We start from the raw sequence: 112,986 nt of genomic DNA, 5'->3' as shown, positions 1-112,986 counted from the left end.
TCTATCTACAGTTACATTTGTATCATTAGCTCCTTGAACTGCTAATTCTCTCATTCTTTGAAGTATTGAATGAGTTTCATTTAAAGCTCCTTCAGCTGTTTGGATTAATGATATAGAATCTTGAGAGTTTCTTCCAGCTTGATCTAAACCTCTGATTTGTCCTCTCATTTTTTCTGATATTGCAAGTCCTGCAGCATCATCACCAGCTCTGTTTATTCTTAAACCTGAGCTTAATTTTTCCATTGACTTACCAGCTGTTGTTGTGTTTCCTGTCATGTTTCTGTGTGCATTTAATGCATTCATATTGTGATTAATTATCATAATAAATTCCTCCTTGATTTTTAAATTGACATCCTTGTCATAATGTTATTAACATTATAAAAACATCTTTCTTTATTCAAATTTACTCCTTTTTAATGCTTTGAATGAATAAATTTAAATACTTGCTTATCTTAATAATTGAAGAACTCCTTGTGGTTGTTGATTAGCTTGTGCAAGCATTGCTTGTGCAGCTTGTTGTAATATATTATTCTTTGAGAATGTCATCATTTCTTTAGCCATATCAACATCTCTTACTCTGCTTTCAGCTGCTGTTAAGTTTTCTGATGCAGTTCCTAAATTATTAATTGTATGTTCTAATCTGTTTTGTAATGCTCCAAGCTTTGATCTTTCTGTTGATACTGTTTCTATTGCCTTATTTATATTAGAAATAGATGTATTTGCAACAGTAGTATTAGTTACAGCAATATTAGCACCACTTACAGATAAATTTGTAGCTGACATACCATTGATTGATAAACTTATAGTTTGTCCTTTATTAGCTCCAACTTGGAATTGCTTTCCTGTAAACTTACCATCTAATAGCTTTTGCTCATTGAATTCTGTTTGACTTGATATTCTTGTTATTTCTGAACTTAATTGATCCATTTCTGCCTTTATAGCTGTNTCCTATATTATATAATAACTTAGATTTTAAGTTTTCTAATTCTTCATTCATAATTATCCCCCGTAAAATTTAGTACTATCTGTTAAGTTATATTAAGATTGTCTTCTCTCCTATAGGAAACCATTAAGTTTTGCTATAACCAGTTATTACCACAAGAAGATTAGAAAACAATAAACAAAACCGATATTAGTTCTTTTATTATTACTTTAATAAAATACATAAGTTTATTTTCTACAATTATATTTATCAAAAATCCTAATATAAGCATTATTCATTAATATTAGCGTTGCTAAAAATATAAAATCCCCAGAATTTGAATATTCGTAATATAAATTTAACAATTTCATAGACTTACTATATTGGTTTCTATTTACCAAAGAATACACATAAGTTTCTATAAGACCTTCTACATAATTACTATTTTTATTGACAGTTAAATCAATAGCCGTTTTTAAACTATTAGTAGCTTCTTGATAATTATTTTTCATATAATAGCTTTTACCAAGTACATAATATAAATAAGGCTCCTTAAATTCCAATTTAAGTTCTTTTAGTAATAATTTAATATTTTGAAATTATATTTTTTAATAGATTTCAATCACTTAGCTATGTTACTTTCCTCATTTTTGAATGTAATAAAAACTGAAATCATTTCAATTACTTCTTCCCTAACGTTTAACTGTAGATTAATATTAGTCTTTAATAAACTATATTAATATATTCTTCATAAAAAATAATATCTTCATCCCTATCTAGTATCTTATTGTATTCATTGATATTCTTTTTAGCTTCCTCTAATTTATTTTCCATTAATAAATTTAAAATAATATTTTTAAATTCTTTCTTACATTGATCCATTTCATTATTAATAAAGGAATTCTCAATAAATAAATTACTTAATAGTTTAATAATATCTTTAAATTGTGGCTCAATAATCAAAGCATTTTTAAGTAAATCAATAGAATATTTAACATCAGTATTTTTGTAACTGAATGCCTCATAAATATAAAGACAAAATCTTTCTCTATCTGCTAATAAATACATATTTTCTGCTAAAAGCACTTCATCTTTATAAATTGACGTTATATATTTTATATTCAACAAAATATATTTAATAATTAATTGTATATTTACATCTGTTTTATTAGCCAGTAAAAATTCATATAAATAATTACTAAAAAATTTTATTTGTGATAAATCTCCATTTTTAATCTTATCATCCATTGCTGCAATAAAATTATTATTATCTATAGACTTGTCACTAATTAAATATTGCACAAATTTAGAACTATTTTTAAAACTTATTTTTTTCAAAAAAGCACTTATATCAATATTATTATTTATACAAATTTCTATTATCCTTGAATAAAAACTTTCATTATTATTCAAATCATATAATGTTAAAAAGTTATTAATTAATTCATTTTGTTTATCTATATCTTTTTCAATTAATATTTTATTATAATCACCATAAATATCACTAATTTTTGATAATCCATATCTAATGTTTTTATTTAAATCTATATACTTATTTTCTATTATTTCTGAAATCATTTGTCTATTGTTAAAATCTAGTTTTTTATAAAGTTCTAGAATATCTTCTTCCTTCAAATATCCTATTATTGCATTAATACATACTCTTTTATCCCCAATATTTTCAAGTTTATCTATTTCTAATAAAGCTTTATTATATTCCTTTTCATTCAAATAGCAAGATATTAAATTTATCCTAGCTGTATTTTGAAATCCATTTTCTATATTATAACAACTTATAGATAAATCCTGTGAAATCTCTAATTTATCAAACCTACTTAACAAATCAAAATATTTTTCAAAATCCATAATAGCTTCTTTATAACTAAATAACATAAAATTATTTATTCCTCTTAAATAATATAAATCTAAATAATCATTTCTAATAGTTATACCCTCTGTACATATTTGCCTTGAAACTTCAAATTTTCTAACTATATTCGCACATCTTGCAAAGGCTGCATATAGATAACTATTTTTATATTTTTCATTATTTGACTTTCTACTTAATATATCATAAGCCTTTTTAAAAATATTATAGGCCTTTTCAGATTCATTATGCATATCATAGCTTACTCCTAATTGAAAAATATAATATATATTTTCGGGATCACTTTTCAATTCTTTTTCTAATATACTCTTTGTTCGTATAAATTTTTTTTCCATAAGTTCCTTATCTTTAACATTATATCCATAATGATTTATATATAAATTAATTTTATGTATTGGATTTTTATAAATTGGTTGATTATGTACAGAACCTAAGTATTTAAACTCCCCATCATTTTTAAAAAATCTAGGTGATGGAGTCATAGCTACAGTACTTTCATCATTTAAATCATTATAATTTCTTATGTTACAAATTAATGTATTATTTTTATTAATATTTTTATCTAAAAGATATTTTTTTAGTTTATCTTCTTCTAAAACTTCTTCATCTGCATCTAAAATAAATATCCATTCTCCTGTGGCATAACTGATAGTTATATTTCTCATTTCTGAGAAGTTATTATTCCACTTATGAAAATAAACTTTATCTGTATACTCCTTAGCTATACTTACTGTATTATCACTAGAACCCGTATCTACAATTATTAGTTCTGCAATACTGTTACATAGATTTTTAACACTCTCACAACATCTTCTTATATTTTTTTCTTCGTCTTTAACCATCATGCATATACTTAATTTTTTTTTCATATATATTAACTCCTTAAATTCTATTTAAATCCACAAAACTAATCTTTATTTTATTTATCGTATATTAATTAAAAATCTTTATATAAAACAAGAGAGTATAATAATCAAATTATTATACTCTCTTAACTAAAGTTTTAACTTTGCTCTTTACTTATCTTAATAATTGAAGAACTCCTTGTGGTTGTTGATTAGCTTGTGCAAGCATTGCTTGTGCAGCTTGTTGTAATATGTTATTCTTTGAGAATGTCATCATTTCTTTAGCCATATCAACATCTCTTACTCTGCTTTCAGCTGCTGTTAAGTTTTCTGATGCAGTTCCTAAATTATTAATTGTATGTTCTAATCTGTTTTGTAATGCTCCAAGCTTTGATCTTTCTGTTGATACTGTTTCTATTGCCTTATTTATATTAGAAATAGATGTATTTGCAACAGTAGTATTAGTTACAGCAATATTAGCACCACTTACAGATAAATTTGTAGCTGACATACCATTGATTGATAAACTTATAGTTTGTCCTTTATTAGCTCCAACTTGGAATTGCTTTCCTGTAAACTTACCATCTAATAGCTTTTGCTCATTGAATTCTGTTTGACTTGATATTCTTGTTATTTCTGAACTTAATTGATCCATTTCTGCCTTTATAGCTGTTCTATCTACAGTTACATTTGTATCATTAGCTCCTTGAACTGCTAATTCTCTCATTCTTTGAAGTATTGAATGAGTTTCATTTAAAGCTCCTTCAGCTGTTTGGATTAATGATATAGAATCTTGAGAGTTTCTTGATGCTTGGTCTAAACCTCTAATTTGTCCTCTCATTTTTTCTGATATTGCAAGTCCTGCAGCATCATCACCAGCTCTGTTTATTCTTAAACCTGAGCTTAATTTTTCCATTGATTTTCCAGCTGTTGCTGTATTTCCTGTCATGTTTCTGTGTGCATTTAACGCATTCATATTGTGATTAATTATCATTTTATAATTCCTCCTTGATTTTCAAATTGACATCCTTGTCATTTTTATATTAGAACTCCTACCATTTGGGTGGAGAAATTCTCTATATAGAGCTTTAAGTTGCTTAAGCTTATATTATATATATCGTATTATTTTACTTAACTTTATAGTTTTTATAATTTTTTTAAATTTTTATATTAATAAAACTATTTATTTTTCTATTCTTTTCGTAAGCATTATTAGCATTTTTTATTTTATGAAGTTTTTTTATTTCTTCTTTTACTTTTATTTGTTCTTCTTTTATAGAAACTTTTAATTTCTTATCAAGTTCTAATAATCCTTTTGATATATATATTTTCTTTATTTCTTCAAGGTTTTTATTTTTATCTTTAAATAATTCATTAATTATTTTTTCTCGTTTATCCATAAGGTTATTTAAATCTTTACCATCATTATTTATATTTTGTATTATATATTCTGTTATTTTTTTATATTCTTGTAATATATTTTCTACCATAATTTTAACTTAACCCTAACTGCTGCATTAAATAACTTTGTTGAGAATTATATTTATTCATCATAGTCTCTAAAGTAGAATACTTTGAATATAAAGCTTGCTCTCTTCTAGCAAAATCTATTTCCATATCTGACATCTTTTTTTCATATTCTTGAATAGATTTTGTTAATGTATTATTATAGGCTGTGACAGTCCCTTCATATCCAACTTTTTTCAAAAAATTAGATGTTGAAGTCATAGTTTCATTATATAAAACATCTTTTAATCTTTGAATTATTCCTGTTTTAGAGTACTTTTGAGAATCTGAAAGATTTCCATCATTAGGTTTTGATTTAATAAATAAATTCATTACTTCCTCTGAGTTTTCTTCTAGAGCCTTTGTTAATTCATTTTCATCTATAGTAAAGGTACCATTTTTTGTTCCTTGATAATCTGCAACAGGTTTTATACCTATTTTTTCTAAATTTAATCCCGAGCCATCAACTAATGTTCTCATAGAATTTTTTAAGCTATTTGTTATTCTAGTTAAATCAGTATCTCTACTAAGCTGACCTTTTTCTACTTTTTCATTCCAAAGCTTAACTTCTTCTTCAGACATTTCTTTCTTTTGGTCTGCCGTTAAGGGATTGAAATTTCTATTTCTTTTTTCTGTAGTTAATTTATTTAATTTTTCTATTAATGTATTATAATCATTAAAAAATTTAACTAATTTATCTTTAATTTCAGTAACATCTTGTTTACCATTTATACTAATAGTTTCACTAGTAGGTATGTCACCATTAAATTTAAAGGTTACTCCATCCAAAGTTACTGTATTAGAGTTTCCAGTATGATTATAAACCCCTTTTTTATCATCTTTTATTATAAAATTTGCATCTTCTCCACCAGTTGAAATTTTAACATCATCTGATACCATACTTACATCTACATTATAATTTGAACCTGCTATATTAGAAGTTAAAATTAAATTATCTCCACTTAAAGTTGCAGTAATATTTATATTTTGTTCCTTTAATACTTTATTTACATATTCATTTTCTTTCCCAGGAGTTGCCTTAGACAAGTCTATAACATTTCCATTAACTGATATTCTAAGAGTGCCATCATTCTTTAATTTATTTAAATCTATTGTATTAATTGTAGAAGTTGCATCTATTCCTATTTTAAATATTACGTTTTTATCACTAACGCTATCTTTAGCATTTATTGAAATCTTAGGGTCTTGAACATTCTTTCCTAAAACTGTACTTTTAAATTCAATATTACCATTAGTATCAATGGCTGCTGAAAAATTATATTTTTTCAATTCATCATTTAAAATATTTTGTAATTTTTCATTGTCTATAGCTGAACCATCATCATTTTTTATAGAATCCCAAGTTATATTAATTAATTTATCTTCATTTCCTACTTTCAGCTTAATTTCATTGGTAGATGATGAACCTACCTTAAAGTCACTTACTTTAAATCCAGTTACAGTTGCCGCTGTTGCATTTTCTCCCTGTACTGAATTATTTTTTATAAATTCACTACCTCCAAGTGTAAATACACTATTACTACCTAAAACCTTAGATTCAAATATAAAACCACTAGCATTAGCACTTCCATTTCCAGCAAAATCAGTATATCTAACTGAGACATTTATTCCAGCCTTAGTTAACTCCTTATTTAAAAAGTCAGCCTTTTCTTTATTTGATAAACTTTCATCTATTACAAATTCTTTACCATTTACTATTACTTTGCTTTCTGTAACTTTTCCATCTTTATCTGTAGTTTTAGCATCAAATTTATCTAAGGTTATACTAGCAGCTTTAGCACTAGTTCCCGTAATAGTATAATTTCCCACCTTAGCATCACTATTACCCTTAACAGATACTAAGTTTTCATTAGATGATGTAAAGTTTGTTGTTACCCAATTTTTAGTTAAAAGTAAACTATTACTGTTTGTTATATCAAAATACTTATTATAGAACTCTCTAGAATCCTTTATTACTTCTCTATAAAGCTTTTGTTTAATTTCAAGTATTTCCTTTTCTTGACCTTTTTTATCTATTTTTATTCTATATGGCTTCATTGAATTTTTCACTATTTCATCCATATCTAGACCTGTTGCTAAACCCGTAATTCTCATTTAAACACCACCTTTTAATAATTAATAATGTAGTTTATCTAGATTTTTTAGATATTTCGTATGCTTCGTGCCATGTATTTCTTACATCTTCAATAACTGGCATAAGCTCATCCATCATATTTATATCTTTCTTTAAGTTTATTTCAAAAAGTCTAGTTTTTATAAAATCATAGACTCTATACATTTGTTTTGCCCATTCTCCTGCATTTTGATCTAAACTTACCATTAATTCAGTAAAAATATCTTGAACCTTAACTAAATTTTCATGGCTTTTCTTTATATCTTTTTCTGCCAAAGCTTCTCTTGCAATCTTTGAAAATCTTACTGCACCATCTACTAGCATTAGTAACAACTGTTCCTTTGATGCATAATTTACACTATTATTTTTATATACATTGAAAGCATTATTGCCGTACATTTATTATTTCCTCCTACTTTTTAACATCTAAAAAGGTACCATAACCTAATGTCTTTAAATCTTCTTCTTTTTCTCCATTTAGGCTTATAGTTTGGCTTTCTATCTTTGTAGCATTGACAGTAATTTTACCTTCATCTCTTTTTTTAGCTTCTTCTTTTACATATTCATTGAAGAACTTCTTTTTTTGCTTTTCACTATCCTTATTAATAATTATGTCGCTTTTCCTATGAACCTTACCATCTTTAGTTTTTTCATGTAATTTTCTTCTTATATCAGTATCAATTTTATTTAGCAAGAAATTCATAGTAACTCCCCCTATTAAGCTTTTTTATCAATAGCAATTCCTACAAGTTCGCATATCTTAGCTATTAAATCTAAAATTTTCTTTGGTGGACACTCCATAATTACTTCTTTAGTATCTTGATCTATAATCTTTATCATTATATCACCAAGCTCTTTATGGACAGAATACTCTGCATAGGTATTTTCATCTTTTAAAAATTTATTTAGCTTATCTACTGCCTTTGCTATATCTTCTTCTCTATAGCCCTTATCCTTAGCACTTACAGCTTCAATAACATCCTTGTTAGCTGAAACTTGCTTATTCTCTATTAATGCTGATGTACTTAGGTTAGCTTGTCCTCCTTGACTTGTAACCTTAAAATCCATTTAAAACACCCCCATTCTATAATTCATAATTAAAAATTGATAATGGATAATTATTGTTGAAATTCAACTAGTTGAATTTCTTACTTATCAATTTCTAAAATTCCAACTAGATTGGAATTTATCCTCAATTCTTAATTATTCATTCTTCATTTTTAATTTTTGTAGTAGTTCTATGTTTATATTCATCGCTTCTTTATTTTCATTTTGTACTTCTTCAAAAAGCTCTTTTCTTAATATAGTCATTTCTTTAGGTGCTTTTATTGCTAGCTTCACACTACCATCTTCTATTTTAGAAACTGAAATTTCTATATTATCACCTATTAAAATAGACTCTCCTTTTTTTCTTGTTATAACTAACAAAGTTACACCCCTCTTTACAATTATTATTAATTAAAAACTTTAGTTTTTATTTTGTATTCTTCTTTATCTAGTATATATTGTTCCCCTTTTTTATCATTTATATTTATTACTAGAGGTGCTTTTAGGTTCGCTGTTATATTTTCTACCTTTTCACTTAAGGTCACTAAAGAATATAAAACTACATCATCTTCTTTTTGTATATTTAAATTTTTTATTATTTCTTCGCTTAATTTTATTTCGTAGCTATCTTTTATTATAAAGGGAGAAATTATTACAAATCCTATATCCTTATCTTCTATAGATTGAAGGATATTAAAGGGACTGCCTTCTCCAACTGCTTTTATTACATATTTTTTTAAAGTATCAAAACCTGGTAATCCCTTTTCAAATTTTATTACTTCATCTTCTTCATATTGTATTTTTCCATGTATTGGTGATATCACTTCCATATTAACCTTCTCCTATCTTAGATAATCTAATAGCGATGGCTGAATAATTTTAGCACTTACTTGAAGTGATGCTAAATACACACTTTGAGCTACTGTTGCTTCTATATTTTTTTCTGCAAAATCTATATCTTCAGTTTGGGATAAAATATCTTTTAAGTTAAAGTTTTGCTCATCGTTTTGACCTGCAGCTGCTTCCATTCTATTTTGCTTTGACCCAACTTCTGCTCTTATTTTTAGTAAATTTGAAATAGCTTCATCCATATCCTTTAGATTTTCATTAGTTACCTTATTACTTGCATTTGTATCTTCTGATGCTACATTGTCTACAATATCCTTTAATAAATTCATTACATTTGAATTTACTCCATTTTTATCTTTAAATAAAAGCACATCTGTTGCAGATACACTATACTCCATAGTAACTCCTTGAGATACTTCTACACTAAGTTTCTTTCCTATCATATTAATTTGATTTTGAACATTTTCATCTAAATTATCTAAACTCAAAGTTTCACCTTCGTTACCACTTAAATGAATAAAGTTGTTTCCACTCTCTAAATCCTTAGTACTACCTACTGGTTTTGAGCTTCCCTTAGTCCCACCAAATATATACTTACCATCAAAGCTAGTATTTAATATTTGTGTTATTTCATTTACTTTTTCATTCATTTCATCTCTTATAGCTTTTTTTTCGTCACTACCATAAGCTGCATTTCCAGCTGAAACCATAAGTTCTCTAAATCTTTGAAAACTATTTCCTAATTGTTCTAAGGCTGTATCTGTTGTGTCTAACCAATTTGTAGTATCGTTTATATTTTCATTATATTGGGTGTTAGCTCCTATATCGCTATTTAATTGCATGCTTCTTGCAGCTTTAAACGGATTATCTGAAGGTCTTCTTATTTCCTTACCAGATGTAAGCTGGTCATTTATTTTTTTCATATAGCTTTGATTTCTTCCTAAATCTCTTAGAAAGCTTTTACTCATCATTTGGTTTGTAATTCTCATTTATCTTCCCTCCCTATCTCTTTAATCCATTAATTACAACTTCTAAAAGTTCATCTACAGTTGAAATAATTTTTGCATTTGCATTATAAGCATGTTGAAATTGAACTAAATTAGCCATTTCTTCATCTAATGAAACCCCTGAAACCGAGGCCCTACTTTCTTCTATGCTATATAATAAATCTTCTTGATTAGTTACCATTCTTTGAGCTTCTTGAGCTTGTACGCCTAATCTATCTATAGTATCTTTAAAGTATGAATCCATCTTCATTCCTGATGTACTATTTTCAATTTTTAATCCATTGTTTGAAAGTGAATTACCACCTTTATATTTATCAAACATATCTTTTCTAGAATGTACTGACTCATTTATATCTTGAATTCTTATTAAAGAATCTCTAAGCTGTGCAATAGATAAAGCTCTTGATCCATCACTATCTCCATCTAAATTATTTTCATGAGTATAAGCAAATAAATCGTCATGAGTCTTTGTCTTAATCTTCATTACATCTTCAAGTATTTCCTTGTTTATAGAAATATTTTTAGCTGTAATTTCTTCTTCTCCCTTTAAGGCCTCATCTAAGTTACTTAATAATCCATTACTTCTATATTTAGCTACATCCTTATTTACAAAGAATGGTAGATAATCCTTATCTGCTCCACCTGAATTATTTAATGGATCTTCTATTCCACTATGAATAGCATTTACTGAAAATGCTAATGCTTTTGCTAATTTATTAAGCTGATTCATATAATCTTCAATATCTTTTTGAACAGAAACTAATCCACTTACACTTCCTGTTTCAGGCTTAAATACCATAAGCTCAGAGTAAGTTATTACATCTCCATCCTTGATTGGATATCCGTCACCCCTAGCTGCTTGACCATTCTTATCAGCCCAAATTATTCTATTATCTTTTATTTCCTTTGCTTGCTCTTTTGTTATTCCTGAAATCTTAAAGGTTTGCTTATTAGACTCACTATCCATATTTCCATTCTTATAATATGTTACTATATAAGTCTTTCCAGAAAAGTCGCTTTCATCCAATTGTACATCTGTAACATAAGAAAACCTAGAAACATCCCCATTAGGGCTAGAATTTACTAATAAAGATGCCTTCATAGCTCCAGTATCTGTAGGTCTTAAATCTATTCCATTGAACTCTCTTTTGTCTACTTGAATTCCAAATTTATAACTTAGTTCATCAAGCAATAAATCTCTTTTATCCATTAAGTCATTTGGTGTATTTCCTGAAACTGTAACACTAATTATTTCTTGATTAACTCTATCTAATTGCTCAAGCATACTATTAACTTCAGTAACTGTACTCTTAAGCATATCTTGTGCATTTGTTTGTAAGCTTTCTAATTTCGCATAAGTAGCATTTAAAGCATCTGCTAATGCTGCTGATTGTTGTGCTACAACAGTTCTAGCATTTGAACTATTAGGTTGCTTAGAAAGTTCTTGAAAAGAATCGAAGAATTTACCCATTAATGTTGATAAGCCTGTGTCAGATGGTTCGTTAAATACACTTTCAACTTCATATAGGTAATTATTTCTCATATCATATTTACCTAAAACTGCATTTTCTCCTCTAATTTGAAAATCTAAAAAACTATCTCTAACTCTTTCAATTGCTTGTATTTGTGCTCCAGTTCCTAATTGTCCAGCTTGCATTGCTGAATTCATAGCAGTTCCACCAAAAGGTCTGCTGGTCTCTATTTTAGCTCTTTGCCTTGAATATCCTACTGTATTTGAATTTGCTATATTATGAGAAGTTACATCAATACTTTTTTGTTGAACATTCATTCCTCTTTTTGCTATATTAAATGTTGAAAATAATCCTGACATATATTAACCTCCATTATCTTCTTATGTTTCCATAAGAATTATAAGTCGTAGCATCTTTCTTAGGATTAATTATATTTAAAAGTTTATTAGTAAAGCTTAATTGTTGCTTTATTAATAATTCATTTGTATCCTTTTGAAGCACCATTTCATTTAATAATTTTTGTATGTTTCTATAGGAAATATCTAAACTCTCATCTTTAGTATTTTCTACATACTCCTTAATAGATGCGTTACCTAAAAACCTTCTTCTTTCAACTTCTGCTTCTGCAACTTCCTTATTTTTTAATTTTATTTCTTCTACAACTGCTTCCATACCAAATATATCTTTACTTAAAATAAGCTTATATTGTTTATCTAACAAAGCCAAAAGTTCCCTTAATTTTTCTTCTTCAAAAGAAAGAATATCCTTTAAACTGTTTTTCATACTATTCTTTACCACTCATAGCATCTAGCATTCCTTTTGCTATAAGCCTTGCATCATAGGAATATGTTCCATTTGCAATTTCATTTTTAACTTCCATAACTCTCTTTTTATTATCATAATTATTATCAATAGAATAATCCTTTAATGCTTTAGATGCTTCAGAAATTTCTATTCTATCGTAAGTTTTTTCTTTTTCAACTTTATTTACTTTATTAGAAGAAATTTTATTATAATAGTTAATTCCGCTTGTATAATTAATTCCTTTTATATTCATAACGCCCTCCATCAATATCTTATATATTTACTTATCGTTGTTTTTACCTAAAAGTTTAGGTATTAAATAAAAAAAGTGTGATATGTAAGTTCAATTATTACGTTACTTTTCCCAAGTCAACATCAACTTACATATCACCACTTTAATCCTAAAATAATGAAATATATTTTATTTTAATGATTTAATTCTTTCAGCGCCGCTAACAATACTTGTAATTCTTACACCAAAATTTTCATCCACAACAACAACTTCTCCAAAAGCTATTTTCTTACCATTTACTAAAACCTCTACTGGCTCTTCTGCTAATTTTTCTAACTCTATTAAAGAACCAGTGCTTAAGTTTAATATATCCTTTATGCTTTTTTTAGTTCTTCCTAGAACTACAGATATATCTAGTGGAACATCAAGTATTAAATCTATATTCCTATGAGATTCAGAAACTGCACCTTGGGATAATGGCTCAAAACTTGCTCCATGAACTTCAATAGGCTTTTCCTTTATTTTTTCTTCAACTTTTTCATTGTATGTTGATGTTAATGCAGCTTCATCATATTCAACTCTATTAACCTCAGAATGAATTTCATTTTTATATGTAGTGGAAGGCTTTTCTACACTTATAGATGAGACTGTAGATTCTTCCACAGCTGACTCTTCTCCCATCATTATAGAAACTATTTTTTTTGCTGTATCTATAGGTAGAATTTGCATCATGTTAGATTGAAGTAATCCTTCTATAGTTAAATCAAAGCATACTTCTACTATAGGTTCCTCTTCTGGGATGTTTTCAGTTATAGTTTGATCCATATCTCTCCATATTTTTGAATTAGGAGGAGATATGTTTACTTCTCTAGCAAACATTGTGGCCATGGAAGTTGCTGCTGAACCTATCATTTGATTCATAGCTTCCTGAACAGCACTAACTTCTATCTCTGATAGTTCAGAAGTAGAAACTTGTCCATCTCCCCCCATCATAAGATTAGCTATCACTGCAGCATCCTTAGTTTGCATAATCAAAATATTTCTTCCTGTAATTCCTGAAACATATTTAACATCTAAAATTATATTAGGATATTTAAAACCTTCTTTTATTTCTTTTAATGTAGTTACCTTAACCTTTGGTGTGGTTATATTTACTTGTTTATTTATAAGTTGATAAAGAGCCGTTGAAGCGGATCCCATTGAAATATTACCTATTTCCCCTAGTAAATCTTTTTCAATATCTGAAATTACTTCTGGTGCACTCTCTTCTTCAGTCCCCTTTAATAACGAATCTATTTCCTCTTGAGATAAAAAACCATTACTCATTCTCAATCACATCCTTATCTAAAATATCTAAAAGTTCAACTCCCATATTCTTACCTATAATTCCTGGTTTAGCTATAAAGCACTCCTCATCTTCTACAAATACTTTTACTGGATCACTGCATTGAGAATTTAAAATCAAAACATCTCCCTTAACTAGCTTTAAAAAATCATCTATAGTTATTTCTGTTTTACCTAACTCTACATGCATATTAACTTCTACAGGCTCTATTCCCTTTTTAAGCTTTTCCCTTACTTCTTCTTCTAATTCATCTTCATCGCTCTTAAACCAATATTGAACTACAAGCTTATCTAAAACTTTTTCAATACTTAAATAAGGAATACATAAGTTCATATATGTTGTACTTTTACCTAATTCTACTAAAAAGCTAAGCAAAGCTACTGGCTCATTTGGTGCTAGAGTTTGATTAGCTGTAGGGTTAGTTTCAAGAATCTCAAACTCAGGTTTTACATCTAAAATCCCATCCCATGCCAATACCATGGATTTTATCATTTCTGATGTTATATTAGCTAGAATATTTTTTTCTATTTCAGAAAATTCCTTAGCATTATCATTCTTTTCTCCTGTACCACCTAAAAGTATATCTAGTATTTGAAATGAAAATTGAGGATTCATTTCTAGCAATATATTACCTTGAAGAGGTGGCATTCTAAATATTGTTAAGATGGTTGGATTTGGAATTGAGTGAACAAATTCTTCATATGTAATTTGTTCAACACTTTGAATTTCTATTTTTACATGTCTCCTAAGTTGACCTGAAAGATAATTACTAACTATCCTTGCAAAGGAGTCATGAACCATTTCTAAAGTTCTTATATGATCTTTTGAAAACTTTTGAGGGCTTCTAAAATCATACTTTTTAATTTTATGTTTTTCCTCTTTTTCTTTTAGCTGTTCTGGCTCAACATCTCCTGTAGATAAGGCAGAAAGAAGAGCATCTATTTCACTTTGACTTAAAACCTCTGCCATTTCTATACCTCATTTCTATTGATTTATTAGTCTTTCTATATCTATTACAGTTAGTAATCTGCCTTCTAAATCAATTATTCCTTTTATATAAGCCTCAGTATTATGAGTTTCTAACTTTTGAAGCTTTTGCTCCTCTATTTCTAGAACCTCTTCAACTTCATCTACAGTTATTCCTAGCTCCTCATCGTCAACCTTTAAGATAATAATATTATTTTGTTCTTTATTTGATTCAATATTAAGCAATAAGTTTACATCTACTAATGATTTTATACTTCCTCTTAAATTAATTAAGCCTTTTATATAATTAGGAGCTTTAGGTACTTTAGTTATAGCCATCATATCATTAATACTTAATATTTTATCTGTCTCAACTGCAAAATGCTCTTCCCCTAATTTAAATATTACAAATTGCATCTAACATGCCTCCTATTATAATTTAGCCAACTACCTTTCTTATCGCTTCCAGAACTCTGTCAGCTTGGAATGGCTTTACGATAAAATCCTTTGCTCCTGATTTAATTGCATCCATAACCATAGATTGTTGTCCCATTGCAGAACACATTATTATTTTCGCAGATGGATCAAATACTTTAATTTCCTTAACTGCTTCTATTCCATCCATATCTGGCATAGTTATATCCATAGTTACAACATCTGGTCTTTCTTTTTTATATAAGTTTACTGCCTCTATTCCGTTACTAGCTTCACCTACAACTTCAAATCCATTCTTTTGTAATATATCCTTTATCATCATTCTCATAAAAGCTGCATCATCAACTATTAAAACTTTTGTCATTTTAAACCCTCCAAACTATTTTATTCCTAGTGATTCTAATATTTTTTCTAATGATCCGGGAGCCGGAACAAAATAAAGATGTCCTTCAGTATTATTTTCTTCTTCTCCCATAAAAAGTGTTTCTATATCTAATACATAATCTTGATATTGACCTGTTTCCATAAAGGTAGAAACAAGAATTGCACTAATCATATCATTTACTACTGCTGGTACAGAGGCTGTTGCCTTTAATCCTGTAAAATCTGCTATAGCATTCATAAATGATGATGATATTATATTTCCAATTTCTCCTATAACTGAAATACCCATTTCTGTTAGTTTATCTTCTTTTGTCAAAGTCATTTTAGAAATTATATTTAAGGCTACTGTTGAATCAAAGACATATAGAATACTACCTTCAATATCATCTAAAACCTTAACTAGAACTGCAACTACTTCATTTTCCTTATAGCTATTAAATAACTCATCAAAAGCTATTAAGTTCATATTAGGTACCGACATATCTATTTTAGTTCCAAGAAGCACAGACAATGAAGTTGCTGCATTACCTGCTCCTATATTAGAAACTTCCCTTAAAGCATCTAATTGAAATGAGGTTAAATTTTTGTATTCCATAAAAATCCTCCTTTCTAAATCAATGCTGCCACATCAAGAATTAAAGTTACTAGTCCATTTCCTAAGATTGTAGCTCCTATATATTCCTTTAAGGATTTTAAAGTCTTGCCTAAAGGTTTTATTACTATTTCTTGTTGTCCGAATAATGAATCTACAAGTAAACCTACAGTCTTTTCCCCTACCTTAACTATAATAATAAACTTCTTCTTGCTTTCCTTATTTTCTATTCCTAATCTCTCATTAAGTCTAATTAAAGGAATTACATTTCCTCTATAAATTATAACTTCCTCACCATTGGTCTTCTTAACATTTTCCTCTTTATAATCTATTACTCTATCTATAAATCCTAAAGAAATAGCTAAGGTTTCATCTCCAACCTTTACTAGTAAAGCTTGAATTATTTGAAGTGTTAATGGTAATTTAATAATAAAAGTAGAGCCTTTTCCTTCTTCACTAATTACATCAACGCTTCCACCTAGTGATGAGATTTTTGTTTTAACTACATCCATCCCAACTCCTCTTCCTGAAATGTCTGTAACTACTGTATTAGTACTAAATCCTTGAGCAAATATAAGATTTCTTATATCATTATCACTTAGTCCTTCTGTGCTTATTCCTATCTTCTCTGCCTTATTTTTTACCTTTTGAAGATTTATTCCAGCTCCATCATCACTAACCTTAATTAAAGCTTTTGTTCCTTCTTGATATGCCACAAGTTTAATTGTACCAACAGGATCTTTTCCTTTTGCTATTCTTTCTTCTTTACTTTCAATTCCATGATCCGCTGCATTTCTTAAAAGATGTATTAAAGGTTCTCCAATTTCATCTATAACGGTTCTATCTAATTCTGTTTCCGAACCTTCTATTACAAAATTTATTTCCTTTTTAAGCTCTACAGATAAGTCTCTTATCATCCTAGGGAATCTATTAAATACCACTTCTAATGGTAACATTCTTATTTTCATAACTAGATCTTGAAGATCTGATGTAGTTCTTTCAACTTGTTCTAAGGTTTCTATTAATTCTTGAGACTTATCATCAATTACTATTTGTTCTAATCTAGTTCTATAAATTACCAATTCAGAAACCATATTCATAAGCTTATCTATTCTCTGTAAATCTACTCTTACAGATTGATGAGCTCTTTTATTATTAACGCTTGTCTCTTTTTTCTTATCTTGAGATATTATTTCTTTAGAGTTTAATTGTTCATTTTCAATTATATTTTTTTCTTCTAAATCAATATCTTTTATAGAATCACTTTCATAATTATCATTTAATATTACATAAGATGTTTTTACATCCTTTACCTCTGATATATTAGAAACTAAAGTTTTAATTTCTTCCTTAGTTTTTTTCGTTACTACAACAAAGAATAACTCTGTATCGAATTGTTCATTCTCAATATCCTCTGTTGCTGGAAAAGATTTTATAATTTCTCCTTGTGCTTCTAGCTCCTGAACTATTAAGAATGCTCTAGCTGATTTTAATAACGTGTCTTCTCTTAAAGATATTTGAATGTTTACTCCATTATATCCATTGTTTTTTGCTTGCTTTACTACTGAAATATCATATTCATTTAAATTAATAATTAAATCCTCTTGCTCTAAATAAGATACTTCATTTAAATCTTCATTTTCACTAATTTCAGATTCTTCAATTTGCGCTGCTCTCTCTAGGGCTTTTATTACACTACTAATTTCAATTTCTTCTTCATTACCATCTTCCACATTACTAACCATCTTTTCTAGTGTGTCTAAGCAATCAAACAACACAGTAACTACATCCCTAGTTACCTTAAGCTTGCCTTCTCTAAACTCAGACAAGATATCTTCCATTTTATGTGTTAATTCAGCGATGTTATTAAACCCCATAGTAGCAGCCATTCCTTTGATAGTATGTGCCACTCTAAATATTTGATTCAACTTATCTATATTGTTAGGCTCCTGTTCTAAATCTAATAATGCTTCATTTAATGTTTGTAAATTATCCATTGATTCTTCTAAGAACATCCCCATATATTGAGATACATCCATCTTATTCACCCCTTTATACTCTCTTATAAATAAAAGTAGAAACTTTTTCTAGATTAAATTCTTTATAATTGTAAATACTTTCTGTTGCACCTACAAATAACAATCCACCTTTTTTTAATGAGTTGGAAAAATTTTTAAATATTTCTTTTTTCACTTCATTTTTAAAATAAATAATTACATTTCTACACACTATTAAATCAAATCCATTTTCATACGAATCTAATATTAAATCATGTTTTTTAAAAGTTACCATTGATTTTATTTTATTATCTATTAAAAACCTATCATTTACCTTAGTAAAATATTTGCTTTGAAAAAATCCACTTACATTTTTCATTTCTATTGGTAAGTATTCTCCTTTTTCAGCTCTCTTAAGTATATTACTATCAATATCTGTTGCTAAAATATTTGCCCTTATACCAGGTGCAATTTCTCTTATTAGCATAGCTATACTGTAAGGTTCGCATCCAATAGAGCATGCTGCACTCCAAATTTTTAAATTTAAATTACTTTTACTGTAATCCTTTAATACACCTTGAAGTTCGAAAAACAATTCTGGATTTCTAAAAAATTCTGTAACATTTATAGTAATAAAATCTAAAAATTTTTCTCTTTGTTCTTTGTCAACACTAAGTACTTTTTTATACTCTTCTAAGGAAGTTATTCCTGTTCTTGACATTAAGCTTCCTATTCTTCTATTTAATTGTTCTGGCTTATATGCATTTAAATTAATATTAAACTGCTTATAAACCCAATTATGAAATTCTGTAAAGTCCATAGCTCCTCCCTAATTCACCTTAACCAAAGTTTTTATTTTGGATGCTATATCCTTTAAAGGAAGTACATAATCTACACAACCAGTTTCATATGCACTTTTGGGCATTCCATAAATAACTGAAGTTTTTTCATCTTGAGAAATAGTTGTTCCATTATTCATTTTTACTACAACCGTTCCTTCTGCTCCATCTTTGCCCATACCTGTAAGTATCACAGATAGAACTCTACCACCGTAAATAGATGAAGCTGATATAAATAATTTATCTACAGCTGGTCTTACCCCCCAAATTGGATCTTCTTTATTTAATGCTATAATTCCTGAGCCTCTAACTACCATATGATATCCACCTGGTGCTATATATATCTTATTCTTTTCTATCTTTATTCCATCCTTAGCTTCTAAAACTTCTAGCTCACATTTTTTATTTAATCTCTCAGCAAAAGTTTTAGTAAATCCACTTGGCATATGTTGCACTATTAAGACTGCTACATTTAAATCTTTAGTGATTTCAGTAATTATCTTCTCTATAGCATTTGGGCCACCAGTTGATGCTCCTATTAATATAATGTCTTTATTATTTATTACTGCATTATTTGCCAATAATGTAACACCCCCTATAGTCTTTTAAGACTACTTCCGATACTTCTAATTATTACTGATCCATCCTCACTTTCAAAAATCATAGTTCTTCCCTTATTACCACCAGTGTCTTCACCTATTATAGGAATAGATAATTTATTAATAGCCTCAATAACTGCTGCACTATTTCTTTTTCCAACATCACTAATTATTTTCTTATCTGGAAAATTAAACATAGATGCACCACCAGCTATTTTAGCAGTCATATTTTCTTTTCTACACCCATAGGATATCATCTTTTTCACTAAATTCTCTACACCTAAATCTGCGTATTTAAAAGGATTTACTATATTTTTAAATTGTTTACTATCAGGTAGCATAATATGTACTAATCCTGCTATTTTCTTTTCCTTATCATATAAAGCTATTCCAACGCAGGATCCTAAACCCATTGTAATTAATTTATCCGGGGATGATACTATAGCGCTATCTGCTATTCCAACTCTAACCTCTTTTTTGTCATCCAATATTTTCACCCCTGAAAAATAATCTCTTCTTCCTCTACTGTCAACACCTTTTCTAAGTCAAGCATAATTATAATGTTATCTTTTTTCTTTATTAAACCCTTAATATACTTTTGTGATATTAATGTTGAAAGACTACTTGGATTTTTTATTTCTTCATCTAAAATACTAAGTACTTCGCTAACGCTATCTACCAATATTCCAAACTTTCCATTTTCTCTTCTTACAACAATAATTTTTTTATCTAAGCTATCCTCTTTTTTTAGTTTAAACTTATCTACAAGATTTAAAATAGGTAAAACACTATTTTCATAGTTTATTACACCATCTAAAAAACTTGGAGAATCAGGAAGAGCAGTTGGCTCTTCATAACCTAAAATCCTTTCAACATCCATAATATCAGTTGCATAGAATTCATTTCTAAGCTTAAAAACTAATATTTTTATCTCTTTCATTTCTCATATCCTCCTATAGAAGTAGTTTATCTACTGCTAAACTACCATCTTTGTCTATATATACATGTATGTTTTTTGAAGGCTTGTCCAAAATATATTTTTTATTTCCTATAATAAAAGTAGTATTGTGATAAGCTAAATCAATATAAATCTCACCTCTTTTATCTACTTCTAAATTCGTGAATACTCCAGACTCACTTCCAACTATAGAAGCTTTTATCATTTCACCAGCTTTTAAATGTCCACCTCTACATATTACTTTATCTGTAGTAAAAATTATACTTTTAGTGGAATTCAATTCACTTGTAAATAATCCTTTTCCACAAATATTTATATTTCCAACTACATCAATCTTTGATTCTTGAGCATATTCTATATTTAAGTTAGCCTCTATAATAGCATCTTTTTCTAATTCAGAAAGTTCATTATCAATTTTATATATAATTTCTTCTATTTCGCTTATATCTTTTATACTGCTTGGTCCAGCACCTATAAGCTTTGTTTTTACCAATTTTAACACTTCCGAATTATTGCATCCATCTTTAGCAGTACATGCTATGACCTTAATTAAAATTTTAGATAAATTTCTAAACTTTGTCTCTATCAATGACTTAATAATAAATCCTACTACTATATTCTTATCTATTAAATTATTTTCATTTAGGTAGTTTATATTTACAAATAATGAATATAAGTCTTCTCTTAGTGATTTTAGTATATTAATCCTTTCAGATTTAATTAAATTTGTACCTCCAATTTTAATATTAGAGTTTACTATATTTCCTATAATATCACTAGAATTTTTAGCTTCTATATCAGCGCTAAATACCCCTCCTCTAATTACAAGACTTCCACCTGAAACTACCCTCATACCTTCTGTAACCTTACCGTTTATTTCTACATTAGCTGGAAATTTAATATTACCTGTAGTAATAGTCACATCTTTATTTAATATGTATATAGGCTCAACCCAAACTGTATTATTTTTAAAATTTGGTTTTCCGTCTATAGTTGAAGTTATAATATTATCTTTAAGCTTAGCACCATTACTTGCATTAAAGTTACTCTTTTTCTTTTGCTTTCCTGGTATTATTTGAGAGAAAATATTTATACCATTAACTCCATTTTCTCCTTTTATAATTTCGGCTAATACTTCATTAGCTTTAACACTAGTTATACTATTAAAATTTCTATAATCAATTTTTTCATCATCTTCAAAATTAATTGCCCTTTTATTAGTATTAAAAAATATTTTTATACTATCTTCTATAGGTGGTTTAGGTGGCATACCCTTAGCAAATAATAAATTCTTGATTTCTCTACTACTACTAGCTTTTAATATAGCATCCTCTATTATTCCATAAGTTATTTTTGCTTTATTGAACTCTTGTTCTAATTCATTTTTGCTAATAATGGGAGGATATTTACCTTCCTCCTCAACTACCTCTAATGTTAAACTTATACTTTTTGATGAATCCATTAAAGAATAAATTATTTCTTTTTCATAGGTTATTGAAATATATCCTTCTGTTTTTTCCTTATTCCAACTAATATCTATGTTTCTTTTAGCCGGTACTTTAAATTCTATAAACTCTATAGCATCCTCTTTTTTTACTTTAATAGGTCTATTTATAATTTCTCCATTTACTAATAAGTTTCCTTTTCCAGGTGGTGTAATAATAGGATATTCACCATTTCCTATAGGATTCTTTACTATTATTTTTTTGTCTCTCACACAAATGCTTCCATCTTGACCCATGTCTTTTTCAATATCTTGCATTTCCTATTGTTTCCTCTCCTTATACCCAATATAATAATACCATAATTTAGTTTGATTTTAAATATTATTCAAATTATAATAAAAAATAGTTTTATTTCTTAAATCTTTCAACATATAATTCTATTTCTTTATTAAATTCCCTAATTAATTTTTGCATTAAATTATTTTCTACATTAAATTTCATATCATCTACTAAGGATATTGGAAGTATTTTAGGTGATGTTCCTGATATAAACATAGCATCAAAATCCTTTATATCCTTAAAACTGATATTTTTTTCTTCAAATTTTATCCCAATATTTTTAGCTAAAGCTATAATTCTTCCTCTTGTAACCCCTGGCAAAACCGCTTCTAATGGTGAAGTATATAACGTATCTTCTTTAATCATAAATATGTTAGATTTGCTTCCCTCTGTTATGTACCCTTTATTGTTTACAAGTATAGCTTCAAAAGCACTAGCCTTATTAATCTCTGTTGTTACCTTTTCTCTAAAACTACTGTCTACAACCTTAGCATTAGGATTAGTTCTTTCTCCATGATAAAGAATAGTTTTTATTCCTTTTTTATATAGCTCTTCATTTGGATAACTATGCTTTATACTAAAGACCTTCATAGTATCTGTCTTTATATCAAAAGTAAGTTTTATATTTCCAAAATCAACATTATTAGCCTCAATTAAGCTTGTTAAATATTCTCTTACTTTATCATACTTATAAGAAAAAGGTTTTTCCATTAATCTAAAAGAGGTTTCTAGTCTTTTAAGATGATCTTCATAAAATAAAGGAACTTTATTTATAACTCTTATTACCTCGTATATTATTCTACCCTTCTCCTTTGAATCCATTGTATAGTTGCTTATTTTTTCTAAGTGCCCATCTTCTAAATAATAATTTAAAATTGCCTCCATATATTTGCCTCCTTACTACTTCCATTTTAATATTTGAAAATTGCTTTTCTTTCTATAATTAATTAAATAAGCATTGCCAACTAAATCTAAAAGAGGTTTATCAGATAATGAATCTGAAAACATATAAGAGTTTTTATAATCAACTTCTATGTTTTTCTTTTGTAAAACTTCTTTTAATCTTTTTACCTTTTCTTCCCCTTTACAATTTGATCCATCCATTTTTCTTACAAATTTTTTATCTTCAATAAAAAATCTAGTTCCTATAATCATATCAACTTCTTCTATAGCATAAAACTCATTTAAGTAAAATTCTGGTGATGCTGAAATCAAATATATTTTATAGCCTTGTCCCTTTAATTTCTTCATCATATTTATTGCATCCTTATATAATATTTTCTCCAAAACATCTTTATAGAAGTCTTTAACTAATATAGATAAATCCTTCTCATCTATTTTATCTATAAACTTAAGAAAGGATTCCTTAACTCTTTTCTCATCATATACCCCAAGTTTATACATAGCCCCACTAAATAAAGCCCTTGGTAAAAATCTAATATTTTTAACATCCTTTACGATTACATATTTATATAATTGCATCAATGTTTCTTTTTTAGTTATAGTATAGTCTACATCAAATATCGCTAATTTATCCATGTATTTTTCCTCCTAAGTGTTCCACAATTAATTATATACTAAAATTTGTTATTTATAAATAAGAAAGTATTAAAGAAAAACAAAGTTCACCTGTGTAACTTTTCTTAATCTTTGGCTTTATCCCAAATCATAGTAAAATTACATAGGTGAACTTTAATCTTATTAATAACATTAAACAAATATTATTTTTTTATTTTAATTTTCTTAAATAGTTTTCTATTCTATTTAATCCTTCTTCAATTACATTAATAGAAGTTGCATAAGATAATCTTATATATTCATCTAAACCAAAAGCTATACCAGGAATTACTGCAACATTTTCTTCCTCTAATATACTCTTTGAAAAATCTAAAGATGATTTAATTATATTTCCATTTATATTTTTTCCATAGAACCCTTCTATGCAAACCATAATATAAAATGCTCCACTTGGTCTTATATAAGAAATTCCTTCTATGTTATTTAGCCTATCTATCATGTAATTTCTTCTTTTCTCAAACTCTTGAATCATTATTTTTATACTTTCTTGAGTCCCTGTTAAAGCCTCAACAGCAGCATATTGAGAAATAGAATTTATATTTGATGTTACATGACTTTGAATACTACTCATTAATTTTGACATTTCTTCACTACAAGCTGAATAACCTATTCTCCATCCAGTCATAGCATAGGATTTAGATAAACCATTAATTACTATAGTTCTTTTATAAGCATCTTCTGATAATGATGCAATACTTATATGTTTATTTCCATCATATATTAATTTTTCATAAATTTCATCGGAAACAATAATTAAATCGTATTTCTTAGCAAACTCTGCTATTTCCCTTAACTCTTCTTTTGTATAAATACTGCCAGTTGGATTATTAGGACTATTTAGTAATATAGCTTTAGTTTTCTTTGTAACTACTTTTTCTAAATCTTTTATTGTGTACTTATAGTCATTTTCCTTTAATGTATTAACGAATATTGGTACACCATCTGATAACTTGACTAATTCAGGATAGCTTACCCAATAAGGAACTGGAATTATAACTTCATCCCCCTTATTTAATATAGCTAAAAAAGCATTTGCCAAACTTTGCTTTGCCCCTGTAGAAACAACTATTTGATTAGGCTTATACAATAATCCATTATCCACTTTAAATTTTTCACAAATTGCATTTCTTAAATCCAAAATTCCACTAGTAGCTGTATATTTAGTCTTTCCTTCTTCCATTGCTCTTATGGCAGCTTTAATAATATTTTCAGGAGTATTAAAATCTGGTTCTCCTGCTCCAAAGCTTACTACATCTATACCAGCCTCTTTTAATTCCTTAGCTTTTGCTGTAATTTCTAATGTTAATGATGGATTAATTTGTTTTGCCTTATTCGATAAATCCATTGTCATACCCCACCTATCTCCTTGAATTAATTAATTTATTTAATAAATCTTCATTTATACCATAACTACCTATATTATTTTCTTTATAGCCTGCTTTCCCATGGAAGTCACTTCCACCAGTTATTAACAACTTATGTTTTTTTGATAAGTTATAAAAACCATTAGTTTGATTTCTTGAATGGCTAGGATGGTATACTTCTACTCCCTTTAATCCATAAAATTTTAAATTTTTAATTATATTTTCTACTTCTAAAGCTTTATAAATTTGTCCAGGATGAGCAAGGACTGAAATACCACCACAATTGTTAATGATCTGTATAGCATCTTTATAGCTCAATTTATAACCTTTAACATATGCCGGTTTTCCTTTAACCAAATAATTTATAAAAGCAGTTTTATAATTGTCAAAGTATCCTTTTCTAACCATTGCATTAGCTACATGACTTCTTCCCACTGTTGAATTCAAATCAACTTCTAAATCTTCTAAGGTTAAATTAATATTATGCTTTTTTAAATTAAATAGTATTTCTTCTATTCTTTCTATTCTAGCTTTATTTAATCTATCTACAATACTTATTAATTCATTATTTTTTATATCAATAAAGTAGCCTAGAATATGAAGTTCAAAATCTTCATATTCAGTGCTTAATTCTATACCAGATATAACATTTATATCATTATATTCCTTTTCAGCAATATATTGAGATGCAATTGAATCATGATCAGTTATAGATATACTCTTTACTCCTAAATCTATAGCGTTTTTAATAATTTCTTCTGGTGTCATACTGCCATCCGAATAATTAGAATGAATGTGTAAATCTGCATAATTCATTTTAACACCTTATTTCCTAAGTTTATATATAAGAATATATCATTATTAATATAAAAAAACAATAAAAAAGAGATAAACATTATATTCCTTACTCCGTCGCATCCGCTCCAAGTCGACGCCATACATTGTTTATCTCTTTGCAAACTGAAGGAAGGAAATTATAAAAACTCTCCCCCTTACACTACAAATTTTAATACTCTTATAAATTTGTCCGCATATTTGACTTTATTATAATTTCCTAAGTAATAAAAAAAGACACTTGCGTGTCTTTCTTATGTTTTATTCTGCTAAATCTTCACTATAGAATTTTGATACTCTATCAAATTCATCTTCTTCTGGAATAATTAATTCTCCATCTTCTAATGATCTAAATAAATAAACAGAATCTTCATTAGGATCTTGAGCTAAAATATATTCATTATCTTCAAATTCAAATGCATCTATTATAGGGCAAGATATTACATTTCCATTATCATCTTCTAAATCTACAACAAAGTGTTCGTGGTGGTCTTCTCCACATCCACATTCATGATCATGCTCATGACCATGATCATGTCCACATCCACATGTATTTTCTTCTTCGTGACATCCACATTTCTTTTCATTATCCATTTTAATAATCCTCCTTTAATGAGACTAATATTCTATTTAATTCTACCCTTAATTTATAAAAATTAAAAGTAAAAGATTTAATTTTCTTTTATTATTTTCTAAAAAATAAAAAATAAGGAGCTAAAATAGCCCCTTATTTATAAAAACTATTGTTGTTCAGCTAATCTCTTGTAGTTTGCTAATCTTTCCATAGCATCTTTTTCTGTCTTTTCAAATAAAGCTTCTGCTTGTTCTGGGAATGCTTTTGCAAGTGAAGCATATCTTACTTCTCCCATTAAGAACTCTCTGAAGCTTGCTTTTGGTTCCTTAGAATCTAATGAGAATGGATTCTTAGTTCCAATTAATGTTGGGTTATATCTATATAATCCCCAATATCCGCATTCAACAGCCTTCTTAGCTTCCTCTTGGCTATTAGCCATACCACTCTTAATACCGTGGCTGATACATGGTGCATAAGCTATTATTAATGATGGTCCATTATAAGCTTCTGCTTCAGCTATAGCTTTAAGAGTTTGGTTCTTATCAGCTCCCATTGAAATTTGTGCTACATAAACATATCCATATGTCATAGCCATCATTCCAAGGTCTTTTTTCTTAATCTTCTTACCTGATGCAGCAAACTTAGCTATTGCAGCAGTTGGAGTTGATTTAGATGATTGACCACCTGTATTTGAGTAAATTTCAGTATCAAATACAAGAACATTTACGTCTTCTCCTGAAGCTAGAACGTGATCTAATCCACCGTATCCGATGTCATATGCCCATCCGTCTCCTCCGAATATCCATTGAGATCTCTTAATTAAGAATTCTTTATCTTTTAAGATTTCTCTTGCATAATCAGCATCAACATTTTCTAATGTAGCTATAACTCTATTAGCTCTATCTCTAGTTCCTTCTCCACTGTTCATGTTGTCTAACCAGTCTTGAAGTACTGCTTTAACTTCTTCTGAAGCTTCTACTTCTAAAGCCTTTTGCATGTTATCAGCTATTCTTTCTCTTATAGCCTTAACTCCTAAGAACATACCTAATCCAAATTCAGCATTATCTTCAAATAATGAGTTTGCCCAAGCTGGACCATGTCCTTCATTATTAACTGTATATGGAGTTGCAGGTACTGAACCTCCCCAGATTGATGAACATCCAGTAGCGTTAGCTATCATCATTCTGTCTCCGAATAATTGAGTTACAAGTTTAGCATATGGAGTTTCACCACAACCTGCACAAGCTCCTGAGAACTCAAATAATGGTTGTTCAAATTGGCTACCCTTAACAGTGTTTTTGTTCATAGGATTCTTCTTAGGCTTAACTTCTTTAACTGCATAATCCCAAGCTTCAATTTGTTCTTCTTGAGTTGCAAGAGGTTTCATTATTAATGCCTTACCTGGTGCTGGACATACTTGAGCACAGTTTCCACAACCTGTACAGTCTAATGGAGTAACTCCAATAGTGTAGAATGTTGGTTCTTCTGTCTTTAATGCCTTTGCAGGTACAATCTTCATTGTTTCTGGTGCATTTGTCTTCTCATCTTCATTTAATAAGAATGGTCTTATTACAGCATGTGGACAAACATAAGCACATTGGTTACATTGAATACACTTATCTTGTTGCCATTCTGGAACATTGATAGCTATACCTCTCTTTTCATAAGCAGCAGTACCTGCCATAAATGTACCATCTTCCATTCCATCAAATGCTGAAACTGGAAGGTCAAATCCCTTTTGAGCATTAATTGGTTCAACTATATTCTTGATGAATGCTGGAATATCATTTCTTTCTTCCTTAACTTCATCCTTAGCATCTTTCCAATCAGCTGGCACTTCAATTCTAGCTATTGATTCAACACCCTTGTCTATAGCAGCAAAGTTCATATTAACAACTTTTTCACCTTTTTTACCATAAGATGTTACAACAGCGTCTTTTAAGTACTTAACAGCATCTTCAACTGGAATAATGTTAGCAATCTTAAAGAATGCAGCTTGCATTATCATGTTGATTCTTCCGCCAAGGCCAATTTCTTGAGCTATCTTAACAGCATTTAATGTGTAGAATTCAATGTTATTTTCTGCAATATATCTCTTCATTGCAGCTGGTAATTTTTCATTAACTTCTTCTGGAGTCCAGATTGTATTTAATAAGAACTTACCATTATTCTTTAATCCTTCTAATACATCATATTTATATACATAAGCTTGGTTGTGACAAGCAACAAAGTCTGCTTTGTGTACTAAGTATGGTGACTTAATTGGTTTCTTACCAAATCTTAAGTGAGATACTGTTATACCACCTGACTTCTTAGAGTCATATGAGAAGTATCCTTGAGCATACATATCAGTATGGTCTCCAATGATCTTAATAGCACTCTTATTAGCACCAACAGTACCATCTGATCCTAATCCCCAGAACTTACATGCTTTAGTTCCTTCTGGAGTAGCATCGATATCTGAAACTGATTCTAATGAAGTATTAGTTACATCATCAACTATTGATATTGTAAATCCATCCTTTGGATTTTCCTTAGAAAGGTTAGCAAATACTGCTGCTATGTCTGCAGGGTTTGGATCTTTAGAACCTAAACCATATCTTCCTCCAACTATAACAGGAGCATTTTCTCTTCCATAGAATGCACTCTTGACATCTAAGTATAATGGCTCTCCTATTGAACCTGGTTCCTTTGTTCTATCTAAAACAGCTATTGATTTAACTGTAGCTGGTATTACCTTTAATAATCTTTCTGTTGAGAATGGTCTATATAGTCTAACTTTAACTACACCAACTTTTTCTCCTTTTGAATTTAAGTAGTCAACTGTTTCTTCAGCAACATCAATTGAAGAACCCATTGTAACAATTATTCTGTCAGCATCTGGTGCTCCATAGTAATCGAAACAGTGATATTCTCTTCCTGTTAACTTAGTTATTTCAGCCATGTAGCTTTCTACTACTTCTGGAATTTCTTCATAGAATCTATTTACTGATTCTCTAGTTTGGAAGTAGATATCAGGGTTTTGAGCTGTACCTCTTGTAACTGGGTTATTAGGGTTTAAAGCTCTCTTTCTGAATCCAGCTAAAGCATCATAATCTACTAACTTAGCTAATTCATCATATTCTAAAACTTCAATCTTTTGAATTTCGTGAGATGTTCTAAATCCATCAAAGAAGTTCATGAAAGGTATTCTAGTCTTAATTGAAGTTAAGTGTGCTACAGCAGCTAAATCCATAACTTCTTGAACTGATCCTTCTGCAAGCATAGCAAAACCAGTTTGTCTTGCAGCCATAACGTCTTGATGATCTCCAAATATACTTAATGAAGAAGTTGCTAAAGCTCTTGCTGAAACGTGGAATACTGTTGGTAACATTTCACCAGCAATCTTGTACATATTTGGGATCATTAATAATAAACCTTGAGATGCAGTATATGTTGTTGTTAATGCACCTGCTTGTAAAGATCCGTGAACTGCTCCAGCCGCTCCTGCTTCTGATTGCATTTCCATAACCTTAACAGGTTGACCAAATATGTTCTTCTTTCCTTGTGCAGCCCATTCATCAACGTGTTCAGCCATTGGTGAAGATGGGGTAATTGGGAATATTGCAGCTACTTCTGTAAATGCATAAGATATGTGAGCTGCAGCCGTATTACCATCCATAGTTTTCATTTTTCTCATCGTGTTTGACCTCTCTTCCTTATATATAAATATATAAAATTTAATAATACGCTAAATACAGTATTAAATTCTGTATTCAATCTTTAAGAATGAATTATTTTGTAAGAAAAGATTCAATTCTTTATTGATGTCTAGTACTTAACCCCTATGTAAGTACTCATTTTTAGGGTTAATCCTCTAAAGAATTATTTTGCTAAATCTTCGCCAAGTTTTTTTGCCTTTATAATTTCTTCTTCACTTGGTGATTCTTTAACGGCGATGCTTCCTAAAACATTAAAGTCATAGTCTTTCATACGTTGAACCCAATCAACCATGAACTTACCATCATCCCATCCATATGATCCAAATAAAATTATCTTCTTTTGTTTATTAGGTAACAATTTAAATTGGTTTATAAATGGTTCCATTTCATGTTGTTCAATTCTATTATTATCCATTGAAGGACTACCAAAGGCAACTGCATCAGCTTCGGTTACATCTTCAATTGTTGCATCAGAAACATATTTTATGTTAACTTCTGCATCTTGAGACTTTACGCCTTCTGCAATTGAATTTGCTAGAACTTCAACATTTCCCCCATTACTCCAATAGATAATAGAAATTTTTTTCATTAATACATCACCTCATCCTTTGACTAAAAAAGTCAATTTTTTGGATATATATTACCTATTTTTACACTTACTATTTTATTATATAACACTATTTTTTTTTTGCAAGTTTTATGCGTCCCATATTGGAACAATATTGTCCTCTCGTTTAAATAAAGTCTTATTTTATTTATTTAACTCAATACTTTTTATAATTACGCCTAAAATCGATTCTACACCATTACTTACACCGCTATTTTTCATATTATTAATTAAAATACTTTTCTTTTCTTTAAGTTCATTTAATTTAATAATTAATTTTTCTTCCTTTTCCATCATCTCATCTTCATCAAGCACTATTGAATATCCTTCTTTTTCAAAGGAGCTAGCATTCAAAATTTGGTCTCCTCTACTTATTTTTTTTGATAATGGTATTAGTAATGTAGGCTTATTTAACGCTAATAATTCAAAAATAACATTAGCGCCAGCTCTAGATATAATATAATCAGCAGCTTTAAGTAAATGTGGAAGCTCATCTTTAACATATTCAAATTGAAGATAACCTTTTATTCCATTTAAACTTTTCTCTAAATTATTTTTACCACATATATGAATTATATTGTAATTTTTCAGTAATTCATTTAAATTTTTTCTAACAGCTTCATTTATACTTTTTGCACCTAAACTACCTCCAATAACAAGTATTATTTCCTTATTATCCTTAAAACCACAAATATTCTTTCCTTTTTCTGAACTACCTTTTAATATCTCTTCTCTAATAGGAGTTCCAGTTAATACTCCCTTATTATCCTTTATATAATTTAAACTTTCTCTAAATGTAACACAAAGTTTTGTGCAAAAAGGAGCTGATAATTTATTAGCAAGTCCTGGAGTTAAGTCTGATTCATGTGAAACTACAGGGATTTTCCTCATTGATGCTGCAATTACTACAGGCACAGCAACAAAACCACCCTTAGAAAAAATTACATCCGGCTTTTCTTTTTTCAATATTTTATTTGCTTCTACTACTCCTTTCATTACTTTAAAAGGATCTGTAAAATTTTTCACATCAAAATATCTTCTAAGCTTTCCAGACGAAATTTCGTAATAAGGTATTTTGGCATCTCCTATTATTTCTTTCTCTATTCCATCTTTGCTTCCAATATATTTTATCTCAAAATCTTTTTCTTTTAATCTTGGAACTAAAGCTAAGTTAGGAGTAACATGACCAGCTGTTCCTCCTCCGGTCATTATTATTTTATATTTGCTCATTTAATCATTCCTCCAAAAAAATAAGTACTATTTCAATATATCATATTATTAAATGCAATTTAATGTTATTTTTTAATTTTTATTCAAAATAATATATCCCACTATTATGTCCAATTTCCTTAACTTACATATTATATTTCTTTAAAATTTACACAAGCTATAATTACAAAGATGAAAAGGAGGTGTAAATATTATGGCAAAGAAGTTAGTACCAGAAGCTAAAAATGGATTAGCTAAATTCAAAAATGAAGTAGCTAGTGAAATGGGAGTTCCTTTCTCAGACTACAATGGAGACCTTACTTCAAAACAATGCGGAAGCGTTGGTGGAGAAATGGTTAAAAGAATGGTTGAACAATATGAAAATACTATAAAATAGTTTTTTAATTGAAAATCATTAAATTTATAAAGAGAGTTGTCTTAAAATGATTAATTTCATATTAAGACAACTCTTTCCTATTTTAATCTTATATTTTTTAAATTTAATTGTATATTTCTATTTCCATTAAACTCATTAATACTAGGATAGTAAATCAAATCTGCTTTTAAATTTAAAAAACTAGTGTTACAAGCTTCATTAAATTTCTCTTCCCCATAAAAATTTATTATATCTTCCTTAAAGCTTTCAAACTTATCAAAGCTTATTCCATCCATATAAAGCTTCCTTCCATTCATGTGAAAACTAAATCTAAGCTTTAAAAAATTCTTATCTTTTCCTAAAAGCCACATTCTTTCTATTAACATATCTTTTACAGCAAATAATGGACTTGGATTTCCTTTTCCAAAAGGTCTTAAAGCTTCAATAGTGCTAATTAAATCCTCATTTAAATAATTTAAATTTAAAGGTAAATCTATTTTAACTACTGGAACTAAATCTTCATCTGTCAATGTACAATTATCATTCAACTTTTTTCTTAATTTATCTATATTTTCTTCTTTTATAGATAAACCTGCTGCCATAGGATGACCTCCAAACTTTTCTATAAGTTCAGAACACTTGCTTAATTCTTCTGTTATGTTATATCCTTCTATGGACCTTGCAGAACCCTTGGGCATTTCTTTTCCACTAGTTAAAACTATACAAGGCATATTATATTTTTCCTTCACTCTTCCAGCTACTATTCCTGCTATACTTTCATGAACATTTTTATCATGTACAACTATAACTTTATCACAAGGATCTTTTTCAATTTCTATTCTTTCAATTATTCTTTCTGTACTCTCTTTAGTTAAGTCTTGTCTTATTGTATTTAATTCACTTAGTTGAATTGCTAAAAATTTAGCTCTTTCTTTATCTTCCGTAGTTAATAGTTCTACAGATAAATCAGCTGTTTCAAGTCTTCCTGTTGCATTTATGCATGGACCTATTACAAACCCTAAATGATATTCTTCAATATTTTTATCATTTAATAAAGTTGCTTTTTTTAATTCTTGTACACCTAAATTATCACTATTGTTTAATAGCTCTAATCCTTTTTTTACTATAATTCTATTCTCATCAACTAAATCTACTACATCACATACTGTTGCAATGGCAGCAAATTGAAATAAGTCTAAAAATTTTTCTTCCTCTACATTAAATTCATCAAATAAACATTTTGAGAACTTTAATGCAATTCCAGCACCACAAAGCATTTTAAAAGGATAGTTACAATCATTTTGCTTAGGATTAATTACAGCATCAGCTCTAGGAATAGATGGCTTTAATATTCCATTTTCATCTTCTCTAATTGGAATATCATGATGATCTGTAATTACTACTTCCATTCCTAGTTCCTTAGCTAATTCCACTTGTTCAAAAGCAGATATTCCATTATCACAGGTTAATATAACTTCATATCCTTGCTCCTTTAACTTTTGTATTCTACCACTATGCATACCATAGCCCTCTTCTTCTCTGTTAGGAATATAATAACTATAATTTGCGCCAATAGCCTTTAAAGCTTTATAAAAAATAGTTGTACTATTAACACCATCACAATCGTAATCTCCGTAAATAATTATCTTTTTCCCATTTACAACTGCATTTTTTATTATATTTATACCATATTTCATATCCTTCATTAAATATCCGTCATATAAATCATCTAAAGTTCCATTTAAAAATCTTTTAGCCAAATTTATATCATCTATTCCTCTATTAGCTAAAATTCTTAAAACTAAAGGGTTTTCATTTAAAAATTCAGAGAGCTTTAAAAAGCTCTCTTTTTTATTTACTAGTATCCAATTTTCCTTCATACTACACACCTTTTACTTAAGTAACATAGCTTTTTTAATTTTTTCAGCCTTTTCCTCTGAAATTTTAGATAGTATTTCAAAAGCAAAAGGAATTGCAGCAGCTGGTCCTCTACCAGTAATTATATTGCCATCTACAACTACTAATTCTTCTTTATAATTACAATTGCCTAATTGATCTTCAAATCCCGTATAGCAAGTTACATTTTTTCCTTCCGTAATTTCTGCCCTTCCTAAAGCAATTGGTCCTGCACAAATTGCACAAATCCATTTTTTCTTATTATTAAATTCTTTGACTAATTCAATAACTCTTTTACTATCTCTTAAGTTTGTAGAACCAGGAAGTCCACCTGGCAATACTAAAAAGTCATATTCTTTTATTTCCTCATCCATTATATTTTTATCTGCTTGAACTTTTATCTTATGTGATGTAATTGCTTCATTACCCTCTAATGCAAAAGTATGACATTCAATCTCTGCTCTTCTTAAAACATCAACTACTGTTAGACCTTCTATAGTTTCAAAACCATTTGCCAATAAAATTGCAACTTTCATTTTAATTACCTCCCTGTCATAAATATAAAATATTTATTATAACTTATATAATCTCTTTAATTTCATCCTCTAAGACTATAGTCATAATGCTACTTCCTTTTCCAGCTCTATTTTGTAGCTTAATTTCTTCTAAATATATCTCTCTTTTTTCTTTATTTTTACTAACTAAAGTTACTTTATCACTAGAAGTTATTGCTACTTCCTGTAAGGCATTATTACTATTGCCTATTATTTTTCCATAAATAACTTCATCACCTTCTTTTAGGCTAATTCCTGTTACTCCTGAAGCTATTTTTCCCATTGGATTTATATTATTTGATAAGAACTTAATTCCCATTCCTTTTTTTGTTATTATTATCATTTCAACATCATTTTCGTTATACATCTCTATAGAAATTAATTCATCATTATCATATTTGAATTTATAAGAAGCTTGAACTAAATAGCTTCCTTCAAATTCCTTAAGTGCAGTTTTCTTAACCATTCCTCTCTTAGTAAAGAAATATATAAACTTATTCTCTTCAAAGGAATTAATTGAGAACAATCTTATAACTTTTTCTCCTTTTTCAAGGTTATCTATTATTTTATTTAAAGGAATTTCACCTTTATTAACTCCAGATAATAGGAAAGCTGGTATTTTAAATACCTTCCCTGCATTAGTAAAAAATAAAATATTTTCTAATGAATTTGTACTTACTTTTAAATTATCATTTTTTCTTGAGGAATTAAAGGCTTTTATATTTCCTTTAGCAGTTATTCCTATAGTAAAATCTATAAATTCCATCTTATCTATATATTCAACTTTTAAAACCTCATCTTTTGATATTAAATTAAACATAGAAATCGGTAAGATATTTCTTGGAGAATCTTCAATTTCAGGAGCCTGTATGTTAAAGATTAAACCTTCCTTTGTTTCAAAACTTATAAATTCCTTTTTCTCTTCTTCATCTAAAATTACCACATCTACAACTTCTTCAAAATCTTTAAGTTTTAATGCTTGAAGCTTAGAATAATTAGTTTGGAATTTATCTAAGGAACTCCTCTTAATTCCGCCCTTTGAAGTAATAAATTGAATATATTTATTTGGCATAAAGCTTCCTAAAGATGTGGCATATACTATGCTTTCATCTTCTAAACTGAGAGTTTTAATTATACTATCTATTCTTTCACCTTTTTCTTTCCATCTAGCTTCTGGTATATTAATACCCTTAGTTTGATACATATTCCCCTTATTTGTAAATAGAATTATGTTATCAGTAGTATTAGAATTAAATAATAATTTTAACTCGTCTCCTTCTCTATACTCAATATCTTCCGGTTTTGCATTTAATCTATTATAAGTTTTTATTGGAATTCTCTTTATAAATCCATCCTTAGATAAAGTAACCATTACATCTTCAACTATTATAAGCTCTTCTACATCTATCTTAGCTTCACTGTCATCCTTAACTATCACTGTTTTTCTTGGATTACCATACTTTTCAGCAACTTCACTAAGCTCGCTTTTAACAACTTTAAGTAATTCCTTTTCTTCAGATAATATTTTCTTAAGTCTTTTAATTGTCTTTTCAAGTTCAGCATATTCTTTTTGGAATACCTTTATTTCAAGTCCTGTTAATCTATATAACATTAACTCTAATATAGCTTCAGCTTGCATTTCCGTAAAACCAAAATTATTTATAAGATTAATTCCTGCATCTTTTTTAGATTTAGATTCTCTAATTGTCTTAATAATTTCATCTAAAACATCTATTGCTTTAATAAAACCTTCAACTATATGAAATCTTTTTTCTGAAGCTTCTAGTTCTTTTCTAGTTCTTCTAGTAACTATTTCTCTTTGGTGATTAACATAATGAGTTATTATAGTTTTAAGACCCATAGTTTGAGGTTTTCCCTCTGCTAGAGCAACCATATTAAAACTTAAGTTACATTGTAGATCTGTTCTTTTAAATAAATATTTTAGTACCTTATCAGCCATATCTTCATCTGCTGATTTTCTAAGTTCTATAACTGCTCTTACACCACTTCTATCTGATTCATCTCTAATATCTGTAATAGCTTCAAGAGCCTTAGCATGTTTTTTATCCCCTGTCATTTCTGAAATAGTTTGAAGTAACCTAGCCTTATTCCTTCTAAAAGGGAATTCAGTTATAACTATCCCAAGTCTTCCATTATCAAGCTTTTCTATTGATGTTTTGGCTCTTAATGTTACCTTACCTTCTCCACTTTCATAGGCTGATAAAATAGAATTTTCTCCTATTAATATTCCACCAGTGGGTAAATCAGGTCCTTTTATATAGTTCATTAACTCTCTTGTAGTTATGTCATTATTATCTATATAAGCTAATACACCTTCAGTAACTTCTTTTAAATTATGGGGAGGTATATTAGTTGCAAGTCCTACAGCAATACCAAAACTTCCATTTACTAAAAGGTTAGGATATCTACTTGGTAATACGTTAGGTTCTAATTCGCTATCTGAATAGTTTGGAACCATATCAACAGTATCCTTATCAATATCTCTTAACATTTCCATAGCAATTGGAGCAAGTCTAGCTTCAGTATATCTCATAGCTGCTGCTCCATCACCATCCATAGATCCCCAGTTACCATGACCATCTATTAGAGTTTCTCTAGTAGAAAAGTTTTGAGCCATAATTACCATAGAATCATAAACTGAAGTATCTCCATGAGGGTGGTACTTACCTAGTATGTCCCCAACTATTCTTGCCGATTTATAGTAAGGCCTATCTGGAAAAGCCTTTAGTTGATATGCACCATATAATATTCTTCTATGAACTGGTTTAAGACCATCTCTAACATCTGGTAGTGCTCTATCCTTTGCAACTTCAATAGCATAAGGCAAATAGTTATCAGGCATTGCTTCTTCTAAAGGAACTCTAATTATATTATTATCCTTTGGTATTTCATTAACTTTCTTCGCCATATCTTTTCTCCAATTCTTTATTAAAATTCTCCATATTTATACATATAAGCTTTTCGAGGTTCAACTATATCTCCCATAAGTAGAGAAACCATTTTTTCAGCCTTAGCTGCATCTTCAATAGTTACTTGAAGAAGAGTTCTAGTTTCAGGATTTAAAGTTGTTTCCCATAATTGGTCAGGATTCATTTCACCAAGTCCTTTATATCTTTGTATAAGTGCTCCCTTTCCAACCTCTTTTTTCACTTGTTCAAGTTCATCATCACTATAAGCATATTTATGAACTTCTTTTCCTTTAACATTTTTATAAACCTTATATAAAGGCGGCTGAGCTAAATAAAGGTGCCCATTGGATATTAAAGGTCTCATATATCTATAAATATATGTCATCCATAAAGTTCTAATGTGATATCCGTCGACATCTGCATCACTCATTATTATAATTTTGTCATATTTTAAGTCTTCTTCTTTATAATTATCTAAAGTACCTGTACCTAAAGCAGTATTAAATATCTTTAATTCTTCTGAAGCTAATACATTTTCAAGCTTTTGCTTTTCTGTATTCATTATTTTACCCTTAGATGGCATAATAGTTTGGAATCTCCTATCTCTTGCTTGCTTTGCTGATCCGCCTGCTGAATCTCCCTCAACTACTATAAACTCATTAACAGTATTATCCTTTAAAGTACATACAGCTACTTTTCCAGCAAGAGGTGCTGCTCCTTTACCTATTTTTTTCTTTTCTGCTTCATTTATCTTTTTTATCTTTTCTCTTCTTTGAGCTGCTTGAAGAGCATTATTTATTATCATGCTAGCAACTTCTTTATTATCTTCTATCCATTCAAGAAACTTAGTATAAGCCAAATCATTCATCATTGTGTAAGCTTCTGCTGACCCAAGCTTAGTTTTAGTTTGACCTTCAAAGATAGGATTAGTAATCTTAATTCTGACTATGGCTGTCATTCCTTCTCTTAAATCATCACCTTCAAACTCCTTATCCTTTTCTTTTAAAAGACCAAGTTTTTTTGCTCCTTCTTTAAAAGCTCTAGTCATGCCTGTCTTAAAGCCTGTTTCATGAGTTCCAGCTTCTGTAGTAGGTATATTATTAACATAACTTGCTATATTTTCAGTTGTAGAATCAGTAAATTGAATACATACCTCGCCAAACATCTGAATGTTATTAACCATTTTTTCACCCTCAAAATATATAGGTGTTTGATGTAGAACGGTTTTACTTTCATTTAAATATTCTATAAAATCTAAAAGTCCTCTTTCAGAATAATATTCTTTTTTAAATTCCTCTTCTTTTCTTAAATCTATAAGTTCTAAATGAATACCTTTATTTTGGAAAGCTAACTCTTGGAGTCTTTCGTCTATTATGTCAACCTTAAAATCTATTGTTGAAAAAACTTCTTTATCTGGCATAAAAGTTACTTTTGTTCCAGTTTCATTACTCTTTCCTATAACTTCAAGTTTTGTTACTGAAGTTCCTGGCATTATTCTTTTTAGCTCTTTATCATAAGCATATTCAAACCTTTGTTTATATCTATTTCCATTTTGACATACTTCAACTTCAAGCCATAAAGATAAAGCATTAACTACAGCTGCTCCAACTCCATGTAATCCTCCTGAAGTTTTATAGTTTTTATTATTGAACTTTCCCCCAGTATGAAGTTCCGTAAAAACCATTTCAACTCCAGATTTCTTTTTAATTGGATGAATCCCTGTAGGAATTCCTCTTCCATTATCTATTATAGTCACACTTTTATCTTTATTTATTATAATAGTGGCTTTATTTCCATAGCCATTAGATATTTCATCTATGGAGTTGTCTAAAATTTCCCATATACAATGATGCAAACCTTTTGTTCCTGTTGAACCAATATACATACCTGGTCTTACTCTAACTGGTTCTAATTTTTCTAAGGAAGTTAAATCCGTAACATCATATCCCTTAACTAAATCTGTACTCATACAAACCTCCAAAACAATAATATAAATTAACCTAAGGACTATACCTTAGTTTAACCATCCATATTGATTATAATCTTTTTAATTTTATCATAATTAAACTACAAATAAAAATATAAATGTTTATTCTAAAAAAGTCAAACTAATGTTCGTTTAATAAATATTTATATTAACTTAAAAAGACGTAGCCTTAAGCTACGTCTTTATTACTGAACATCACAAATTTCAATATTTCTTATATGTTTTGTTGGATTCCACTCTTTATTATTCTTTCTTATTATTCCTTCTATAGTTATTGGTATCCAAGTTAATGTATATAAAGAATATAATAAGAATCTAAAGAATAATATAAGTTTCTTTTTTCCTAAGAATAATGCTGCAGCTAGTAAAAATGCCAAATTATAAACTAAGTCTATTATTAATATTTCTAAATAATTATCTGCTTTAGTTGCAAATATAGGTAGTACAAAAACATTTGATGTGTAGAATATTAACATAGCAAATAGTCCCGGTGATATTTTTTTATCTAATCTTAAAATTAATGGAGTTATCAAGAATTGCATAACACCTATAATCTTAAAGAAAAAATCACCAATTAAATAACTTATTAAGTAAATATGAACACCCTTACTACTGCTTTGAATAAAGCTTAAGACTGCTGAAATACCAATCATTAAAGTAAAAAACGGTTGTATTACATATAAAGCACAATCAAGAACAAACCATTTTCTTTCTTTCAACCCTTTTTTAAGTAACTTTACAAAATATCTTGATGCTACATCTGTAAAACCTTGCATCCATCTTCTTCTTTGTACCCAAGATTGTTTTAAAGTTAAAGGCTTTTCATCATAAATTATAGCATCATGAGCCCAACCTACTTTTTCTCCATTTAAAATAAGTTTACAACTAAACTCTAAGTCTTCAGTTAAGCATGTTGCACCCCATCCATATTCTTTTAATATTTCTGTATCTATAGCAAATCCTGTTCCACCTATTTGGTTAGATAACCCAACATTTGCTCTAGCTAATTGGTACATTCTATTTTGAGTCCAAAAAGCTATAGAATATGAAGCTGAAATCCAAGAATCATTTGGATTTTTACTATCTATGTAGCCTTGTACTACTTTATATCCATCCAACATCTTTGAATTTATTTCCTTACACCAATTTTTTGAAACTAAATTATCCGCATCAAAAATTGCTACTGCATCATATTTTTTTTGCATTTTGAATATTTTATCAAACATCCACTCTAGTGCATATCCCTTACCTTTTTGTTCCTTGTTAAATCTTTCATAAACATATACACCATATTTCCTTGCTATCTTTGCAGTATTATCTGTACAGTTATCAGCAATAACAAAAATATCAAAAAGTTCTCTAGGATAATTTTGATTAAGCATACTTTCAATTAATTTACCTATTACTACTTCTTCATTATGAGCTGCTACTATCATTGCAAACTTCTTAGTTGGTGTATAATTTTTTTTCTCAACCTTTCTTCTTAAACCAAAGAAAGCTAGTATAAAATAATACATCATAATTGCAAAAACAGTTAGTTGAAAAACAGCCGTTACAGAAAAAATAATATTCTTCATTACATTCACTCCTTTATACAAAAGGTATTTTCCTAATATTACTACTTATAAATTCCCTTAGACATCTTTATTAAATATATTCTAATAGGGGGAAAAAATCAAGTATGGAAATCTTAAATTTATATTAATATTATTAATTTATAAACTCTATTTACTATTATTCTTTCCTACTAAAGTAAAGATATAATTAAGTTAGTTCTGTAATAATTTCCAAAAAAAATGAAGACTTTCTATATAAAGTATAACTTAATATAAAAAGCCTTCAAATAACTCAAAATAGGGGTTGCTATTTTTGAGATTTTAACTATTAAACTATTCCTTGAGACATCATTGCCTCTGCAACTTTTTCAAATCCAGCAATATTAGCACCCATCAATATATTACCTGAATTTCCATATTCCTCAGCAGATTTTTTAGCATTATTATAAATATTAACCATTATATCTTTAAGCTTAGCATCAACTTCTTCAAATGTCCAAGATAATCTCATACTGTTTTGTGACATTTCAAGTGCTGAACAAGCTACGCCACCAGCATTTGCTGCTTTAGCTGGTCCAAAAAGAACACCTGCATTTTGTAGTTCTTCTATAGCATCTAAACTGGTTGGCATATTAGCACCTTCTGATACTACTTTAACGCCATTTTTTATTAATAATTTAGCTGCTTGTAAATCTATTTCTCCTTGAGTTGCACAAGGTAAAGCTATATCACATTTTTCTTCCCAAATTCTTCTGCATCCTTCTACATACTTAGCAGTTGGAATCTTTTCTAAATATTCTTTAATTCTTCCTCTTCTAACTTCCTTAATATCCTTAATTAAATCTATATCAATTCCATTTTCATCATATACATATCCATTGGAATCACTTAAAGCAACTACTTTACCTCCAAGCTCTGTTGCCTTTTCACATGCATATATTGCAACATTACCTGATCCTGATATAAGAACCTTTTTATCCTTAAAACTTAAATTATTATCATTTAACATTTCCTCTGTGAAATAAACTAGACCATATCCTGTAGCTTCTTTCCTTGTTAAACTTCCACCATAACTTAGGCCTTTTCCTGTTAATACTCCTTGGTCATTTGAGTTTCTAATTTTTTTATAGTATCCATACATATAACCTATTTCTCTAGAACCAACTCCAATATCTCCTGCTGGAACATCAGTATCCAATCCTATATGTTTGGATAATTCAGCCATAAAACTTTGACAAAATCTCATAACTTCTCTATCAGACTTTCCTTTTGGGTCAAAATCCGATCCACCCTTACCTCCTCCAATTGGTAAACCTGTTAGGGAGTTTTTAAATATCTGTTCAAAACCTAAAAATTTTATTATACTTTGATTTACTGTAGGATGAAATCTAAGTCCGCCTTTATAAGGTCCTATTGCACTATTGAATTGAACTCTGAACCCTCTATTAACTTGTACATGTCCTTCATCATCTATCCAAGGCACTCTAAAAAATATTTGTCTTTCCGGTTCAACTAATCTTTCCAAAATCCCTTCTTCTATGTACTCAGGATGCTTGTCAAATACAGGAACTAAAGAATTCAAAACTTCTTTTACTGCATCTAGAAATTCATTTTCTCCAATATTTCTTTTTTCCACTTCATAAATTACTTTATTAACATATTCTCTTCCTAACAATGTCCCCAACTCCTTCAACATTTAATAATATATATAATACATTATTAGCCGTTTTTTTACTATATCTTTTTTAAACATTCTTAAATTTTATTAATTTATTAAAATTATACATCTTTTTGTGAGTTTTTGCAAATACAAAAAAAGAGAAGGTACATATAATATTACTTCTTTTAAATCACAATTCTAAATTATCGTAATATTATATATACCTTTTTTAGTTTACCTTCTATTCTTTTCTATATCCTCTATTATCATGTCAATAATCTTAATTTTTCTGCCTTTACTGTGGATATAAATAGGGATAGCTGTTATAATTCCCACTACTGTTCCACATATTATATCCCACATTGTATCTACTAAACTATTATTTTGAGCTGTAAGACCAAATAATGAATCTGTTGTAAATTCCCAAATTTCCCATGCCCCTGCAGCTGCTGTAGCAAAAATAATAACAAATATTACTGAAGTTAGAGGATGTATTTCTTTCCTTGAATTATTATTTGTTAGATATAAGAAAAGTACGTATCCAATAATAGCTATAACAGCTCCTGATAATAGATGTAAAAATTTATCATAATTAGGTATAGAATAAAAGTTCCAAACACTTGCTAAATACATAGATAAAAATATAAAAATTATATTTATGTAGTATATTATCCTAGAACCTTTTAAAAAACTCTTTTTATATAGTAAATAAGCTAATACTACTGTTATAAAGGTTAATCCTAGTCTAAATAATTTCTCCCCATCTCTTGCAATAAAATCATAAATTGAAGTAAAAATCAAGATTATAGTAAATATTGCTGCAACTATAAACTCCCTATTAATACTATTCTTTTTCACAACAATCACTCCTACTAATAAAATTTATAATATTCTATATTGTAACAAAAATTATATATTCTTTGTTTTTCCCTCTTAATATTTAACTAATTCTTAACTTCTTAAATAAAATAAAAGATACTAAAGCACCGATAACTAGTCCACCTAAATGGGCAAAATTATCTATACTAGGTATAGTTAATCCAATAATTACATTTAATATTATAGTCTTTAATATGTTTTTAGTATATTCTCTTCCTATTTTATGCCTTTCCTTTAATCCAAAAACTAACATAGCTCCTAAAAGTCCAAAAATTGCACCTGATGCTCCTACTGATATACTATTAGGTTTAAAAATGTAACTAAATATATTCCCTCCTACAGCAGATAAAAAATAAATTAATAGTAATTTTTTACCTCCATATACCGATTCTACTTCTTTTCCTATAATATTAAGGGCACTCATGTTAAAAAATATATGAATTAATCCCCCGTGTAAAAAAGCTGCAATAATTAATCTATAAAACTCTCCATAATTAATAAGTATATTAATTTTAGCTCCCATTTCTGCTAAAGTATAAATATCAATATTGATAAAGTTTCTTGATTTAATTGCTTCTATTAAAAATATAACAATATTAATTAATATAATACTATATGTATATTTATATTCATTAAAGTTTCTTGTTTTTTTACCATCCATTTTTACAATATAGTCTATTACTGGTAAAAAGGCTTTAGAACCTTCACTACAATAAATAACATTTCTTTCTTTTAATGAAAAAACTAATTTATTATAAAAATTTTCTCCATAACTTAAATACTCTCCAGAAGCTAAAACTATTAAATTAATTATAAAAGGCTTATTTAAATTATTAGATAAATATTCTTTTACTTCGTTAAATATTATTTCTTCCTCTGAATCTTTAACTATTAAAACTGCAACATATGTGTCTTCTATATCTAAAAGTCCTATCCACTTATTTTTCTCATTATAACTACTATAATAATCTCTCATGAAAAAATTCATTTCTTTGGTCAATATGTTGAAAAACACTTTTTCAAATTTTTCCATACTTCTTCCCCCCAAGCCTTAAAAATATTAATGGAGCTATCATCCAATAAAAAAGATAGCCCCAATTTTATCTTTATTAATTTATTTCTTTATCTAACATATCTAGTAACTCATTAAATCTTTCAATAGTAGCTTCTAAAGGTTTAGAAGTTGTCATATCAACTCCAGCCATCTTTAAAATTTCTATTGGATAATCACTTCCCCCACTCTTTAAGAAGTTTATATACTTATCTACAGCCCCTTCTTTTCCTTCTAATATAGCTTTTGCAAAAGCTGAAGCTGCAGCATAACCAGTAGCATATTGATATACATAGAAGTCTGAGTAAAAATGCGGTATTCTCGCCCATTCTATATCTATTTCATTATCAACTACCATGTCTGGTCCAAAATACTTAACATTTAAATCATGCCAAGCCTTGTTATAATCCTCAGCAGTTAAAGGATTTCCATTTTCTAAAGATTCATGAGTATAAAGCTCAAATTCAGCAAACATAAGCTGTCTAAATACTGTAGTTCTTATTTGTTCTAATTCTTGATTAATTAAATAAAGTCTCTTCTTTTTATCAGTTTCTTTGTTAATTAAATGATGAATAAGTAATGCTTCATTAGTAGTTGAAGCTACTTCTGCACAAAACAAAGTATATCCTGCGTAAATATATGGTTGCTCTTTTCTTGAATAATAAGAATGAATGGAATGCCCCATTTCATGTGCTAAAGTTGAAACATCATGTAACTCATAATTATAATTTAAAAGCACATATGGCATTGTTTTATATCCACCCCAAGAATAAGCTCCGCCTCTTTTACCTTTATTTTGATATATATCTATCCAGCCATCATTTACACCTGACTTAAATATATCTAAATATTCTTGGCCTAAGGGATTTAAGCCTTCTATAACCATATCTACAGCTTTATCAAATTCTATATGCTCCTTAGGAATTTCTATAACAGGAACATATAAATCATACATATGCATTTCATCTAATCCTAATAATTTTTTCTTTAATGCAACGTATCTATGAAGAGATTTTAAATTATCATCTATAGTCTTAACTGCATTCTTATAAACCTCCACTGGAATATCATTAGGCTTTAAAGAAGCTTCTAGCGCTGAATTATATTTTCTTATTTTAGCACCAAAATTAAAATTCTTAATTGAACTACTTAAAGTTGTAGCAAGTGTATTCTCTAATTCCTTATATCTATTAAATAGAGTTTTAAATGCTTCTCTTCTCACATTTCTATCTTTACTTTTTATAAAAGCAGAATAATTACCTTCTGTTAATTCTACTTTTTCGCCGTCTTCATCTATAATATCACCAAATTTCATATCTGCATTTGTTAGCATATTATGAATTGAAGATGGAGCTTCTAAACAATCAGAAACTGAAGCTAAAAGCTCTTCTTCTGACTTACTTAATATATGTGGTTTTTCCTTTAGTATATCTTCAAACATAAATTTATATAAATTTAGATTATCTGTATTATTTATTATATCCCTGATTAACTTTTCATCTAAAGATAAAATTTCAGGAACAAAATAAGCTGTATACGATGCATATTCAGCCATATAAGCATCAACCTTATTCATCATAGCCTGATACTTAGAATTTGACGTATCTTCATCACATTTTAAGTGAGCATAAACATATATAGTTTCAGCTTTTATTCCTAAATCTACATATTTTTCTAAAAAAGCCTCTATATTTTCTGAATTGTTAAGCTTTCCTTCAAACTCCTTAAGTTTTGGAGCTTCTTCTTGTAGGTTCTTAAAAGCATCGTCCCACTCTTTATCAGTTTTAAATACCTTATCTACTTTCCATTTGTATTTATCATTAATTTCTTCTCTTTTTTTCAATACCTTTAAATCACTCATATTATCTGCCTAAAAATAGGCCCTCCTTTTCTAAATATATTCTTCTTCCTTTCCTTCAATAGCATTGAATACATAATCCATAGAATTTTCTATTAATTCTACACATCTATTGATTCTTTCCTTCATGAATTCATAATCATCTACATATTTAAATTTTATTAAGAATGTAGGATTATATTCATCCAATATATCTTCTATTTCAAATTCTTCCTTTACAAAGGCTTCATAATTAAATAAATCATATATAGCTGAGTATTCCCATTCTTCTACATCTTTATTTGTATCAAAAAATAAATTTACCTCTTCATTTAATACAAAAAGTTTTTTTACATATAAAGCTCCCTCTGAAACTTGAAAGCTTCCTAGTTCTTTTGTTATAAATCCAGTCTCCTTATCCTTTTCCATTAAAACTAAACTTGAAAAATCCATTTATATTCCTCCGCATTCTTTACTTTTGTTTTATTATCTATATTATATGTTTTATCCATATTATAAAGCAATATATGTATTTATTCTATGATTTAAAATTATTTATTTAGTTAAGACTATTGAAAGTGGACAGAATAGTAACAAAAAAGTAATTCTTGCAAATCATTCGCATTATCATATATAATTAGACTAGACTATTTAGGAGATGATTAAATGATTGATATAAAAAACCTATGTTTTTCATATACAAATAAACCACCATATCTACTTAAAGATATAAATTTACATATACCTAAGGGATGTTATTTATCTATAGTAGGTGAAAATGGTAGCTGTAAAACTACATTAATAAAATTAATTCTAGGCTTATTAAAGCCTACTTCTGGGAGTATTGAAGTAAGTTCAAACTCCATTGGATATGTACCACAAAGATTAGATTCTTTTAATTCACAATTTCCTATTACAGTAAAGGAAGTTTTAGCTTGTCATAAAAGAACACTAAAAAATAAAAACACTTCCATAGATTCTGCTCTTGAATCTGTTAATATGACAGATTTTAAAAATAGACTTTTAGGAATGTTATCTGGTGGACAACAACAAAGGATATTAATAGCACGAGCACTACTTAGTGATTCAGAAATTATAATTTTAGATGAGCCTTCAACTGGCGTAGATGAAGTTAATCAAAAAGAAATATATAATATCTTAAAAAAACTAAATAAAGAAAATAAAAAAACAATAATATCAATAGAACATAATATGGATATTGCATTAAGTAACTCTACACATATTCTAAAAATTGAAAATGCAAATATAAAATTATTTACTACTGATGAATTTGAAAAATTTAGAAAAGATAATTTTAATAATTAATATTTAGGAAGGTTAAATTAGATGTTTCAATTAGATTTTATGCAAAACGCCTTTATAGCAGGCTTTATTATATCTATACTTTGTCCATTCATAGGTCTTTTTTTAGTACTTAGACGTTATTCTATGATTGGAGATACTTTATCACATTCATCCTTTGCAGGGGTTGCCATAGGCCTAGTTATTGGAGTTAATCCATTAATAACAGCTTTTTTATTTACCACGCTATGCGCAATTATAATAGAATTATTAAGGGAATACTATAAAAAATATGCGGAACTTGTTATGTCATTAGTTCTTACCTTTAGTCTAGGTATAGCTATTATTTTAATTAGTAGTGGAAAAGCATCTGCAAAGGTAAACTCATTTTTATTTGGCAGTATATTGACGGTGTCTCCACAAGACATACTTTTAATTTTAATTGTAGGAATGATTTGTTTATTTATATTAATATTCTTATATAATAAGCTTGTTTATATTACCTTTGATGAAGAAGGTGCAAAAACATCTGGAATAAAAGTTAAACTTATAAACTACATATTTACAATATTAGTTGGTGCAACTATTTCAATGTCTATAAGAGTTATGGGGATTTTAGTTATATCTTCTATAATGATAGTTCCTGTTGCAACTGCCATGCAGTTAAAGAAAGGCTTTAAAACTACTCTAATATCAGCTATATGCTTTGGTATATTTGATATAATGATGGGCCTTGTTTTATCATATTATATAAATAGTGCTCCAGGGGGTACAATTGCAATTACCTCAGTATTTACTTTGATACTTGTTATTATATTTGAAAAGTTTTTAAGTATAACTCGTTAAATTCTATATTATACATTAAGGGCTGCTTGTAGCAGCCCTTTTTGCTATTTTCTTTTTTTACACTTGTCACATATACCATTTAATTCTAATTTATGTTTAGTTAAACTAAATCCAACCTGAGCTTTAATTGCCTCCTCTATCTCTTCCATTGGACATGGTATCTCAACAGATTTATGGCAAACATCACATTGTAATATATGTTTATGATTTTCCTTTTTAAGTACAAATATTGCTGGACCATCTATATTTATTTTTTTAATTACATTTTTTTCTTCTAAAAGTTCTAAAGTTCTATATATTGTACTTAAATTTAAATTATTTTCTTGTTTTTTGCATTCTGTATATATACTGTCTGCTGATAAACCTTTATCTGATGCTTCTATTATATTTAAAATCGAAATTCTTCCTGCAGTAACCCTAATTCCATTTTCTTTTAAATAATTTTCCCAGATCATTTTCTTCTCCTAACGTTATACTCTAATATATAAATTATATCATTATTAGTACAGTTATCAAACATTAAAAAATTATCATTTCAATCCCCAGTATTAACAATATTAATCCACCTAAAAGATCTGCGTACTTACATATAAAATTTATCTTTCTAGCATATCTACATAGAAAAAATCCTGTTGTACAAATAAGTAAAGTAATAAGTCCAACTATTACTGAGTCTAAAAAAATTAAAATTCTTATTACTTCATGAAATGCAGTAAATCCTACAACTAAAGCATCAACACTTACTGACATTCCTAGAACCATATACATAGACTTCTTTATTAATATAGAGTCATCTTTATCATTATTATTAAATACTGATATTATCATTATAACTCCTATAGCTGAAACTATAATTCCACCTATCATATTAGGAATAGAAACAATATATGTATCAAAGAATCTACCAGCTATTCCTCCTAAAAACAAAAAAAAGAATTGAAAAAAAGCGAAAGATAAAATAAATCTAATTTTATTTTTTTTTACTAAATAAGGGTTTATTCCTAAACTAATACTAAGACCAAGGGCGTCCATAGATAAAGCTATTCCAATTAAAATTACTTCCTTTAATCCCATTTTATAAAAATTCCTCCAAAACATATAAATTATAGAATATATATAATTATAAAATTAAATATTTATGTATTATTTTTTAATAAAGACTTTATTTCAATTAATTTTTGTTGTATATTATTAAATAGAGTATATTATATATTAAATTGTATATCACATTATGTATTTTTTTATAAAGGAGTGTAGCGTAATGGCTAATTGTATAGTAGCACAATCTGGTGGTCCAACATCTGTAATAAATTCAAGTGTAGTAGGATTATTACAAGCTAATAAAGAAATTAATGCCTTTAATAAAGTATATGCTGGTTTAAATGGAATAGAAGGAATTTTAAAGGGAAACATAATAGATTTATCCTCCCTTTCCGAAAGTGAAATAAATGAATTTAGATACACACCTTCTTCTGGTTTAGGCTCATGTAGATATAAAATGAAAAAGCTAGAGGAGTCAACAGAAGAATATGATAGACTTTTAGATATACTAAAATCTAATGATATAAAAGCATTTTTTTATGTTGGTGGAAATGATTCTATGGATACAATTGCCAAACTAGGAGGTTATGCTAAAAAAACAGGAATTGATATAAAGTTTATAGGAATACCTAAAACAATTGATAATGACTTAATGTTTACAGATCATACACCTGGTTTTGGAAGTGCAGCAAAATTTATTGCAACTACCGCTCTAGAAACATATTTAGATTCTTCTGTTTACATAAATAATGGTATCTTTATATTAGAAACTATGGGAAGAGATACTGGATGGCTTGCTGCATCTGCTTGCATTGCTAGAATTAACGGTAAACCTGTGGCTGATTTTATATATTTACCGGAAGTTGCCTTTGATATAGAAAATTTCTTAATTGATGTTAGAAAAAGATTTGAAGAAAATAACAAAGTTTTTATAGTAGTTTCAGAAGGTCTTAGAAACTCTGAAGGAAAATTTATAACTGAAGTTAAAAGCCAAGCTCATGATAAATTTGGACATGCTCAACTAGGTGGAGTTGGAGCTTATCTTAAAAATTTAATAATAAATTCAAGCATAACTAATAGGGTTAAATCTTTAGAACTTGGCGTTCTACAAAGATGCGCTATGCATTGTGCTTCTGATATAGATTTACAGGAGGCCTTTGATGTAGGCCGTTCAGCACTAAAATTTGCTTTAGAAGGAAATAGTGGATATATGGTAGCAATTAAAAGAGAATCAAATGCTCCATATAAAACTTCTCATATTCTTGTTGAAGCAGATAAAATAGCTAACAATGTAAAATATTTTCCTAAAGAATTAATAAATGAAGAAGGAAATCATATTAAGGAAGAAGCTTTAGATTACTTTTTACCTTTAATTTCAGGATTACCTTCTCTAGTAATAGATAATCACTTACCTAAATTTAGAACTATTTCAAGATAGTTCTTCTTTCGCAATGAAAATTTAATTATATATTATAGATTTTATATTAAGGGGCTGTTACAACAGCCCCTTTTATTTGCCTAGGTACCTACCATAGAGTATAATAAAATTGTTAATTTTGAAATTATGTAATTTAAGTTTATATATACATTTAATTTAGGAGGAAAAAATGGTAGTTTTAAGTTGTAAAGATATATCAAAAAGCTATGGCATACAAGAAGTTTTAAAGAAAGTCACTTTTTCTATAAATGAAGGAGATAAAGTTGGTATTATTGGTGGAAATGGTGAAGGTAAATCAACCTTATTTAAAATAATCTGTAAAGAAATTGTCCAAGATGATGGAGAAATATTTATAGATAAAAACAAAAGTATAGGTTATTTATCTCAACATGTTGATTTAGATTTGCAAAATACTATTTACACTGAAATGAATTTAGTATTTAAAGAGTTATTAGATATAGAAAATAAGCTTCACACTTTAGAAATTAAAATGTCTGAACCTTATGATGAAAGTAACGCTACTTACCATGAAAAAATTATAAAAGATTATACTACATTACAAGATCTATATTCTCATAAAGGTGGATATACATATAAAGGAGAAATTTCTAGGGTTTTAAAAGGACTAGGTTTTTTAGAAGAAGATTTTGATAAATCCATAGGTACTTTAAGTGGTGGTCAAAAAACTAGAGTATCTTTATGCAAACTTCTATTAAAAAATCCTGATATAATTTTATTAGATGAACCTACAAACCACTTAGATTTAGAAGCTATAGAATGGCTTGAAGAATATTTGAAAAATTATAAAGGGACTATTTTGGTAATTTCCCATGATAGATTTTTCTTGGATGCTGTAACTAATAATACTTTTGAAGTAATTAATGGTCATGTTAATTGCTACAATGTTTCTTATACTAAGTTTATTGAGCAAAGAAAGAAAAATTATGAAGCTCAATTAAAAGCTTATAACTTACAACAAGCTGAAATTAAAAGACAAGAAGCAATAATAGAAAAGTTTAGAAGTTTTAATAGAGAGAAAAGTATAAGAGCAGCTGAAAGTAGAGAAAAAGTTTTGGATAAAATGGAAAAAATAGATGCTCCTGATAAAGATAAAGAAGCCTCTAAAATCAAATTTGAAACCTCTGTTAAAAGCGGTCATGATGTTCTTCATATTGAAAACTTATCTAAAAGTTATGGAGAAAATAGGCTTTTCTCTGGATTAAATATAGATCTTAAAAGAGGAGAAAAAGTAGCTTTAATTGGAGAAAATGGTCGTGGTAAAACTACACTATTTAAGATTATCTTAAATAATATAGAAGCTGATAATGGTAAAGTTCTTTTAGGCACAAATGTAAATGTTGGTTATTATGATCAGGAGCAATCTGACTTAAATTTAGATAAAACTATTATAGACGAAGTTTGGGATGAATTCCCAATATTGACTACATCAAAATTGAGAGGTGCTTTGGCTTCTTTCTTATTTACAGGAGATGATGTATTTAAAGTCATTAATACTTTAAGTGGTGGAGAAAAATGTAGGATTAATTTATTAAAACTAATGCTTTCTAGATCAAATTTATTGCTATTAGATGAGCCTACAAATCACTTAGATATTATTTCTAGAGAAGCTTTAGAAGATGCTCTATTAACTTATGATGGCACCTTAATGGTTATATCCCATGATAGATATTTCTTAAACAAAGTTATTAATAGAATACTTGAACTTAAAGAAGATGGGGTAAAAGAATATTTAGGAAATTATAGTTATTATCAAGAAAAGAAAATTAACCCTAATAGATTTGAAATTCTTGAAGAGTTGGCTAGTGGTAAAACGAAAACTCAACTTAAGGAAGAAAAAAAGAAAAGAAGAGAACAAGAAAAAGAAGAAAAAGCTCAAAAACTTAAGCTTAAGAAAATAGAAGAGGATATAGCTAAAAGTGAAGATAATTTGCTTTCACTTCAAGAAAAGCTTTGTCTCGAAGAAGTATATTCAAACCCAAGCGAAAGTGAAAGAATTAGTAAAGAAATAAAAATTTTAGAGGAAGAAATAGCTTCTCTATATGAGGAGTGGGAAAATCTAGAAATTCTATCACAGATTTAAAATTGCAAAGCAATCTTTGAATTAAGAATGAAGAATGCAAAATTGAGGATGTTTTTCATAGCAAAATTAAATATTAATTTGTGCAAAGCACCTTCTATTCAAAAATCCAAAGTATTTTTTCATTAATTCTTCATTCTTAATTTTTAATTTTTCATTATAAAAATGTTGGCATTTTTATTTCTTGCCTGTTGAGCCAAATCCTCCTCTATCTTCGTTTCCAAAAGATTCAACTTCCTCAAATTCTATTGTTGGCATAACTTCCATTATTCTAAACTGTCCTATTTTATCACCTTTTTTAATCCATGTCCCTCTTTTTTCTATTCCATCTTCTTTTAAAGTCTCTTTACCCTGAAGACAAAAAATAGGCATATGCCATTGATCATTGTCTCCTATATAAGTATCATCAACTACTCCTACAGAGTTAGTTTGAATCACTCCCCAAGTCTTAAAAGTACTACTTCTAGGTGCTAAATGTCCTTCCCATCCATTAGGTAGTTCTAAAGCAAACCCTAAAGGTATCATAGCTCTATTTCCTTCTTCTATAAATATATCTGTATTAGCATAAACATCAATCCAGTTTCCCTTAGTTATTTTTTTAAGTTTAGTTGCTCCATCAAAATATTTAATTCTAATTTTCATATGTATCTTCCCTTCTACTTACCTATTTCTCTACTATATTTTATATTAATTAAATATAAAAATAAAGCTTACAGTTTATTATTAAATTCCATAAGCTTTATTTATATTTTTATTATACCTTTATCTACCTTTTATAGTATCCTGATTTAATTTTATTTACTACCACAACACTTGAGTGCTTGTTATTACTATCTATTGTTACCTCATTCCAATTATAATATATTGGTTTTTCAAAGAATCTTCTATCTACAATTGCAATAATTCTATAGCATCCATTAGGTAAATTATTAAATGATACTTTTCCTATTCCATCTGAAAATTTAGAATCATATAACTTTGGAGAAACACCATTTAATAAATATAAGTTAATTCTTGCTCCTTTTAATTCTATTCCTTCTTTAGAGCCAAGTTTTGAATAAACTTCAATAACACCTTTCTCTTCAGGTACTCTTACTTGCTCTTGACTTATAATAACATCTTTCTTATTATCATATACTTCATTCTTTCTAGAATAATTTTCCTCTAAATTATCCTCTATTTGTGAATATATATTATTATAGTCTCTTGAATATTTTTCTTCTTTCCAAGGATTTTCACTATTAATTGTACTTCCTTCTCCTGAAGTATCTTCTATTATACAAGAATCTCCTCCACTCTCTTTTCCTTCAAATTCTATAACCTCATTTTCTATAACCTCTTCAATATTATTAGATTTTATGTTGTCATTAAAATTAATACTATCATTTTCCTCTGATTCATTTCCAATATTTATGAACAAATTTACATTGCCATCTTCATCTATAGTATATTGATTATTATCATCATTTTTGTATTGGTCATCAATTATTATTTTCATATTAACCTCCAAAGCATAATATAGTTACATAATATGATTGTTTATTCCAATTTGTGATTATTATTAAAACAAAAAAAGTGCTATAAAAGCACTTTTTTTTATGAGTTAATAATCATTTTACTAGCTTCATCAAATTGAATTGGTTTACTAAAATAATAACCTTGGATAATATCACAACTACTTCTTTTTAAATAATCTAATTGCTCCTTAGTTTCTACACCTTCTGCCACTACCAATAAATTTAAGTAATGAGATAAATCAATTATACTATTTATTATATATTCACTTTTTTCTTCAATTAATATTCCATCGATAAAACTTTTATCAATTTTCAATACATCTATAGGCAATGTTCTTAAATAACTTAAAGATGAATATCCTGTTCCAAAATCATCTAGTGCTAAGGTCACCCCTAAAGCCTTAAGTTTTTCTAAAGTTTTTATATTTTTTTCTGCTGATTTCATAATTATACTTTCTGTAATTTCAAACTCAATATAACTTGCATCTAATTCATATCTTTCTAAGGTCTCTGCAACATAATCAACTATTTCTTCATCTCGAATTTGAACTTCTGACAAATTAATTGCCATCTTAAATTTTCTATTTGTCATTAAAGATAATTCTTTACATTTTTTAAAACTTTCATTAATAATATATCTACCAATAGGAATTATAAGCCCAGAATTTTCTGCAATAGGTATAAATTCATTTGGAGGGACAAAACCTAAATCCTTACTATTCCATCTTACTAATGACTCAAAACCAATTACTGTTCCTGAATCTATTAATATTTTAGGTTGAAAAACTAATTTTATTTCCTCATTATCTATAGCAGTTCTTAATCCCTTTTCTATATCAAATTCCCTATTTAATATTTCTAAAATTCGTAAATCAAAAAATTCATATCTATTTTTTCCATTAAATTTAGCTAAATACATAGCCATATCTGATCTTTTTAATAATATACCAATCTCTTTGCCATCTATAGGATAAATACTAACGCCTATACTTAATGTACAAAATATCTCTTTATTATTAACTACAATTGGTTTACTAAGTTTTTTAATTATATTATCTAACAAATCCTTAATTTGATTTTTACCCTTAAGCTTATTTTTAACTAAGATAAACTCATCGCCACCATATCTTGCTAATAATGAATCCTTTATATTCATTCCTAAAATTATTTTAGTAAATTCAGTTAACAATGCATCTCCAGTATCATGACCATATGTATCATTAACATATTTAAAATTATCTATATCAATGAAAATTAAAGCAAATTTTTCATTAGGATATTCTTTTATCATACTACTTATCTCTCGAACAAAATATCTTCTATTAGGTATTCCTGTTACTTCATCATTAAAACTAAGATAATTAATTTCAATCTCTTTCTCTTTTCTTATAGTTATATCAGAGAGAGCTCCATGAATAAATATATCCCCATTCTTTTCAATAGTTTTTTTACCTTTGCTTTCAATCCAATAGGCTTTATTATCTTTCCCTAAAATTCTATACTCAATAGTATAAAATTCATTCTTATTAGATTTTATAACCTTTTCAATCTTATATTTATAACTATCTAAATCTTCTTTCATTATGTAAGTTTCCCAAGTAGATGCTGGGATCAATAAATCTCCACTTCCTTGTATATTTAAATATTTTCTAATACTACTACCTACAGACATAATATTTTCTTTAACATTCCACCAATAAACAATATCTTTTGATCCCTCTAATGCTAATCTATTCTTATCTTCTCTAGCCTTATTAATATTTTCTAAACGTCTTCTTTCAGTAAAATCTGTAATAACACCAGATAAATAAAATATCTCTTCTTTTATACTCCCTTTACCTCTAAATTTTATAGTTAATCTCTTTTCTTCACTATCAATAACAGTATGCTCTAACACAAAATTATCTAATATCCTATTTTCTATAGTATTTTCAATAAATATCCTTATATCTTCCCTTTCTTCTTCTAAAACAAAAGATAACCATTCTTCAAAACTAGTTATATCATTATTTATTTTAAGTAAATCTTTTATTTTTTTTGAAATAAATAGTTTATTTTTTTCACTACTCCATTCCCAAATAGCACCATCTAAAGCTTCTATAGCCATTCTATATCTTCTCTTATTAGATTCAGCTTGATTATATAACTTTTTATACTTTTTATTTTTATAAGCTAAGTTTATAGTTAACATAAGAATTATAATTAGCATTAAAATTAATGCAGTTGTAAAAATATCTAATTTTGAAGAAATCAATAAAACCCCTAAAACAGGGATAAAAAATAATAAATTAGTCTTATCATACTTTCTTTTCACCCTAATCACCAATGCCTTTTTTAAATATAATGCAATATCTATATTTTATCATATTCTTCCACATATTAACATAAATTTATTAATGTTAACAAAAATAGTCTAATATAATAAATAAATTTTATTTATAAATTATTACAAAATTCCAAATAATAAATACTTTATTTTATTATTTTTTAGGAATACTAATATTATTAACTTATTTTTGGAGGTGATTAAAATTAAATTACATAAATACTTCAAATTATTATTAGCCTTTATCTTATTAATTCCTGCCTTGAAAGTTTATGCTATCAACGAAGATAATTCATCAGAAACTTCAAATAAAAAAACTGTTTATCTTACTTTTGATGATGGACCAGGAGGAAAAGTAACAAATGATGTTTTAGATACCTTAAAAAAAGAAAATGTTCCTGCTACATTTTTTGTAATAGGATCGGAAATTAAAGGTCAAGAAAAAATTTTGTTAAGAATGAAAGAAGAAGGACACAGTATTGGACTTCACAGTTATTCTCATGATAGAAATAAACTTTATTGTAATAATGATAGCTTTTTAAATGAAATGCAGAAAGGACAAGAAGCTATATATAAGGTAACTGGAGAAAAATATAATATTTTAAGATTTCCATTTGGTTGTAATAATAGAAGTTACAAATTAACTAAGGAATTAGTTGACATGCTGCATAATAATGGTTTTAAAATTTATGATTGGACATTAGATAGTGGTGATGGTGCCAATTATCAATCATCAGCTGAAACTATTATAAAAAAATCTTGTAAAAATGAAGATAATGTTATACTCTTGATGCATTGTTCATTTTTGAACAAAACTTCTGCTAAGGCATTGCCTTCAATTATTAAATATTACAAAGATAAAGGATACGAATTCAAAGTAATAGATGAAACTACTCCTGAGATATATAAAATCATAAAAAAATAATTTTATGTAGGGTATAGACTTTAACTTATAAAGTTTCAAGTCTATACCCATATTTATATAAATATATTAACGGGCAATTTTATTTAGTAATTAAAACTCCTGAAGCCTTCAAAGCAACTCCTATTGCTTTATACAATACAGTTCCTAATAATATATTCATGAAGGCAGCTGGTAAAACAACTAAGCTTACTAATGTTGTAAAACTTCCTGGAAGTCCAACCAATATACTTGCAGATCCTAAAAATACTAGTCCACTTACTATAGTTCCAAAGCTAAGTGCTATTAATATCTTTATATTATCATTTATTTTACTTCCAATAAGTTTAAACATAAAATATACAAATTGTGCTGTAACTAATTTATCTATTATATTAGGAAGTTGTCCCCCAGGAAACTTTGTTGTTAAAGCAGTTATAATTCCCATAATTATACTAGATATTATCGTAGTTTTGTAGTCACTGTTTATCAAAATAATTATAAATAACATTGCTAAAGCAAAGTCTGGTTGCATTGGTAATCCTAAAGCTGGTGTTATTTGGTGTAATAAAGCTCCTATAGATATCAATATCGCATTTAGTATCATTTTTTTTACATTAATATTTTTTTCCATAATAATTCTCCTTTTATATTAAATATTTTTAGTCCTTATTATCGCCCTTAGTTCATAACATAATTACCAGCTCCTTTAATTTTTTATAATAAAAAAACGCCCTATACAAATTGTATAGGACGGTATTATCCGCGTTGCCACCTAAATTGCTTAAAGCCTCTCTCTTCAGGTACTAACATACCCTATTCCCTATATCGTGGGAAATACGGATCAACTACTTTAATAAATTTCGTATCACTCCTCAAAGGCCCATTCACTATTTGCTATAGTACTGAAATCACACCATCTTCAGCTCTCTGAAACCTTACATAATAGCTACTACCCCTCATCAAAGGAATTTTATATTTAAGTTATTTATATAATATTCTTTTAACAATTAATTGTCAATAGGTTTTAGGAATTTTTTTCTATTTGGTATTATAACCATAATAATAAATAAAACTAGTAATAATATCCCTTTTATTATACTTGTTCCACTTATACTCCACCAAACTCCATCAATTCCTAATGTTGCTATACCACTTAAAAATATCGCTATTGGTATTCTAAGTCCAGTCCATATTATACTTACCCAAGAAGGAGTAACAGTATTTCCAAGCCCAGAAAAAGCTCCAGCAGTTGTTATTTCAATACACATAAACAATTGAGAATATCCTAATATTTTGAGATAAGTAGCTCCGGCAGATATTGCTTCTGCTTCAGGAATAAATATTGAAAATATGCTTTTGCCTGCAAAAACTAATAAAATAGTGGAAAATACTCCAACAGCACATGCCATAAACATTGTAGCTTTGTAACCTTTTAATATTCTATCCCACCTATTGGCTCCATAGTTTTGTCCAACAAATGCAGTTAAGGCTGCTGCAAAGCCCTCTGCAGTCATCCAAGATATTGCTTCTATTTGTGAGCCTACCTTCTGTACTGCAATAGCAACAGGTCCCCAAGATGCTACTACCCGCCCTATTATCATTGCAAAAAATGCAAAACCACAATTTTGAAGAGCTGTTGGTACTCCCAATTTACATACTTTAATAATTATATTTTTATCTATGTACTTTTTATTTTTTAAACTTATACTATATCCATTTTTAATAAAAGATATTATAAAAATTACTGTTACTACAGCTTGGGCACTTATTGTTGCAAAAGCAGCCCCAGTAACCCCCATTTTAGGAAATCCAAACAAACCAAATATCAAGATAGGATCAAAAACTATATTGAAAACTAATCCAATAGAATTTATTAAAAATGGAATTTTACTACTACCTGATGCATTAAATATTCCAGTAAATAAAGGATTTAAAAAGCTAAATATCATACCTATAGATACTATAACTAAAAAACTTATACTCATATCTATTATTTCAGAATCTCCTAGATTAAAAAAACCTATGAATTGTTTTCTAAAAATTATTAATATTATTGTATATAGTATAGCAATTATAATATTAACAATTAAACTATTATAAATATACTTATTTTTTTCTTTCTCATCTTTTTTCCCTATAGCTTGGGATACTCCAATTTCAGCACCTATTTTAGATATAAAAACTAAGGAAGTTCCAAACCAAGTGAAAAATCCTGCTGTTCCTACAGCTGCAACTGCACTGCTCCCAATTCTCCCTACCCAAATCATATCAATCATGTTATAGGCCATTTGTATAAACGAAGTCCCTAAAATAGGTACTGCTAATTTAAATAATGTACTTAATATATTTCCTGATACTAAATTTACTGATTTCTTCATAATGCCCCCTATATATGCCTATAATACAAAAAAACTTCATAGTTAAAAAGCCAAATTCTACAGCTTAATTTTTTAATATTTATTGTTTAATTACTGTAAAACTTATTCTTTAATTATGAAGCCTTTATAGTTTTTAACAAATTATAAATTTACTTAACATTCTTATTACATTTTCAAAGTTTTCAGGTTTACTATAATAGTAACCTTGTACAGTATCACACTCTATACTTTTTAAATAATCTACTTGTTCTTTTTCTTCAACACCTTCTGCTACTACAGTAATACCTAATTTATGAGATAACTGAATTATTTTTTCAACTATATATCTACTTTTATCATTTTCAACCATATCAATTACAAAACTTCTATCTATTTTTAAAACATCTATAGGAAGCTTTGTTAAATGATTTAAAGAAGAATACCCTGTTCCAAAATCATCTAAAGCTATGGAAGCTCCTAATTTCTTAATTTCAAGTAAATACTCTATATTCCTATCCACTGACTTCATTATCATACTTTCAGTAATTTCAATCTCTATGTATTTAGGTGAAACTTCAAACTCTTCAACTAACGAGTTTATATATCCCAATAGGTCTCCTTCTCTTAATTGAACTTCTGATAGATTTACTGCTATTTTAAAATTATCATAGCCTTGTGACAACAAATACTTTATTTTTATAAATACTTCTCTTAGTACAAATTTACCAATAGGTATAATAAGCCTTGTGCTTTCAGCTACTGGAATAAACTCTACTGGACTTACAAACCCAATTTCTGTACTCTTCCATCTTAATAACGCTTCAAATCCATCTACCTCATCATCTGTTAACCTTACCTTTGGTTGAAATACTACAAACATTTCATTATTTTCCAAAGCAGTCCTTAGTCCTCTTTGAATTGAATAAATTCTATTTATTTCTTTTGAAATATTGCTATTAAACATCTGCCATTGATTTTTGCCGTTACTCTTAGCAGTGTACATAGCTGCATCTACATTTTGAAGTAAAACCTCTGCTTCTTCTCCATCATCTGGGAACACGGCTATTCCTATGCTTGCAGAGGTAAATATTTGTTTATTATTAATTGAATATGGAGATTTTAATATATTCATTATTTTTTTTACCACATCTTTAATTTCTTGTAATCCTGAAATATATGGTATAAAAATTATAAATTCATCTCCTCCAAATCTACATAATAATTCATTAAAGTTGAAATGTTCTTTTAAATCTTGAGAGAACTTTTCTAAAAAAACATCTCCACACTTATGCCCATATGAATCATTAATAAATTTAAAATTATCAATATCAATTAATATTAGAGCACACCTACTTTCTAATAAAGCATGTTCCTTTAATTGATCTTCCATTAAATTTTTAAAATGTTTTCTATTATTTAACCCAGTTAACTCATCATACAATGTTATATACTCTAATTTTAATTTTATTTCCTTTTCATCATTAATATTATGTATATAACCTTCAAACTCTATAAGGCTTCCTTTATTATTTTTCTTTCCAAAGCCTTTTATACTAACCCAGTTTTCTTCTCCGACCCTATTAATTATTTTTATCTCAATTTCTTCTTTATCATTTTTTAATCCTTCAATTAATAAATCAGTGTAATCTCTATGTACGTATTTATTAACTTCATTAATATTCATAACTAGAAATTGATCTTCATAGCCTAAAATCTCTTTATTGTTCCCATAAAACATTATTAAGTTTTTTTCGAAACTCGCATAAATAAACAATCCTTTTATTGAATTAATAAATGATTGTTTGAAATTTAATAAAAATTCTTCATCCTCATTTAGGTTAAAAAATTTATTATTTTTCATATTAAGGGAACTAACATCCTTGTTATTAAACCTTTCCCTATTCATATCTAATAATCCTTTTCAGAGTTTATTTTTCTTCTATTATTTCTTCCTTTTTATCTTTCTCTTTTCTATCCTTTAATAATGTTACAACTAAAGCAGCTCCTGCAGTCACTACAACTGCTAATTTTCCTAGTTTTTTTACTTTCAAAACTATTCCTCCTAACATATTTATTTAAATTGATTTATATCTTCATCGTATGTATATCCTATTGAATTTAGTTTTTCCTTTAGTGCTTCTTGATTAATATTCATGTCATCGCATAAAGCATTTAAATTAGAGTAAAAATCTCTAAGCTTCATATTTACAATACTTACCAAAATATTAGGATTCATATTTATATATTGTTCATTATCCATAATACTTCTCCTTTTGCATATTTATAAGTTGTAATCTTAAATAAAATATACCATATATTTTTTAATAAAAAAAGTATAATATTTTATTATTCTGTCAAATTTTATATATTAATAAAAAACTGCTTAAAAGATTATCTTATAAGCAGTTTTTGTTATTATACCATTTATTTTACCTCTGGTACTTTAGAAGCTTCACTTTTTTTAGGAGACTTATATCTCTTCTTTTCCCAACTTGCTTGTTGATCTTTTTTAGCCATAAAATCACCTCCGCTATACCATTAGTATAAATAATATAGCTTTATTTATTCTTCATCGTAAACTTCTAAATATTTAGTTTTTATTCCATTCTTTTCCCATCCAAGTATAGAATCTAAATTTACATTTTCTGCAGCCTTAAATATAGATTTTTCTACTCCATCAAAATTCTTTTTTAACTCTTTAATAAGATCCTTAATTTCATATCTTTTATTTCCTATTTTCTCAGCAGCTACCATACAAGCACAGTTTAAAGGCCAAATTCCTGCATTGTTAGTAAATCTTTTTATATACTCTTCCTCTACATAATAAAGAGGCCTTATAAGTTCCATATTTTCAAAATTATCAGCCTTAAGCTTTGGAAGCATGGTTTTAAAGTTACCACCATAAAGAACATTTAAAAGAGTTGTTTCTATAACATCATTATAGTGATGTCCTAAAGCCAATTTATTACATCCAAGCTCCTGAGCTTTATTGTATAAAGATCCTCGTCTCATTCTAGCACAAAGGTAGCATGGATAATCTTTTGCCATCTTATCAACAACTTCAAAAATTTTCCCTTCATATATATGTACCGGTATTCCTAAATGCTTACAATTTTCTATTAGTAACTCTTTTATCTGTGGATGATATCCAGGGTCCATTGCAATGAATTCTAATTCAAAGTGCATTTGACCATGTTTCTGTAACTCTTGAAAACACTTGGCCATTAATAAAGAATCTTTTCCTCCAGATATAGCAACAGCAACTTTATCTCCTTCTTCTATTAAATTATAATCCTTAATTGCTTTTACAAATTTAGTCCATATATGTTTTCTATATGTCTTAACAAGGCTACGCTCAATTTCTGCTAAAGGCTTTTTTTCTTCAGTAGGAATAAGTCTCTCGCAACCTTTTCCAGCTATACTAACCAATTTATCACCTCATTTAATAATATTTATCAATTATATCATCATTTATTATTATTGTCTTTATTTTAAATCTTACTTTTTCCCTTTATTGCTTGTGGATAATTAAAAACATTATTTGGATCATACTTAACCTTAATATTTTTTAACTTATTAATATTTTCCCCATAATATTCATTTTCATAATCTTCTAACTCATCTAATGGAAAGTTTACAAAAGAACCTTCTGTTAATTTTCTAATTATTTCAAATTTTTCTTTAACCCATTCTTTATTGGCTAAAGCGTATTTATCCTCTTCCCAAACTGATTGAATTCCCATTATAAACTTTGCATCTCTATAATAATAAGCAGTAGCTAGCTTGTCTACATCTGAGATAGCTCCACCTACACCATAAAAAGATACTGCAGTATAATAAAATCCTTCTGATGGATTACTTACAATTTCTATTAATTTCTTTATTTCCTCTTCATTATAATCTCTATTTACAAACCTTCCTGTTGATTTATATTTTTCATAATCAGGATGGCTATCTTGTATCCATCTATTACATTCTAATATACTCTTATCTTCAATATTAATTTCTATATCAGAAGTTAAATTTAGAAGTGGCTCCATTATTTTCTTAGCTTCATCTGAATTTCCATAAAATAATCCTGTAAGCTTTATTCCAATACCTCTTTCTTCTGAATTATATATTGCTGTTTTAAAATTCATTCTTCTATCGAGATTTTTAAATAAATCTTGTAGTTTTAATATTACCTCTAAAATAACACTTTTCTCCACATTTGGATAATTTACGTTAATTAAAGTACCCATATTAACTTTTTTCTTTAATTTTATAGTCATAGATGTAATAATTCCAAAATTACATCCACCACTTCCCATAATAGCCCAAAATAAATCATTATTTTTTTCTTTATTTACAATTAATTTTTCACCTTGATAATTAATAATTTCTGCTTCTATTAAGCTATCAGAAGCTAAACCAAGATACCTGCAAGAATATCCCCATCCACCTCCTAAAATCAATCCTGGAACTCCAACTGTAGGACATCCACCGCCTGGAAAAGCATACCCTCTTTCTCCAAAAGCCTCATAAGCTTCTCTATTTCTAACTCCTCCACCTATTTTTACAATTCCTTCTTCTTCATTTATGTAAATTTTATTAATTTCACTAACATCAATTACTACTAAATCATTACCAGTAGAATATCCCTCATAACTGTGCCCCCCAGATCTTACTCTAATTTCCATTGAGTTTTCTCTGGACCACTTTATTGCATTACAAACATCTTCATCACTATAACAATATATAATAGCTAATGGATATTTCTCAATAGCTCTATTCCAAGACATAATGCTTTCACTATAATCATAACTTTCTCTAGTAATTATTTTACCTGTTAGTCCCGAATAATCAAAGCCCTTCATTTAATCACCTTCTGTATATTTATATCTATAAGATAATATATCATACTAAATATTAAAATTAAATAACAAGTATCTAAATAACATACCCTTATATTCTCAATAAAAATCTTTATAATTTACAAATAATTTACTTTTATATTTTTTTATCACATATGTTGTTTTTTTGTCATAGTTTATTATTAAAGCTCAATATTTGAAAGGATGTTTTTTATGTACTATCGTAAAGATGAAGATTGTGATAAATGTAAGGATTGTATAAAGGATCCTAACAAAAATTATTGCAATACTACTTGTAATGATACAAGCAAAAACTGCTATGAATCTTACAAAGTTTTTACTCCTAATGTTTATGGAAAGGTCTTTATTAATTTACAACCCTATGAAAATTTATTTAATATGAAGGATGCCTTTGCTGCTGGAACAATATTTAAGGATCTATATAGCCCATATTGTGATGTTAAGTATGTTGGAGGTGTTAATAAAGAATGAATAGACATGAATATTTAGAAAAAATACAAAAATTACAATTCTTTATTATAGATCTAAATCTTTATTTAGATAATTTCCCTAACTGTGAAAAAGCAAAGACTGATTACGATAATATTTCTTGTGAATTAAAAAAGACTATATGGGATTATGAAAAAGAATATGGTCCTTTAACAAACTTTGGAGCTGCTTATTTTCAAAATCCTGAAAAATGGGTAAATTCACCTTGGCCTTGGGAAAAATCTAAAGGAGGTAAAAAATAATGTGGTATTATGTTAAAACTTTAGAGTATCCTGTAAATTTAAAATCTACTGACATAAGAATGGCTAAACTACTAGTAAGTCAATATGGTGGGCCAGATGGAGAATTAGGTGCTGCTCTTAGATATTTGAATCAAAGATATTCAATGCCTACTAATAAAGCAAAAGCTTTATTAACTGATATAGGAACTGAAGAGCTTGCTCACGTTGAAATAATGGCTACAATGGTTCATCAAATAATGGAAAATGCTTCAATTGACGAAATTAAAGTTGCTGGATTAGATGGTCATTATGTAGACCACGGTAAAGGACTATTTTATACTGATGCTACTGGAAATCCTTGGACTGCAACTTATATACAATGTAAAGGTGATGTAATAGCAGACTTAACTGAAGATATGGCCGCAGAACAAAAGGCTAGAGCTACTTATGAATGGTTAATAAACTTAACCGATGATGTTGAAATAAAAAATATCTTATCATTTTTAAGAGAACGAGAAGTTATCCACTTTCAAAGATTCGGTGAAGCTTTAGTAGACGTACAAGATAATACTAAACTTACTGATTTCTGCAAATAAAATTTTGTGTAAATATAATATTGCTTATTCTAACTTCTCTCTAAGATAAAGCAATATTATATTTCACTTTTATATTTATGGAATTATTCTAGTTCTATCTCTTGGAATTAATGTTGCTTCTCTAACATTATTTAAATTTAATAATTGTGCTGTAATTCTTTCCAAGCCTATAGCTAAACCCCCATGCTTAGGCATGCCATATTTAAAAATTTCCGTATAGCTTTCATAATTATTAGGATTTAATCCTTTATCTTTTATACTTTCTATTAACATACTATAATTATTAATTCGTTCTCCTCCAGTTGTTATTTCAACACCCCTAAATAATAAGTCAAAACTTCTAGTTCCATTATTACATAAAGGCATTGTATACATTGGTCTTTTTTTTCTTGGATAATTAGTTAAAAATACAAAATCACAATCAAACTTCTCTTTTACATATTTACATATAAGTTTTTCTCCATCAGGATCTAAGTCCCCCTCTAAATTCTTTTTATTATACCTTTCTCCAATTATTTTAATTGCTTCACTTAATTCTATCCTAGGTATAATTCCATTTATTTTTGGTAGTGTAATATTTAATACTTCTAAACCTTTTTTACCTCTTTCTTCTACTGAAGCTAATATATATTTTACAAGTTCCTCTTCTAAATTAATAATATCGTACTCATCTTTAATAAAGCCTAATTCTAAGTCCATACTAACATATTCATTTAAATGCCTACTTGTATTGTGTTCTTCTGCTCTATAAACATGAGCCACTTCAAATACTCTTTCAAATCCTGCTCCAACCATCATTTGTTTATAAAACTGAGGACTTTGAGCAAGATATGCAGTCTTTTCAAAATACTGAACCTTAAATACATCTGTTCCTCCTTCAGCACCTTCTGATACTATTTTAGGAGTAAAAATTTCTGTGAAATCTCTTTTTAATAAAAATTCTCTAAAACTTTGAACTATTATATTTTGTATATTAAAAATAGCACTTAATTTTTTATGTCTTAAACTTATAACTCTATTATTTAAAATAGTTTCTAAACTTACATCTAATTCTTCTTTATTAACTTCTATTGGAAGTTCCTTAGCCTCATTAATAATATTTATTTCTTCAATTAGAACTTCAAAAGGATTTAATGAGTTATTATTTTCCTTTACACCTCCTATAATACTAACTACTGACTCTATTTTTATATTCTTTTCATTAGTTTTTGTATTTTCTACTACGCATTGAATTAATCCACTTTTATCTCTAACTACTATGAAGGTTATATTTTTCAATTTTCTTATTCTATATATCCATCCTTCAATTTTAATTTTTTCATTTATATAATTTTTAATATTATTAATCATTATTCTTTCCATTTTAAAACTCCTTTCTATAGCAAATAAAACAAAAGTCCCTTAAGCATAATTGCTTAAGGGACGAAAAATCGTGGTACCACCCTTATTAGATTTAATTATATATAAACTAAATAAATGGATATACCTAAAAAATAATTGGGCCCTAATTATTTTATTTTTTTAATTATCTAAGTATCTAATTAAAAAACAAAAAATCCTTCACTCCATATAGGAGTGAAGGTTCAGTTCACGGTACCATCCTAATTTAGTTTAATACTATATATTAAAACTATCTCTAATCCATTAACGCTAGAACACGTCTTATCCTACTTTATTTCAGATAAGCTTCTCCAGGATGTCTTTCAATATCACCTTATCATGAAGCTTCCACCATCCTTCACTCGCTAAAGATTCTACTAGATATCTACTCTTCCCTTCTTTGAATTTACTTTTAATCTATATTAAATCTATTCATACTGTTTGTCAACACAATTTTCAAAACTTTCACAAGAATATATTATTTAATCTCTACTAATACTAATTTAGGAGGTGATTTATATGACAGGAAAAGAATTATTGTATATAACTGATGGTCTAGGTCATGAAAAATTTATGGAAACTATTTGTAAAGAAACAGCTACTAAACTACAAGATGCTGAGCTAAAAACTTTAATTACTCAATATGAAGCTAAGCATAAAGAGTTATTTGGTAAGCTATATTCTCTATTATAAAAGGAGTGTTATAAAATGGATGATAAATGCTTATTAGAAAATATTCTTCAATTAACTAAGGGATCTTCTGATTTATATTTACATGGCACTATTGAATCTTCTACAGAAAATGTACACCAAGCTTTTCATGATTTATTATGTGAAACTTTAAAGATTCAACATGAAATATATAAAAAGATGGAAGCTAAAGGATGGTATCCAGCTGAACAAGCTGAACAACAAAAAATTCAACAAACTAAACAAAAATATTCAATGCAATAAAAAATAGGATAAATAGTATATTTCTTGCATATGTCAATATATACTATTTATCCCTATAAACTAATTATTTAAATTGTAATAAACTGCTCCAACTAATCCTGCGTTATTTCCTAATTCAGCAGCTTCAACTTTTAAGTTTTCTCCAAATTTCTTCATAACATGTTTTTTAACATAATCTCTAACTGGTTTAATGAATAGTTCTTCTTGCTTACTTACAGCTCCTCCAATTACTATTATTTCCGGATTAAAAATATGTGTTAAACTAACCAATCCCTTACCGATATTTTCAATCCATTTATCTACTATAAATTTTATATCTTGATTTCCTTTTTCTAATTCTTCAAAAATTACTTTTCCATTAATATCTTCTTTTTTAACTGATAAGTTATTAATATCATCATAATTATTAATTACATCCTTAATTAATGCAGTCATAGATGCATATTGCTCATAGCATCCTACATTTCCACATGTACAATTCTTTCCATTTGAATCTATTGAAAAATGTCCTAGTTCTCCTGCTATTCCTATACTCCCTAATAGAATATTAGAGTTTACAACTATTCCTCCACCTACACCTGTACCAATAGTAACACCAATTACATTATCATATTCCTTACCTTTTCCTATCCACTTTTCCCCTATGACCATGCTATTAGCATCATTTATAACTGTAGTTTTTATATTGTAAATTTCTTCTAATTCTTTTTTTATTTCTGTATTTAGCCAGTTTTTAATATTTCCACCAACTCCTACAATAACACCTGTATTACTATTTACTTGTCCAGTAGCAGATACTCCAATTCCCTTTAGAGATTTACTTTCTATCTTATTATCTTCTAGAAATACTTCTATAGATTTTTTTACTGTTTCAAATATTGGAGTTTCATAATTGTCAAAAGCAACAGAATAGTTATTTGAAAATAGAATTTCTCCCTTTTCATTTACTAATCCTAGCTTTACAGAAGTTCCACCAATATCTATACCTAAATAACACATAATTAACCTCTTCTCATTGCTTTCATAAATCTTTCTGTAATTTCTAAAGGTCGAGTTATTGCCCCCCCAACTACAACTGCAAAAGCTCCAATCTCTAACATCTTTGCAGCTTGATCTGGATAGTGAACTCTACCTTCTGCAACTACTGGTATATCTATATCCCTTACTAAATCCTCTACTAATTTATAATCTGGACCATCTAATTTTTCTGTATAATTTGTATATCCACTTAAAGTTGTACTTACAATATCAACACCAGCTTTATATGCATTTACTCCTTCTTCATAATTAGATATATCAGCCATAAGTAGTATATTAGGATGTTTTTCTTTTATTTTTTTTATAAATTCCTCAACTGTTTCTCCATTTATTCTCTTTCTTAAAGTACAATCTATAGCTATTATATCAGCGCCAGCTTCCACTAAAGCATCTACTTCATCCATGGTAAATGTTATATATTGTTCAAAGCCTTCATAAGATTTCTTTATTAAACCTATTATGGGCAAATTAGTTTCTTCCTTTATTTTTATTACATCTAAAACACCATTAGTTCTAATAGCACAAGCTCCTGATTTTTTTGCAGCTCTTGCCATTAAAGGCATTATTGTATCTCCTTCAATATATAATGGCTCACCAGGTAGAGCTTGACAAGATACTATAAGTCCACCCTTTAAATTTGATATAATTTCATCTCTTCTCATAAAATTCACTCCTAAATTATACTATTAAATTTTTATAATTACTTCTGCATCTATTTAAATAACATAAACTTAAGATTTTCATTTTCAAAAAAATTATTTATCTCATGTCCATATTTATGAAATACTATATGCTTCTTTTCACAATTTGCATTATTAAAAACTGCATATTGTGTGCTAGGTGGACATATGGTATCTAGTAATCCTGTTCCCATTAATAATTGACAATTTAACATGCCTGTAAAATTCACTATATCTATATATCCTAACTTCTCAAATATTTCATTTTCTTTTAAATGCATTGGATCAAACCAGCGGAAATAATATCTTATTCCTTCATATGCATCTATGTCTAAATCCATATCCCAGACTCTTTTAAAATCTGACAAAAACGGATATTGCATAGAACATTTTTTTATATTTTTATTTAAAGCTGCTACCACTAAAGCTAAGGCAGCACCTTGCCCTTTTCCAAAAGTTATGAACTTATTAATATCTATTTCTTCAAAACTCTCTATTATTTTAGATAATATATATCCATCTAAATAAACTTTTCTATAATACATATTATCTATTTCATCATCTAACCCATCGATTATATGACCAGAAACAGTAGGTCCTTTATACCCTCCAATATCTTCACTTTTTCCACCCTGTCCTCTACAATCCATTGCAACTACAGAATAACCAATACCACTATATCTAGTTAAATGGTGCCATCCTTTACTACTTTCTTTATAATCATGGAAATGAAGGACTACAGGAACCTTTTTATTAGATATTGGACAAATATATTTAGCATATATCTTCGCCCCATCTATTCCCTTAAAATATATTTCATAATATTTAGCTTGCTTATTATTAAAATCTTTTTCTATAATTTCATATTCAAATTTATAATTTTTAACTTCTTCTATTTGCTTACTCCAATATTCTTCAAAATCCTTTGGTTTAATACTACTACCAAAATATGATTCTAATTCTTTAATAGGCATATCTATTACAGGCATACTATAATTCCTCCTCTAAGAAAAAATCTATTAACATATCATCAAATGCACTAATTTCTTCATGAGTATAGTCAGGGAAAATAATATGCTTCTTTTTAGAATTTATATTGTTATATACAGCAAACTGAGTAGATGGAGGACAAATATTATCCATAAGTCCAGTTCCAAATAAAACTTCTGCTTTTAATCTAATAACCAAATTATGAACATCAATATATCCCAATTTTTTAAACATATCATTATCATTATTACCCATATAATTAAACCATTTTGAGTAATATCTTATTCCTTCATAAGCCACTAAATCTAAATCCATATCATATACTCTTTTATAATCTGAAAGAAATGGATATAACGCTGCACATTTTTTTATTATTGGATTTAAAGAAGCACAGGCCAAAGCTATTCCTGCTCCTTGGCTAGCTCCATTTGTATAAATTTTATTTATATTAATACCTTCTAATTTTTTAGCTATTTCACATAATATTGATGCATTTTGAAATAACCTTACATAATACATATCCTTAGGATCACCATCTAGACCTAATACAATATGTCCTGATACTGTAGTTCCCTTATACCCTCCAATATCTTCACCTTTGCCTCCCTGCCCTGGACAATCCATTGCCAATAAGGCACAACCCATCCCTGCAAAAGAGGCTTGCTCAAACCAACCTCTACTTGCTCCAGGATAGCCATGAAATTGAAGTATTAAAGGAAGGTTATAATTTAAATTTGGTTTAATATATTTAGCATAAACCTTTTCTCCATTAATGCCTCTAAACCATAAATCATAAAAATTACATGCTGTAAATCCATTAATTTCACTAGGTTCTATATAATATTCTAACTTATGATTACGAACTTCATCCATTCTTTCATTCCAAAAGGAATCAAAGTCATTTGGTATAGGATTAGTTCCTTTATAAGTTTTTAGTTTTTCTAAAGGCATATCTATAATAGGCACTTTATCACTCCTCTATAAAATAAGAATTAATCTTATTATTAAATTGGATAACTATTCTCTTATTCATATCATCTTTTGTTTCCTTAAAATCACTTCTATAATGTGATCCTCTACTTTCTTTTCTAAGATCAATTGATTTCATTATTGCCTTTGCCAATAATAAATTATTTAATAATCTATAAGAATATTTTAAATCCTTATTACCCATAATATTTTCATATTCTATGCTATTTTCTATATTTTTAAGAGCTTTAAAAGCTTCCTTTATTCCATTCTCATTTTTTTCAATCATAGCGTGATTGAACATTATTTCTTGAATTTTTTCAATTAATTCTTTTGAATTTTTTATTTTTAATACTTCAAAATCAACTTCATTTAAAATTTTTATGTTATCTTTCTTTGCATAGTTACTTGCATTTTTTCCAGCTATTCTTCCAAATACAAGTCCATTTACTGTGGATAATCCACCTATTCTATCCGCTCCATGCATACCTCCAGTACATTCACCAGCTGCATATAAACCATGAATACCTGTTTCAGCCTTAGAATTTATATATATTCCCCCATTGGCTGCATGAAAAAATATTCCTATATTTATACTGTCATCTATAGTTAAATTTTTATTTTCCTTTAACCACTCAAAATATACTTTTATAAATTCTGGTGGATTATTTTTTATTTCTTCTTTGTATCTTACCTTTATCCCTTTTTCATCGTTTAAAAACTCTTTAAATATAGCATAATCAATATCCTTAGAGGCTAATCTAGATGTGAAAGGTCCATATGTGGATCTTGTTTCTAATTTTTCTTTTAATTTATCTATATGTAAGAAAACATTTTCATTATTAGAATTAGTAGCTTCAATAAATTTAAACGTTTTTTCATTAAATATTGTTTTATATCTAGGACTAACATATCCAGGCATCATTTGCATAAATTCTAAATTTGTTAATTTGCATCCAGCTTTTAAAGCTAATGCTTGCCCACTTCCTATAATATCATTTGTATTTAGCCTATATTTAAATAAGCCTCCAATTCCACCACTTGCAATAATTACTGATTTACAACTAATAAACTCTAAATTTTCTTTAGAATTAATTAAAACAACACCTCTAACCTCATTATTTTCCTTAATTATATCTATAACTTCACAATAAGGATATTGAAGTATATTTTTATTACTTAAAAGTTTAGTAAAGACTTCTTTTGCACTACTTGCAACTAATCCATTCCAATTTCTTTTCTTATAATCAAAGCAAGGAATAAACTCTTTTTGATTTTCATTTTCTGCTCTTTTCAATTTAACTCCTAGCTTGTTTAAAAATTCAAAGGATGGATTTATATTCTCTACTAAAGTTTTAACTAACTCTTTATCAACTACATTACAACCTACTTTTATTATTGTTTCTATTAAATCCTTCTCATCTTCCTTATTTTCAGGACCTATCATACCAAGTCCCCAAGTCCCTGGATAAAAACTCGAACCTGATAAAATATTAGAATTACTTGATATAATAACCTTACTTCCATTAATAGAAGCTTGAATTGCAGATATTGTACCTGCAATCCCAGCTCCTATTACAAAAACATCACATTCTTGAGTTTTTTTTAATGTATTTTTATATTTCATCTAAGAAATCAACTCCAGAAATATTGTATGTTTCTTTTAATTTCTTAAGGCTATTTCTAAATTCTACTTCTTCAGCTTCTGATAAATTTTCAAATGGACTACGGCAGTATCCTGCATTTATACCTCTCCATCTTAATATACTTTTCATTCCAGCATAGAAAGAAGGTAATTTTAAACAATGCATAATTATTTCTACAGCTTGTTTTTGTAGTCTTGTAGCTTCGTCCATATCCTTAGCATCAACTGCTTTTTTTATATTAATAAATAATTCTGGCATAATATTATAGAAAGAACCTATAATTCCATCTGCTCCTGCTAATAAACCAGATACAGCCATTTCATCTGCTCCTGAATAAACTAAGAAATCTTCACCAACTTCATCTTTTATTTGAGTTATTTCATAATGTGAAAGAGCTGTATATTTTATTCCCTTAACATTTTCTATAGCTGCTAATCTCTTTATAGCATTCATTCCCAATAATCCAACTAGTGGAACATTATATACTATCATTGGAAGATTACATGAATTTGCAATTTCAGTATAGTATTTAACTATTTGATTTTCATTAAATTTCCAGTAGAATGGAGGTACACTTGAAATTCCATCTGCTCCAACTTCTTCTGCATGTTTTGCTAAATCTATAGATAATTTTGTTCCAATTGCTCCTACATGAACAACTACTGGTACTCTTCCTTTATTTTCATCCATAACAATTTCAACTACTCTTTTTCTTTCTTCACTACTCATAGTAAAGCCTTCACCAGTTGATCCTGTTAAATATAAACCATCTACACCTTTATCAATTAAGTAAGAGATTAATTCTCTCATTCCCTTTTCATCTATTTCTTCATTTTTATCAAAAACTGTTAATACTGCTGGAATTACTCCTTTAAAATCCTTAATATCAAACTTACTCATTGTTTTCCTCCTTTAATTCCATGTCTGCTAAATGACATGCTACATAATGTTCTTTTCCATTTAAAATATATTTCTTTAGTGTTGGCCTTTCCTTTTTACAGATGTCCATACATCTTCTGCATCTTGGATGAAAATTACATCCTGATGGTGGATTAACTGGGCTTGGAACATCTCCTTCTAAAACTATTCTTTTTCTTTTGTTATCTAAATCAGCAATTGGAATTGCTGATAACAACGCTTCTGTATATGGATGCAAGTGATTTTTAAATACTTCTTCAGTATCAGAAAGCTCAACTATTCGTCCTAAATACATTACAGCTATTCTATCGCTTATATATTCAACTACACTTAAATCATGAGTAATAAAAATGTATGTTAGATTTCTTTCTTCTTTAATTTTCTTTAATAAATTCAATACTTGTGCTTGTATTGAAACGTCTAGAGCAGATACAGATTCGTCACAAATTACTAACTCAGGATTTACACAAAGTGCCCTAGCAATACCTATTCTTTGTCTTTGACCACCTGAGAATTCATGAGGATATCTATCCATATACTCTCTTCTCATATTAACTGCTTCTAGAATATCTCCAATTATCATTCTTCTATCATTTTTATCTTTTACTCCAAATTTCTTTAAAGGATCTGATAAAGATTGATAAATTGTAAATGCTGGATTTAAAGATGAATGAGGATCTTGGAAAACTATTTGCATTTTTCTTCTAGCCAAATCCATTTCCTTTGAATTTAAATTCATTAAACTCTTTTTTCCAACCTCTCTTTGGAAGTCATAAATCATTTCTCCACCAGTTGGTTTAACCAATTGAAGTATAGATTTTCCAAGAGTAGTTTTTCCACAACCTGATTCTCCTACTAAACCTAATGTTTCTCCTCTATAAATTGTTAAGTCTATATCATTAACTGCTTGTACAAATTTAGTTGGCTTTTTAAACATTCCATCTTTTATGGGAAAGTGAGTTTGTAGGCCTTTTAATTCTAACAAAACTTCTTTATTTTCCATTTGCCATCACCTCTTTCTTTCTGTTTGCTAAAACTAATTCATGATTGAAGCAACGTACCATATGAGTTTCACTTACAAATTCTTCCCCCGGCATAGTACTACACTTTTCAGAAGCATAATTACATCTTGGAGCAAATTGACAGCCCTTTGGTCTATCATATGGATCTGGAGTTGACCCCTTTATAGGATTTAATTCTTGATTTTTTCCCTTTCCTAAAATAGGAATTGATTTCAATAAAGCTTCTGTATATGGATGCGATGGACTCTTTAAAACATCTTCTACAGTTCCACTTTCAATAATATTTCCCATATACATAACTGCAACATCATCTGCTAGTTCACTTACAACTCCCATATCATGAGTTATAAGCATTATTGCAGTATCATTTTCCTTTTTTAATTTATCCATAAGTTCAAATATTTGAGCTTGAATAGTAACATCTAAAGCAGTTGTTGGCTCATCTGCTATTAAAACCTTTGGTTTACAGCTCATAGCCATAGCAATCATTGCTCTTTGCCTCATACCACCTGAAAATTGATGTGGAAATTCATTTATTCTTTGTTCTGGGAAAGGTATTCCCATATCTTTTAATAAGTCTAAAGTTCTTTCTTTAGCTTCTTTCTTCGATACTTTTTCATGACATAATATGTTTTCAGCTATTTGATATCCAACTGTATAAACTGGGTTTAATGCTGTCATTGGATCTTGGAAAATCATAGCTATGTCTTTTCCTCTTAAGCTTCTCATTTCCTTTCCATTTCTAGAAAGCTTATCTATTCTTATATCACCTTTATCGCTATGGTATATAATTTCGCCCTCTTCTATTCTTGATAGTTTAGGTAGTAATTGCATAATTGATGATGCCGTTACACTCTTTCCACAACCTGATTCTCCAACAATACAAAGAGTTTTGCCTTTTTTTATTTTAAAAGAAACACCATTTATTGCTTTATTGCATCGTTGATTTGTATAAAAGAAGGTTTTTAAATTATTTACTGTAATTATAGTCCTATCTTCCATCTTAAAGTTCCTCCTTATCCTTGTTGTGTTGGGTCTGTTGTATCACGTAATCCATCTCCAAGGAAATTGATACTCATAACAAACAATGAAATAACAACACCTACTGGTAACCATAACCACCAGTTGTTTTGTAAAGTAAACATATCTTGTGATGCATTTAATATATTTCCCCAAGTTGCTATTTCTAAAGGTACACCTAATCCTAAGAAGCTAAGTGCTGCTTCCTCTAATATAAACATCGCTGTACTTAAAGTTACATTAACAACTATTGGACCTATTGCATTAGGTAACATATGTTTATAACAAATTATAAAATCATTTAACCCAAAGGCCTTTAATGATTGAACATATTCTTCCTCTCTTATAGATAGTATTTTGGCACGAGCCATACGATAAACACTACCCCATCCAGTTAATATAAATATAATTATTAAGTTGCTTAAACTTTGTCCTAATATTGCAACTAACATAAGGACTAATACTAATTGTGGGAAAGACATAAATATTTCAGATAATCTTAAAACTATCTTATCAAACCATCCTCCCTTATATCCTCCATAACATCCAAGTGTTACACCTATGAATGCACATCCTAATGCACTTCCAAGTCCAACTAATATTGAAATTCTTCCACCATACAATACTCTTGCAAAAACGTCTCTACCAACTTTATCTGTCCCAAAAATGTGTTGTGCTGACGGAGCCTGTAAAACATTTTTCATGTCAACAGCTAGAGGATCATATTTAGTTAATAAAGGTGCAAATATAGATGATAATAATATAATTAAGAAAATAACAATTCCAGCTATTGCAAGTCTATTATTTAAAAGTTTTCTTAATGAACGATTAACTTTCTTCTTTCCTAAAGCACCTGATTCTTCTAATTCTCTTATTTTATCTAACTTACGGTCAAATCTACTTCTTTTAACTCTTACTTCTGCCATAGAAACCTCCTAGTCCAACTTAACTCTTGGATCAAGTAAAGCTGTAAAAATATCTACTATAAAACTTGATAATAGAACTGCAGTTACAGTAATTAACGCTATCATCATTACTAATGGGTAATTTTGTGAACGAACAGCTGTTGCAAAGGCACTTCCTATACCTGGCCACCTAAATATTGTTTCTATTACTACAGCTCCACCTATTAAAGTAGGTAATCTAAACCCTATTAAAACAACAACTGGAGTTAAAGCTACTCTAAATCCATGAACTAAATTAATTTTCCATTCAGGTAACCCTTTACTTCTTGCTGTACGAATATATTCAGCATTCATTGTATCAAGCATACTAGAACGTGCATATCTCATTACCCCAGCTGTAAGTGAAATTCCTAAAACTAATGCTGGTAGTATCAAATATTGGTATCTATCTATAAATGCCGTTCTTCCTGGCATCATACGACCTCCAACTGGAAGCCATCCTAATTTTAATGAGAATATTAATATACAAACCATTCCAAAAAAGAATTGTGGAATTGATACACCTATCATTCCAGCTACAGTTAATAAATTTTCAGTAAAAGTACCACGACGAATTGCACTAAATAATCCTAAAACACTACCTAAAATAGTAGAAATTAATAATGCTGCAACAGCTAATTCTAATGTTGCTGGCAATAACTCCTTTATCATATCAATAATAGGTACTCCACTTGATATACTGTATCCAAAGTTTCCTCTTAATATTTCCCCAATCCATTTTAAGTAACGTAATATAAATGGGTCATTTAATCCATATGCTGCACGGATTTCATCTAATTTTGCTGGATCCATACTTGAAAGTAGTTCTGGACTTATCATATGAGATACTGCATCGCCTGGAGTTAATTCAAGTCCTAAATATATTATAAATGTTATAACAAATAGCATAGGAATCAGACCTAATATCTTTTTAATTATAAACTTTCCCATAATGTCCCTCCTAATATTTAAAATTTAGGGATTGCATTTGCAATCCCTAAACTTCACTTATATTAATATGCTAATTTACTTTCCAATTTTGGATATTCCAGTCATAATTAAATTGTGGATTACCAAACTTTTCAATACCTGTTTCAATTCTATTACTTTCAATTACGAATACAGGTTGATAATACAATGGAATTGAGAATAGTGTTTCATTTTCATACTTTTGTAATTTAAAGAAAGCGTTCTTTTGAACTTCTGTATCCATTGAAGAATTTGTAGCATCTATAAGTGAGTTTAATTTTTCATCTGCTGGTGTATGTGAGTTTGAAGGTGATCCTGTTCTATATCTATCGTAATATTCATGCATTGATAATGCTGAAACAGCTCCATAAGCCATATCCCAATCAACAACGCTTGGACCATTTACTTGATCAGCTGGTGCTTTCCATAGAATAGTAGCTAAGTCTCCTTCTACTAATCTAAAGTTCATCTTAATTCCAACTTCTTTTAAATAAGATTGGATTGATGTCATAAAGTCTACAGTTAATTGGTCAGTATAGTAATAAACAACATCTAACGTATAGTTTGGATCCCAGTTTGCTTCTTTTAATAATTCTTTTGCTTTTTCTGGATTGTAATCATAGTTATTTAATCCTTCTGTTTTATCTGCCCCATTTGGAGTTAAGCTATTTGCAGGAATTATAGTTCCATCAAATAAGTTTTCTCCTATAGTTTTCATATCAATTGCATATCTTATAGCTTGACGTATTTTAGAATCAGCTAAAGGTGAATTACTTCCATCAGCCTTTTTGAATTTGTTTACATAGAATAAACGAGTGTATCTTACATCTACTTGATTTAATTTAATGTTATCAGCATCTTTTAATGCTTTAACATCAGCAACACTCTTTGTATATCCGTAATCTAGTAAGCCTGACTTAACATTATTTACAAGGTTAGCATCACTATCTCCAGGACTAGGAGTTAAATGTATTGTGTAATCTGCAACACCATTATAATATTTATCAAATGCTTCTAATGTAGCATAATCATTCATCTTAACTTCTTTTATCTTAAATGGTCCTGAACCAACTGGATTTTGGAAATATTCAGCTTGTTGGAATTTATTCGGATCTACTCCATCAAAATATTTCTTTGGTAATGGTGCAAATTGTGTAAATGTTAATAATGCATCTGGTGCAACTTTATCAAATGTGATTTGAATCTTATTACCATCAATTACAACACCTGCTAATTCATTTTGACTACCAGCTAAGTAATCTGCACTACCTTTTATAGCTTTAAAAGTATTTGCAAACACTGGATTTATTACAGCAGTTTTCATTGAGTACTCTATACTCCATTTTATATCTTCTGGAGTTATTTTTTCCCCATCATGCCAATAAATATCATCTCTTAATTCAAACATAAGCTCTGTTCCATCATCACTAAGCTTATAGTCCTTAGCAAGAGCTACCTTTGTAGGTGTAAGAGTCGAATCTGCTTCAAGTAAATGATCATATAATACCTTTGAATATGTGTATGAACCAGGATTTAACCAAGGCGTTTCAAAGAACTCTATAGGTCCACCATTTGAATAGAGAATCTTATCTTGTCCCTTACTACTAGTACCTCCTTTACCACCACAAGCAACTAATGATAACGTCATCATAGCAGCTATAACACAGCTAATAACTTTTTTCATTGTTTTCCCTCCATATCTTTTCCCTATGTATACTCAAATAAAATTTTCACTCCATTTATTCATCATTTTTTGGAGTTAAACTTCATTTATGTTTTGATTATATCACCGCAATATTTTTTTGTAAACGTTATTTTAACCAATATATTGAATTTGTGGTTTTTATTTTAAAAGGCATATATTTTTAACATTTTAACAATTTAATCTAGTTATTTTTTCCTTTTTAATATTATCATGGAAAAAATAAAAAAAATAACCCTTTAATTTAAAATTAAAAGGTTATTTAAGTAATTGTTTTATTAATTAATAGTTCTGCTGTTTTAGCTTTCAATTCTAAAACATTTTCTTTATTTAACAATGCATATCCTGTACAAATTAAATCAATTATATAAAGTTGAGATATCTTTCCTATAAGAGAACCACCATCTAATAAACTTTCTTTACCAGCTGTAAGCAATACACAATCAGCTAGTTCGGCTACTGGAGATAATAAGTGATTAGTTATTGCTATTATTTTAGTTTTTTTCTTCTTTGCTACTTTTAAAGATTCAACAATATCTAATGTATATCCTGATAAACTAAGAGCAATAATTACATCATCTTCAGTGCAAGTAGCTGAATACATTAGTTGAAAATGGCTATCTGTAATAGATACTCCTATTTTTCCCATTCTTACAAATCTACTTTGTGCTTCATTAGCAGCAAGTCCAGAAGCACCCACTCCATAGAAGAGAAGTTTTCTTGAATTTTGAATTAAAGAAATTGCTTTATTTAATTGTTTTATATCTAATACATTTTTAGTGTTAATTATAGTTTCAGTCATATTAGATGATATTGTATCAATATAATTTTCATGATAATTTTTTGTTACAGGTTCATCATCTTTTGCTATTTGTAACTTTAAATCTTGAAATCCACTAAACCCAATCTTTCTAACACATCTTAGTATAGTAGCTTCTCCAACATTTATTTTCTTAGACATTTCTTGAAGTGTTTCGTATATAATATTTCCTTTTTCTGATAAAATGTAGTCTGCAACCTTTCTTTCTGACTTGCTTAAAGAAGGATAACAAGACATTATCATTGCTATATATTTAATAATAACACCTCTTTCTTATTTGTTAATTTATCAAAATGATTTACTCTTTATATAATTTATCTAAATATTATAATCTTACTTCCTTTTAAAATCTATAAATCTAGTTCCTTGAAAAGATAGTATTCCTCTATCACCTTCTGCTAATAGACCATACTCTCTTCCTGATACTCTTAATTCTAATCTTTCTCCATTAATAAATTCAAATGTTGCGTAATAAGTAGTAGATGTTGACATATGATTTTCATGATGATGATGTGATACTGATGATCTTCTTGATACAATTGTTGCTTCTACAGGAGTAATAGGTTGCTTATTATTATAACTCCATTCCTTAATATTTTTTACTATAGCAAATATAAAAAAACCTATAAATACTATAAAAAATATTGGAAAAATAAATGAAAACAAATTAAACATATACATAAGTAATTTCCTTCCAAATTTATACTATGCTTATATTTTACAATATTATTTTTTTATATACAACAAAAAATTCCTTTTTATTACTTTTTTATTAAATTTTAATCACAGCTTTAATATTCTTATATCCTTATTCAATTCATAGTATTTTCTTTATGTCCACATTCACTACACTTATAATATTTCTTTCCATATTGATTGTTATCATATGCATATTTATATTCTTTCATTTCTTCACCACAAATTGGACATTTTTTTTCTTTTATATTTTTCAAACTAACTCCTCCTTTGTATCCTTAAAAATCTTATTATAAACTATCTCTATAATTTTATCTTTATCTTCTTCTCCTAAGCCTATAACTTCAATTATTTTATTATCTGAAAGTAAAATATAGTTATTTCCCTCTTGATTAGTATAAACTTTTATAAAATCAGGTAGTGAGTTTTGAATTTCTGTGTACACAATCCCCTGACTTTCAAACCACTCCATCATTTTATTAAAATTCCAGTTTACAATCCACTTATATTCACTTTCAAAAAGATCATAGGATAATCTCATATTCCTTCCATTTGCAGTATAGAAAGTACTACTAGCTAAAAAGCCTTTATTCTCATCTATATACAAATCATCTTCATTAACAACATCATCATTAAAATCTTTTATACTTAATGAATATAGTTTATTTTTCATACCATTATTTTTATTTTTAAATATATTTGTTATTATAAAATTATTTATTAATAATATAGCGATAACTGTAATAATAAAACAAGATGATATAGCTAATTTTTTCTTTATTCCTACTTTTTTACCCCCAAAATCCACTGTAATTCCCCCCTAATTTTATAAAGGTAAATCTCTTTTACTAAATCTTAAAACTCCACCTATATATAATATTAATCCTATTATTAATAGAATTATAAACATCCATATCCCAATTGAATCTCCTTTAATTAACTTATCCGTATCAAATAAAGTAAACAATGTAAAGTACTTAAATTTATCTAGCTTCCCACCCATATTAGCTAAAAGTTGTATAATAAAAAATCCAATAGGAATTCCTGCACTTATTGAATATGAAATCTTTGTATCGTTACTAATGCAAGAAGCAAAAAATCCTAAACCACTTATAGCAATGTGTAAACAATATAATCCTATAATCATTAAAACATATTTTCTTATATCCAAAGCTCCTGGAAAATAAACTTCACTTGAAATTATGCCAACCAAAGCAATAAATAGCATTAAAACTCCAATTGAAATTATTAGAAAAAATCCTTGAGTTATTGCTATTTTACTTCTTTTATTTGGAGTTGCCAAAAGATATGCCATTGAACCACTATCAGTATATTTTGCAATTATCTTATTGGCTATTATTATCTCAAATATCATTGGAAATACAATAAACAAAAATCCAAATAAATAGGTATTAATGAATTCTATTAAAGTTGTCCCAGGATTACTCATACCAAAAGCAGCCATCATTTCTGGCATAGCTTTTTCAAATTCAGCTAGAGCATTTCCTATCTCAGGATCAAACATTGGTACTATTACCGAAATATACATAGTTAGTACTGCTGCAAAAATTATAAAAATCTTATAATTTGATTTAACTTCTTTTTTTAAAAGCGAAATACTAATCATTATTTTCACCTCCATAAAAGTGCATAAATAAATCCTCTAAGTTTTGTGATGATGTTTCTAAATTTAAAACTTTATATTTTCCTAAGGCATTTATAAAAGGCATTATATCACCTTTTATACTTATAGTAATATTACATCCATCTATATTTTTAATTTTAAAACCTTCTTTAATAAACTCATTAGCCATATTTATATTTTCAAAAGTAATATTATAAAGCTTTTGTTTAGATTCTTTTAAAGTAGAGATATTTTCTACTGTAACTATTTCTCCTTGCTTTATAATAGCTGCTCTATCGCAAGTTTTTTCAATTTCTTCAAAACTATGAGAAGACATTAATATAGTTTTTCCTTTTTCCTTTTCCTCTAAAATTAATTTTATAAATTCATTTTGCATTAAAGGATCTAATCCACTAGTTGGTTCATCTAATATCAAAATATCTGGTTCCTGCATAAATGCACATATAATTCCAATCTTTTGCTTCATCCCCTTAGACATTTTTTTTATTCTACCATTAGGATTTAATTCAAATCTTTCCATCAATCTATTAGCTATAGATAAATCCTTAATACCCTTCATTTCTGCTACAAATTTTATAAATTGTAGTCCAGTCATATCATCTAAAAATGCAATTTCCCCCGGTAAGTAGCCAAGAGAATTTTGTATCTTACTAGAGTTTTCAAAACAGCTTAATCCATTAATACTGCAACTTCCTTTTTGTGGTTTAGAAAAACCCATTAAATGACGAATAGTTGTTGTTTTTCCTGCTCCATTTGGACCAAGGAATCCTAAAACTTCTCCCTTTTTAACTGAAAAGCTCACATTAAATATTCCCTTTTTATTTCCATAATCTTTTGTAAGATTAGTAATTTCTATTACATTCATTAAAATCCCTCCAAAGAGTTTTTTGAATCACCATTTAATAAGTTATATTATACCATTTTCTTTGAGATACTACAATTTATTTTGTTAATTTTTAACAAATATGCTTATAAAAAAGGTTAATCATAATATTAAATGATTAACCTCTTTATATTTATATTAAATTTATTATAGTACTTTATCAGCTTTCATTTCATTTAATAATTTTTCTGCTAATTTTAAATAATTGTCCCAAGCTGTATTTCTTTCAGTATATCCACTTGATTTATAATCTCCAGTTGCTTCTATTGCTGGTAATCCAGTTAAATCTAACATATCTTGAGTTTCTACAACTTTTTTATTTAATTCATCCATTTGAACATTAAATCCAATACGTGATGGTTCATGATATTCTATACTTTCATATTTAGATACTCTATAATATTTCTTTAATGCTGGATCTTCTATGTCATCAGGAGAATTTGCAAATATTTCATCATATCTACATTCTATAATTTTTCCATCTTGAACTATGACTTTTAACTTACCAGTTAATCCTCCGCCTAATTCTTCAGCTATTGCATAGTATTTCATTCCTGATGGATTTTCTAACTCTACATTTATTTTTTCTGCTAATGGTACCATAGCTTGCTCAATACTATTAGATGCACCTGACACAACATCAAATTCACCTGTTAATCTTTGTTCATCTATCATTTGCTTTTCTACTTGAACAACACTTTGAATCCATGCTGCTCCCTTAGCAGCCCCCATATCAAAATTATATTCTGAATTACGTTTAGGAACATTTTGATAGTATCTCTTATAATAGTTTGGTCTTGTCATTTCATTAAATTCAACCTCAACTATTTTTCCATCATTTTTAACTACTTCTAGTACGCCTAAATGACCTTGTCTAAATCTCTCTTCAACTTTGTAATAGTCTCCCTTTATTAAACCTAATGTTGGTTGTGCATCCCATTCCAAGTCAGTTACACTGCCTGTCCCTTCTGATGCTTGAGTAGTTGCATCTGCTTTTTCTTCTATTTTTTCTTCCTTTGCACATCCAGTAAAAACCCCAGCTATTATAATAATAGCCAATGTTGATACTATCATCTTTAGTTTTTTAGTTTTCATTATTTTTCCCCTTTTCCTGTATGTCGTTATTATTCGTGAAAATATTAACATAATTTTATATAGTATTCAATACAACAAAAAGCATATTCTATTTCTTTTACATTTTATTAACACTTTATTAATATTAAATTAATTATTTTATATGTTTACATTAATATAAAACTTCTATTTTTACATATTTTGGATTATAATGAATTTATTAATACTTTTAAAGGAGGTAATTTATATAAAAATATTATTAAAAAATAAACTATTTATATCAATACTTATTATCATATTATTAGCATTAATTGGTATATCATCCTTTATTTTGTATAAGCAAATTGATTCTGGTAACTTAAAGGCTAAGTCTAATATATCTGAAATAAAAAAATTAGATAAGGAACTTTCTAATGAGGATTCTGGCATTATTAAAGATAAGGAGTATTATCCTATTGAAAATATTTATGACATCTTTCATAGAATGAGCAATACGAAAATAAATGCCGAAGACAATCAAATTTGGGGAAAGATAGAAATAACTCCTGAATATATTTCATCATTAAAAAATCTTATTGAAAAAGTTGATTATGCAGATAAAGATTATATGTTAGAAGTACTAAAAAGATGGGAAAATAATGATTTTACTCAAACTGTAGAAGAACATAATTATTTTTGGAAAAAGCTTGGTGGAACTGTAGGAAGAGCAACTTCCTTAAAACAATAAAAGGTGCTATCATAATAAGCACCTTTTTTCTTATAAATTAGTTTCTTTAAGAAGAGCTTTTATTTCATCCACTCTGTAGCCTTTTCTTTTTAATTCCTTAATTTCCTCTATTCTTTCTATAGCTTTTTCTCTTGGAAACCTCCTTGTCAATTTTTCTTCCTCTTGTTCAAAGGGTAACATTCCTTCTTCCGTATAAAATTTCAAGGTACTATATCTTGAATTAGTAATTCTAACAAGCTCTCCAATTGTAACATATTCTGATTCTAATATTTTTTCCATAGATCGCTGCCTTGACATAAGTTTTATCTCCTTTAAATTGGATACCTTCTAAGACGTACCCCATGTATTGGAATTCTTCCTGTAATTGCTTCGGGAATAGCTTCATATACAATATTATCTATTTTAATCAAAGGGACATCTCCTACACTTATTATAGTATATATATGTCCATCATCTTCTAATCTCTTTTTAACTTCTTCAAATCTTTGTTTTGAATTTGGAAACCATTCTTCAGTATCAATAAAAATAGATTGTGAACGTTCAAGAACTGGAAATACAAAGTTTATTCCTGTTCCTATAGGATTTTTAATTGCATTCTTTTTCATGTTTAAAAATCCCTTTATAGCCATTTCAATGCCATGATGTATATGGACATTATAAAGGATTTTTGAAAATTTATCTTTTACATATAAGTTATTCATTTTCTTTTCTATTATTTCAATATCTCCCCTAGAGAATACATCTTGCATGCATCCACTTTCTCTAAGAAGCCAAAGCAACATTATACTTTCATCAGTTGATTCTCCTTCTTCAAGAATATCAGCTTTAAATCCCTCAACAATTCTAGAATACTCATCTAAGTTACTTCTATATTCTCTTAAAGTTAGCCCTGCTGTCTTATAATACATGTCACAACCTAATAAATTTGGTATTTCTTCCATGTAATTATCTCCTTTTAACGAATCTGTTATAGCAATTTCAAGAGCTTTTAAATGTTTTGTTGATAAATTTGAAGCCTTATTTAACCACCAATTTAAGTCTTCTTCAATTTCATCTTTTTTAGAAAACATTGGTTTTAAAATAGCTTCATGATATAAAGTTATACTAGGATTTTCTAAAATTCTTTTATTCATTCTTAGCTTTCCATCTATTACTTGAAATTTTTCTTCTAAGTATAACTCCAAAATAACAGAAGTTGCTATAGCATGTAGCGATACTTTTTTAGTAGTTGTCATGTTAATACTATCTTGTGCATTTAAAGCAATCATTGAAAAACTTTGTGTTAACTTTAATTCTCTCATAACTAAAACCCCTTTATATTTTTGGTATTTATTTGAATTTACTTACTACTTATCACTTATTATTTAAGTATATGCTTTTTGTATATATTTGTAAAGGTTATTTGTGCAAAATTATAGATTTATCCATAAAAAAGGTTTAGTTATATTTATTAATATTTAATATGCTATTATTTAAATATAAGCATTTAGGAGGTATTAAATGGATATTAGAGAAATAATGAGAAAAGGCTTAATTTATGTTGATAATCATGAAGATTTAATACAAGAGCGTCTTCGTGGTAAAGAATTAATTTATGATTACAATAATACTAGACCAAGTGAAGAAGATAAAAGAAAAGAAATACTTCATAATCTTTTTGGTCATATTGGAAAAAATCCATGGATAGAACCACCTTTACGTGTTGCCTATGGCAAAAATATTCATATTGGTAACAATTTTTATGCAAATTTTAATCTTGTATTAGTGGATGATATAGAAATATTTATAGGTAATAATGTTATGATAGCTCCAAACGTAACAATAACTGTTACTGGCCATCCTGTTCATCCTGATTTAAGAAAAAGTGGCGATCAATTTTCTTTTCCAGTTAAAATTGAAGATGATGTTTGGATAGGTTCTAATGTTGTTGTTTTACCTGGTATAACTATAGGAAAAAATTCAGTTATAGGTGCTGGCAGTATTGTAACTAAAGATATTCCAGAAAACGTTGTTGCAGTAGGAAATCCTTGTAAAGTTTTAAGAGAAATAACTGACAAAGATAAAGAATATTACTGGAAAGATTTCAAAGTAAATATCTAGACCATATTAATGGTTTTTTATTAATAAAAAATTAGATAGATTTTATCTTATACAAATCTATCTAATTTAATTAATAAATATATTGTGATTTTAAGTACCTTAAACTTTTTAGTCAGGTAATTGATTTTTATATTCTTGATTACTTATTTTTTCAATTTCCTCTACATAACCATCTTCATCATAGTTATAATCATAATCTTCAGTATTCCTAATTTCATTAAATCTTCCTACAGCTTGGTAACTATCTTCTTCATCAAAACCTATTTCATCTTTATTATCATATTCTAATTTATGATTGAATGGATTACCAATAACAACTTCTTCTACAACCCTCTGATTTGAATTATAGGTTTTTACATCACTAATAACATCTTCACACTCAATACAATTTACTGCATAAGGTAAAAACTCCAACCTACCTTCATCTATATCTTTGCCACATATTTTACACTTGCCATAGCTTCCTTCCTCTATTGCATTTAATGCATCATTTATCTTATCTAGCATAGAAGCTTCATTTGCTTCTAATGCTCTTCCTTTTTCGACTTCAAAAGTTTCACTTGCAATATCCGCAGGGTGATTATCATAAAAAGACAACTCACTAGCAGTCTCTGCATTAAATTTAGTCATTCCATTATTACTAAGTTGCTTAATAACATCAGTAACTCTATCTTTTTCCTTTTCAAGTTTATTTTTATAATATATTAATTTTTCTTTATTCACATAAATCATCCTTTCAAAAGTAATACTTTATTATATTCTTCCTTAAAAAATGATTTTTTAGTACATTAAATTATATTATAATTATTGTTTTCTAATACTTCTATTGCTTTATTTATTGATTCTTCTTTTATAAGAATATAATCTGTATCATAAGTAGAAATTGCAAATATACTAATACCATTATTAGCCATTAATGTGCTTATTCTTGATAATATCCCTATTAAAGAAAAATCAAGAGGACCTTCTATTTTTAATATTCTCCAATCTTTTTCACATTTAATATTTTCTTTAATTTTATCCTGTAAGCAAACTACAGACAATTCCTCATCTGTCTTAGTTATAGAAAAAAATTCTTCTTGAAAAATCCATTTCGGAATTTCATCATTTTTATTTAATCTACAAACTGAATATTTATCCTTTAATAATTTTAAAGTTAATTTCTTCTCTACTGTACTCATATTAATTCTCCTTATTAATCTTTCTTATCTTTACTTCTGCAAATACTGGATAAAATCCTGACTTTAATGCTACCTTCTGTGATATTATATGAGATTCAACAGTACCATAAAAAGGTATCTTACCTCTTTTTAATATTTCATTTTTTAATGATTGTACTAAAACACTAGCAATTCCTTTTCCATTTGCTTCTGGTAAAACATTAACTCCAATTTGCCACATAATATTTGAGTCTTCACTAGCTCCCGCCATGCCTAAGATATTTCCCTTACTATCTAAAGCTGCAACTCCTAGTACATCTGGATAATTACTATCAAATGCAAAGGCTTCATCAAATCTATTATCACCTTTGAACTGCAATATTTCATCTTTTTCATACCACTTTAATTTAAAATTTTTAGCTCCATCATATTTATTGTCTTTTGGTAAATAATAATGATGTGTATTATCTATTTCATAACCTAATTCATTTAACTTTTTATCTATTCTTCTTAAAACTGAATATAAAAACATCCATTCTGCAGGAAAGGTTAATAATTTCTCAACACACCAATCTTTAATACATTCATCAGCACATATAACTGCTTTTCCATTTATCACAAGTATTCTCAGCACTTCTTTATCATCATTATATTTTCTACAATCTTTTGTTATTTTTAAATTTGTTATAATGTTTTCATTGTTGTCAAAATCTTGAACATTACAATTATAATCTATAGCAAGCTGTTCTTTTACTTTATTTAATATATCTTCTCTCATAACACTACTCCTCTATCCTTTAATTATATATTTTCATTTATTCTGTTACAACTAAAAAGAGCTAGACTTTACTCTAACTCTTATTTTCTACTAGGTATACTTAAAAAATATATTCATATGTAATATTTTTTTACCTTTCGCAGTAAATCTTCTATTAAATTAAAAATATTAATGGAGCTACATATTGCAACTCCATTAATATTTTATATAATATATTTAAAATTATTCATAATATTCTCTTGCGATTTCTTCTCCCATTAATACTCTTAAAGTTCCTTGAGAAAGAGCTTCCATTTCATTTTCTCCTGGCATAATTTCAACAGGTGCAATAAATCTCACCCTGTTTCTTATCCAAGAAGTAACTCTATCAGAATAAGCAATCCCCCCTGTTATAATGATAACATCTACTTTTCCTTCTAAAACTGTAGATAGTTCACCTATTCCTTTTGCCACTTGATAAGCCATAGCTTCTAAAATAAGTTTAGCTTTTTCATTTCCTTCTTCAATCATCTTCTCAACTTCTCTAACATCAATAGTATTAAGATATGATTTTATCCCACCATTCCCTCTTAGTTTTTTATTCATAGTTTCTTTGTCAAAATTTTTATTATAACAAAGATCTATAAGAGATTTACATGGAACCCTACCTGATCTTTCAGGTGAAAATGGACCTTCATCATCTGAAATTATATCTACTAATCTTCCTTTTTCATATACACTTAAAGATATTCCTCCACCTAAATGAGCTATAACAAAATTCATTTCACTATATTTCTTACTGTACATCTTAGCAACTTTCATCGCTGTTGCTCTAGAATTTAATACATGACTAGTACTTGTTCTTTCTATATCTGCCATTCCTGAAATCCTAGCTAAATCTATCATCTCATCAACTCTAACTGAATCATATATATATGCAGGAATTCCTATTTTATTTGCTATTTCATAAGCAATTAAAGCTCCTAAATTTGAAGCATGCTCTATTACAGGATTATATTTAAGTCTATTAACCATTATATCATTTACCTTATAGGCTCCTGAACTAACCTTAGGTACCATACCACCCCTACCTACTACTGCAGATAATTTATTAATATCATATCCATTACTTTTTAAAAATGTAATAACCTTATTTTTCCTCATATCAAACTGATCTTGAATACTATTAAACTTTTCAATTTCTTCTATAGAATGTTCTAAACTTTTACATAGAATTTCTTTATCATTTTCATATAATGCTATTTTGGTTGAAGTAGATCCAGGATTTATAGCTAATATATTATAATTCATATACAATTCTCCTTCTCATATAAATTTACTTTTTCTATACTAGCTTTTTTCTCCTTTTTTGATATAGCAAGTAAAAGACCTAATGCTATAGATAAAAAAGCAGATACAATAACTCTATATTCTGATGGAAGTAAAAACACGATTGTGTGTGCAGGTATCCAAAAGAATGGGCATGTTTTAAGCCAGCTAAATTCAACCAAAGAATTCCAATCATTCTTCTCAATAAGTTCTTTCAAAGTTATTGATTCACCTTTTCTATCATGCTTAATATCTATATACATTTCTGTAAATCTATGAAAAGCCATCATCATTGGCCCAAAAGTAAGATTCATAATTGTACTTCCTAAAAATGCTTGTGCTAAACTTGACCCTTTAAATGGAAGTCTACCTGAGGCTTGTGCTGCTGCTGTACCCTCCATAAACACCGTAAACACAAGAGTTACCATCATACCAATTATTCCCCATATAAAAGCTTTGTATATAAAACCCTTTGGTTTAATCCATTCTCGTTTTGAAACTCTAACTCCAAGCATATCTCCCATGGTTGCTAAAATAGAGAACTTTATAAAACCACCTATATATGGATAATTGCTAGTGAAATTCATAAATGTAACTCTTGAAGTTGGTAGTATTAATATAACTATCCAAACTAATAATGCAATTCCCCATAAAAAATCACCTTTTTTCATTTATACACCCCTACACTAAATTCATTCCAACTTCTATAGCTTTTAAGTTTAACTCTACAAACTTTGGTTTTACATTATCCTTTATAATTTTATTCCAATTAATTTCTTCAAGTCCCATGGACTTAATTATTGCTCCTAAAAGAATTACATTCATCACTTTAGAGTTCCCAAGGTCTAACGCATGTTTACTAGCTTCTATTACAGTAGTTTTAACCTTACTTGAAACTTCTTCTATTATTCCTGATGGATACTCTGCCTTTCCTGATAGTATTGGCATTGAGTTTATTTGAAAATTGTTTATAATAGCTTTTCCTGTTGGTTTTAAATATTTAAACCATCTTAAAGTCTCCATCTTTTCAAATGATACTAATATATCTGCTCCTCCCACCTCAATAACCGGAGATTGAACCTTATCTCCATATCTAACTTGTGAAGATACAGAACCTCCTCTTTGTGACATTCCGTGAATTTCACTCATTTTCACATCATATCCCGCTTCCATTAACCCAGTTGTTAACAGCTTACTTGCAAGTATTGTTCCTTGCCCACCAACACCTACTAACAAAACACTTTTTACCATCTTATGCTTCCCCCTTTTTAATAGCCTTTACTGGACACAATTGAAGACAAACTTCACAACCTACACAAGAATCTGAACTAATACTTGCCTTTTTAATTTCATTGTCAAAGGATAATGCAGGACACCCTGTTCTAATGCAAGCTTTACATCCTATACACTCTTCTAACTCAACGTTACAGCTATTATTAAATACGTCCTTAAACTCTTCCTTATCTTCTTTTGAAAGTACCTTAAGTACACATGGCCACCTTGTAATTATTACTGAAGATTCATCAAGACTTAAAGCCCAATCAAGAGCATTCTTAACAGCTTTTAAATCATTAGGATTTATTGTCACAACATTTGTTATTCCACAGGCTCTTACAAGACTTTCTATTTCTACATCCTTAGTTTTCTTTCCTTGAATCGTATAGCCTGTCCCAGGATTTTGCTGATGACCAGTCATTCCTGTAATTCTGTTATCAAGTATTATATTTACTGTATTGCTACCATTGTAAACTACATCAAGTAAAGAATTGATTCCTGTATGGAAAAAAGTTGAATCTCCAAGCATAGATACTACTCTTGTTTTTGAATCTTTTTTCATATTAAAAACTTGTTGTGCTCCATGTCCCATACTAAAACTTGCGCCCATGCATATGCACCAATCCCCTACATTATAAGGTTCTGCATGAGCTAATCCATAACACCCAATATCTCCTGAAACAACTATATTCTTTCTTTTTTTAAGTTCAACAAAGAATCCTCTATGAGGACATCCTGCGCATAAAGTTGGTGGTCTTGGCACCACCTTACTATCATCGTAATCAATTACATCATTTTCTTTCCCATAGACAGTTTTTCTAATAATATCTGGAGTCATTTCTCCAGTGTATGGGAAAAAGTTATTTCCTAAACAATCAAATCCTAATAATCTAACTTGATCTTCTATATAAGAGTCATTTTCTTCAATTACATATATTTTTTCTAATTTACTACAGAAATCAGTTACTTTTCCAATAGGAAGAGGATTTGTAAAACCTAATTTTAAATAGGATACGTTCTCTCCAAATACTTCCTTTGCGTATCTATAACATATTCCTGAGGAAATTACCCCTACCTTTGAATTGTTCCACTCAATAAAATTCAATTCTGTATTATTAGAAAAATCTCTAAGTTTATCTAATCTTTCTTCAACCCTTACTCTCATTGCCCCAACTTTAGAAGGTACTGGATATCTATCTAAATCTTTAATATATTCCTTTATTCCAACTTCTTCTCTATTACCACATTCAACTATGCTCTTAGAGTGACAAGTTCTTGTAGTTACTCTAAGCATAACAGGAGTATTATAGTCCTCACTTATTTTAAATGCTAACTTCATCATATCTTTTGACTCTTGGCTATCTGAGGGCTCAAGCATAGGTATTTTAGCAAACTTTGCATAATTTCTATTATCTTGTTCATTTTGTGATGAATGATATCCAGGCTCATCAGCTGATATTATAACCATTCCACCATTTACTCCTGTATAAGAAACTGTAAATAATGGATCAGCTGCAACATTAACTCCAACATGCTTCATTGCAACAAAACTTCTTGCTCCTGCAAAAGATGCACCTATAACACTTTCAATTGCAACTTTTTCATTTGGAGCCCATTCAGCTAGAATATCTTCTTTATATGTAGCAGTATTTTCAAGTATCTCAGTACTTGGAGTTCCTGGATATGCTGCTGCAAACTTCACTCCTGCTTCCCAAGCTCCACGAGCAATTGCTTCATTTCCTGTAAGTAATTTTTTCATTTCCTATTCTCCTTTTATATACAAATTATCCTCTACTTAACTACAGAGGCTGATAATACTAAAGATAAATATTTTTCTTCTGCCGTTGAACCTCTAGATGTTAAAACAATTGGTGCTTTTGCTCCAACTACAAACCCTGCCATCTTAGCCCCAGAAGAATATACAAGGGACTTTCCTAATATATTACCTGTTGTTATATTGGGAACTATTAAGATATCTGCCTCTCCTGTTACGGGACTAACATATTCCTTTATTTCTGCTGATTCCTTACTCATTGTTAAATCATAAGATATTGGACCTTCTACAATACAATTTTTAATTACATTCATTTTATTCATGTTTTTTAACTCATAAGCATCAACAGCCTCTGGCATCTTTGGATTTACATTTTCAACGGCTGCTAGTACAGCTACCTTAGGACATTCATAACCTAAATTCAAAAAAACATCTACAGCATTTTCTATTATTGCTTTTTTTTCTTCAAGAGTTGGGTACATCATCATACCTCCATCTGAAACAGCTAATAATTTATAGTAATTAGGTATTTCATGTATAACAACATGGGACATTATTTTTCCAGTTCTAAGTCCATGCTCCTTATTAACAACAGCTTTTAAAAGATCAGCTGTCTGTATTTTTCCTTTCATAATAAAATCAGCTTTTTTATTGTTTATTAGCTCTACAGCTTTATTAGCAGCTTCAACATCACTTTTTACATCTATAATCAAATCATCTAAAGATTCATTAATGTCTTTAAGTATTTCTATTATCTTCTCCCTATCCCCTATTAAAATAGGTTCTATAATATTATCTTTTTTAGCTTTAAAGACTGCTTCTAAAGTATGCTTATCTTGAGCTGAAACTATTGCAACTTTCTTTTTTGAATCAAATCTTTGAACCATTTTTATTAATTCATTGAAATTTCTAATTTCCATACTTAACCTCCTTACTTTATCCTTTAAAAATTCTCTTTTTAAATCTTCTAAATACTATTAAAGCAAGTACTATGCCAAGAAAAATAGGGGCTTTGCCAGCTAATTTTATTTAAAAAATAGACTCGTCAATACATATTTGTATTATTTTTGAAATCACTCAAATAAAAAACTAAAATAGAGCTTTTTCTTAATACATAAATGTATTATTGTAATGTATTTACGCATTGAAAAAGAGCTGTTAAAACAGCCCTTTTTATCAAATTTAAAGTATAAACTAAGATATATTATGTTTTATTTTTAATTTTGACTTTCTCGTAATCGTCAACTTAGCTTCCTATACTTTTTGAATTATTTTTTTCTTCCTTAGAAAGATAAATCATAAAACCAATAAATGCTGCTAAGAATCCACTTATTAATCCACTTATTAAGTTACCTACTCCATTTTGTAATGGAGTTTGAGGAACAGGTACTAGGAAGTAATTAATAACAAAAGATATAACTCCCCCTATAACTCCTCCTATAATCCCATTTGTTACTGATATTTTTACTCTCATATTTCTCTCTCCTAAAATCCATAATTATTTTTTAAAAACTTAACGCATTGTTATATATCCTCTATATTGACTATAATTATCACTTTCAGCTATATCTGTTAAGAATAAGCTTGAAATTTCAAATCTAGGTTTTAAATATGGAAATATATCAATTTGAGCCCAATCTGGTTTCTTAATATCCTTTGATTTTTCTATTGTTGCCTTATACCAGTCAGAAGGACAGTTAAACCACATTTCTACTACCCTTTGAAATTGACATCCATTAACCTCTTGAATAATTTTACTTGATAATATTCTTATTACTTCATCCATTCCCTTGAACTTAGGTATAAATTCTTCGTAAAACCATTTATCCCCTTCTTCTAAAGAAACTCCTTCTGGATATTTCATAACAAACTGCCAACGATAGTTAGGTCCATCTTCCACAGTTCTATCACTACCCTTAAAGTCATCTTCCCAAGATATTGGAACAAAAGCAAATACAAAAGGAGGACACCCATTATTTCCACCTGCCGATCTTGCTTCATTTCCCTCAATATTAGCTGCTACTTCTTCTATAGTTTCATTTATCTCTTCTATATCAGGAATATTACCTTGCCACTTTAGTACGTCTTTTGGAAAGTACTCTGTTAAAGCTTTATTCTTAAACTCCTTTGTAAACATATTAACTAACCAATAATGTTCTGTAAGTTGCATTCTACAGGTTCCAAATCTATCTCCTTCTGGAGGTGTTGGTAATGCTGGATAAAAAGCATACTTTGTAACATAGGGTCCAAACTGAGAAATACTATCTGGAATATGATGACGATAAAGCCAATGCTTTAATAAATGTCTATAATCTTCTTTAACTACATCTACATATATAAGACTTCTCATAGGTCTAAATTCAATTGACATTATATATACCCACTTTCTAAATAATAATTAAAGTACAGGTTTTGAATAAGTTAGATAATTTTTATATTTTTCAAGTCTTTGTGGAAGCTCATGAACATTTGGAGCAGGTTTTAAGGATACATTTTTTAACTCATCACAATGTTCAAATTTTCCTGAAAGTCTTATATGTGAATGAGCTTTGTCCTCTTCTTTAACTTCGAACTTTACTTTACCATCAACAACATTAAGAGTTCCCTTAACACCACATATTCCACATACAGTTGGATAATTATTATCATCATTTCTAACTTCTATCAATTTAGAATGACATAGTGGACACATTCCTTCTTCACCAATGTATTTTGCTTCTTCAATAGGTTTCATCAATGTTTCAGCAACGTGAAGTCCTGATTTTCTTGCTCTTTCTAAGGCATCATCCTTTAATGCCACCATTCCAGGAAGAGCTACCCAATTAACTAGCATTTTATCTACAACTTCCATTTGCATTGATAGTGTGAAAAGATGTAACATTGGCAATGCTAAGTTATCCCATTCACTTCCCCCTACCGCTATAAGTGAAGCTGCTCTTATTTTAAAGGATCTTTCATCTGGTCCAATACCAGTAGTTATATTTTTTTCTTCACGAATTTTCTTAGCAATCATTCTCATAGCCATATCGTGGGAAGGTCCCATTCTGTCATTTAGTATTTTTAATTGTCCGCTTGGAGATTTTTCATAAATAGGTGAACCGATTATTATACCATCACACTCTAAAATCTTTTCATCAATAAACTTAAAGTCATCATTTTTAATAATACAGTCACCTGATCCACCTTTTTCGAAAAGACTTACAACACAAGCATTACATCCTGTACATGGCTTAAGGTTAAGATCTTGTAACCTTACAAGTTCAACCTCTGCCCCCATTTCTTCTGCACCCATTAAGGCTTCCTTTACAAGAATTTCTGTGTTCCCCATTTTTCTTCCACAACTTATTCCTAGTATTTTCATATAAATTCCTCCCTATTTTATAAATTCTTTTCAATTTATATTAAGAGCAACTTGTATGCCAAACTCATAAAGTCTTTATTTATCAGTCTAAAAGCCTGCTTTTCTTATAAATCATTCCCTTATTAAATAATAAATTAGATAAATATATAAATTATATTAAATAATATCCCCCTCCCTTGTAAACGTTATTATTATTGTTTATACCATGATACAATTTTGCATTATTATAAATAAATATAAGATTATTAACTGTTATGAAGGTTATATAATGATGTTTTTAGGTAATAAAAAAATGCATTATATAAATGCATTTTTTCATCACCATTCAGTTATGCCTAAAGCCTTAGCTTTTCTTACAACTGTAGATTGCGTGATACCAAGCACCTCTGCTGCTTTATATGTAGTACCACATTCTTTTAATGTCTTCTCTATTATAGTTTTTTCAAAATTATCAACAATTTCTTTTAATGTACCTTTTATTTTTACCTCATTTATATCTTTAAATTTATCTATCCCTAATATACTTATAATACTATTTCTAGTAATAAAATTCTTATCTCCTATTACTACTAACCTTTCAATAGCATTTTCTAATTCTCTTACATTACCTGGCCAATCATGGCTCTCTAAAGCTTCAATAGCTGTAATATCAAAATCTTTATTTTTGTTATATAATTTATTAAATTTTTCCAAAAAAGTATATGCTAATAAAGAGATATCTTCCTTTCTTTCTCTTAATGGAGGTATAGTTATAGGAATAACGTTTAACCTATAAAATAAATCCTCCCTAAACCTACCTTTTCTAACTTCCTCTTCTAAGTTCTGATTTGTGGCTGCAATAACTCTAACATCTATTTTTATTGTTTTTATTCCACCAATTCTTTTAATCTCTTTCTCCTGAAGTACTCTAAGAAGTTTTGCTTGCAAATTAATTGGAATTTCCCCAATTTCATCAAGAAGAATAGTTCCACTATTAGCTAGTTCAAACAATCCAAGTTTTTCTTTATTAGAAGCTCCAGTAAAAGCCCCCTTTTCATATCCAAATAATTCTGATTCAAGTAATGTTTCTGGTATAGCTGCACAATTTACTTTTATATAAGGTTTATTGTATCTTTTACTATTCTTAAATACACTCCTTGCTACAACTTCTTTTCCAACTCCAGTTTCACCTGTAATCAATATAGTCACATCTGTTTTAGCAACATATTCTATTAACTCTATAATTTTTTCCATCCCTCTACTTTTAGATATTAATCCATTATAGTTTTGTTTTTCTTTTATCCCTTCCTTAAGATTATTAATCTCATCTAAATACCTTTTTTTATCATTTTCCGTTTCTTCAAGCTTTTCTCTTAAAACAAATAGCTCTGTTAAATCCTTTATAATTGTTAAAACTTGAGTTACATTTCCATCACTATCCAAAAATGGAGTACCAGTTATTAATACTCTTTTATTAGTTCTATCAATTGTAGTTAAAACAGTAATAGGCCTCTTTTCTTGTAAGGCAATAATACCTACTGCTTTAGGTTTTCTAGTTTTTAAATTATTTTTATTTTTTAACAAATCTAATTTGTATTTTTCTTCTTTCTGCTTAATTTCTATAAAAGCTGGATCTGATATAAAAATAAGACTATTCCATACTTCCTGCATTTTTTTCCCTATAATTTTAGACCCATTGATACCGGTGATGTCCATAAAAGCCTTATTAGTAGCTGTAACTATTCCTTTTTTATCTATTATATATATTCCATCTGATATAGAACTCGCAATTGCTAAAGCATCAGCCTCTCTATTTTTTAATAAATCATGCTGACACCTTCTATAATCGTTTACACAATTTCTACTTTCCCCCATAATCCTCCCCCTAGTCATTATATAATAATATATAATTTACCATTGTACCTATATAATTATATCATAAAATATTTTTTAATAATAAAAAAGACTGATAATTTTATCAGCCTTAAATAAAATATATATTTCATTCTATTTTATAAACTTATATTTTAAATCTTTTCCTTTACCCTCTACAGTAAGATCAGCATATAGGTTATACTTCGTATTTTTAACAACCTTATATAAATTATATAATTGCGGTAAAAAATCTCCCCAATTACCAATTTCCTCAGCACAATGTTGTGACCATATAATGCCTTCTTCTGTAGTTTCTTTCTTTTTAATACCAATTGCAGATGATTTCCCAACTACTCCATAGTCTGTTTTTTCCCATTGATGTATTCTGTATCCCATAACATCTTTTACATTAAGACTTTCTGGTCCAAATCCTAAGCCTGCTACTACAACACAATGTTCGTAAATAATATATTCCTTCACTTCAGCTGGAATAGTTCCTAAATCTTCAAATCTTATATAAAGATTTTGTCTTGTCCCATCATTCCATGTTTGAGGTGCTATATGAACTGATCCTATAGGATTTCCATGTTTAGGTGGTATAGCCCATTCTAGTGGTTCATGTTGAGATGGATGCCAAAGAATGAATCCTTTCTCCATATTACTCCAGAACCAATCAATCATCTTTGGTGTAACCCCTTCATGGCTCCACTCTAAATGTGTTCCCATATTATCTTGTGATACTTTCATTTCCATAATATTTACCTCCATTATAAAACTATTTTTCTTTCTAAATTATTAACTAAAACTTCTGAACTCTTAGCTATACTTCCTATTGTCATAGCTAAGTTCTCTGCAATATCTGCTTGATCTATAGTTTTTTCGCCAAGATATTTAATTAAAGTTGATATCTCTTCAATTTTTCTATTCATATCAAATAAAGTTTGAGATATTTTTTGAGATGATGTACTGCTTATTTCTGCTAGCTTTTTTATTTCACTAGCCACCACTGCAAATCCTTTACCATTTTCTCCTGCTCTTGCAGATTCTATAGAAGCATTTAAACCCAAAAGTTTTGACTGTTTTGAAATATTTTTTATTAATTCAATAGTATTACTACTTTCCTCAATACTTACTGTAGCTTCTTTAGTTTTATCAATTGCATTTTTTATTTCTTTAGAAAATATTAATGCATTATTTGCTACTTCACTCACTGATGAACTTGTCTCTTGTAAAGAACTCATTAACTCATGAGATGCATTTTTTATTTCTACAATATCTTCTGTACTTCTTGCCACTCCAAATGTTCCTATAACTTTATCCTCTTTATTATATATAGGTATAATTGTAATTCTAAGATCCTTTCCTTCAACTTCCTTAGTAAGTACTTGATTTAAAACTTTTCTACTCTTAATTGCATTATCAAGACCTTTTAAAGCTTGAACATCTTCAATAATTCCAACATCTAATGGTGGTTTTACTTTTTTCCCTTCAATATTGTAAATGCATTCAGTTTTACTTGTAATACTAATTGCATAATCTCCATCTATTAAGCTTGTTATTATCGGTAAAGATTCTATTAAAGATTGGAACTCTTCTCTCATTTTCTCCCCCTCTTCTCTACTTAAGCATTTTAAATTTTTATTTATTGTAAATTACTTTAATTAAGTATTCCCTAAGTTCTTTATTAGATTTATTTATGTCCTCTCTAGACCACTCAAAAAAACCTTTTCCTGATTTAAAACCTAATTCACCTTTTTCTACTTTTTCCTTAAGTAAAGCTGATGGCTCAGTAGAATTTTCTAAGTGTCTTAATATATATTTATGAATAGAAAGAGTTAAATCTGTTCCTACCATATCAGAATTTTCTAATGGTGCCAGCTTTGGAAGTCTTAACCCAAAGCTGTATTTAATAGCTTCATCCACAGTTTTAGCATCTGCAATTTCATTTTCTACTATAGAAATTGCTTCTCTCCATAAAGCATGCTGAAGTCTATTGGCTACAAATCCTGGGACATCTTTATTAACTCTAATTGGATGCTTTGCTGCCTTATTTAAAAGCTTCATAGTTTTATCCATAACAATCTCAGATGTTTCTTCAGCTTTAACTACTTCTACTAAGGGTATTAAATATGCTGGGTTCCAAAAATGTGTACCCACAACTCTTGATTTATTTTTACATTTTGATGCTATTTCTGTAATACTCATAACAGAAGTATTAGATGCAAATATAGTGTTCTCTTTACAATAGTTTTCAAGATTCATAAATAAGTTTTGTTTTAATTCCATATTTTCAGGAATACATTCAATAATAAAATCAGCATCCTTAGTAGCTTCCACCATACTCTCTGTTAAAACTATTCTATTAAATATACCTTTAATATCATCATCATTAATTATTTCTTTATCCTTTAATTGATTAAGATTTTCTTTTATCTTATCTATGCAATCATATTCAAACTTTTCCCTAATATATATTTTAACTATTATATCTTCACAACTTGCAAATACTTGAGCAATGGCACTCCCCATAAGACCTGGCCCAAAAATCGTAATGTTTTTAATACTATCTCCCACTACTTATTCCTCCTACATATTTTTATGATTATACTATATTAATTAAGTCTGTATTAGATTCTAAACAAAGTTATACTAGTATTTAGTTCAATTATTCCCAAGCTTAATTCCAAAGGCTTTAGCTTTTCTAAATACTGTTGGCTGAGTAACTCCTAAAACTTTTGCTGCTTTATAGGTACTTCCATGCTTTTTTAAAGCTCTCTCAATTATTTCTTTTTCAAATAATTCAACTGCTTCTTTCAACATTAAGTTCTCATTTGTACTACCAATGTGAATCTTATCTTTTCCTAATATATTAACTACACTATCAAAGTCAATAAAATCATCGTCATTAATAACAACTAATCTTTCTATAACATTCTGAAGTTCTCTTACATTTCCAGGCCATTCATATTGCTCTAATACTTGCATACCTAATGAATCAAAAACTTTTTTCTTATTATATTTTATATTTAATTTTTCTAAAAACTCATGTGCTAAGAGAGGGATATCATCTTTTCTTTCTCTAAGAGGTGGAATCCTTATAGGAAGAACATTTAATCTGTAATATAAATCCTCTCTGAACTTGCCTGATTTTATAAGCTCCTTCAAATTACAGTTTGTTGATGCGATAACTCTTACATCAAGCTTTATACTCTTGGTACCACCTATTCTTCTTATTTCTTTTTCTTGTAGAACCCTAAGAAGCTTTGACTGTAAATTAAGAGGCATTTCCCCTATCTCATCTAAAAGTATTGTTCCTCCATTAGCAACTTCAAACATTCCCAGCTTGTCTTTACTTAACGCTCCTGTAAATGCTCCTTTTTCATAGCCAAACAATTCTGATTCAATTAAATTTTCAGGTATTGCAGCACAATTAACCTTAATATAAGGCAATTTATTTCTATTACTCTTATCATGTATTTCTTTTGCAATTACTTCCTTTCCACATCCTGTTTCCCCAGTTATTAATACAGTTACCTCTGTTTTTGCAACATAGTTTATAACTTCTTTTATTTCTTGTATTTTAGGACTTTCTCCAATAAAATTTGAATTTTTTATAAACTTACTCTTATAGAAGTTTAATTCATTTAAATACTTTTTATTTTTTCTTTCTGTTGTCTCTATTTTATCTTTTAACCTAATTAACTCAGTTAAATCCCTCATTACTGTTAATACCTGAATAACTTCTCCTTTATCATCAAAAATTGGATTTCCAGTAATTAAAACCTTTTTATTATTTTGGTTTATTGTGGCTAATGAAGAAATTTTTTTCTTTTGCTCTATAACTAATAATGAAACAGCATTGCTAAAATACCCTTCTTTTACGGCGTTTTCTATATGTTTACCAACTATCTCTTCCTGTTTAATTTCTGTTATTTCCGTGTATCCCTTATTAATAGCTGTTATGAACCCTTTATTATCCACAAGGCATATACCATCAGATACAGCATCTCCTATAGCAAAGGCATCTAATTCTCTTTCCTTATATTTAGAGAGATTATCTAAAGTCTTTTGTTGTTTACAAATTTTATCTTTAAAAAAATTTAATATTCCAAATACTATTTCATCTACTTCAATGGTTTCTAAACCTTCTAATTGTATAAATTCTTTTTTTAAAATTTCATCCACTTGGAAAAGTTTTTTACTCATAATACTTCACCTTGCCACTTATTATATTTTTAATTTATGAATTTATATGATAAATTAACGTATTAATATAATTCATAACTATATTAAGCAATTTATGTACCAAATTCCCTAACTAAAAATATTACAAATGAAATGTCATTTTATAACAAATTTCTAATGAAAATACTCTAAATCCTCTCTAAAACTGTTTATTTAAATCACTTCTTTAATCTTATATAAAAAGAACTTCTCATACAATTATTCAATTAATACATAAATGCATTATTATAATGCATTTATGTATTATAAAGAAATAGGAGCTGCCCCAAGACAGCTCCTATTAACAATTCTTAAGTCCTAATATTTTTCTAGCCTCATCTGGAGTTGCTATTTCTCTACCCATTTCAGCCACTATCCTTTTTGTTCTCTCTACAAACTCAACATTAGATTTAGCAAGCCTTTTTGGAGAATAGTAAATATTATCTTCCATTCCAACTCTTATATTTCCACCAAGAGCTAAAGCTGCATACATAATTGGAATATGTTGCTTTCCTATACCTAATGCACTCCAAGTGGAACCTTCAGGTATAAGACTTTTTAAAAACACTAGATTTTCTACTGTTGCAGCCATTCCACCAGCAGCCCCTAATACAAATTGAAAATGAAGAGGTCCTTTTAAAATGCCTTTTTTCTGATAATATAAAGCATTATATATCATACCAGCATCAAATATTTCTATTTCAGGCTTTACATTATTATCAATCATTGCATTTCCTAGCTTTTCTAAAAAAGCTGGATTGTTTTCAAATACTGTTGAATGCATCCAGTTCATAGATCCACAGTCATAAGATGCCATCTCAGGCTTAAGTTCTATAAAAGGTTTCATTCTAATTTCATCTGTTAACCCTATTCCCCCAGAGGTAGTTAAGTTTAATACTATGTCACATTTTTCTCTAATAAGCTTTACTGTCTTTTCAAATTTTTCAAAACTCATAGATGCCTTATTTTCATCATCTCTTACATGAATATGTGCAACTGAAGCTCCTGCTTTATAACAAGCATATACTTCCTCTGCTATTTCTTCCGGTTGAAGTGGTATATAAGGAGTATCCTTTTTTGAAGGCCATGCTCCTGTAGTTGCTACTGTTAATATAACTTTATTTTCCATTTAATTTACCTCTTAAAATCCACTATATCTATAAGTTCTTTCAGGAACATCATTTAAATCATCTTCATCAATTTCAGCTACGCAACGAGCCATTGATCCATCTCCTAAATACCATCTAAGTGGGAAACAGTAAAATCTAAATCTTTTTCCTGAAACCTTGTCTAAGTTTCCGCCAAGATTTTCAACACCAACTATACCATGTCCTAACATTTGTTTATGACAAGGTTCCCAAGTACCCCAACATCCTATTGCTTCTAAATCACCAAATTTTGCATCATATGCTTCTTTACCATGAATTCTTATATATTCTTCTTTATCAAATTCAGCATATGCTTCTTCTCCGAATTTTTCTTTATATTCTTCTGTTATTGGTTTTCCTGAAGCACCAACTAAATTCATACGAGTCATTCCATTATTCCCCATAGCTGTATGAAGTGGATGATCAAGAGCTTGCATATCCATTGCTACACACTTTACCTTATGCTTTACAAACCATTTTCCTGCTTCTACACCAGTACCACATGAATAATGATAATACTCCTTTGAATCATCAAATTTACGATGCATTCCTGTATTTAAGCAAATAATCATTCCTTCTAATTCTTCTGGTCTTATATTTGCACGTTTACAAGCATCTTCAAGATGTTTATCTGTAATTAAACCCCAAGGTTCAATATTAATTTCAAGACAAACTGCATCTCCAGTATAAGCATCAACTGGCATTTCATGCGTATAACGTGCTCTCTTTCCATCAAATTCATATTCCATAACATGACGTGGTGCATCACAGTGGGTACCAGTATGCATGGTACAACCAACATATTGTGTTAAAACTCCACCTTTAGCCATTGTATGCTTACAGTCAATTACTGGCTTATCAAAATAAGGCCAACGAGGTATATCCGCACTAAAAGGATGTGTTAAATCTACAAATACTTTCTTTCCCATTCTAATTTCCTCCTAATAAATTAATTAGCCCAATAACCGCCTTCAACTGCAACATTTGCTCCAGTCATAAAATCACTTGCCCTTGAAGCAAGGAATATACATGGGCCTATAAAGTCCTCTGGTTCTCCAAGTCTACCAATTGGAAGACGTCTTAAGAAATTTTTATATACAGCACTTTCTTTATCAAACATCCATTCAGTTAAATCTGAACGAAATACTGTTGGATTAATTGTATTAACATTAATCTTATATTTGGCTGTCCACTCACAAGCAAGGGATTGAGCCATAAGATCAATACCAGCCTTAGCTGTACAATATCCTGTGTAATTAGCCATCCCCATCTTAGAACGAGCAGAAGAAACCATAATTACCTTTCCGCCTTTTCCTTGTTCAATCATTTGTTGTCCAACATATTTACAGTAAAGCCATGTTCCTTGAACATCTGAGTCCATTATTTTTTTCCATTCTGTTAAATCTTGTTCTACTATTGGCTTAGGATTATTATATCCAGCTGCTGTCACTAATACATTAATTTCTCCAAAGCTAGAAACTGCATCATTAACAACTTTAATAACATCATCTTCAATAGCTGGATCTCCTGTTGAATATCCACATTCTATCCCTTCTGCTTTTAATTCATCACAAAGTGCCTTACACTTCTCATCACTACGTCCTGTAACAAAGATTTTCATTCCTGCAAATCCATATCCAAAAGCAATAGCTTTTCCAAAAGCCCCTGTGGCACCTGTAATAATAGCCACTTTCCCCTTAACATCAAAAAGATTATTTACAAACTGTTTTTCAACCATTTTTTAAATCTCCTATACTCTTTATAATTAGATAACATTCTTCTTAACTAGATATCTAACATTAAAGAAACTTTATAATACTTATATATTAATAATTAACTACAACTAACATAGTAGCTGGTTCATTTGTTTCGTTTATTATTTCTCTTCCTTCAAATGGAGGTATAAAAAGAGAATCATTTTTTCTAATTACAAATCTTTCAGTCTTAGATTTGACAACAACTTCTCCTTCCAAAACTACATATATCTTTTCAGTTTCAGAATCCTCATAAGCATATTCTGCTCCACCCCCTGGAAGAAAATGTGTTAATCCCATCCAAAACTTTGTTGCTCCTGTTTCTTCTGTTCCTTGAAGCTTTAAAGTTGCACAATCGAAGTGTTTTGGAGCTTTATAAGGTTTTACATTCTTAAACTCTACTTTTTTCATTATTTTCACCTCCTTTCACATTTTCAAAATATTAAAAATATCCAATCTAAATCTCTATAGTTTTTAATTCATCTGATATAATTAAATTAGCTTCTGTTAACCTTAAAACATCTTCTACAGTCATTCCAGGAGCAATTTCTTTAAGTAATAATCCATAAGGCATTACTTCTATTACTGCTAATTCAGTAATTATAAGTTTAACCTTGCCTATTGCAGTAAGGGGCAATGTACATTTTTTTAGTATTTTAGCTTCTCCTTTTGCAGTATGGGTCATGGCTATTATTACTTTTTTAGCTCCACTAACCAAATCCATAGCGCCTCCCATACCTGGAACCATTTTTCTTGGTATCATAAAGTTAGCTAAGTTTCCTTTCTCATCAACTTCTAAAGCCCCTAGAACTGTAACATCTACATGTCCTCCTCTAATAATCCCAAAGGATACAGCACTATCAAAGAAAGCTGCTCCCTTATTAACAGTTACATATTGTGCTCCAGCATTTACTATATCTTTATTTTCATATCCCTTTTTAGGGGCTTGTCCAAGACCTACAAATCCATTTTCAGACTGAAATATCACATTAATATCTTTAGGAATATAATTAGCTACCATAGTTGGAAGACCTATTCCTAAATTAACAACATCACCATCTTTTAATTCCTTAGCTATTCTTCTAGCTATAAACTCCTTAGCTTCCACTATTCTTCACTCCCAACTATATAATCTACAAATATTCCAGGAGTCATAACATTATTTGGATCTAATTCACCAACTTCAACTATTTTCTCTGCACCCACTATTACAATATCTGCAGCAGTAGCCATTATAGGATTAAAATTTCTAGTGGAAGCATTATAGAATACATTTCCTTGCCTATCTACAATTGATCCTCCTATTACTGCCACATCAGCTCTTAATGGTAACTCCAATAAATATTCCTTATTTCCTACTTTAATTATTTCTTTTCCCTCTTCTACTATTGTTCCTATTCCAGTTTCAGTAAGGAAACCTCCTATACCTGCTCCACCACACCTTATTTGCTCTACTAAAGTTCCTTGAGGAATAAGCTTAACTTCTAATTCTCCATTATTCATTTGCCTACCTGTTTCTGGATTTAACCCTATATGAGATGCTATAATTTTTTTTACTTGCTTATTAACAATCAACCTTCCTAATCCTCTATCTGGAAATGAAGTATCATTAGCTATGATAATTAAATCCTTTACATTCTTTTTAATCATGGCATCAATTATAAACTCTGGTGTACCAACTCCCATAAAGCCGCCTATCATAACAACCATTCCATCATTTATGCTTTCCATTACATTATCTATAGTTTTTACTTTATCCACTTTACCCTCCTAGAACCTTCATCATTTATTTACTGATTATAGCAGCAAGTTATATGCCAAATGCTTTTTAAGTTCCTATTTTTGAAGATATACACCTGTAATGCCTCTAAACACCTGATTTTTTTATCTTTCTAGTTTATTGTTTTTAATATCTTTCACAAAAAAACACATTAAAAGAATTAATTTTCCTTCTTCATTCACCAAAATCTAATTTATTTATGTATTAAATTTATAGCTAATGAATTTTATATGTGTTTAAGCCATTTAGGATAATACAAAAAAGTATCTTACTGATACACAAATGTATTACTACTCTTAAACCTATATGTATTGATATGGATGGAACATTTGAAAAATATTAAAATAATATTTCACCACCAAGATAATGAAGCAATAAAAAAGGGGCTGTATCAGGTTGATTTATAAACTCAATCTGATACAGTCCCTTTAATACTTATAATTTGATATAAGTAATTTCCATATTACTAAAATTATGCTTCCAATTAAATAACATAAAATATCCTTTATATCAAAGGTACTGCCAATAATAATTTTAAGTATCTTATTATTTTCTAACCCTATTAACCCTAGAATATTAATATATTGAATTATTTCAATAAATGCTGCAAAAGCAAATAAATATATTGGTAAAAATCTTATTTCTTTTTTAATAAAACTTTTTATAAAAGTATACATTAAAACTATTATTAAAATATCTCCAATATATGGTCTAATAATTTTATCGTTTATAAAAAGTGCAATTACTACCTCAATTATAAATAATACAATAAAAGCTATAAAATATTTAATATTAATTTTCATCTATTATCTCTCCTAGTCTAATATCATTTTAAATACAATGTAATTATTCTTCTAATATTAATTATAACAAAATTTATTTAACATTATTTTTATTTTAATGTAAAATAATAACTTTAATTCAATTATTTTACTAAAACTCTTTAAAGTGTTATTATATAATTGATCATAAAAATTAAGGGGTGGTATAAATGAAATTAAAAGAGAAATATGGTGAGTGGGGAATTATTTTAGGAGCAACAGAAGGAGTTGGAAAAGCCTTTTGTGAAAAGATAGCTTCTGAAGGCATGAATGTTGTTATGGTTGGGAGACGTGAAGAAATGCTAAAAGCATTAGGTGAAGATATTTCATCTAAGTATGGTGTTAAACATTTAGTGATTAAAGCAGATTTTTCAGACCCAAATTCAACAGATGAAATATTTGAAAAAACTAAAGATTTAGATATGGGATTTATGTCATATGTAGCTTGCTTCCATACCTTTGGAAAACTTCAAGATACCCCTTGGGAAAAACATGAACAAATGTTAAATGTTAATGTAATCACATTTTTAAAATGTTTCTATCATTATATGAAAATTTTTTCTAAACAAGATCGTGGAGCAATAATAAACGTATCCTCTCTTACAGGAATTAGTGCTTCACCTTATAACGCTCAATATGGTGCTGGAAAATCTTATATACTTAAGTTAACTGAAGCTGTAGCTTATGAAGCTTCAAAAACTAATGTTGATGTAGAAGTAATAACCCTTGGTACAACTATAACTCCTAGTTTACTTAAGAATCTTCCTGGAGGCCCTGCAGGTGAAGCAGTAATGAAGGCTGCATTAACCCCAGAAGCTTGTGTTGAAGAAGCTTTTGAAAACTTAGGCAAGAAATTTTCTATTATTGCGGGTGAGCATAATAAGGCTAGTATTCATGATTGGAAAGCTAATCATACCGAAGATGAATTTATATCATATATGGGATCATTCTACGAAAGATAATATTTAAAATAGATATTATTTGTATATAGAGATGATTTAAAATCTCTATATACACTAAAAATTTACACTTCACACATTATAACAAAAAAGAGCTAGAATTCATACTAACTCTTTTAAAACTTTACTAAGCTACTTTAGTTCCTCTTTATTATATTTTTAATTATTCCTATTTTCCGCCATTACTCCTACTAAGCTATGTGGAACATAGGCTTCTTCTAAATAGAAAATTTCATCATCTGTTAAATCTATATCTACAGCATTAACAGCTCCTTCAATATGATGAATTTTTGTTGCTCCAACTACATCTTCTCTTTTGGCATAGTCTCTAAGTGCTCTTCCTAAATATTTTTCACTAGTTCCACTTTGATACGCAATAGCAGTATCAAAAAAATTCACTCCTAGTTCTAAACCTCTTTTAATGATATTTCTAGAATCTTCTTCATTTAATGTCCATGTATGTTAACCTTTTGTTGAATCTCCAAAACCCATACATCCCATACAAATACGGGATACATTTAAATCTGAATTACCAAGCTTTATATATTTCATTAATCTTACCACCTTTCATTTATAAAATTATTATAAAAAAGATTCATTAATAATAAAATTTACAAAGCTAAAGTAAAATCAATATCTTGACATTCTCTTAAAAACGTCAATCTATCTTATATATGGATTTTTTTCTACTTCTCCATCCTTAAATAATTTTTCCATACCTATACTTCTAAGTTGATTAATTAAATCTGCCATTTCTTCACAGGAAGAAGGCATATCTGATAATATCCAAGATAATACCATGCTACTGGATGCCATTGCATGATATTCAGTTGCAAAACGTAAGGCACTTGGCATTTCCTTTTTACCATAAAGCTTTTGATGCCACTTTAAATCAAACTCCTTACAATGTTCGAATATATAATCTTTTAAACAGTTTTGAGTATCTATTAAACAAGCCTGCTTCATAAAATTATGGTAAATCTCCATTCTTTTTAGTGAATCTAGTAAAGAATCATGAAAATTCATATCCTCTGATATATTTGTACTATATTCAGGAATTATCTTACTTAAATAAATATACTGAATTAAATCATTTTTATCTAAAAAATGATTATAAAAAGTCTGACGACTTACTCCAGTTTCAATTAAAAGCTCTTTAATAGTTATTTTTTCTAAAGATTTTATTTCACATAATTCTAACATTCCTTCAACAAGAATTTCTTTTACACTTATGGCCATATATAAATCCCTCTTTTTTATTTCTATATATCTATTTACTTAAATTAAAATTTACTTCTTACTATATATTATTTATTACATAAATGCCTATCTATGTAAAGCAATTAAAAATCAAATAAATAACAAACCTTGCATGATTTCATTTAAAAATTTATAATTTGTAGTAT

General features: G+C 28.4%; 115 protein-coding genes, 2 pseudogenes and 2 other annotated features. Of the genes and pseudogenes, 14 read left to right on the top strand and 103 right to left on the bottom strand.

The window, feature by feature from the left end; genetic code table 11:
- The 35 genes and pseudogenes from BN6774_RS08350 to BN6774_RS08180 form a co-directional block, all read right to left on the bottom strand.
- A partial coding sequence (locus BN6774_RS08350) for a flagellin N-terminal helical domain-containing protein (RefSeq protein WP_456236280.1) occupies positions 1–321 on the bottom strand: 321 nt, incomplete at its 3' end.
- 126 nt (positions 322–447) lie between these two features.
- Positions 448–942 (bottom strand): annotated as a pseudogene (locus BN6774_RS08345) (flagellin); the annotation flags it as partial.
- A gap of 228 nt (positions 943–1,170) precedes the next feature.
- The gene (locus tag BN6774_RS08340; RefSeq protein ID WP_159426823.1) at positions 1,171–1,434 is read right to left on the bottom strand and encodes a hypothetical protein; all 264 of its coding nucleotides are present in this window, start codon (positions 1,432–1,434) and stop codon (positions 1,171–1,173) included.
- A gap of 211 nt (positions 1,435–1,645) precedes the next feature.
- Entirely contained in the window at positions 1,646–3,679 is a 2,034-nt protein-coding gene (locus tag BN6774_RS08335) for a glycosyltransferase family 2 protein (RefSeq protein ID WP_066892495.1), read from the bottom strand.
- A gap of 151 nt (positions 3,680–3,830) precedes the next feature.
- A complete protein-coding gene (hag, locus tag BN6774_RS08330; protein ID WP_066892492.1) occupies positions 3,831–4,649 on the bottom strand; it encodes a flagellin Hag in 819 nt (272 codons plus the stop codon).
- Positions 4,650–4,812: 163 nt separating this feature from the next.
- A complete protein-coding gene (locus BN6774_RS08325) occupies positions 4,813–5,145 on the bottom strand; it encodes a flagellar protein FliT (RefSeq protein WP_066892490.1) in 333 nt (110 codons plus the stop codon).
- A 4-nt stretch (positions 5,146–5,149) separates the two neighbouring features.
- Entirely contained in the window at positions 5,150–7,276 is a 2,127-nt protein-coding gene (fliD, locus tag BN6774_RS08320; protein ID WP_066892487.1) for a flagellar filament capping protein FliD, read from the bottom strand.
- Positions 7,277–7,310: 34 nt separating this feature from the next.
- Positions 7,311–7,694, bottom strand: coding sequence for a flagellar export chaperone FliS (fliS, locus tag BN6774_RS08315; protein ID WP_066892485.1), 384 nt, complete (start codon positions 7,692–7,694; stop codon positions 7,311–7,313).
- A 13-nt stretch (positions 7,695–7,707) separates the two neighbouring features.
- Positions 7,708–7,998, bottom strand: a complete 291-nt coding sequence (locus BN6774_RS08310) for a hypothetical protein (RefSeq protein ID WP_066892481.1) — start codon at positions 7,996–7,998, stop codon at positions 7,708–7,710.
- A 14-nt stretch (positions 7,999–8,012) separates the two neighbouring features.
- Entirely contained in the window at positions 8,013–8,363 is a 351-nt protein-coding gene (locus BN6774_RS08305) for a flagellar protein FlaG (protein ID WP_066892478.1), read from the bottom strand.
- Positions 8,364–8,498: 135 nt separating this feature from the next.
- Complete coding sequence (gene csrA / locus BN6774_RS08300; RefSeq protein ID WP_066892475.1) at positions 8,499–8,723, bottom strand: carbon storage regulator CsrA; 225 nt, start codon at positions 8,721–8,723, stop codon at positions 8,499–8,501.
- 26 nt (positions 8,724–8,749) lie between these two features.
- Positions 8,750–9,172 carry a flagellar assembly protein FliW gene (fliW, locus tag BN6774_RS08295; RefSeq protein ID WP_066892472.1) on the bottom strand — a complete coding sequence of 141 codons (423 nt, stop codon included), beginning with the start codon at positions 9,170–9,172 and terminating at the stop codon, positions 8,750–8,752.
- A 12-nt stretch (positions 9,173–9,184) separates the two neighbouring features.
- On the bottom strand, positions 9,185–10,180 hold the full coding sequence (gene flgL, locus BN6774_RS08290; protein WP_066892469.1) for a flagellar hook-associated protein FlgL: 996 nt from the start codon (positions 10,178–10,180) through the stop codon (positions 9,185–9,187).
- A gap of 13 nt (positions 10,181–10,193) precedes the next feature.
- Positions 10,194–12,029, bottom strand: a complete 1,836-nt coding sequence (gene flgK / locus BN6774_RS08285) for a flagellar hook-associated protein FlgK (RefSeq protein WP_066892466.1) — start codon at positions 12,027–12,029, stop codon at positions 10,194–10,196.
- A gap of 13 nt (positions 12,030–12,042) precedes the next feature.
- On the bottom strand, positions 12,043–12,453 hold the full coding sequence (locus tag BN6774_RS08280; RefSeq protein WP_066892463.1) for a flagellar protein FlgN: 411 nt from the start codon (positions 12,451–12,453) through the stop codon (positions 12,043–12,045).
- Position 12,454: 1 nt separating this feature from the next.
- Positions 12,455–12,727 (bottom strand): flagellar biosynthesis anti-sigma factor FlgM, encoded by a 273-nt coding sequence (gene flgM, locus BN6774_RS08275; protein ID WP_066892459.1) that lies wholly within the window; start codon positions 12,725–12,727, stop codon positions 12,455–12,457.
- A gap of 168 nt (positions 12,728–12,895) precedes the next feature.
- Positions 12,896–14,032: a flagellar motor switch phosphatase FliY gene (gene fliY, locus BN6774_RS08270; RefSeq protein WP_066892456.1), complete on the bottom strand. Its 1,137-nt coding sequence runs from the start codon at positions 14,030–14,032 to the stop codon at positions 12,896–12,898.
- Positions 14,025–15,020, bottom strand: coding sequence for a flagellar motor switch protein FliM (gene fliM / locus BN6774_RS08265; protein ID WP_066892454.1), 996 nt, complete (start codon positions 15,018–15,020; stop codon positions 14,025–14,027). Before fliM ends, fliY begins: the two co-directional genes overlap by 8 nt.
- A 15-nt stretch (positions 15,021–15,035) precedes the next feature.
- A complete protein-coding gene (locus tag BN6774_RS08260; protein ID WP_066892451.1) occupies positions 15,036–15,434 on the bottom strand; it encodes a chemotaxis protein CheW in 399 nt (132 codons plus the stop codon).
- Positions 15,435–15,456: 22 nt separating this feature from the next.
- On the bottom strand, positions 15,457–15,816 hold the full coding sequence (locus tag BN6774_RS08255; protein WP_066892448.1) for a response regulator: 360 nt from the start codon (positions 15,814–15,816) through the stop codon (positions 15,457–15,459).
- A 15-nt stretch (positions 15,817–15,831) separates the two neighbouring features.
- On the bottom strand, positions 15,832–16,431 hold the full coding sequence (locus BN6774_RS08250) for a chemotaxis protein CheC (RefSeq protein WP_066892445.1): 600 nt from the start codon (positions 16,429–16,431) through the stop codon (positions 15,832–15,834).
- Between the two features lie 14 nt (positions 16,432–16,445).
- The gene (locus BN6774_RS08245; protein ID WP_066892442.1) at positions 16,446–18,467 is read right to left on the bottom strand and encodes a chemotaxis protein CheA; all 2,022 of its coding nucleotides are present in this window, start codon (positions 18,465–18,467) and stop codon (positions 16,446–16,448) included.
- Positions 18,468–18,480: 13 nt separating this feature from the next.
- Positions 18,481–19,245 carry a CheR family methyltransferase gene (locus BN6774_RS08240; protein WP_066892439.1) on the bottom strand — a complete coding sequence of 255 codons (765 nt, stop codon included), beginning with the start codon at positions 19,243–19,245 and terminating at the stop codon, positions 18,481–18,483.
- Positions 19,246–19,254: 9 nt separating this feature from the next.
- Entirely contained in the window at positions 19,255–19,845 is a 591-nt protein-coding gene (locus BN6774_RS08235) for a CheB methylesterase domain-containing protein (RefSeq protein ID WP_066892437.1), read from the bottom strand.
- Between the two features lie 14 nt (positions 19,846–19,859).
- Positions 19,860–20,360 carry a chemotaxis protein CheD gene (locus BN6774_RS08230; RefSeq protein ID WP_235829597.1) on the bottom strand — a complete coding sequence of 167 codons (501 nt, stop codon included), beginning with the start codon at positions 20,358–20,360 and terminating at the stop codon, positions 19,860–19,862.
- Entirely contained in the window at positions 20,357–20,803 is a 447-nt protein-coding gene (locus tag BN6774_RS08225) for a chemotaxis protein CheW (RefSeq protein WP_066892430.1), read from the bottom strand. The genes BN6774_RS08230 and BN6774_RS08225 overlap by 4 nt, the downstream gene beginning before the upstream one ends.
- A gap of 13 nt (positions 20,804–20,816) precedes the next feature.
- The gene (locus BN6774_RS08220) at positions 20,817–22,583 is read right to left on the bottom strand and encodes a DUF342 domain-containing protein (protein ID WP_106404267.1); all 1,767 of its coding nucleotides are present in this window, start codon (positions 22,581–22,583) and stop codon (positions 20,817–20,819) included.
- A 91-nt stretch (positions 22,584–22,674) separates the two neighbouring features.
- The gene (locus BN6774_RS08215; protein ID WP_066892427.1) at positions 22,675–23,490 is read right to left on the bottom strand and encodes an aminotransferase class IV; all 816 of its coding nucleotides are present in this window, start codon (positions 23,488–23,490) and stop codon (positions 22,675–22,677) included.
- 15 nt (positions 23,491–23,505) lie between these two features.
- Entirely contained in the window at positions 23,506–24,144 is a 639-nt protein-coding gene (locus BN6774_RS08210) for an HAD-IB family hydrolase (RefSeq protein WP_066892424.1), read from the bottom strand.
- A gap of 190 nt (positions 24,145–24,334) precedes the next feature.
- Positions 24,335–25,528 (bottom strand): pyridoxal phosphate-dependent aminotransferase, encoded by a 1,194-nt coding sequence (locus tag BN6774_RS08205; RefSeq protein WP_066892421.1) that lies wholly within the window; start codon positions 25,526–25,528, stop codon positions 24,335–24,337.
- A gap of 13 nt (positions 25,529–25,541) precedes the next feature.
- A complete protein-coding gene (locus BN6774_RS08200; RefSeq protein ID WP_066892418.1) occupies positions 25,542–26,363 on the bottom strand; it encodes a PHP domain-containing protein in 822 nt (273 codons plus the stop codon).
- A gap of 279 nt (positions 26,364–26,642) precedes the next feature.
- Positions 26,643–26,975: a DUF1292 domain-containing protein gene (locus BN6774_RS08195; RefSeq protein ID WP_066892415.1), complete on the bottom strand. Its 333-nt coding sequence runs from the start codon at positions 26,973–26,975 to the stop codon at positions 26,643–26,645.
- A 146-nt stretch (positions 26,976–27,121) separates the two neighbouring features.
- Complete coding sequence (gene nifJ / locus BN6774_RS08190; protein WP_066892413.1) at positions 27,122–30,634, bottom strand: pyruvate:ferredoxin (flavodoxin) oxidoreductase; 3,513 nt, start codon at positions 30,632–30,634, stop codon at positions 27,122–27,124.
- 185 nt (positions 30,635–30,819) lie between these two features.
- Positions 30,820–31,245: a flavodoxin gene (locus BN6774_RS08185; RefSeq protein WP_066892410.1), complete on the bottom strand. Its 426-nt coding sequence runs from the start codon at positions 31,243–31,245 to the stop codon at positions 30,820–30,822.
- A 162-nt stretch (positions 31,246–31,407) separates the two neighbouring features.
- Positions 31,408–32,493 (bottom strand): undecaprenyldiphospho-muramoylpentapeptide beta-N-acetylglucosaminyltransferase, encoded by a 1,086-nt coding sequence (locus tag BN6774_RS08180; protein WP_066892407.1) that lies wholly within the window; start codon positions 32,491–32,493, stop codon positions 31,408–31,410.
- A gap of 193 nt (positions 32,494–32,686) precedes the next feature.
- Between BN6774_RS08180 and BN6774_RS08175 the strand changes: the two genes are divergently transcribed.
- A complete protein-coding gene (locus BN6774_RS08175) occupies positions 32,687–32,869 on the top strand; it encodes an alpha/beta-type small acid-soluble spore protein (RefSeq protein WP_066892404.1) in 183 nt (60 codons plus the stop codon).
- 77 nt (positions 32,870–32,946) lie between these two features.
- On the opposite strand, the gene recJ is transcribed toward BN6774_RS08175, so the two are convergent.
- The 10 genes from recJ to BN6774_RS08125 all read right to left on the bottom strand — a co-directional run bounded on the left by recJ (position 32,947) and on the right by BN6774_RS08125 (position 47,651).
- Positions 32,947–34,728: a single-stranded-DNA-specific exonuclease RecJ gene (gene recJ / locus BN6774_RS08170; protein ID WP_066892401.1), complete on the bottom strand. Its 1,782-nt coding sequence runs from the start codon at positions 34,726–34,728 to the stop codon at positions 32,947–32,949.
- A gap of 12 nt (positions 34,729–34,740) precedes the next feature.
- The gene (locus BN6774_RS08165; protein WP_066892398.1) at positions 34,741–35,280 is read right to left on the bottom strand and encodes a DJ-1 family glyoxalase III; all 540 of its coding nucleotides are present in this window, start codon (positions 35,278–35,280) and stop codon (positions 34,741–34,743) included.
- 43 nt (positions 35,281–35,323) lie between these two features.
- Complete coding sequence (locus BN6774_RS08160) at positions 35,324–38,227, bottom strand: DNA topoisomerase IV subunit A (RefSeq protein ID WP_066892395.1); 2,904 nt, start codon at positions 38,225–38,227, stop codon at positions 35,324–35,326.
- A gap of 20 nt (positions 38,228–38,247) precedes the next feature.
- Positions 38,248–40,197: a DNA gyrase/topoisomerase IV subunit B gene (locus BN6774_RS08155; RefSeq protein ID WP_066892392.1), complete on the bottom strand. Its 1,950-nt coding sequence runs from the start codon at positions 40,195–40,197 to the stop codon at positions 38,248–38,250.
- Positions 40,198–40,400: 203 nt separating this feature from the next.
- Complete coding sequence (locus tag BN6774_RS08150; RefSeq protein WP_066892389.1) at positions 40,401–41,792, bottom strand: glycosyltransferase family 2 protein; 1,392 nt, start codon at positions 41,790–41,792, stop codon at positions 40,401–40,403.
- 307 nt (positions 41,793–42,099) lie between these two features.
- On the bottom strand, positions 42,100–43,446 hold the full coding sequence (gene gdhA / locus BN6774_RS08145) for an NADP-specific glutamate dehydrogenase (protein WP_106404266.1): 1,347 nt from the start codon (positions 43,444–43,446) through the stop codon (positions 42,100–42,102).
- Positions 43,447–43,665: 219 nt separating this feature from the next.
- Positions 43,666–44,289: a DUF2238 domain-containing protein gene (locus BN6774_RS08140; protein WP_084766952.1), complete on the bottom strand. Its 624-nt coding sequence runs from the start codon at positions 44,287–44,289 to the stop codon at positions 43,666–43,668.
- A gap of 82 nt (positions 44,290–44,371) precedes the next feature.
- Positions 44,372–45,343 (bottom strand): rhomboid family intramembrane serine protease, encoded by a 972-nt coding sequence (locus tag BN6774_RS08135; RefSeq protein WP_066892382.1) that lies wholly within the window; start codon positions 45,341–45,343, stop codon positions 44,372–44,374.
- A gap of 76 nt (positions 45,344–45,419) precedes the next feature.
- Complete coding sequence (gene pepF, locus BN6774_RS08130) at positions 45,420–47,222, bottom strand: oligoendopeptidase F (RefSeq protein WP_066892380.1); 1,803 nt, start codon at positions 47,220–47,222, stop codon at positions 45,420–45,422.
- 30 nt (positions 47,223–47,252) lie between these two features.
- A complete protein-coding gene (locus tag BN6774_RS08125) occupies positions 47,253–47,651 on the bottom strand; it encodes a DUF6762 family protein (protein ID WP_066892377.1) in 399 nt (132 codons plus the stop codon).
- A gap of 213 nt (positions 47,652–47,864) precedes the next feature.
- Between BN6774_RS08125 and BN6774_RS08120 the strand changes: the two genes are divergently transcribed.
- Both BN6774_RS08120 and BN6774_RS08115 read left to right on the top strand, forming a co-directional pair.
- Complete coding sequence (locus BN6774_RS08120) at positions 47,865–48,524, top strand: metal ABC transporter ATP-binding protein (RefSeq protein ID WP_066892374.1); 660 nt, start codon at positions 47,865–47,867, stop codon at positions 48,522–48,524.
- A gap of 21 nt (positions 48,525–48,545) precedes the next feature.
- Positions 48,546–49,346, top strand: a complete 801-nt coding sequence (locus BN6774_RS08115; RefSeq protein WP_066892372.1) for a metal ABC transporter permease — start codon at positions 48,546–48,548, stop codon at positions 49,344–49,346.
- 44 nt (positions 49,347–49,390) lie between these two features.
- Here the strand turns inward: BN6774_RS08115 and BN6774_RS08110 are convergent, their stop codons facing one another.
- Together BN6774_RS08110 and BN6774_RS08105 are read right to left on the bottom strand one after the other, a co-directional pair.
- A complete protein-coding gene (locus BN6774_RS08110) occupies positions 49,391–49,801 on the bottom strand; it encodes a Fur family transcriptional regulator (protein WP_066892369.1) in 411 nt (136 codons plus the stop codon).
- 64 nt (positions 49,802–49,865) lie between these two features.
- Positions 49,866–50,420, bottom strand: coding sequence for a manganese efflux pump MntP (locus BN6774_RS08105; RefSeq protein ID WP_066892366.1), 555 nt, complete (start codon positions 50,418–50,420; stop codon positions 49,866–49,868).
- 187 nt (positions 50,421–50,607) lie between these two features.
- On the opposite strand from BN6774_RS08105, the gene BN6774_RS08100 reads away from it, so the two are divergent.
- Both BN6774_RS08100 and abc-f read left to right on the top strand, forming a co-directional pair.
- Positions 50,608–51,825: a 6-phosphofructokinase gene (locus BN6774_RS08100; RefSeq protein ID WP_066892363.1), complete on the top strand. Its 1,218-nt coding sequence runs from the start codon at positions 50,608–50,610 to the stop codon at positions 51,823–51,825.
- Positions 51,826–51,994: 169 nt separating this feature from the next.
- On the top strand, positions 51,995–53,926 hold the full coding sequence (gene abc-f / locus BN6774_RS08095) for a ribosomal protection-like ABC-F family protein (protein ID WP_066892360.1): 1,932 nt from the start codon (positions 51,995–51,997) through the stop codon (positions 53,924–53,926).
- A gap of 174 nt (positions 53,927–54,100) precedes the next feature.
- Here the strand turns inward: abc-f and BN6774_RS08090 are convergent, their stop codons facing one another.
- The 3 genes from BN6774_RS08090 to BN6774_RS08080 form a co-directional block, all read right to left on the bottom strand.
- Positions 54,101–54,565, bottom strand: coding sequence for a dUTP diphosphatase (locus tag BN6774_RS08090; RefSeq protein ID WP_066892358.1), 465 nt, complete (start codon positions 54,563–54,565; stop codon positions 54,101–54,103).
- A 124-nt stretch (positions 54,566–54,689) separates the two neighbouring features.
- Entirely contained in the window at positions 54,690–55,421 is a 732-nt protein-coding gene (locus BN6774_RS18140; protein ID WP_084766950.1) for a hypothetical protein, read from the bottom strand.
- A 98-nt stretch (positions 55,422–55,519) separates the two neighbouring features.
- Complete coding sequence (locus BN6774_RS08080; protein ID WP_235829596.1) at positions 55,520–57,754, bottom strand: sensor domain-containing protein; 2,235 nt, start codon at positions 57,752–57,754, stop codon at positions 55,520–55,522.
- 217 nt (positions 57,755–57,971) lie between these two features.
- Between BN6774_RS08080 and BN6774_RS08075 the strand changes: the two genes are divergently transcribed.
- Complete coding sequence (locus tag BN6774_RS08075; RefSeq protein WP_106404292.1) at positions 57,972–58,691, top strand: polysaccharide deacetylase family protein; 720 nt, start codon at positions 57,972–57,974, stop codon at positions 58,689–58,691.
- 79 nt (positions 58,692–58,770) lie between these two features.
- On the opposite strand, the gene BN6774_RS08070 is transcribed toward BN6774_RS08075, so the two are convergent.
- The 7 genes from BN6774_RS08070 to BN6774_RS08045 form a co-directional block, all read right to left on the bottom strand.
- Positions 58,771–59,301, bottom strand: coding sequence for a tryptophan transporter (locus BN6774_RS08070; protein ID WP_207644572.1), 531 nt, complete (start codon positions 59,299–59,301; stop codon positions 58,771–58,773).
- Positions 59,302–59,413: 112 nt separating this feature from the next.
- Positions 59,414–59,642 (bottom strand) — a binding site (T-box leader).
- Between the two features lie 35 nt (positions 59,643–59,677).
- Positions 59,678–61,048: an MATE family efflux transporter gene (locus BN6774_RS08065; RefSeq protein ID WP_066892352.1), complete on the bottom strand. Its 1,371-nt coding sequence runs from the start codon at positions 61,046–61,048 to the stop codon at positions 59,678–59,680.
- Between the two features lie 133 nt (positions 61,049–61,181).
- The gene (locus BN6774_RS08060) at positions 61,182–62,888 is read right to left on the bottom strand and encodes a sensor domain-containing protein (RefSeq protein WP_235829595.1); all 1,707 of its coding nucleotides are present in this window, start codon (positions 62,886–62,888) and stop codon (positions 61,182–61,184) included.
- 67 nt (positions 62,889–62,955) lie between these two features.
- Positions 62,956–63,078 carry a hypothetical protein gene (locus BN6774_RS18965; protein WP_268873134.1) on the bottom strand — a complete coding sequence of 41 codons (123 nt, stop codon included), beginning with the start codon at positions 63,076–63,078 and terminating at the stop codon, positions 62,956–62,958.
- A gap of 20 nt (positions 63,079–63,098) precedes the next feature.
- Entirely contained in the window at positions 63,099–63,287 is a 189-nt protein-coding gene (locus tag BN6774_RS08055; RefSeq protein WP_066892349.1) for a DUF4250 domain-containing protein, read from the bottom strand.
- A 302-nt stretch (positions 63,288–63,589) separates the two neighbouring features.
- Positions 63,590–64,456 (bottom strand): tRNA 2-thiocytidine biosynthesis TtcA family protein, encoded by an 867-nt coding sequence (locus BN6774_RS08050; protein ID WP_066892347.1) that lies wholly within the window; start codon positions 64,454–64,456, stop codon positions 63,590–63,592.
- 62 nt (positions 64,457–64,518) lie between these two features.
- Positions 64,519–65,883, bottom strand: a complete 1,365-nt coding sequence (locus tag BN6774_RS08045) for an FAD-binding oxidoreductase (protein ID WP_066892344.1) — start codon at positions 65,881–65,883, stop codon at positions 64,519–64,521.
- Between the two features lie 210 nt (positions 65,884–66,093).
- On the opposite strand from BN6774_RS08045, the gene BN6774_RS08040 reads away from it, so the two are divergent.
- Genes BN6774_RS08040 through BN6774_RS08030 form a run of 3 tightly spaced genes read left to right on the top strand, consistent with a single transcriptional unit; the run spans position 66,094 to position 67,207 of the window.
- Entirely contained in the window at positions 66,094–66,372 is a 279-nt protein-coding gene (locus BN6774_RS08040) for a spore coat associated protein CotJA (RefSeq protein ID WP_066892341.1), read from the top strand.
- Positions 66,369–66,632, top strand: a complete 264-nt coding sequence (locus tag BN6774_RS08035) for a spore coat protein CotJB (protein ID WP_066892337.1) — start codon at positions 66,369–66,371, stop codon at positions 66,630–66,632. Before BN6774_RS08040 ends, BN6774_RS08035 begins: the two co-directional genes overlap by 4 nt.
- On the top strand, positions 66,632–67,207 hold the full coding sequence (locus BN6774_RS08030) for a manganese catalase family protein (RefSeq protein WP_066892335.1): 576 nt from the start codon (positions 66,632–66,634) through the stop codon (positions 67,205–67,207). Before BN6774_RS08035 ends, BN6774_RS08030 begins: the two co-directional genes overlap by 1 nt.
- A 75-nt stretch (positions 67,208–67,282) precedes the next feature.
- On the opposite strand, the gene aspS is transcribed toward BN6774_RS08030, so the two are convergent.
- The gene (gene aspS / locus BN6774_RS08025) at positions 67,283–68,569 is read right to left on the bottom strand and encodes an aspartate--tRNA(Asn) ligase (protein WP_066892332.1); all 1,287 of its coding nucleotides are present in this window, start codon (positions 68,567–68,569) and stop codon (positions 67,283–67,285) included.
- A gap of 206 nt (positions 68,570–68,775) precedes the next feature.
- Positions 68,776–68,997, bottom strand: a binding site (T-box leader).
- 109 nt (positions 68,998–69,106) lie between these two features.
- Between aspS and BN6774_RS18620 the strand changes: the two genes are divergently transcribed.
- Both BN6774_RS18620 and BN6774_RS08020 read left to right on the top strand, forming a co-directional pair.
- On the top strand, positions 69,107–69,280 hold the full coding sequence (locus BN6774_RS18620; RefSeq protein ID WP_167349596.1) for a hypothetical protein: 174 nt from the start codon (positions 69,107–69,109) through the stop codon (positions 69,278–69,280).
- Between the two features lie 15 nt (positions 69,281–69,295).
- Positions 69,296–69,541 carry a spore coat protein gene (locus BN6774_RS08020; RefSeq protein WP_066892330.1) on the top strand — a complete coding sequence of 82 codons (246 nt, stop codon included), beginning with the start codon at positions 69,296–69,298 and terminating at the stop codon, positions 69,539–69,541.
- Positions 69,542–69,601: 60 nt separating this feature from the next.
- On the opposite strand, the gene BN6774_RS08015 is transcribed toward BN6774_RS08020, so the two are convergent.
- The 18 genes from BN6774_RS08015 to BN6774_RS07935 form a co-directional block, all read right to left on the bottom strand.
- Positions 69,602–70,540 (bottom strand): ROK family protein, encoded by a 939-nt coding sequence (locus BN6774_RS08015; protein WP_066892328.1) that lies wholly within the window; start codon positions 70,538–70,540, stop codon positions 69,602–69,604.
- A 2-nt stretch (positions 70,541–70,542) separates the two neighbouring features.
- Complete coding sequence (locus tag BN6774_RS08010; protein ID WP_066892326.1) at positions 70,543–71,241, bottom strand: N-acetylmannosamine-6-phosphate 2-epimerase; 699 nt, start codon at positions 71,239–71,241, stop codon at positions 70,543–70,545.
- Between the two features lie 50 nt (positions 71,242–71,291).
- Complete coding sequence (locus BN6774_RS08005; RefSeq protein ID WP_066892323.1) at positions 71,292–72,248, bottom strand: acetylxylan esterase; 957 nt, start codon at positions 72,246–72,248, stop codon at positions 71,292–71,294.
- 1 nt (position 72,249) lies between these two features.
- Positions 72,250–73,215 carry an acetylxylan esterase gene (locus tag BN6774_RS08000; RefSeq protein WP_066892321.1) on the bottom strand — a complete coding sequence of 322 codons (966 nt, stop codon included), beginning with the start codon at positions 73,213–73,215 and terminating at the stop codon, positions 72,250–72,252.
- 4 nt (positions 73,216–73,219) lie between these two features.
- A complete protein-coding gene (locus BN6774_RS07995; RefSeq protein WP_066892319.1) occupies positions 73,220–74,845 on the bottom strand; it encodes an FAD-binding protein in 1,626 nt (541 codons plus the stop codon).
- Positions 74,835–75,764 carry an N-acetylneuraminate lyase gene (locus BN6774_RS07990; protein ID WP_066892316.1) on the bottom strand — a complete coding sequence of 310 codons (930 nt, stop codon included), beginning with the start codon at positions 75,762–75,764 and terminating at the stop codon, positions 74,835–74,837. The genes BN6774_RS07995 and BN6774_RS07990 overlap by 11 nt, the downstream gene beginning before the upstream one ends.
- Positions 75,757–76,785, bottom strand: a complete 1,029-nt coding sequence (locus tag BN6774_RS07985; protein WP_066892313.1) for an ABC transporter ATP-binding protein — start codon at positions 76,783–76,785, stop codon at positions 75,757–75,759. Before BN6774_RS07985 ends, BN6774_RS07990 begins: the two co-directional genes overlap by 8 nt.
- Positions 76,775–77,806 carry an ABC transporter ATP-binding protein gene (locus BN6774_RS07980; RefSeq protein ID WP_066892310.1) on the bottom strand — a complete coding sequence of 344 codons (1,032 nt, stop codon included), beginning with the start codon at positions 77,804–77,806 and terminating at the stop codon, positions 76,775–76,777. Before BN6774_RS07980 ends, BN6774_RS07985 begins: the two co-directional genes overlap by 11 nt.
- A gap of 14 nt (positions 77,807–77,820) precedes the next feature.
- The gene (locus tag BN6774_RS07975) at positions 77,821–78,750 is read right to left on the bottom strand and encodes an ABC transporter permease (RefSeq protein WP_066892307.1); all 930 of its coding nucleotides are present in this window, start codon (positions 78,748–78,750) and stop codon (positions 77,821–77,823) included.
- Between the two features lie 9 nt (positions 78,751–78,759).
- Complete coding sequence (locus tag BN6774_RS07970) at positions 78,760–79,719, bottom strand: ABC transporter permease (RefSeq protein ID WP_066892303.1); 960 nt, start codon at positions 79,717–79,719, stop codon at positions 78,760–78,762.
- A 70-nt stretch (positions 79,720–79,789) separates the two neighbouring features.
- Complete coding sequence (locus tag BN6774_RS07965; protein WP_066892300.1) at positions 79,790–81,421, bottom strand: ABC transporter substrate-binding protein; 1,632 nt, start codon at positions 81,419–81,421, stop codon at positions 79,790–79,792.
- Positions 81,422–81,701: 280 nt separating this feature from the next.
- Positions 81,702–82,502 (bottom strand): MurR/RpiR family transcriptional regulator, encoded by an 801-nt coding sequence (locus BN6774_RS07960; protein WP_207644571.1) that lies wholly within the window; start codon positions 82,500–82,502, stop codon positions 81,702–81,704.
- Between the two features lie 90 nt (positions 82,503–82,592).
- Positions 82,593–82,940: a DUF2500 domain-containing protein gene (locus tag BN6774_RS07955; RefSeq protein ID WP_066892295.1), complete on the bottom strand. Its 348-nt coding sequence runs from the start codon at positions 82,938–82,940 to the stop codon at positions 82,593–82,595.
- A 131-nt stretch (positions 82,941–83,071) separates the two neighbouring features.
- On the bottom strand, positions 83,072–83,212 hold the full coding sequence (locus BN6774_RS18615; protein WP_167349591.1) for a hypothetical protein: 141 nt from the start codon (positions 83,210–83,212) through the stop codon (positions 83,072–83,074).
- A complete protein-coding gene (locus BN6774_RS07950) occupies positions 83,209–83,763 on the bottom strand; it encodes a hypothetical protein (protein ID WP_066892292.1) in 555 nt (184 codons plus the stop codon). Before BN6774_RS07950 ends, BN6774_RS18615 begins: the two co-directional genes overlap by 4 nt.
- An 18-nt stretch (positions 83,764–83,781) precedes the next feature.
- Positions 83,782–84,582 carry an ABC transporter permease subunit gene (locus BN6774_RS07945; RefSeq protein ID WP_066892290.1) on the bottom strand — a complete coding sequence of 267 codons (801 nt, stop codon included), beginning with the start codon at positions 84,580–84,582 and terminating at the stop codon, positions 83,782–83,784.
- Positions 84,575–85,465: an ABC transporter ATP-binding protein gene (locus tag BN6774_RS07940; RefSeq protein ID WP_066892287.1), complete on the bottom strand. Its 891-nt coding sequence runs from the start codon at positions 85,463–85,465 to the stop codon at positions 84,575–84,577. Before BN6774_RS07940 ends, BN6774_RS07945 begins: the two co-directional genes overlap by 8 nt.
- Positions 85,466–85,630: 165 nt before the next feature.
- On the bottom strand, positions 85,631–86,578 hold the full coding sequence (locus tag BN6774_RS07935; protein ID WP_235829594.1) for an FMN-binding protein: 948 nt from the start codon (positions 86,576–86,578) through the stop codon (positions 85,631–85,633).
- Positions 86,579–86,768: 190 nt separating this feature from the next.
- On the opposite strand from BN6774_RS07935, the gene BN6774_RS07930 reads away from it, so the two are divergent.
- Entirely contained in the window at positions 86,769–87,284 is a 516-nt protein-coding gene (locus tag BN6774_RS07930) for a DUF6241 domain-containing protein (RefSeq protein ID WP_066892284.1), read from the top strand.
- 30 nt (positions 87,285–87,314) lie between these two features.
- Here BN6774_RS07930 and BN6774_RS07925 read toward each other — a convergent pair whose 3' ends face one another.
- Together BN6774_RS07925 and BN6774_RS07920 are read right to left on the bottom strand one after the other, a co-directional pair.
- Positions 87,315–87,581: a helix-turn-helix domain-containing protein gene (locus BN6774_RS07925; RefSeq protein WP_066892281.1), complete on the bottom strand. Its 267-nt coding sequence runs from the start codon at positions 87,579–87,581 to the stop codon at positions 87,315–87,317.
- Between the two features lie 14 nt (positions 87,582–87,595).
- Complete coding sequence (locus BN6774_RS07920; RefSeq protein WP_066892278.1) at positions 87,596–88,585, bottom strand: hypothetical protein; 990 nt, start codon at positions 88,583–88,585, stop codon at positions 87,596–87,598.
- Positions 88,586–88,784: 199 nt separating this feature from the next.
- Between BN6774_RS07920 and BN6774_RS07915 the strand changes: the two genes are divergently transcribed.
- Complete coding sequence (locus BN6774_RS07915; RefSeq protein WP_066892275.1) at positions 88,785–89,384, top strand: maltose acetyltransferase domain-containing protein; 600 nt, start codon at positions 88,785–88,787, stop codon at positions 89,382–89,384.
- A gap of 108 nt (positions 89,385–89,492) precedes the next feature.
- Here the strand turns inward: BN6774_RS07915 and BN6774_RS07910 are convergent, their stop codons facing one another.
- From BN6774_RS07910 to BN6774_RS07800, 23 genes are all read right to left on the bottom strand, one after another.
- The gene (locus BN6774_RS07910; RefSeq protein ID WP_307986763.1) at positions 89,493–90,116 is read right to left on the bottom strand and encodes a TraR/DksA C4-type zinc finger protein; all 624 of its coding nucleotides are present in this window, start codon (positions 90,114–90,116) and stop codon (positions 89,493–89,495) included.
- A 56-nt stretch (positions 90,117–90,172) separates the two neighbouring features.
- Positions 90,173–90,565 carry an ACT domain-containing protein gene (locus BN6774_RS07905; RefSeq protein WP_066892270.1) on the bottom strand — a complete coding sequence of 131 codons (393 nt, stop codon included), beginning with the start codon at positions 90,563–90,565 and terminating at the stop codon, positions 90,173–90,175.
- Position 90,566: 1 nt separating this feature from the next.
- Positions 90,567–91,322, bottom strand: a complete 756-nt coding sequence (locus tag BN6774_RS07900) for a GNAT family N-acetyltransferase (protein WP_066892268.1) — start codon at positions 91,320–91,322, stop codon at positions 90,567–90,569.
- 222 nt (positions 91,323–91,544) lie between these two features.
- Entirely contained in the window at positions 91,545–92,612 is a 1,068-nt protein-coding gene (buk, locus tag BN6774_RS07895; protein ID WP_066892265.1) for a butyrate kinase, read from the bottom strand.
- Positions 92,609–93,301 carry a hypothetical protein gene (locus BN6774_RS07890; protein ID WP_066892263.1) on the bottom strand — a complete coding sequence of 231 codons (693 nt, stop codon included), beginning with the start codon at positions 93,299–93,301 and terminating at the stop codon, positions 92,609–92,611. Before BN6774_RS07890 ends, buk begins: the two co-directional genes overlap by 4 nt.
- Positions 93,302–93,311: 10 nt before the next feature.
- Positions 93,312–93,881, bottom strand: coding sequence for an indolepyruvate oxidoreductase subunit beta (locus BN6774_RS07885; RefSeq protein WP_066892260.1), 570 nt, complete (start codon positions 93,879–93,881; stop codon positions 93,312–93,314).
- A gap of 1 nt (position 93,882) precedes the next feature.
- The gene (gene iorA, locus BN6774_RS07880; RefSeq protein ID WP_066892257.1) at positions 93,883–95,664 is read right to left on the bottom strand and encodes an indolepyruvate ferredoxin oxidoreductase subunit alpha; all 1,782 of its coding nucleotides are present in this window, start codon (positions 95,662–95,664) and stop codon (positions 93,883–93,885) included.
- A 32-nt stretch (positions 95,665–95,696) separates the two neighbouring features.
- Positions 95,697–96,599, bottom strand: a complete 903-nt coding sequence (locus tag BN6774_RS07875; protein ID WP_066892254.1) for a bifunctional enoyl-CoA hydratase/phosphate acetyltransferase — start codon at positions 96,597–96,599, stop codon at positions 95,697–95,699.
- Positions 96,600–96,925: 326 nt separating this feature from the next.
- Positions 96,926–97,153, bottom strand: coding sequence for a hypothetical protein (locus BN6774_RS07870; RefSeq protein WP_066892251.1), 228 nt, complete (start codon positions 97,151–97,153; stop codon positions 96,926–96,928).
- 39 nt (positions 97,154–97,192) lie between these two features.
- Positions 97,193–98,050, bottom strand: coding sequence for an acetyl-CoA hydrolase (locus tag BN6774_RS07865; protein WP_066892248.1), 858 nt, complete (start codon positions 98,048–98,050; stop codon positions 97,193–97,195).
- 27 nt (positions 98,051–98,077) lie between these two features.
- The gene (locus BN6774_RS07860) at positions 98,078–99,040 is read right to left on the bottom strand and encodes a flavodoxin family protein (RefSeq protein WP_066892245.1); all 963 of its coding nucleotides are present in this window, start codon (positions 99,038–99,040) and stop codon (positions 98,078–98,080) included.
- 318 nt (positions 99,041–99,358) lie between these two features.
- The gene (locus tag BN6774_RS07855) at positions 99,359–100,894 is read right to left on the bottom strand and encodes a sigma-54 interaction domain-containing protein (protein ID WP_066892242.1); all 1,536 of its coding nucleotides are present in this window, start codon (positions 100,892–100,894) and stop codon (positions 99,359–99,361) included.
- Between the two features lie 132 nt (positions 100,895–101,026).
- Positions 101,027–101,647, bottom strand: a complete 621-nt coding sequence (locus BN6774_RS07850; protein WP_066892239.1) for a hypothetical protein — start codon at positions 101,645–101,647, stop codon at positions 101,027–101,029.
- Positions 101,648–101,661: 14 nt separating this feature from the next.
- Positions 101,662–102,495 (bottom strand): methyl-accepting chemotaxis protein, encoded by an 834-nt coding sequence (locus BN6774_RS19030; protein ID WP_066892236.1) that lies wholly within the window; start codon positions 102,493–102,495, stop codon positions 101,662–101,664.
- A gap of 37 nt (positions 102,496–102,532) precedes the next feature.
- On the bottom strand, positions 102,533–103,468 hold the full coding sequence (locus BN6774_RS07840) for a 3-hydroxyacyl-CoA dehydrogenase family protein (RefSeq protein WP_066892233.1): 936 nt from the start codon (positions 103,466–103,468) through the stop codon (positions 102,533–102,535).
- A gap of 87 nt (positions 103,469–103,555) precedes the next feature.
- Positions 103,556–105,100, bottom strand: a complete 1,545-nt coding sequence (locus tag BN6774_RS07835; protein WP_066892230.1) for a sigma-54 interaction domain-containing protein — start codon at positions 105,098–105,100, stop codon at positions 103,556–103,558.
- 319 nt (positions 105,101–105,419) lie between these two features.
- Entirely contained in the window at positions 105,420–106,247 is an 828-nt protein-coding gene (locus BN6774_RS07830) for a beta-keto acid cleavage family enzyme (protein ID WP_066892227.1), read from the bottom strand.
- Between the two features lie 12 nt (positions 106,248–106,259).
- Positions 106,260–107,195, bottom strand: coding sequence for a cyclase family protein (locus BN6774_RS07825; RefSeq protein WP_066892224.1), 936 nt, complete (start codon positions 107,193–107,195; stop codon positions 106,260–106,262).
- A gap of 20 nt (positions 107,196–107,215) precedes the next feature.
- Entirely contained in the window at positions 107,216–108,004 is a 789-nt protein-coding gene (locus tag BN6774_RS07820) for an SDR family NAD(P)-dependent oxidoreductase (protein ID WP_066892222.1), read from the bottom strand.
- 88 nt (positions 108,005–108,092) lie between these two features.
- Positions 108,093–108,431: a cupin domain-containing protein gene (locus BN6774_RS07815; protein ID WP_066892219.1), complete on the bottom strand. Its 339-nt coding sequence runs from the start codon at positions 108,429–108,431 to the stop codon at positions 108,093–108,095.
- A 46-nt stretch (positions 108,432–108,477) separates the two neighbouring features.
- Complete coding sequence (locus tag BN6774_RS07810; protein WP_066892216.1) at positions 108,478–109,128, bottom strand: 3-oxoacid CoA-transferase subunit B; 651 nt, start codon at positions 109,126–109,128, stop codon at positions 108,478–108,480.
- Positions 109,128–109,781, bottom strand: coding sequence for a CoA transferase subunit A (locus BN6774_RS07805; protein ID WP_084766942.1), 654 nt, complete (start codon positions 109,779–109,781; stop codon positions 109,128–109,130). The genes BN6774_RS07810 and BN6774_RS07805 overlap by 1 nt, the downstream gene beginning before the upstream one ends.
- A gap of 447 nt (positions 109,782–110,228) precedes the next feature.
- A complete protein-coding gene (locus BN6774_RS07800; protein WP_066892212.1) occupies positions 110,229–110,603 on the bottom strand; it encodes a ribosomal maturation YjgA family protein in 375 nt (124 codons plus the stop codon).
- Between the two features lie 188 nt (positions 110,604–110,791).
- On the opposite strand from BN6774_RS07800, the gene BN6774_RS07795 reads away from it, so the two are divergent.
- Positions 110,792–111,583, top strand: coding sequence for a 7beta-hydroxysteroid dehydrogenase (locus tag BN6774_RS07795; protein WP_066892209.1), 792 nt, complete (start codon positions 110,792–110,794; stop codon positions 111,581–111,583).
- A gap of 285 nt (positions 111,584–111,868) precedes the next feature.
- Here BN6774_RS07795 and BN6774_RS18135 read toward each other — a convergent pair.
- Both BN6774_RS18135 and BN6774_RS07785 read right to left on the bottom strand, forming a co-directional pair.
- Positions 111,869–112,132, bottom strand: a pseudogene (locus BN6774_RS18135) (aldo/keto reductase); the annotation flags it as partial.
- Positions 112,133–112,243: 111 nt separating this feature from the next.
- Positions 112,244–112,819, bottom strand: coding sequence for a TetR/AcrR family transcriptional regulator C-terminal domain-containing protein (locus BN6774_RS07785; protein WP_066892203.1), 576 nt, complete (start codon positions 112,817–112,819; stop codon positions 112,244–112,246).
- Between the last annotated feature and the right edge of the window lie 167 nt (positions 112,820–112,986).

This window comes from Clostridium nigeriense (assembly GCF_900086595.1).
GTDB classification, from domain to species: Bacteria; Bacillota; Clostridia; order Clostridiales; family Clostridiaceae; genus Clostridium; species Clostridium nigeriense.
Note: the sequence above shows the minus strand (reverse complement) of the source record. Positions and strands in the feature narration are given on the sequence as shown.

Coding starts and splice junctions, on each gene's coding strand:
- buk (WP_066892265.1), bottom strand. CDS start 92,612: ATGAATTATAATATATTAGCTATAAATCCTGGATCTACTTCAACCAAA.
- BN6774_RS07855 (WP_066892242.1), bottom strand. CDS start 100,894: ATGGGGGAAAGTAGAAATTGTGTAAACGATTATAGAAGGTGTCAGCAT.
- BN6774_RS08110 (WP_066892369.1), bottom strand. CDS start 49,801: ATGATCTGGGAAAATTATTTAAAAGAAAATGGAATTAGGGTTACTGCA.
- BN6774_RS07935 (WP_235829594.1), bottom strand. CDS start 86,578: ATGAAAACTAAAAAACTAAAGATGATAGTATCAACATTGGCTATTATT.
- fliD (WP_066892487.1), bottom strand. CDS start 7,276: ATGAGAATTACGGGTTTAGCAACAGGTCTAGATATGGATGAAATAGTG.
- BN6774_RS07930 (WP_066892284.1), top strand. CDS start 86,769: ATGAATTTATTAATACTTTTAAAGGAGGTAATTTATATAAAAATATTA.
- BN6774_RS08210 (WP_066892424.1), bottom strand. CDS start 24,144: ATGGATAAATTAGCGATATTTGATGTAGACTATACTATAACTAAAAAA.
- BN6774_RS08135 (WP_066892382.1), bottom strand. CDS start 45,343: ATGGAAAAATTTGAAAAAGTGTTTTTCAACATATTGACCAAAGAAATG.
- BN6774_RS07800 (WP_066892212.1), bottom strand. CDS start 110,603: ATGAAAATTAATATTAAATATTTTATAGCTTTTATTGTATTATTTATA.
- BN6774_RS08125 (WP_066892377.1), bottom strand. CDS start 47,651: ATGGATTTTTCAAGTTTAGTTTTAATGGAAAAGGATAAGGAGACTGGA.
- BN6774_RS07885 (WP_066892260.1), bottom strand. CDS start 93,881: ATGGTAAAAAGTGTTTTGTTAGTAGGTGTTGGTGGGCAAGGAACAATA.
- BN6774_RS08070 (WP_207644572.1), bottom strand. CDS start 59,301: ATGGAAAAAAATATTAATGTAAAAAAAATGATACTAAATGCGATATTG.
- BN6774_RS08045 (WP_066892344.1), bottom strand. CDS start 65,883: ATGAAGGGCTTTGATTATTCGGGACTAACAGGTAAAATAATTACTAGA.
- BN6774_RS08055 (WP_066892349.1), bottom strand. CDS start 63,287: ATGGATAATGAACAATATATAAATATGAATCCTAATATTTTGGTAAGT.
- BN6774_RS08015 (WP_066892328.1), bottom strand. CDS start 70,540: ATGTGTTATTTAGGTATAGATATTGGTGGAACTTCTGTAAAGCTAGGA.
- BN6774_RS07975 (WP_066892307.1), bottom strand. CDS start 78,750: ATGGCAGAAGTAAGAGTTAAAAGAAGTAGATTTGACCGTAAGTTAGAT.
- BN6774_RS08165 (WP_066892398.1), bottom strand. CDS start 35,280: ATGAAAGTTGCAATTTTATTGGCAAATGGTTTTGAAACTATAGAAGGT.
- BN6774_RS08150 (WP_066892389.1), bottom strand. CDS start 41,792: ATGAAGAATATTATTTTTTCTGTAACGGCTGTTTTTCAACTAACTGTT.
- BN6774_RS07825 (WP_066892224.1), bottom strand. CDS start 107,195: ATGGGAAAGAAAGTATTTGTAGATTTAACACATCCTTTTAGTGCGGAT.
- BN6774_RS08120 (WP_066892374.1), top strand. CDS start 47,865: ATGATTGATATAAAAAACCTATGTTTTTCATATACAAATAAACCACCA.
- hag (WP_066892492.1), bottom strand. CDS start 4,649: ATGATAATTAATCACAATATGAATGCGTTAAATGCACACAGAAACATG.
- BN6774_RS08305 (WP_066892478.1), bottom strand. CDS start 8,363: ATGGATTTTAAGGTTACAAGTCAAGGAGGACAAGCTAACCTAAGTACA.
- pepF (WP_066892380.1), bottom strand. CDS start 47,222: ATGAGTGATTTAAAGGTATTGAAAAAAAGAGAAGAAATTAATGATAAA.
- BN6774_RS07850 (WP_066892239.1), bottom strand. CDS start 101,647: ATGGAAATGAAAGTATCACAAGATAATATGGGAACACATTTAGAGTGG.
- BN6774_RS07980 (WP_066892310.1), bottom strand. CDS start 77,806: ATGGAAGATAGGACTATAATTACAGTAAATAATTTAAAAACCTTCTTT.
- fliS (WP_066892485.1), bottom strand. CDS start 7,694: ATGTACGGCAATAATGCTTTCAATGTATATAAAAATAATAGTGTAAAT.
- BN6774_RS08020 (WP_066892330.1), top strand. CDS start 69,296: ATGGATGATAAATGCTTATTAGAAAATATTCTTCAATTAACTAAGGGA.
- BN6774_RS07955 (WP_066892295.1), bottom strand. CDS start 82,940: ATGTATATGTTTAATTTGTTTTCATTTATTTTTCCAATATTTTTTATA.
- aspS (WP_066892332.1), bottom strand. CDS start 68,569: ATGGAAAGAATAATGATTAATAATATTAAAAATTATATAAATGAAAAA.
- BN6774_RS08185 (WP_066892410.1), bottom strand. CDS start 31,245: ATGAAAAAAATTTCTATTATCTATTGGAGTAATGGGGGAAATGTTGAA.
- BN6774_RS07990 (WP_066892316.1), bottom strand. CDS start 75,764: ATGAGTAAGTTTGATATTAAGGATTTTAAAGGAGTAATTCCAGCAGTA.
- BN6774_RS07870 (WP_066892251.1), bottom strand. CDS start 97,153: ATGAGAGTAAAAATATCAGTAACAAATGGGATTATAGGAGGAGTTATA.
- BN6774_RS08060 (WP_235829595.1), bottom strand. CDS start 62,888: ATGAAAAATAATAAATTTTTTAACCTAAATGAGGATGAAGAATTTTTA.
- BN6774_RS07815 (WP_066892219.1), bottom strand. CDS start 108,431: ATGAAAAAAGTAGAGTTTAAGAATGTAAAACCTTATAAAGCTCCAAAA.
- BN6774_RS08220 (WP_106404267.1), bottom strand. CDS start 22,583: ATGCAAGATATTGAAAAAGACATGGGTCAAGATGGAAGCATTTGTGTG.
- BN6774_RS07945 (WP_066892290.1), bottom strand. CDS start 84,582: ATGATTAGTATTTCGCTTTTAAAAAAAGAAGTTAAATCAAATTATAAG.
- BN6774_RS08030 (WP_066892335.1), top strand. CDS start 66,632: ATGTGGTATTATGTTAAAACTTTAGAGTATCCTGTAAATTTAAAATCT.
- BN6774_RS07875 (WP_066892254.1), bottom strand. CDS start 96,599: ATGGAAATTAGAAATTTCAATGAATTAATAAAAATGGTTCAAAGATTT.
- BN6774_RS08245 (WP_066892442.1), bottom strand. CDS start 18,467: ATGGATGTATCTCAATATATGGGGATGTTCTTAGAAGAATCAATGGAT.
- flgL (WP_066892469.1), bottom strand. CDS start 10,180: ATGAGAATTACAAACCAAATGATGAGTAAAAGCTTTCTAAGAGATTTA.
- BN6774_RS08215 (WP_066892427.1), bottom strand. CDS start 23,490: ATGGAGGCAATTTTAAATTATTATTTAGAAGATGGGCACTTAGAAAAA.
- BN6774_RS08200 (WP_066892418.1), bottom strand. CDS start 26,363: ATGAATTATGCAGATTTACACATTCATTCTAATTATTCGGATGGCAGT.
- fliY (WP_066892456.1), bottom strand. CDS start 14,032: ATGAGTAATGGTTTTTTATCTCAAGAGGAAATAGATTCGTTATTAAAG.
- BN6774_RS18620 (WP_167349596.1), top strand. CDS start 69,107: ATGACAGGAAAAGAATTATTGTATATAACTGATGGTCTAGGTCATGAA.
- abc-f (WP_066892360.1), top strand. CDS start 51,995: ATGGTAGTTTTAAGTTGTAAAGATATATCAAAAAGCTATGGCATACAA.
- BN6774_RS07995 (WP_066892319.1), bottom strand. CDS start 74,845: ATGAAATATAAAAATACATTAAAAAAAACTCAAGAATGTGATGTTTTT.
- BN6774_RS07835 (WP_066892230.1), bottom strand. CDS start 105,100: ATGAGTAAAAAACTTTTCCAAGTGGATGAAATTTTAAAAAAAGAATTT.
- BN6774_RS07905 (WP_066892270.1), bottom strand. CDS start 90,565: ATGAGTACAGTAGAGAAGAAATTAACTTTAAAATTATTAAAGGATAAA.
- BN6774_RS07985 (WP_066892313.1), bottom strand. CDS start 76,785: ATGGAAAATAAAGAAGTTTTGTTAGAATTAAAAGGCCTACAAACTCAC.
- BN6774_RS07795 (WP_066892209.1), top strand. CDS start 110,792: ATGAAATTAAAAGAGAAATATGGTGAGTGGGGAATTATTTTAGGAGCA.
- BN6774_RS08155 (WP_066892392.1), bottom strand. CDS start 40,197: ATGAGTACAGATTTAGTTAAGGGATATGATGTTACGGATTTAACTTCC.
- BN6774_RS07965 (WP_066892300.1), bottom strand. CDS start 81,421: ATGAAAAAAGTTATTAGCTGTGTTATAGCTGCTATGATGACGTTATCA.
- BN6774_RS07940 (WP_066892287.1), bottom strand. CDS start 85,465: ATGAATGTAATAGAAATTACTAATCTTACAAAAGATTATGGAAATAAA.
- BN6774_RS08225 (WP_066892430.1), bottom strand. CDS start 20,803: ATGAAAGAGATAAAAATATTAGTTTTTAAGCTTAGAAATGAATTCTAT.
- BN6774_RS08105 (WP_066892366.1), bottom strand. CDS start 50,420: ATGGGATTAAAGGAAGTAATTTTAATTGGAATAGCTTTATCTATGGAC.
- BN6774_RS18140 (WP_084766950.1), bottom strand. CDS start 55,421: ATGAAAATAATAATTGATGACCAATACAAAAATGATGATAATAATCAA.
- fliM (WP_066892454.1), bottom strand. CDS start 15,020: ATGGCAGAGGTTTTAAGTCAAAGTGAAATAGATGCTCTTCTTTCTGCC.
- BN6774_RS07910 (WP_307986763.1), bottom strand. CDS start 90,116: ATGATTTATGTGAATAAAGAAAAATTAATATATTATAAAAATAAACTT.
- BN6774_RS07865 (WP_066892248.1), bottom strand. CDS start 98,050: ATGTCAATTGAATTTAGACCTATGAGAAGTCTTATATATGTAGATGTA.
- flgM (WP_066892459.1), bottom strand. CDS start 12,727: ATGAATATAAAAGGAATTAATTATACAAGCGGAATTAACTATTATAAT.
- BN6774_RS19030 (WP_066892236.1), bottom strand. CDS start 102,495: ATGAGAGAAGAGTTCCAATCTTTAATAGAATCTTTACCGATAATAACA.
- BN6774_RS08175 (WP_066892404.1), top strand. CDS start 32,687: ATGGCAAAGAAGTTAGTACCAGAAGCTAAAAATGGATTAGCTAAATTC.
- BN6774_RS07920 (WP_066892278.1), bottom strand. CDS start 88,585: ATGAGAGAATTAAAGTTAACACAAAGTTTTTCAATGATTGCTTTAAAT.
- BN6774_RS08180 (WP_066892407.1), bottom strand. CDS start 32,493: ATGAGCAAATATAAAATAATAATGACCGGAGGAGGAACAGCTGGTCAT.
- BN6774_RS08205 (WP_066892421.1), bottom strand. CDS start 25,528: ATGGATTTATCGAATAAGGCAAAACAAATTAATCCATCATTAACATTA.
- BN6774_RS08325 (WP_066892490.1), bottom strand. CDS start 5,145: ATGGTAGAAAATATATTACAAGAATATAAAAAAATAACAGAATATATA.
- BN6774_RS08090 (WP_066892358.1), bottom strand. CDS start 54,565: ATGAAAATTAGAATTAAATATTTTGATGGAGCAACTAAACTTAAAAAA.
- iorA (WP_066892257.1), bottom strand. CDS start 95,664: ATGAAAAAATTACTTACAGGAAATGAAGCAATTGCTCGTGGAGCTTGG.
- BN6774_RS08260 (WP_066892451.1), bottom strand. CDS start 15,434: ATGCAATTTGTAATATTTAAATTAGGGGAAGAGCATTTTGCAGTTGAG.
- BN6774_RS07915 (WP_066892275.1), top strand. CDS start 88,785: ATGGATATTAGAGAAATAATGAGAAAAGGCTTAATTTATGTTGATAAT.
- BN6774_RS08240 (WP_066892439.1), bottom strand. CDS start 19,245: ATGGACTTTACAGAATTTCATAATTGGGTTTATAAGCAGTTTAATATT.
- BN6774_RS08115 (WP_066892372.1), top strand. CDS start 48,546: ATGTTTCAATTAGATTTTATGCAAAACGCCTTTATAGCAGGCTTTATT.
- BN6774_RS07960 (WP_207644571.1), bottom strand. CDS start 82,502: ATGATAATGTCTTGTTATCCTTCTTTAAGCAAGTCAGAAAGAAAGGTT.
- BN6774_RS07890 (WP_066892263.1), bottom strand. CDS start 93,301: ATGAAAAAAGGTGATTTTTTATGGGGAATTGCATTATTAGTTTGGATA.
- fliW (WP_066892472.1), bottom strand. CDS start 9,172: ATGGAAGTGATATCACCAATACATGGAAAAATACAATATGAAGAAGAT.
- BN6774_RS08335 (WP_066892495.1), bottom strand. CDS start 3,679: ATGAAAAAAAAATTAAGTATATGCATGATGGTTAAAGACGAAGAAAAA.
- BN6774_RS08040 (WP_066892341.1), top strand. CDS start 66,094: ATGTACTATCGTAAAGATGAAGATTGTGATAAATGTAAGGATTGTATA.
- recJ (WP_066892401.1), bottom strand. CDS start 34,728: ATGAAGGAAAATTGGATACTAGTAAATAAAAAAGAGAGCTTTTTAAAG.
- BN6774_RS07830 (WP_066892227.1), bottom strand. CDS start 106,247: ATGGAAAATAAAGTTATATTAACAGTAGCAACTACAGGAGCATGGCCT.
- BN6774_RS08065 (WP_066892352.1), bottom strand. CDS start 61,048: ATGAAGAAATCAGTAAATTTAGTATCAGGAAATATATTAAGTACATTA.
- BN6774_RS08010 (WP_066892326.1), bottom strand. CDS start 71,241: ATGAGAAGAGATGAAATTATATCAAATTTAAAGGGTGGACTTATAGTA.
- BN6774_RS08160 (WP_066892395.1), bottom strand. CDS start 38,227: ATGGCGAAGAAAGTTAATGAAATACCAAAGGATAATAATATAATTAGA.
- BN6774_RS07925 (WP_066892281.1), bottom strand. CDS start 87,581: ATGTCAAGGCAGCGATCTATGGAAAAAATATTAGAATCAGAATATGTT.
- BN6774_RS08035 (WP_066892337.1), top strand. CDS start 66,369: ATGAATAGACATGAATATTTAGAAAAAATACAAAAATTACAATTCTTT.
- BN6774_RS07860 (WP_066892245.1), bottom strand. CDS start 99,040: ATGAAAATACTAGGAATAAGTTGTGGAAGAAAAATGGGGAACACAGAA.
- BN6774_RS08250 (WP_066892445.1), bottom strand. CDS start 16,431: ATGGAATACAAAAATTTAACCTCATTTCAATTAGATGCTTTAAGGGAA.
- BN6774_RS07820 (WP_066892222.1), bottom strand. CDS start 108,004: ATGGTTGAAAAACAGTTTGTAAATAATCTTTTTGATGTTAAGGGGAAA.
- flgK (WP_066892466.1), bottom strand. CDS start 12,029: ATGTCAGGATTATTTTCAACATTTAATATAGCAAAAAGAGGAATGAAT.
- BN6774_RS08005 (WP_066892323.1), bottom strand. CDS start 72,248: ATGCCTGTAATAGATATGCCTATTAAAGAATTAGAATCATATTTTGGT.
- BN6774_RS08100 (WP_066892363.1), top strand. CDS start 50,608: ATGGCTAATTGTATAGTAGCACAATCTGGTGGTCCAACATCTGTAATA.
- BN6774_RS07900 (WP_066892268.1), bottom strand. CDS start 91,322: ATGAGAGAAGATATATTAAATAAAGTAAAAGAACAGCTTGCTATAGAT.
- BN6774_RS07970 (WP_066892303.1), bottom strand. CDS start 79,719: ATGGGAAAGTTTATAATTAAAAAGATATTAGGTCTGATTCCTATGCTA.
- nifJ (WP_066892413.1), bottom strand. CDS start 30,634: ATGAGAAAAATGAAAACTATGGATGGTAATACGGCTGCAGCTCACATA.
- BN6774_RS08195 (WP_066892415.1), bottom strand. CDS start 26,975: ATGGATAATGAAAAGAAATGTGGATGTCACGAAGAAGAAAATACATGT.
- BN6774_RS08340 (WP_159426823.1), bottom strand. CDS start 1,434: ATGAAAAATAATTATCAAGAAGCTACTAATAGTTTAAAAACGGCTATT.
- BN6774_RS08255 (WP_066892448.1), bottom strand. CDS start 15,816: ATGACAAAAGTTTTAATAGTTGATGATGCAGCTTTTATGAGAATGATG.
- BN6774_RS08280 (WP_066892463.1), bottom strand. CDS start 12,453: ATGAAAAACAGTTTAAAGGATATTCTTTCTTTTGAAGAAGAAAAATTA.
- BN6774_RS07785 (WP_066892203.1), bottom strand. CDS start 112,819: ATGGCCATAAGTGTAAAAGAAATTCTTGTTGAAGGAATGTTAGAATTA.
- BN6774_RS08310 (WP_066892481.1), bottom strand. CDS start 7,998: ATGAATTTCTTGCTAAATAAAATTGATACTGATATAAGAAGAAAATTA.